This window comes from Rufibacter sp. JT20002 (assembly GCF_056491185.1).
On sequence record NZ_JBSZJY010000001.1, the window covers coordinates 865,072 to 980,414 of the forward strand.

82 protein-coding genes and 1 other RNA gene (2 of these 83 only partly in view) are annotated in these 115,343 nt (G+C 49.2%); 57 read left to right on the forward strand and 26 right to left on the reverse strand.

What is annotated here, in order from left to right; all coding sequences use genetic code 11:
- From ACW9SV_RS03455 to ACW9SV_RS03465, 3 genes are all read left to right on the forward strand, one after another.
- Window positions 1-4,198: the 3' portion of a carboxypeptidase-like regulatory domain-containing protein gene (locus ACW9SV_RS03455; protein ID WP_479555337.1), read on the forward strand. 1,679 nt of this gene lie to the left of the window's left edge; 4,198 of the gene's 5,877 nt are visible here — the last part of the coding sequence; its start codon lies beyond the left edge, outside the window; it ends in the stop codon at window positions 4,196-4,198.
- 211 nt (window positions 4,199-4,409) lie between these two features.
- Window positions 4,410-5,300, forward strand: coding sequence for a UV DNA damage repair endonuclease UvsE (gene uvsE, locus ACW9SV_RS03460; protein ID WP_479555338.1), 891 nt, complete (start codon window positions 4,410-4,412; stop codon window positions 5,298-5,300).
- A 161-nt stretch (window positions 5,301-5,461) separates the two neighbouring features.
- The gene (locus ACW9SV_RS03465; protein ID WP_479555339.1) at window positions 5,462-6,430 is read left to right on the forward strand and encodes a DUF6929 family protein; all 969 of its coding nucleotides are present in this window, start codon (window positions 5,462-5,464) and stop codon (window positions 6,428-6,430) included.
- A 75-nt stretch (window positions 6,431-6,505) separates the two neighbouring features.
- On the opposite strand, the gene ACW9SV_RS03470 is transcribed toward ACW9SV_RS03465, so the two are convergent.
- The 5 genes from ACW9SV_RS03470 to ACW9SV_RS03490 all read right to left on the reverse strand — a co-directional run bounded on the left by ACW9SV_RS03470 (window position 6,506) and on the right by ACW9SV_RS03490 (window position 10,701).
- Window positions 6,506-6,928, reverse strand: coding sequence for a T9SS type A sorting domain-containing protein (locus ACW9SV_RS03470; protein ID WP_479555340.1), 423 nt, complete (start codon window positions 6,926-6,928; stop codon window positions 6,506-6,508).
- Between the two features lie 92 nt (window positions 6,929-7,020).
- Entirely contained in the window at window positions 7,021-7,749 is a 729-nt protein-coding gene (locus tag ACW9SV_RS03475; RefSeq protein ID WP_479555341.1) for an SGNH/GDSL hydrolase family protein, read from the reverse strand.
- 108 nt (window positions 7,750-7,857) lie between these two features.
- Entirely contained in the window at window positions 7,858-8,301 is a 444-nt protein-coding gene (locus tag ACW9SV_RS03480) for a hypothetical protein (RefSeq protein ID WP_479555342.1), read from the reverse strand.
- Between the two features lie 95 nt (window positions 8,302-8,396).
- On the reverse strand, window positions 8,397-9,782 hold the full coding sequence (locus ACW9SV_RS03485; protein ID WP_479555343.1) for a 1-acyl-sn-glycerol-3-phosphate acyltransferase: 1,386 nt from the start codon (window positions 9,780-9,782) through the stop codon (window positions 8,397-8,399).
- Window positions 9,783-9,939: 157 nt separating this feature from the next.
- Window positions 9,940-10,701: a Dph6-related ATP pyrophosphatase gene (locus ACW9SV_RS03490; protein WP_479555344.1), complete on the reverse strand. Its 762-nt coding sequence runs from the start codon at window positions 10,699-10,701 to the stop codon at window positions 9,940-9,942.
- A 242-nt stretch (window positions 10,702-10,943) separates the two neighbouring features.
- Here ACW9SV_RS03490 and ACW9SV_RS03495 point away from each other — a divergent pair, with 242 nt between their 5' ends.
- Entirely contained in the window at window positions 10,944-12,176 is a 1,233-nt protein-coding gene (locus ACW9SV_RS03495; RefSeq protein WP_479555345.1) for an ROK family transcriptional regulator, read from the forward strand.
- Between the two features lie 165 nt (window positions 12,177-12,341).
- Here the strand turns inward: ACW9SV_RS03495 and ACW9SV_RS03500 are convergent, their stop codons facing one another.
- The 3 genes from ACW9SV_RS03500 to pruA all read right to left on the reverse strand — a co-directional run bounded on the left by ACW9SV_RS03500 (window position 12,342) and on the right by pruA (window position 15,330).
- The gene (locus ACW9SV_RS03500; protein ID WP_479555346.1) at window positions 12,342-12,833 is read right to left on the reverse strand and encodes a DUF4112 domain-containing protein; all 492 of its coding nucleotides are present in this window, start codon (window positions 12,831-12,833) and stop codon (window positions 12,342-12,344) included.
- A 45-nt stretch (window positions 12,834-12,878) separates the two neighbouring features.
- A complete protein-coding gene (locus ACW9SV_RS03505) occupies window positions 12,879-13,478 on the reverse strand; it encodes a GNAT family N-acetyltransferase (protein WP_479555347.1) in 600 nt (199 codons plus the stop codon).
- Window positions 13,479-13,677: 199 nt separating this feature from the next.
- On the reverse strand, window positions 13,678-15,330 hold the full coding sequence (gene pruA, locus ACW9SV_RS03510) for an L-glutamate gamma-semialdehyde dehydrogenase (RefSeq protein WP_479555348.1): 1,653 nt from the start codon (window positions 15,328-15,330) through the stop codon (window positions 13,678-13,680).
- 143 nt (window positions 15,331-15,473) lie between these two features.
- Between pruA and ACW9SV_RS03515 the strand changes: the two genes are divergently transcribed.
- The 5 genes from ACW9SV_RS03515 (at window position 15,474) to ACW9SV_RS03535 (ending at window position 18,806) form a co-directional block, all read left to right on the forward strand.
- Window positions 15,474-16,220 (forward strand): class I SAM-dependent methyltransferase, encoded by a 747-nt coding sequence (locus ACW9SV_RS03515; protein WP_479555349.1) that lies wholly within the window; start codon window positions 15,474-15,476, stop codon window positions 16,218-16,220.
- Window positions 16,221-16,400: 180 nt separating this feature from the next.
- On the forward strand, window positions 16,401-16,862 hold the full coding sequence (locus ACW9SV_RS03520) for a hypothetical protein (RefSeq protein ID WP_479555350.1): 462 nt from the start codon (window positions 16,401-16,403) through the stop codon (window positions 16,860-16,862).
- A gap of 82 nt (window positions 16,863-16,944) precedes the next feature.
- Window positions 16,945-17,808 (forward strand): hypothetical protein, encoded by an 864-nt coding sequence (locus ACW9SV_RS03525; RefSeq protein ID WP_479555351.1) that lies wholly within the window; start codon window positions 16,945-16,947, stop codon window positions 17,806-17,808.
- A 98-nt stretch (window positions 17,809-17,906) separates the two neighbouring features.
- Window positions 17,907-18,458, forward strand: coding sequence for a hypothetical protein (locus ACW9SV_RS03530; RefSeq protein ID WP_479555352.1), 552 nt, complete (start codon window positions 17,907-17,909; stop codon window positions 18,456-18,458).
- A 96-nt stretch (window positions 18,459-18,554) separates the two neighbouring features.
- Window positions 18,555-18,806: a DUF7660 family protein gene (locus tag ACW9SV_RS03535; RefSeq protein ID WP_479555353.1), complete on the forward strand. Its 252-nt coding sequence runs from the start codon at window positions 18,555-18,557 to the stop codon at window positions 18,804-18,806.
- A gap of 207 nt (window positions 18,807-19,013) precedes the next feature.
- Here the strand turns inward: ACW9SV_RS03535 and ACW9SV_RS03540 are convergent, their stop codons facing one another.
- The gene (locus tag ACW9SV_RS03540; protein WP_479555354.1) at window positions 19,014-19,844 is read right to left on the reverse strand and encodes a metallophosphoesterase family protein; all 831 of its coding nucleotides are present in this window, start codon (window positions 19,842-19,844) and stop codon (window positions 19,014-19,016) included.
- Window positions 19,845-19,998: 154 nt separating this feature from the next.
- Entirely contained in the window at window positions 19,999-20,739 is a 741-nt protein-coding gene (locus ACW9SV_RS03545; protein WP_479555355.1) for a nucleotidyltransferase, read from the reverse strand.
- Between the two features lie 136 nt (window positions 20,740-20,875).
- Here ACW9SV_RS03545 and ACW9SV_RS03550 point away from each other — a divergent pair, with 136 nt between their 5' ends.
- The 22 genes from ACW9SV_RS03550 (at window position 20,876) to ACW9SV_RS03655 (ending at window position 46,704) form a co-directional block, all read left to right on the forward strand.
- Window positions 20,876-21,412 (forward strand): hypothetical protein, encoded by a 537-nt coding sequence (locus ACW9SV_RS03550; RefSeq protein ID WP_479555356.1) that lies wholly within the window; start codon window positions 20,876-20,878, stop codon window positions 21,410-21,412.
- Window positions 21,413-21,518: 106 nt separating this feature from the next.
- A complete protein-coding gene (locus ACW9SV_RS03555; RefSeq protein WP_479555357.1) occupies window positions 21,519-22,178 on the forward strand; it encodes a porin family protein in 660 nt (219 codons plus the stop codon).
- Between the two features lie 138 nt (window positions 22,179-22,316).
- Entirely contained in the window at window positions 22,317-24,266 is a 1,950-nt protein-coding gene (locus ACW9SV_RS03560) for a DNA polymerase III subunit gamma/tau (RefSeq protein WP_479555358.1), read from the forward strand.
- Window positions 24,267-24,330: 64 nt separating this feature from the next.
- The gene (locus tag ACW9SV_RS03565) at window positions 24,331-24,873 is read left to right on the forward strand and encodes a hypothetical protein (protein WP_479555359.1); all 543 of its coding nucleotides are present in this window, start codon (window positions 24,331-24,333) and stop codon (window positions 24,871-24,873) included.
- A 527-nt stretch (window positions 24,874-25,400) separates the two neighbouring features.
- A complete protein-coding gene (locus ACW9SV_RS03570) occupies window positions 25,401-28,361 on the forward strand; it encodes a M16 family metallopeptidase (RefSeq protein WP_479555360.1) in 2,961 nt (986 codons plus the stop codon).
- Between the two features lie 315 nt (window positions 28,362-28,676).
- Window positions 28,677-29,252, forward strand: a complete 576-nt coding sequence (locus ACW9SV_RS03575; protein WP_479555361.1) for a hypothetical protein — start codon at window positions 28,677-28,679, stop codon at window positions 29,250-29,252.
- A 174-nt stretch (window positions 29,253-29,426) separates the two neighbouring features.
- Window positions 29,427-29,921, forward strand: coding sequence for an RNA polymerase sigma factor (locus tag ACW9SV_RS03580; protein ID WP_479555362.1), 495 nt, complete (start codon window positions 29,427-29,429; stop codon window positions 29,919-29,921).
- Entirely contained in the window at window positions 29,921-30,514 is a 594-nt protein-coding gene (locus tag ACW9SV_RS03585; protein WP_479555363.1) for a hypothetical protein, read from the forward strand. Before ACW9SV_RS03580 ends, ACW9SV_RS03585 begins: the two co-directional genes overlap by 1 nt.
- Window positions 30,515-30,809: 295 nt before the next feature.
- On the forward strand, window positions 30,810-31,676 hold the full coding sequence (locus ACW9SV_RS03590; protein ID WP_479555364.1) for an alpha/beta hydrolase: 867 nt from the start codon (window positions 30,810-30,812) through the stop codon (window positions 31,674-31,676).
- A gap of 59 nt (window positions 31,677-31,735) precedes the next feature.
- A complete protein-coding gene (locus ACW9SV_RS03595; protein ID WP_479555365.1) occupies window positions 31,736-32,017 on the forward strand; it encodes a tetratricopeptide repeat protein in 282 nt (93 codons plus the stop codon).
- 389 nt (window positions 32,018-32,406) lie between these two features.
- Window positions 32,407-33,603, forward strand: a complete 1,197-nt coding sequence (locus ACW9SV_RS03600; RefSeq protein WP_479555366.1) for an MFS transporter — start codon at window positions 32,407-32,409, stop codon at window positions 33,601-33,603.
- A gap of 87 nt (window positions 33,604-33,690) precedes the next feature.
- On the forward strand, window positions 33,691-34,758 hold the full coding sequence (locus ACW9SV_RS03605) for an SDR family oxidoreductase (RefSeq protein ID WP_479555367.1): 1,068 nt from the start codon (window positions 33,691-33,693) through the stop codon (window positions 34,756-34,758).
- A gap of 315 nt (window positions 34,759-35,073) precedes the next feature.
- A complete protein-coding gene (locus ACW9SV_RS03610; protein ID WP_479555368.1) occupies window positions 35,074-35,583 on the forward strand; it encodes a hypothetical protein in 510 nt (169 codons plus the stop codon).
- Window positions 35,584-36,042: a type II toxin-antitoxin system RatA family toxin gene (locus ACW9SV_RS03615; RefSeq protein ID WP_479555369.1), complete on the forward strand. Its 459-nt coding sequence runs from the start codon at window positions 35,584-35,586 to the stop codon at window positions 36,040-36,042.
- 76 nt (window positions 36,043-36,118) lie between these two features.
- Window positions 36,119-36,934 carry an ankyrin repeat domain-containing protein gene (locus tag ACW9SV_RS03620; RefSeq protein ID WP_479555370.1) on the forward strand — a complete coding sequence of 272 codons (816 nt, stop codon included), beginning with the start codon at window positions 36,119-36,121 and terminating at the stop codon, window positions 36,932-36,934.
- Window positions 36,935-37,022: 88 nt separating this feature from the next.
- The gene (locus tag ACW9SV_RS03625; RefSeq protein WP_479555371.1) at window positions 37,023-37,625 is read left to right on the forward strand and encodes a hypothetical protein; all 603 of its coding nucleotides are present in this window, start codon (window positions 37,023-37,025) and stop codon (window positions 37,623-37,625) included.
- Between the two features lie 88 nt (window positions 37,626-37,713).
- A complete protein-coding gene (locus ACW9SV_RS03630; RefSeq protein WP_479555372.1) occupies window positions 37,714-38,004 on the forward strand; it encodes a hypothetical protein in 291 nt (96 codons plus the stop codon).
- A 673-nt stretch (window positions 38,005-38,677) separates the two neighbouring features.
- On the forward strand, window positions 38,678-39,124 hold the full coding sequence (locus tag ACW9SV_RS03635; RefSeq protein WP_479555373.1) for a GNAT family N-acetyltransferase: 447 nt from the start codon (window positions 38,678-38,680) through the stop codon (window positions 39,122-39,124).
- A 776-nt stretch (window positions 39,125-39,900) separates the two neighbouring features.
- Window positions 39,901-40,752, forward strand: coding sequence for a sialate O-acetylesterase (locus ACW9SV_RS03640; protein WP_479555374.1), 852 nt, complete (start codon window positions 39,901-39,903; stop codon window positions 40,750-40,752).
- A gap of 300 nt (window positions 40,753-41,052) precedes the next feature.
- The gene (locus ACW9SV_RS03645) at window positions 41,053-42,015 is read left to right on the forward strand and encodes an alpha/beta hydrolase (RefSeq protein ID WP_479555375.1); all 963 of its coding nucleotides are present in this window, start codon (window positions 41,053-41,055) and stop codon (window positions 42,013-42,015) included.
- A gap of 250 nt (window positions 42,016-42,265) precedes the next feature.
- Window positions 42,266-44,026: a glycoside hydrolase family 43 protein gene (locus ACW9SV_RS03650; RefSeq protein WP_479555376.1), complete on the forward strand. Its 1,761-nt coding sequence runs from the start codon at window positions 42,266-42,268 to the stop codon at window positions 44,024-44,026.
- Between the two features lie 149 nt (window positions 44,027-44,175).
- Window positions 44,176-46,704, forward strand: coding sequence for a cellulase N-terminal Ig-like domain-containing protein (locus tag ACW9SV_RS03655; RefSeq protein ID WP_479555377.1), 2,529 nt, complete (start codon window positions 44,176-44,178; stop codon window positions 46,702-46,704).
- A gap of 153 nt (window positions 46,705-46,857) precedes the next feature.
- Here the strand turns inward: ACW9SV_RS03655 and ACW9SV_RS03660 are convergent, their stop codons facing one another.
- On the reverse strand, window positions 46,858-49,083 hold the full coding sequence (locus tag ACW9SV_RS03660) for an NADP-dependent isocitrate dehydrogenase (RefSeq protein WP_479555378.1): 2,226 nt from the start codon (window positions 49,081-49,083) through the stop codon (window positions 46,858-46,860).
- Window positions 49,084-49,747: 664 nt separating this feature from the next.
- Between ACW9SV_RS03660 and ACW9SV_RS03665 the strand changes: the two genes are divergently transcribed.
- The 10 genes from ACW9SV_RS03665 to ACW9SV_RS03710 all read left to right on the forward strand — a co-directional run bounded on the left by ACW9SV_RS03665 (window position 49,748) and on the right by ACW9SV_RS03710 (window position 61,989).
- The gene (locus tag ACW9SV_RS03665) at window positions 49,748-51,532 is read left to right on the forward strand and encodes a T9SS type A sorting domain-containing protein (protein WP_479555379.1); all 1,785 of its coding nucleotides are present in this window, start codon (window positions 49,748-49,750) and stop codon (window positions 51,530-51,532) included.
- A 208-nt stretch (window positions 51,533-51,740) separates the two neighbouring features.
- On the forward strand, window positions 51,741-52,451 hold the full coding sequence (locus tag ACW9SV_RS03670; RefSeq protein WP_479555380.1) for a hypothetical protein: 711 nt from the start codon (window positions 51,741-51,743) through the stop codon (window positions 52,449-52,451).
- A 74-nt stretch (window positions 52,452-52,525) separates the two neighbouring features.
- Complete coding sequence (gene nfi / locus ACW9SV_RS03675; protein WP_479555381.1) at window positions 52,526-53,257, forward strand: deoxyribonuclease V; 732 nt, start codon at window positions 52,526-52,528, stop codon at window positions 53,255-53,257.
- A gap of 165 nt (window positions 53,258-53,422) precedes the next feature.
- Window positions 53,423-53,614, forward strand: coding sequence for a hypothetical protein (locus tag ACW9SV_RS03680; RefSeq protein ID WP_479555382.1), 192 nt, complete (start codon window positions 53,423-53,425; stop codon window positions 53,612-53,614).
- Complete coding sequence (locus ACW9SV_RS03685; RefSeq protein ID WP_479555383.1) at window positions 53,611-54,405, forward strand: prohibitin family protein; 795 nt, start codon at window positions 53,611-53,613, stop codon at window positions 54,403-54,405. The genes ACW9SV_RS03680 and ACW9SV_RS03685 overlap by 4 nt, the downstream gene beginning before the upstream one ends.
- 85 nt (window positions 54,406-54,490) lie before the next feature.
- The gene (locus tag ACW9SV_RS03690; RefSeq protein ID WP_479555384.1) at window positions 54,491-55,039 is read left to right on the forward strand and encodes a hypothetical protein; all 549 of its coding nucleotides are present in this window, start codon (window positions 54,491-54,493) and stop codon (window positions 55,037-55,039) included.
- Between the two features lie 230 nt (window positions 55,040-55,269).
- Window positions 55,270-57,888: an ATP-dependent chaperone ClpB gene (gene clpB / locus ACW9SV_RS03695; protein ID WP_479555385.1), complete on the forward strand. Its 2,619-nt coding sequence runs from the start codon at window positions 55,270-55,272 to the stop codon at window positions 57,886-57,888.
- A gap of 408 nt (window positions 57,889-58,296) precedes the next feature.
- Window positions 58,297-58,899, forward strand: a complete 603-nt coding sequence (locus tag ACW9SV_RS03700) for a HupE/UreJ family protein (protein WP_479555386.1) — start codon at window positions 58,297-58,299, stop codon at window positions 58,897-58,899.
- A 50-nt stretch (window positions 58,900-58,949) separates the two neighbouring features.
- Window positions 58,950-59,573: a J domain-containing protein gene (locus tag ACW9SV_RS03705; protein WP_479555387.1), complete on the forward strand. Its 624-nt coding sequence runs from the start codon at window positions 58,950-58,952 to the stop codon at window positions 59,571-59,573.
- Window positions 59,574-59,655: 82 nt separating this feature from the next.
- A complete protein-coding gene (locus ACW9SV_RS03710; RefSeq protein WP_479555388.1) occupies window positions 59,656-61,989 on the forward strand; it encodes a M1 family metallopeptidase in 2,334 nt (777 codons plus the stop codon).
- A gap of 94 nt (window positions 61,990-62,083) precedes the next feature.
- Here the strand turns inward: ACW9SV_RS03710 and ACW9SV_RS03715 are convergent, their stop codons facing one another.
- Window positions 62,084-62,584 carry a hypothetical protein gene (locus ACW9SV_RS03715; protein WP_479555389.1) on the reverse strand — a complete coding sequence of 167 codons (501 nt, stop codon included), beginning with the start codon at window positions 62,582-62,584 and terminating at the stop codon, window positions 62,084-62,086.
- A 131-nt stretch (window positions 62,585-62,715) separates the two neighbouring features.
- Window positions 62,716-63,408 (reverse strand): carboxypeptidase-like regulatory domain-containing protein, encoded by a 693-nt coding sequence (locus tag ACW9SV_RS03720; RefSeq protein WP_479555390.1) that lies wholly within the window; start codon window positions 63,406-63,408, stop codon window positions 62,716-62,718.
- A gap of 82 nt (window positions 63,409-63,490) precedes the next feature.
- Between ACW9SV_RS03720 and ACW9SV_RS03725 the strand changes: the two genes are divergently transcribed.
- From ACW9SV_RS03725 to ssrA, 3 genes are all read left to right on the forward strand, one after another.
- Window positions 63,491-63,877 carry an ArsR/SmtB family transcription factor gene (locus ACW9SV_RS03725; protein ID WP_479555391.1) on the forward strand — a complete coding sequence of 129 codons (387 nt, stop codon included), beginning with the start codon at window positions 63,491-63,493 and terminating at the stop codon, window positions 63,875-63,877.
- A gap of 78 nt (window positions 63,878-63,955) precedes the next feature.
- Window positions 63,956-64,660: a YjjG family noncanonical pyrimidine nucleotidase gene (locus tag ACW9SV_RS03730; RefSeq protein WP_479555392.1), complete on the forward strand. Its 705-nt coding sequence runs from the start codon at window positions 63,956-63,958 to the stop codon at window positions 64,658-64,660.
- 128 nt (window positions 64,661-64,788) lie between these two features.
- Window positions 64,789-65,161, forward strand: a transfer-messenger RNA (tmRNA) gene (gene ssrA, locus ACW9SV_RS03735).
- Window positions 65,162-65,444: 283 nt separating this feature from the next.
- Here ssrA and ACW9SV_RS03740 read toward each other — a convergent pair.
- From ACW9SV_RS03740 to ACW9SV_RS03800, 13 genes are all read right to left on the reverse strand, one after another.
- A complete protein-coding gene (locus ACW9SV_RS03740) occupies window positions 65,445-66,641 on the reverse strand; it encodes a DUF4998 domain-containing protein (protein ID WP_479555393.1) in 1,197 nt (398 codons plus the stop codon).
- 74 nt (window positions 66,642-66,715) lie between these two features.
- Window positions 66,716-67,930, reverse strand: coding sequence for a DUF4959 domain-containing protein (locus ACW9SV_RS03745; protein WP_479555394.1), 1,215 nt, complete (start codon window positions 67,928-67,930; stop codon window positions 66,716-66,718).
- Window positions 67,931-67,955: 25 nt separating this feature from the next.
- On the reverse strand, window positions 67,956-69,794 hold the full coding sequence (locus ACW9SV_RS03750; RefSeq protein WP_479555395.1) for a RagB/SusD family nutrient uptake outer membrane protein: 1,839 nt from the start codon (window positions 69,792-69,794) through the stop codon (window positions 67,956-67,958).
- 196 nt (window positions 69,795-69,990) lie between these two features.
- Window positions 69,991-73,335 (reverse strand): SusC/RagA family TonB-linked outer membrane protein, encoded by a 3,345-nt coding sequence (locus ACW9SV_RS03755; RefSeq protein ID WP_479555396.1) that lies wholly within the window; start codon window positions 73,333-73,335, stop codon window positions 69,991-69,993.
- Between the two features lie 1,593 nt (window positions 73,336-74,928).
- A complete protein-coding gene (locus ACW9SV_RS03760) occupies window positions 74,929-76,524 on the reverse strand; it encodes a glycoside hydrolase family 32 protein (protein ID WP_479555397.1) in 1,596 nt (531 codons plus the stop codon).
- A 159-nt stretch (window positions 76,525-76,683) separates the two neighbouring features.
- Entirely contained in the window at window positions 76,684-78,243 is a 1,560-nt protein-coding gene (locus ACW9SV_RS03765; RefSeq protein ID WP_479555398.1) for a glycoside hydrolase domain-containing protein, read from the reverse strand.
- 278 nt (window positions 78,244-78,521) lie between these two features.
- Window positions 78,522-79,937 (reverse strand): DUF4960 domain-containing protein, encoded by a 1,416-nt coding sequence (locus ACW9SV_RS03770; RefSeq protein WP_479555399.1) that lies wholly within the window; start codon window positions 79,935-79,937, stop codon window positions 78,522-78,524.
- Window positions 79,938-79,965: 28 nt separating this feature from the next.
- Window positions 79,966-81,933, reverse strand: coding sequence for a glycoside hydrolase family 32 protein (locus tag ACW9SV_RS03775; protein ID WP_479555400.1), 1,968 nt, complete (start codon window positions 81,931-81,933; stop codon window positions 79,966-79,968).
- A 133-nt stretch (window positions 81,934-82,066) separates the two neighbouring features.
- The gene (locus ACW9SV_RS03780) at window positions 82,067-83,764 is read right to left on the reverse strand and encodes a RagB/SusD family nutrient uptake outer membrane protein (RefSeq protein ID WP_479555401.1); all 1,698 of its coding nucleotides are present in this window, start codon (window positions 83,762-83,764) and stop codon (window positions 82,067-82,069) included.
- Between the two features lie 21 nt (window positions 83,765-83,785).
- Window positions 83,786-86,860, reverse strand: coding sequence for a SusC/RagA family TonB-linked outer membrane protein (locus ACW9SV_RS03785; RefSeq protein ID WP_479555402.1), 3,075 nt, complete (start codon window positions 86,858-86,860; stop codon window positions 83,786-83,788).
- A gap of 18 nt (window positions 86,861-86,878) precedes the next feature.
- On the reverse strand, window positions 86,879-87,790 hold the full coding sequence (locus ACW9SV_RS03790) for a carbohydrate kinase family protein (protein WP_479555403.1): 912 nt from the start codon (window positions 87,788-87,790) through the stop codon (window positions 86,879-86,881).
- A gap of 11 nt (window positions 87,791-87,801) precedes the next feature.
- Window positions 87,802-89,139, reverse strand: a complete 1,338-nt coding sequence (locus ACW9SV_RS03795) for a sugar porter family MFS transporter (RefSeq protein WP_479555404.1) — start codon at window positions 89,137-89,139, stop codon at window positions 87,802-87,804.
- A gap of 590 nt (window positions 89,140-89,729) precedes the next feature.
- Window positions 89,730-92,522 (reverse strand): hybrid sensor histidine kinase/response regulator transcription factor, encoded by a 2,793-nt coding sequence (locus ACW9SV_RS03800; RefSeq protein ID WP_479555405.1) that lies wholly within the window; start codon window positions 92,520-92,522, stop codon window positions 89,730-89,732.
- A gap of 548 nt (window positions 92,523-93,070) precedes the next feature.
- On the opposite strand from ACW9SV_RS03800, the gene ACW9SV_RS03805 reads away from it, so the two are divergent.
- The 13 genes from ACW9SV_RS03805 to ACW9SV_RS03865 form a co-directional block, all read left to right on the forward strand.
- Entirely contained in the window at window positions 93,071-94,159 is a 1,089-nt protein-coding gene (locus ACW9SV_RS03805) for an acyltransferase family protein (protein WP_479555406.1), read from the forward strand.
- A gap of 163 nt (window positions 94,160-94,322) precedes the next feature.
- Window positions 94,323-94,655 carry an ArsR/SmtB family transcription factor gene (locus tag ACW9SV_RS03810; protein ID WP_479555407.1) on the forward strand — a complete coding sequence of 111 codons (333 nt, stop codon included), beginning with the start codon at window positions 94,323-94,325 and terminating at the stop codon, window positions 94,653-94,655.
- A gap of 36 nt (window positions 94,656-94,691) precedes the next feature.
- Entirely contained in the window at window positions 94,692-95,258 is a 567-nt protein-coding gene (locus ACW9SV_RS03815; RefSeq protein ID WP_479555408.1) for a DUF6428 family protein, read from the forward strand.
- A gap of 31 nt (window positions 95,259-95,289) precedes the next feature.
- A complete protein-coding gene (locus tag ACW9SV_RS03820; RefSeq protein ID WP_479555409.1) occupies window positions 95,290-95,727 on the forward strand; it encodes an arsenate reductase ArsC in 438 nt (145 codons plus the stop codon).
- Between the two features lie 115 nt (window positions 95,728-95,842).
- Window positions 95,843-96,949: an ACR3 family arsenite efflux transporter gene (gene arsB, locus ACW9SV_RS03825; RefSeq protein ID WP_479555410.1), complete on the forward strand. Its 1,107-nt coding sequence runs from the start codon at window positions 95,843-95,845 to the stop codon at window positions 96,947-96,949.
- 436 nt (window positions 96,950-97,385) lie between these two features.
- Window positions 97,386-100,220, forward strand: coding sequence for a ligand-binding sensor domain-containing protein (locus ACW9SV_RS03830; RefSeq protein ID WP_479555411.1), 2,835 nt, complete (start codon window positions 97,386-97,388; stop codon window positions 100,218-100,220).
- A gap of 808 nt (window positions 100,221-101,028) precedes the next feature.
- Entirely contained in the window at window positions 101,029-104,070 is a 3,042-nt protein-coding gene (locus ACW9SV_RS03835) for a SusC/RagA family TonB-linked outer membrane protein (protein WP_479555412.1), read from the forward strand.
- Window positions 104,071-104,083: 13 nt separating this feature from the next.
- A complete protein-coding gene (locus tag ACW9SV_RS03840) occupies window positions 104,084-105,550 on the forward strand; it encodes a RagB/SusD family nutrient uptake outer membrane protein (protein ID WP_479555413.1) in 1,467 nt (488 codons plus the stop codon).
- Window positions 105,551-105,711: 161 nt separating this feature from the next.
- Complete coding sequence (locus tag ACW9SV_RS03845) at window positions 105,712-107,334, forward strand: glucoamylase family protein (protein ID WP_479555414.1); 1,623 nt, start codon at window positions 105,712-105,714, stop codon at window positions 107,332-107,334.
- Window positions 107,335-107,382: 48 nt separating this feature from the next.
- Window positions 107,383-108,723, forward strand: coding sequence for a glucoamylase family protein (locus tag ACW9SV_RS03850; protein WP_479555415.1), 1,341 nt, complete (start codon window positions 107,383-107,385; stop codon window positions 108,721-108,723).
- Window positions 108,720-110,480: a family 43 glycosylhydrolase gene (locus ACW9SV_RS03855; protein WP_479555416.1), complete on the forward strand. Its 1,761-nt coding sequence runs from the start codon at window positions 108,720-108,722 to the stop codon at window positions 110,478-110,480. Before ACW9SV_RS03850 ends, ACW9SV_RS03855 begins: the two co-directional genes overlap by 4 nt.
- Before the next feature lie 218 nt (window positions 110,481-110,698).
- Window positions 110,699-113,089, forward strand: a complete 2,391-nt coding sequence (gene bglX / locus ACW9SV_RS03860) for a beta-glucosidase BglX (RefSeq protein ID WP_479555417.1) — start codon at window positions 110,699-110,701, stop codon at window positions 113,087-113,089.
- A 324-nt stretch (window positions 113,090-113,413) separates the two neighbouring features.
- Window positions 113,414-115,343 carry the 5' portion of a glycoside hydrolase family 97 protein gene (locus tag ACW9SV_RS03865; RefSeq protein WP_479555418.1) on the forward strand. Its footprint extends 251 nt past the window's final position, so only the first 1,930 of its 2,181 coding nucleotides appear in the window; the start codon lies at window positions 113,414-113,416; its stop codon lies off the right edge, out of view.

Sequence of the window (115,343 nt, forward strand, 5' to 3'; positions counted from 1 at the left end):
CCTCCAGAACCCCAGACGTCTGCCCTTCTGGTATTTCATTTATAAGAACAACCAGCTTATTGACCGCGGGCAGGATACTGCCGCGGTGTGGCAATACAACCGCAAGGCCAAAAATGAAGAGCCGTATTATGCTTCGGTGCAGTACGTATGGGGCGGGCAGGTGAAAAGCGAGGAATACAATGCCCCCTTCCGGAAGCGGGAACTGGATATTACAGTGCAGGCCCCGGCCACCGTGTACCCCGGCCAGCAGACTAATCTTACCCTTGAGGTCAAAGACGCCAAAGGCAAACCCGCGCCTAACGTAGACCTCACCGCTTATGCGCTCACCTCCAAGTTCAAAGGTGCCGCACCGCCTAACGTGCCTTCCTTTGGTTTTTACCGCGGCCGGAAAAGCAGAAACTCCTTCAAACTAACCAACGGACCGGACAAAGGCAGACACTTACTGCAGTGGAACAGTTGGCGGCAAACCATGGGGCTGGACAGCTTGGCCTATTACCAGTTGCTGTACCCTCAAAAAGGCCTGTTCACCAATTACGCGCCTGCCCCTGATAGCCTCACCCAGTTTGCACCTTTTGTGGTAGACTCCGGCCGGGTGGTGCCGGTGCACCTCATTTACCTGGATGAAATACCTGTTTACTTTTCAGGTACCGATGTGGCTCCGCCCTACTCTTTTCCCGCCGACAGCGGTTACCATTACCTGAAACTTCGCACGGCCAAGCACCTCATCATCTTAGACAGCGTGTACCTGAAACACGGGCAGAAGTTGGTTTTGAGTATTGACCAGAACAAGATGCCGCAACTGCTCAAAGAGGCGGCAGAAGGACGGTTCTCTGAGGCGGAACAAGGCAATCTGGCGCAGTACCTGGTACCCGTGGAACATTCCTTCACCCAGGGCCTTTCTTACCTCAAACAAGGCAAGGTGGTGCAATACTTGCCCAATGTCCGGCAAGCAAGGCCTCTGTTTGACAAAACCAGTTACGATGTTCTGTTGGCAGGTCCCTTCAAGCCCAATCCAATGGAGTTTGTCTCCATGGGCAGTTTCACCACCTTTACCCCAGAGGCCAATTACACGCACCGTTTTGAGCCTGGTTTGCTGAAACTACGCGAAAAACAGACGTTCAAGGACAAATACTTTCTCACTGGAAAAGCAGACCCATACACGCTTTCCAGCGGTACGTTGGCCGCCAGCTCCCTCACAGAAACAAGCCTGATCAACCAATGGAAGGACACCCAATACCAATACTGGCTCACCCGAGTACTGAACCTGCCGGAGCACCGCACCGACCCTGGCCTGGGCCGCCTGCAGTGGCAACTGGACACTACCATTCAAAAGACTCCGCAGTTTGTTTTTCTGTATCCGCCCAAAGGAGCCACGCAGCAAGTTTTGATGTACCGCGGAAGCCAGTCACTTATCCATCAGGTTGCCCCCGGCCAATATAAACTGGTGGTGATGTTTGCAGACCACAGTCACCTCAGCACGCTTATCACCGTCAAACCCAACGGCGTGCTGCGCCTCAACTTCACCAAAGCACAGTTGCAACGCGCCACCCCTGAGACAAAGGCCTTGGAAAAGTATCTGCAGAACAGCGTGGAGCGCCTCCTCCGGAACGACCCTAACGCAGTGTCTCTCCTAAATCCAGCACCTTCCAGCGCTACAAATCATCCATCAGTTTCTTACGGAAGTTCAGCTTACTTCAATAACCATGTGCGGGGCAGAGTGCTTGATGCTGAAACCGGTGAAGCTATGCCCGGAGTAACCGTGCATATAAAAGGCACCAACGTAGCCGCTGTCACCGATGTGGACGGCTACTTCGCCATTGATGCCCCAGCCAACGGCGTTTTAGTTCTTTCATTCATAGGCTATGTAACCCAGGAGGTTCCTGTAAAAGGCAGTAGCCGCATTGAGGTAAAGTTGCCTTCAGATGCCAAGCAATTGAATGAAGTGGTAGTGGTAGGATATGGTACCCAAAAAAGAAGTGAGATGACAGGTGCAGTAATCACCATAAACGGTGCCTTACAAGGAAGAGTAGGCGGAATTATGATCCGAGGTGCATCCTCCATCCAGGGCAACACGCAACCACTCATCATTGTAGACGGCCTGCCGTTCAGCGGAAATATGGGAGATTTAGAGGCGAACGCCATTGCTTCCACTACCACCCTGAAAGGGGCAGAGGCAGCCGCCATTTATGGAGCCGCGGCAGCGAACGGCGTCATCATCATTACCACTAAGAAAGGCAAAGCCGAGGCCGAGCCACCGCTTCTGGCTGGCGCCGAGGCAGACGCCACAGCCTCCATCCGCAGCTACTTCTCTGACTACGCGTTCTGGCAGCCGCGCCTGGCCACCGACAAACAAGGCAAAGTCACATTTCCGGTTACCTTCCCCGGAGATGTCACCAGTTGGAGAACCCATGTGCTGGCGATGGACGGGAAAAAACGCAGCGGCACCGTCAGCACCGAGATCAGATCGTTCAAAGCCATGATGGCGACCTTGAGCGGACCTAGGTTCCTGATTGAAGGCGATAAATCACAGATCATCAGCAAAGCGGTCAATTACCTGCCAGATACTGCCAGTGTACAGACCCGGTTTGAATTCAACGGACAGGCGCTTCGGCAACAAAACCTGAAACTGGGTCGCGTGTTCACCGATTCTGTCATGATTCAGGCTCCGGCCGTAGCGCCAGACTCGGTGGAGTTGATGTATTCTTTGCGGCAGGGCAGCGGCTTCTCAGACGGCGAACGTCGGCACATTGGGGTTTATAAAAAAGGCGTGCTGGAGCGTAAAGGCGTTTTCCTATCGCTGCCTATTGACACCACCCTTACCCTCACGTTTGACCCCGTCAAAGGTCCGGTGCATTTCTACGCCCAAAGTGACTTGCTGCAAGTCATGCTGGATGAGATCAAGGCCCTCCACCGCTATGAATACTGGTGCAATGAGCAGGCCGCCTCTAAGCTCAAAGGCTTACTGTGGGAGAAACGCATACAAGCGGCCCTGGGCAAACCCTTTGAGCATGACAAACTGGTGAACCGCGCCATCCGACACTTGGAGAAAACCCAGAAACAGGACGGCACCTGGAGCTGGTGGGAAAACGGCCCTGCTTACCTCTGGATCAGTCATCACGTCACCGAAGCCTTGGTCATGGCCCAGCAGGAAGGCTACACCACCAAATTCAAAAAACAGCCGCTTATAGACTACCTCACCTTCCACGTGGAGAAGAAAGACGCCCAGGACAAGATCAGGGCGTTGGAAATTCTGCAGAAACTAGAGTCCAAAGTTGACTTCCCTGCCTACGTAACCAAGCTGGAGAAACAGCCGCACCTCACCCTGGAAGACCAGTTCCGGCTGACTCGCCTGCGGCAGAAACTTCAGATGAAAGCCCCGCTGGATACGCTTACTAAATACCGCCATACTACTACCTTAGACGGCCTATACTGGGGCGAAAACAAAAGCAGTTTGTTTGACAGCCACATTTCCAACACCCTGCTGGCTTACGAAATCTTGAAAGCCGCCGGCGGCCATGAGCGGGATTTACTCAGAATCCAAGCATTTCTATTGAATGAGCGCCGGACCGGCTACTGGCGCAACACCTTTGAATCGGCGAGGATTCTGGAAACGCTGCTGCCTGATTTGGTGCGGGAAAAAGGCCAGATACCCGAGAACCATTTGGTGTTATCAGGGGCGCTGAATACCACGTTGCGTAAGTTCCCGGCAGATACTACCTTCACCCCTACTCAACCGCTCACGTTGAGTAAAAGAGGATCACTGCCACTGTACCTTACCGCCTACCAGAACGAATGGATTGTGAACCCTGAACGGGTGGAGAAAGACTTCACCGTACGTACCCGGTTTGTAGGCACCAATTCCACCCAGGCAGCCCTGGAAGCCGGCAAACTGGTGGAGATGGAAGTAGATGTGTACGTAAAGAATAATGCCTCTTACGTGATGATTGAGGTACCCATTCCGGCGGGCTGCTCCTATGACACCAAATCCAGTTGGGGACCAAACGAAGCGCACCGTGAGTACTTCCGGCATAAAGTGAGCATTTTCTCCAATCACTTGAGCAAAGGCCACTATACCTTCATCGTAAACTTGCTGCCGCGCTATACAGGCACTTACACCCTAAATCCGGCGAAGGCCGAGCTCATGTATTTCCCCACGTTCTTCGGGCGGGAAGGTGTGAAAGAGGTGAAGGTTAAATAAGGGACAGCCTTCTTCCAAAGCAATCTACTCTTGTCTGCTTAGGGCCTGTTTTAAGTAAATCAGGCTCTAAACAGACTTTTTTATTAACCAATAAAGCGCCTTCCTTCAACGCATTAGAACAATTCACCAGAACACATCCGTCCTGCCTTCGTTAACTATTCCATAAACATGTGCTTCAGACACCGGTTTATAACACCAAACCCTGCGAAACATGAAGATCGGATATCCTTGCGTGAATGAATCTCTGGACTGCACCTCGGCCACTACGTTCCGGTTGGCGTCTTACAATGAGGAGCGGTTGGTGCAGACCGTGGAGAAGAACCTGGCCTGCCTGCGTCGGATTCTGGAGTACAACCTGGAGCACGGGTTCCTATTCTTTAGGATGAGCTCTGAGTTGGTGCCGTTTGCTTCGCACGAGATCAACACCTACAATTGGCAGCAACACTTTCAGATGACCTTTCGGCGCCTGGGCGATTTCATCAAGAAGCACAACATGCGCATCTCCATGCACCCAGACCAGTTTGTGGTGCTCAACTCCCCAGATGAACGCATTGTGCGCAACAGCATTGCGGAGTTGGTGTACCAGGGCACGGTCATGGATTTGATGGGCCTGGACTCCACGGCCAAACTCCAAATACATGCCGGCGGGGTGTACGGCGACAAACCCGCAGCGCTTAAACGCTTTATCCAGACCTATCATACCCTGCCTGAGAACGTGAAAGCACGCCTGGTGGTGGAGAACGACGACCGACTGTACAGCCTGCGCGATTGCCTGGAACTGAACTCCGAGACCGGTATTCCCATCCTCTTCGATAATTTTCATCATGAGTGCCTGAACAACGGCGAACCCATGGAAGAAGCGCTGCAACTGGCCTCCGGCACCTGGCACCCCGAAAAAGACGGCGTGCTCATGATGGATTACAGTTCCCAATCGCCGGGCGATAGAAAGGGAAAGCACGTGACTAGCATAGAAACTGATTTGTTTCGGGAGTTTCTCAGCCATTTGAACGGTTTAGACGTAGATATCATGCTGGAAATCAAGGACAAGGAAGCCAGTTGCCTGCGTGCACGTCAGGTGCTGGAAGAGTTAGCCTTGGTCTGAGGCTGTTTTTTCCCCAGTTTCCTGAAATCAGTAGTAAAACGAATTCCATTTTTATAGAGAATACATCCGCCAGCCAACCTTTCATTTAGAACGCTGACTTAGATTATACATCCCCCATGAAAATTCTAGTACGGCTCTTACCTTATTGCACCTGCCTTGTTATGTCTATAATCTCCGCCAGTTGCCAGTCAGACGCAGAGTCCACCACTACCCCCACGGCAGTCATCAGAAAGAAACTGGTGCTGGAAGGCATCCCCTCGGCCTCTGGCATTGAGCGCGTGGGCGACCTATACTACGTCATTGGGGATGATTCGCCTTACCTGTTTACCCTGGATCAGAATTTCAAGGTGGTGAAAAAAACATCGCTGTTCGAGGCCAGTTCCGTGGTGGGGGGCCGTATTCCTAAGCCCGTGAAACCAGACCTGGAGGCGATCACACAACTCACCCTAGAAGGTGGTCAGCCTTACCTGTTCATCATTGGCTCGGGGGCCACTGAACCCCGCAACACCGGGTTCCTGGTTCCCCTAACCCGAAGCGGCTTGGGCAAACCTGTCACCATCAATCTCAACCCGTTGTACAACCAGTTGCGCGCTAACAAAGCCGTTACCGGCCAGGCGGCGCTCAATATTGAAGGTTTAGCGGCCGACGAGGAGTACGTGTATTTCTTGCAGCGGTACGCGCCGGGCGGGCAAAACGTGCTTATTACGTACACCATGGAATCTTTTGCGCCTTTTCTACAAGGCAAAAGCGCAGCCCCCAAACCCTCTGGCATCCAGAACTGGACCCTGCCTGATATAGCGCAAATCAAAACCGGCTTTTCAGGCATGACTACTGCCCTGGGTGGCCGGATGCTCTTCACGGCCTCAGCCGAGGAAACGCCCAATGCCGTGCTGGATGGGGAGATCTACGGCAGTATGGTGGGCTTGCTGCAGGCGCATCCGCATGACACTCAAGGCCCCGCCAAACCCCAGGTGGCCGTGCCCATCACCGAGCAGGACGGCACTCCCTACAAAAGCAAGATTGAGTCTATCTGTATCTCAGGCCAGGACCGCAGCGACCTCACTGCCGTCTGCGTCGCCGATAATGACAATGGCTTTTCTGAACTAATCGTTGTGAAATTCTCCTGGTAAGGGAAAATGCTTCTTAAACGGAAAGACCTGCGATGATGTGTCACCGCAGGCCTTTCCGTTTAAATCAACTTATGGTTATCTCCGCCGAACGCGCATTTTTTTCCAATACACGGTATTAGACGTTTTCACTTCTACCAGATACGTACCGGTCCCTAGCTTACCAATGTTGAAAGGTGCCGCCAAGGTGTGATCCCCGGCCGGAATGGTTTGGGTGTACAGCACTTTCCCGGCGTAGTTGGTGAGCTCCAGCACGCCAGCTTCGGGCAGGTCTTGCTGGAAGGAAAGCAGGAACACGTCGCCTTTTTTGTCTTGCGGGAAAAGGTCAATGCCAGACAAGGTTTCGCGGCGAACGGGGGTATCCTTTCGGGGAGCGGCCATGGCCAGAGCGGTGCCTTTAGGCAAAGTAGTAGGTTTATTCTGTGCTTGCGCAGGGGCACCAGCAAATGCTAACATCCCCGCCAGTAACAAGGCACCAACTGCGTTCAATTTCATTTCCATACGGGATATTTAATGAGTTAAGAGAAGTCCGCGGCTGCGGTGAAAGTTCCATTACATATACCGTTCCAATTTTTGAGGCAGCTCAGAAAAATCTAGTCCAACAGCTTCTTTTTGGCCTCGGGCAGCGCCATTTGGGCCCATCGCTGGTGCATTAAGCCGCTATAGTGCAACCCATCAGGGGCCAGATACGCGGGGGTTTCCTTCACCAGCAACGAAACCTCATACACGTCAATTACCGTGATGCCTGCCGCCGTTGCCTCAGTCTTGATAACCTCATTGAACTTCTTGATCTGAGCACTTGTAGATGCCTGGTCCCTGCTTGCACCAAACGGCGTAGCGCCCCAATCTGGTATAGTTAGCACTAACACATTCTTCGGGTCTTTCAGCGCGAGGGTTGTGCTAAGGGTTAGCAGTTCCCTGAACTGCGTTCTGAAATACTCCAGGCTACCTCCTTGGTACTGGTTGTTCACCCCAATCATGAGCGACACCAACCCAAACCCTCCGTCAAACTTTTCGGTTTTCACACGCTGTAGAAGATTAGCGGTGGTCCAGCCGGTTTGGGCAATGATGCGGGGCTCTCCCACTTTCACTCCTTCTCCGGATAGATAATTGGCCAAATACACCGGCCATCGCTCAGTGGCCGCAACCCCTTGCCCAATGGTGTAGGAATCGCCTAAGGCCAGGTAAGAACCCGAGGCACTTGGTGTGGTAGGTGTCTTGGGTGAAGGGGTAACTTCTGGCTCTTCCGTGTCAGAGGAAGAACACGCCGCTAGGAACAGAATACCCGCAAAAAACAAAGCCAATCTAGTGAGAAGACGCATAACAGCAGTAATAATAAACGAAACAGTACCTTCTGCTTCCATTTCTATCTACGCAACAGCTGGCTTCTCTGGATTGTTAAATGTGATCAGGCAAAAGCAGGGGGATTCTTATTTATCTGCTAAAACAGTAATGTATAGCATAATAGTAAATCCACCACAAAGAAGCACTGCTAGCACATTCTGGATTCTCTGTTTTCTAATACTTTTTGCTTTTTGGAAATCTACAGCGCTAAAGGCATAAATCAACAAGCAACTTGAAGAGAGAGTAAAGGCTATCAAGGTAAGAAGGGTTATCCAAGCCTTCCCTTCTTGGTCATGTGTCCCTCCCGCATAGATTCTAATTAGGACATCATTTAATATAATCAGTCCATAACCATGTAAAACTGCTATGAAGAAGTTATTTTTATAGAGGGGCCTATTAACTATACTGACCAGAATAAAAGGCAAAACCGTCGTTGCCATCATGGAAAAAGGCGGGAAGTAATGACCTGCAATATTACTTAAAACAATCAGCGAAAATCCAATAAGGATGGCTATAATGAGTTTGTCCATTTTTTGAAGGAACTCCTTTTACAATTCTAGGTACTAGTCTTCTCAAGAAGCACATAGGATAGACATAGAAGTCTTAAGCAGATTTGTGGGGGGTATTAAGCTTGCTTTGTTTCTGCTCTGTTTTCAGGGAAAGAGGTTAAAAACTCTTCGCGGGCCTGCTCCAGAGCGGCCATCAAGCGGTTCCGTTGCTCCAGGAGGCTGTGCAGCACGGTAGAGCGTTTGGAGAAAAGGGAAAAGAAAATCCAGTTGCGGCGGGCTTCCTGGATGCGGTGCCAGTAATGCAGCACAATGAACCCGGTGATGGGCAGGGCCACCAGATATCCCACTAAGGCCCAACCCGAAATCCCCAGCCAGGTATGCACCGCCCACCCGATGAGGGCATAAAAGATGGGGAATGTGAACATGCCAATGGTCATCATGATGGGCGCGTAAAACTCAATGTCTTTGGTAAGGCTGCGCGCAATTTTGGCCGGTAACAAGTAAGGCAGGTAATTGTGGATCACGCCAAAGAGGTAGAAAGGAAAGCCTAGCACCAGGTAAAAAATGGTTTTCAGCGTGCCCCAGGCTACTTCGCGGCGGTTAGGGATTCGCTTGAACGCATCGGGCACCAGGCCTACGCTTTCCAGGTGTTGTAGATAGTCCTGTAGCTCAGTACGCAGGGAATGCATGCGCTCGGGTTGGCGGGCCTCAAAGTACTTGATGCTTTGCAGAATCCCTTTGGTGATCAGAAACCGCTCCTCTGATTCAGATTCTGACAAATCCAGTTCTTTCACCAGCTTGCTTTGATACACCGCTTCCACTTGCCGGGCCAGGGCATCTTCCTCGTCAGTTTCGGTGTGGATGACCAGGTCTTCCAGTCGCTCCTTCAGATGATCAGTGAGAGCGTGGGCGGCTTTGAAGGGGTCTTCGGCGTAAGCCGCTGCAAACTCTTTCACATAGATGGGTTCGCCCACGTTCACAAAGACATCGCTCCGGAACCGGGACGGGTCTGAGTAGTTCACGCCTACCGGCACAATGCGTAGCCCCAGGTTGAAATCATGCTGCGCCTCGGCACCCAGGCTGATGCGGGCAGTGCCGGTTTTAAGCGGACGGAGCCGGCGCTGCATGAAACTGTTCCCTTCGGGGAAGACCATGAGCGTACCGCCTTTGCCCAAAAACTCGTAGCATTTGGCAAAGGTGGCATCGTTCTGGGCGGTGCCGCCCTCTCCCACGTCCTCGCGACGGTACACCGGAATCATGAACAGGCGGTGGAAAAGCCAGCCTTGAATACCGGGTTTGAAGAAGCTGCTCTTTGCCAGAAAGTAGACGTTCTGCTTCATGAGCGAGGCCGTCACCACGGGGTCCATGAGCGTGTTGGGGTGGTTGGATACGACTATGAGCGGACCTTCGGAGAACAGCAGGTGCTTGTTGTTCACCGTGAAGCGCCGGAAAAACACGCGCAACGCAATCTGGAAGAGAGTCTTAAGCAGAAAATACAACATAGAGGAGTAGCATTAGGCTAGGAAGCTACGCATTTTCAAGGTGATTTCAGAAAAACGGCTGTAAAAGGAATTTCGGGAAACCAGCCCCAGGAAAGTGGAAAGCATTTACAGGCTCATTTATAGAAACTGGCTCAAAACTATGATACGAAAAGTGTGCTTAGCCGGGTAACAGGTCACAGAACCAGAAGCCGGTGTCATAAGAAACGGGAGTTGCCGCAAAGCATTCATCTTCTGAATTCTGGGTGGCAGGCGCATAACTTCTGAACACCACCCCCCCTGTTTGCACCGGCACCGGATTTGAGAAGTTGGGCCCGTCATAGACAAAGGAATGGTACTCGCCGTTTTCGCCGCAGGGGTCTACGTGGTCGGGCAAGTCGTTGATGAAAGCCTCATCCAACTCACGGCCAGCAAAAGATGCATCCAGGTGCTTGCCGTTGACGCAGACTACTTTGGCCTTGAACCCTGCTTTCCAGAACTCCTCCAGCAACGCGGTAGGGTCTTCGCCCCACAGCGGGAAATGGGTTTGTACTTGTACCTGGGCAAGCTGCTCCTCGCGGTACTGCCTCAGATCCTCCAGGTAGATATCCCCGAAGATGCCGTGCGTTACTCCGGCGGCTTTGAACTCAGTCCAGGTGTGGGTCATCAAATCATTGTAGACCGGCAGGCTGGCTCCTTCAGGCAAGTAGATCGGTTTCCAGGGCAATCCCAACGCTTGCGCCTGGGCCTGCATGAGTTCTTCGCGCACGCCGTGCATGGTCACCCGCTGGTGGGCCTGGCTTAGGGTGGTAAAGAGAGCATGAAGCTGGAACTGTTGCTGCACTCGGTGAAGCGCCAGGGCAGAGTCTTTGCCGCCGCTCCAGTTGAAAATGGCCAAAGGTTTCATGCCCGAAAGGTACGGTATCCCATGGGCATAAGTCATCGTTTTATCCTTATTTTAAGAGAAATTGAGTCAAAACAAGAAAGAAAAACAGGGCTTAACCTAGTTTTCTGACCTGTTTCATTAAACCTTTTTTTGGTATCTCATTTATAGAAAAGAGGTTATAAACGTATATAGAAGAAATACGCAAAGAGAGAGACACCTTCTCTGGAAATAATTAGATTTGTACAGAGAGCATAGACCATTGAGGACACTACTATTGCAACATTTATACACTACACAAAATGACAAAAACTTTCTTTGAGGAAATAAACAGTGATTTCCCCACTGGGGTGGCATTCAAGAATGTCAACCTCAAGAAGAAAGTCATTTCTTATTTTGCCCATACCGGGAACGCCACCATTGCCGAACTGGGCAAGGAACTGAACCTGAGCGTGCCTAAAATCACCAGCCTGCTGAACGACCTCATCCAGGACGGCCTGGTACAAGATCACGGGAAAGTAGACTCTACCGGCGGCCGGAAACCCAACGTCTACGGACTGGCGCCAGAATCTGCCTTCTTTCTGGGAATTGATGTAAAAACCCACCATATCTACATCGGGCTCACCGATTTCCAGAAAAACCTGATCAGCGATTTCGAGAGCTACCCTTATAAACTCTCCAATGACAAAGAGTCTTTGGACGAGCTGTGCCACATCATCAACAACTTCATCTCAGAACTGCCTATTCCTAAAGAAAAAATCCTGGGCATTGGCATTAACCTTTCTGGCCGCATCAACTACGCCAAGGGTTACAACTACAACCTGTTTGATTTCCATGATGCGCCACTGAGCAAGGTCATTGAGGAGGAGATTGGCATCAAAGTGTTTCTGGAGAACGACTCCCGGGCCATGGCCTACGGCGAGTTCCGCTCAGGCATAGTGGAAAACGAAAAGGACGTGCTTTTCCTGAACCTAGACTATGGCATTGGCATGGGTATGATCCTCAACAACCAGCTGTTCTACGGCCGGTCTGGGTACTCGGGGGAGTTTGGTCACATTCCTATTTTCCAGAACGAGAAGATGTGCAAGTGCGGCAAGAAAGGCTGCCTGGAAACCGAGGCCTCGGGCTGGGCGTTGATAGAGATGTTTCAGGAAAGCATGAAAGCCGGTGCTTCTACCATTGTCTCGCAGAATAACATTGCCCCGGAGGACCTGCGCCTGGACGATATCATCAACGCCGCCCATAACGATGACGTCTTGGCCATTGAGTTGATAGCCAAAATTGGTGACAAAATTGGCCGGGGCATTGCGCTACTCATTAACATCTTCAACCCCGAGCTCATTGTCTTAGGCGGCAGCCTGGCCTCTACCGAGGATTACATTCTTCTGCCCATCAAAAGCGCCATCAAGCGGTACTCCTTGAGCTTGGTGAACAATGACACGCAACTGAAGGTCTCCAAACTGGGTGAACAAGCCGGCGTGATTGGCGCCTGCCTTCTGGTGCGCCACCGGTACCTGGCCCTGGAGCATAATTAAGGTCTCTCGCTTATCAAACCAATTCTATTGGCGCGAGCTTGCAACTTGTGTCAGCAACTCTGAATACCATTCATATCCAAAACTGAAAAGCCCTGTTTCAGGTCTGATCTTATGAAATCAGGCCTGAAACGGGGCTCCTATCTTTATCATCTTATTTCTAAAGGGTTACCACGCCGAGGAAGCCCACAGCCACAGGTACTCGGCCACTTTCCAGAGGCCCCAAAGCAGTAACCCAAACAATATCAGAAACGCCACCAGCACCGCAATCATAAACCCAGTGCCCTTGCCCTGGTATTTGCCTTCCTGATAATGCTTGCGCAGCAGGTTGGCGTTACGCTGGTTTGCCTTGTAGCCGAAGTCAAACAGCCATCCCACAATAGGAATACTGCCAATCACGGCGTCCAGGAAAATATTGAAGAGCATCCGGACGACCAGGGCCCGGCTGGCACCGTGTTTGGCCATGGTCATGACCAACACGCCTGACATGGCAAAAGATGAGATATCTCCCACCACCGGCAGCAATCCCATGATCGGGTCCAGGCCGAACCTGAAGTTGGTGCCCGGCATCTTGAACTGGTTGTCTAATAACCTGGAGATAGACTCTACCCACTTCAGGCGTTCATCAACTGGGGAAACGGGCGGTGTGTACTGGTTCATGGCTATAAGTATTTCTACTTCATACGCAGAACCCGGCAGACAGGATTATTTTTGCGCGTATCCCTGCAGCATTGCCTCTAATCTGTGCTTTACATGGGGCCACTCGCGGTCCAGAATGCTCAGGATCACCGAGTCTCGCACCCGTCCTTCCGAGGTAATTAAGTGATTCCGCAGAATGCCTTCCTCTTTGGCCCCAATCCGGAGCATGGCCTGGCGGGAGCGCTCGTTCAGCACATCGGTCTTCAGCATCACCCTAATGCAACCCAGCCCCTCAAACGCGTGCCGCAGCAACAGGTACTTCGCCTCAGTGTTCACGCCCGTGCGTTGCCACAGGGGCACAATCCAGGTCCAGCCAATCTCCAAGCCTTTGTTGGGCACGTCAATGTTACCGAAACGGGTACTGCCCATGAGTTGGCCTGTCTCCGGGTGCTCGTACACAAAAGGCACTGCCGTTCCAGCTTGCTGGGCTTTAAGGGCGGCGTGCACGTAAGCGGCCATGTCCTCGGGGGTGCGTAGTACGTTCAGGCTCAGCCGCCACAGGTCTTCTACCAAGCCAATGCGGCTCAGTTCAGGGATATCGCTTTCCTGCATGGGTCGCAGAATCACGTGTTTGCCTTTGAGCGTAACCGGGGCGGGAGTCTTCATGGCGTTAAGGGTTGGGGTGATTTCTGGGTTTCAAGTTAGCAGAGTTTAGATAAACCTCTGCGTTTTGCTGCCTGGCAGGAGAAGACTGCCTTTCAGGTTGAAAGAAACCATAGTCACTTTTGAGCATCTTTTAAACAAAACAGCCCCGAAGCGGAAATCTGCTTCGGGGCTGTTTTCAAGAAATTTGGTTATAAAACGCTTACAAGGCACCTCCAGGGGCGCTTCCGCCTTGCAGGAAGGGGTAGCGGTAGTCTACCGGCGGCACAAACGTTTCTTTGATAGTGCGGGCGCTGGTCCAACGCAACAGGTTCAGCATAGAACCGGCTTTGTCATTGGTACCGGAAGCGCGGGAACCGCCAAACGGCTGCTGCCCCACCACGGCCCCTGTGGGCTTGTCGTTGATGTAGAAGTTACCTGCGGCGTGGCTCAGTTTCTTCGTGGCCAACTCCACCGCGTAACGGTCATTAGAGAAAATAGCACCGGTCAATCCGTACGGAGAGGTGGTATCTACTATCTCCAGAATTTCCTCAAACTTATCTGCATCGTAGACGTGCAGCGTGAGAACCGGCCCGAAGAGTTCTTCGCACATGGTTACGTACTGCGGGTCCTGGGCCACAATCAAGGTTGGCTCAATAAAGTAGCCTTTGCTCTTGTCATGGTTACCGCCGGCAATGATTTCCACCTGGTCATCGTTTTTGGCGGCATCAATGTACTTAGCCAGTTTATCGAATGACTTCTCATCAATCACGGCGTTGATGAAGTTACCGAAATCCTGTGGATCACCCATTTTCAGAGATTTCAGGTCTTCTACCACGTGGCCCTTCACTTCTTCCCAGATATTGCTTGGGATGTAGGCACGGGAAGCAGCCGAGCATTTCTGACCCTGGTACTCAAACGCACCGCGGGTAATGGCTACGGCAACCTCTTTGGCGTTCGCCGATTTGTGCGCCACTATAAAGTCTTTGCCACCGGTTTCCCCTACAATGCGCGGATAGCCGCGGTACGAGTTGATGTTTTCGCCAATGGTTTTCCAGATGTTGTTAAATACGCCGGTGCTACCGGTAAAGTGAATACCCGCAAACTGACGGTGCTTGAAGATGACATCGCCAGCCTCTGGTCCATCCACGTACACCAGGTTAATCACGCCGTCTGGCAAACCAGCGGCTTTGAACAGATCCATAATCACTTTAGCGGAGTACACCTGCGTGTTGGCAGGCTTCCAAACCACCACGTTCCCCATCATGGCCGGAGCGGCACACAGGTTGGCGGCAATGGAGGTGAAGTTGAACGGCGTCAAAGCGAACACGAAACCTTCCAGGGGACGGTGCTCCAGACGGTTCCACATGCCCGGCAATGACTCCGGCTGCATTTTGTAGATATCCGTCATGTACTTCACGTTGAACCGGAAAAAGTCAATCATCTCGCAGGCAGCGTCAATCTCGGCTTGGAAAGCGTTTTTGGATTGACCCAACATGGTAGCGGCGTTCATGCGCGCCCGGAAAGGTCCGGCCAACAGATCAGCGGCTTTCAGGAAGATAGCAGCGCGGCTTTCCCACGGCATGTGCGCCCATTGCTCACGGGCCTTCAACGCAGCGTCAATGGCTTGCTGCACGTGGCTGGCATTCCCGTAATGGTAGTTCCCGATGACGCGTTGGTGATCATGCGGAGGGGATACGGGCATCAGGTTGCCGGTGCGTACTTCCTCTCCTCCAATGTACATGGGTATGTCTAATTGCTGCTCGCGCAGCTCACGATAGGCTTGAAGCAGTTCTTCTCTTTCTTTGCTGCCCGGAGCATACCCTTTTACGGGTTCGTTAACCGGAATGGGGACATTGAAAAATCCGTTGGACATATTGGGTATTGGTTTTAAATTCAAGTATTGAGATAAACAAAGGTAGGGCTTTCGGGTAAAAAAGGCTAACGCATGGAAGCCAGTGGATTCACGGGCTTTTTACCCCAACGGCTGCCCTCCTGAAAGGTTAAATCTATACTGCCATGACCCCAAAAGATCATTTCTCCACCCAAGCCAGTCTGTACAAAAAGTTCAGGCCCACCTACCCCGATGCTCTGTACCAGCATCTGCGTTCCCTGGTTCCCTCCCCTGAATTGGCGTGGGACTGCGGCACCGGAAACGGACAGGTAGCCGTAGAACTCGCAAAATTCTGCCCGCACGTGCATGCCACCGACATCAGCGAGAAGCAGCTTTCACAGGCTCCAGCCTCAGACCGTATCACCTACCACCTGCTTCCGGCGGAGCACACCACTTTCCCGGACAACTCTTTTGACCTGATCACCGTGGGCCAGGCCGTGCATTGGTTTGATTTCGGAAAGTTCTACCAGGAGGTGAACCGGGTAGCTAAACCTAATGCGATTCTAGCCCTTTGGGGATATGGCGTACTCTCTATTTCCCCGGAGGTAGATCCACTTTTCTATCATTTCTACTCGCAAACGGTAGGGCCTTACTGGGATTTTGAACGAAGCTACGTGGACGAAGGCTACGCCACCATCCCTTTCCCGTTCCAGGAGGAGCCTGCTTTCACCGGCGCCATTACCACCCACTGGTCACTGCCTGAATTTGAGGGTTACCTGAACTCCTGGTCCAGCGTGCAGTCGTACATCCGGCAGAACGGAGAGAACCCGGTGAACGGGTTGATGGAGAAGGTAAAGGAAATCTGGCCACAAAACGAGACCAAAGAAGTACGATTTCCAGTTTTCAGCCGGATAGGAAGGATACAGAAATGAGGCTCCTTTTGGGCTTGTTTTGAGAAAACGGGCCCAGAAGGACTTTGATCTTAACAGAGAGTAACTGCCTTGTTACGGTTTTCTGTTGATGTCGGCAATTACCCGTATGTTTAGGAACAAAATATTAAACGGATAAGCTTATTTGTGTCTTTTATCCGGTAGTTATGGCCAATTATAAAAATGAAGAAAGATTATAAAGTTGAATCTGAGACACTAGCTAAAGCCATAGACATTGCAGTAGAAAGCGTAAAAAATGTTCCCCCAGAAGGCTTCAATAGTAGTCACAAAGAGCACTTTATAACCGTCTATCTCGATTGGAAGAATAAAATCTTAAATCCTGAACCGCAATTCAAAAATCTAAATAGCCTTAAATTTAGTGAGCGGGATGTGTTTACCTACTTCCAAGAGGCAAAAGGTGCCACTGTGGAATTGTTCTGGAAAAAGTTGACTGAAGCAGGACTCCCATACAAAAGGAAAAATCCACTTTCCCCGATTCTGAAAAGAAAAAGGATTAAGGATGACTTAGAATTTGAGTATGTTACTGACGTAGTAGTAGCGCTTGAGCAAGACGGTACTATCACTCAAGAACAGGCAAAGGAATTGAAAAATATGATTGGCGAATATGAAAGCCGTAAAAAATAACAGGCCATAACAACGTGTAAACGCCAGCATCGGCCGACGGCCTCGCCGCCGTTTACACGAGGCCGTTGTGACAATGTTTAAAATGAAAAAAGCTATTATCTCATTGATTCTATTCCTTGCTTTTCGATTTGCTAACGGACAGAGTTGGGATTATAATGATGTAAAATTTGAGGGCAAACATATTGTTGAAGTAATCAAAGTTAAAACAGTTAATAAGGGCAAGCAAAATGAAGGCCGATTAATAAATGTTCTGAGCTTTGACGAGAGAAATAATCAAATAGAGGAGGTAGATGAAAAGGGTTTGTTCCTGCGCTACGTCTACAACGCTGAGGGCAATGTGGTAGAACAGCAGTTCTTCGAAGGATTCAATAAAGATGGCAGGAGGATTCCTTCAGACAAATGGTTGTACTATTACGAAAGAGGCTTGCGCACAAAAACAGTAATGCTCCGATTCATCGGCAACAGATGGGTAAAGGAAGACTCAACGCACCAAGAATATCTCTTTAATTCTAAGGGGCAAATAACTGAGGAGAGATTCTACACAGAAAAATTACTGTGGACTAGTTTCTCTTTCTATGATGGAGTCACAAGCCCAAAGCGGCTTCATTACTACGACCATTTAGGCAACCTGTATCAAGCCGGTGTAACGAAGCAAGTTACTGTCGGGGCAAGTGGAGATACAATGAGCACTAAAACCTACACGTATGACGCTTTAGGCAACACAATAAAAGTTATCCTGACAAAGGCGGGCAATAAAGTTGAGCAAATAAAGACTTTCAAGTACAATGAAAAGCAACAGCTAATCGAAGAGACACAGCTCTTGGGGAACGGCACTTTATTCCTTACCAACACCTACGAGTACAATAGTAAAGGATTGATAAAGAAGAAAAAGTCTTTTGGAATCGACCCAAGTCAAACTATAGAAATTTTGCACAAACATTTGTAAGAAAATCTGTCACAACGATTTGTAAACACTATGCGTCGGTCAACGGCCTCGCCAGTCATTTAGCTAAATAGGTTATGGGCATTTATTATAATTAACCTTTGAAGAAATTCCTAGTAGCAGTGTTGATTTTGTTTACGGGCTGCAAAGCAACGTTCAGGCAAAGTAAGCCTGAAACTGCTTGTGAGTTGGTGAGCATTGAAAGAGAAATTCCTGCAGACAACGGTAGTTTCTTCCAAGCTCACTATAAAGATTTCTCAAAATCAAACAGGCCCGGGATTTTGTGGTACTCAAGAGGAACGGGCGAACCAAGAATAGTGGTAATAGAAGTAACTGGTGCTGGTATTAACGGAAGAATAGTAGGGGAAAGTGGATTTCACCAAAGTATTAGCTTCCCAGCTGAGGAAAAGCAGGCATTCAGAATGCTTCTTTCCGACATTCAGAAGCAAAACGTTGTACAGGATTGCAAAGAACCCCTACCAACGCATGCCACTGTTACTTCCGTCTACATTAAAAATAATGACTCAAGCAATTTTACCTTTTACTCTTTGCATTCACCTTTCAAATTAAGTGAGTTCTCCAAAGCAAAATTGGGAAGCGCTTACAGGCTAATGGAAATGACATACTATAAAATGTACAAGCCTACATTGTGAAGAAATAACTACCCATACCAAAACCTAAACGCCAGCTTTGCCCGATGTCTTTCGCCGTCGTTTATACTAGACCGTTTACTAACTTTTGAACATTTCATGGATTATTCAACTATAGAGGTAACAGATCGGGAAAGCTTTTCAGAGTTTATCAAATTGTTTTTAGTAGACTTTGAAAGGAACCATGATAAGTGGACAAATAATGATCTTCCCTCATTTTTAGAGGCAATACAGAGATACTCAGAAGATTTAGACGGTTATTATAAAAACGTACATCCTGAAACAGATGCTAATGTCCCATCTTGGAAGGTATTTGCTGATATTATCAGAGGAGGTGTCATGTATGAATAACAGCTTTGTATTGCAGGTTAAAATTAAACTATAGAAGCACTAAAGCCTTCGAAGCTTAAACACAAAGATTCAACATACTGCTAAATCTAAAAGGAGCAGGTTTGAAGCAGTAGAGACTCTCATTACCTCTACTGCTTCAAACCTGCTCCTTGATGTACTACTGGGTATCTAATTTGAGGCCCGTTTTGTCAAAACAGACTCAAAGCTTTACACGTCAAACAAGAAAAACGGCATCGCAAAGCCGGCTTTCTGTAGAATGGGTTTGGCTACGTTAAATACCTTTATTCCTTTGGAGGTCTCCCCTTCCAGAGTTCCTACGTGGGCGTGCCCATGGAAACAAGCTAGCACGTTCTGCCGGTCTAGTGGCTCGGCCAGGCGGGAGCAGCCCAGGAACGGGTGGATGGCCTCGGGTTCCCCTTCTACCGTGGCTTTGATGGGCGAGTAATGCAGCACCGCTATTTTCTTTACCCCAGGGTACTCTGTGTCTAAGCGGGAAAGGCCGGCTTCCAATTTGAGGGCCTCGTCTACGGCTTCCTGCACAAAGGCTTTGTTGCTAGTCTCGCCAAACATGGACAGCATGTATTTGTCAAAACCGCCGCCAAAACCCTTTACGCCCGCAAAGCCCACGTTCTTAATAACCACGGCATCGCCGTCCAAGAAATGTACGTTGTCGCGCACCAGACAAGATCTAATCTCATCATGCTCGTGCTTGTCATGGTCATGGTTGCCCAGTACGCAGACCACCGGAATGGTGCAGGCCCGCATCTCCTCGGCCAAAACCTCAGCTTCTTTGGCGTAGCCATGGTCAGTGAGGTCGCCACAGAGCAACAGGATATCTGCTTGTTCAGAGGCCGCTTTGAAGAAATCAACCCACTTGCCTTTGTCCGTCTCCCGTACGTGAATGTCGCCCACGGCCGCAATTCTCACTGGTTTCTGCACCTCAGAAGAAGGCACAGGCAGTTCTGACGATTGCGGGGCAGTAGGCTGTAAGGGTTGAACGGGCTGCGGCGAAATGATGGATTGTGGTTGTTGTTCCATTCTGGTTTAGAGTTTAGACGCTAGGCAATAGAGGACAGACTTCTTGTTTAAGTCATAGAATACGGGAGAAGAACGGGGCTAGGTTTACCCCTGACGCGCGCACGCTTCTTTCCCCTTGAAAATCAAACCTCTAAAATCTACTATCCGGTATCTGTTAAATGGTCATAATGGTCATGGCCTTGAAGCCCCACTCGGTAACCGCCGGAGCGTACTGGGTCTGGTCAATAAGCAAACCACGACACACTTTCTCGGTAGGTGGTGGCATGTCAAACTGCTCTTTAGCGCGCAGCAGCAGTTCATCAAACATCCAGCGCGGTATGATATCTCGCTCAGATGGATACACAAATTGAAATGACAGGAATTGCATTAAGACTAATTGCCAGTGTTGCTCCAAGGTCTGCAGAATGCGTTCCCAGTCCATGTGCTCGCCGTGGCGAAGGATGAGGTGGTTCAGGTCTGAGCCATCATAACGCTCGCGGTTCTGCACATAGATCTTGCAGCGGAAAAGGTCTTCGGCGGAGATGTATTTCACCGGCACACCAAACTCAGTCCCCTCAGGGGCTCTCCTAAACCACCCGTCATTCACCGGCATGTTGTTGCCCGGATTGTTGAAGATGAAGTCTACGTATTTCCCATCTTTGAAGGCCTTGGCCAACCAGCGGGCATCCACCAGTTCGGTCTTGAAGCCTTCATCGTTGAAAATCTTGAGCAAACGAGGGCAGTCGCCTGCCTTGCAGAACACGTCCATGTCTTTCATGGGGCGTTGCATGCCGGTATACTGCCTAAGGGCAAAACCGCCGCCCATCAAAAAAGGCAATCCGCTTTCGTGCAGCATTTTGAGAGCTTGCGGGTAAAATTCCTGGGCCACCTCAGGGGCCATATCGTCTAGTTCCATAATATATATCCAGTGCTGATAGGTAGAAAGATGTTTGCCGATGAAGGTCTTGTTTCCCTGCCCTGCTTTAATTGAGAAACAGGTGGTATAGCATTTACTGAATCCTTGGAAAAATGTTATCCAGAAATCCCTTAAGATGCCCTTACCATGCGGATTGGCCTCCTTTCAGACCATTTTCAGCAAAATAGGCGCCATTCAGAAAAGGGGCATTTGCTTGGGTTCTGGGCAGGTCTGCGTAAGTTTGGGTTTTTACAAAGAGAAAGCGATGTCTGGAAAGAAAGTAAAATATATCCTGATGGCGGTGTTTGCGGCCCTCATCATCTGGTTTGTGCAGGATGCCTTCACCCAACCCGGCGTGCAGGACCTAGAAGGAGGCTTTGAGGAAGTAGCCATGTACCGGAACGAGAACAACACCGGCCCTATCCAGCGCATTTACGCCGTCACGGTTTCAGACAGCCTTTGGGACCAGATGCAAGCGTACGGCGACTACATGCCCCACACCAAATACGGCACTACCAAAGTGTATTTCTTTTTGAAAGGCCAACCCGCACCCTCCCAGGTAAGCCCCGGCGAGCAGAATTTTGATGCGGAGTTTCAGCAGCACTGCTTGGCCAAGTACGAGAAGGATGCCATGGGGCAGGTGAGTTTAGAAAAGCGGCCGTTTGCCAGGTAAGATTCAGGCTTACCTCTGATGAGGCGAATAGGGGTATTTCAAGGTTGAGGCATCTCTTACTTCTGGAGGCAACACTTCCAGATGCCTGAACTCTTCCTACACCTCTATGAAAAAACTTCTTCTCCTCAACCTCTTCCTCTTCGCAGTCCACTTCTCTTGCTTGGGGCAACAAAAGCCAACCACCCAGCTTGGCGTAATAGCCGGACCAACCCATACTTTTATAAAGAGAACCAACCTCTCCTCCCCACAATTTACAAACATAGAAAGCGACTTCAGGGTAGCGGCAGGGTTATCTTTGAAGCATTCCTTTGGTTGGCTATTCCTTAGGGGCGATTTACTTTACGAAAACAAAGGGTTCAGAACCGATTACCGGCATTTCAGTGAGAATGGGCAATTCACCGATGGCTATTACATCAAGTCCCATTTCCAGTACCTGACACTTCCCCTTTTAGCAGGGATAACTATAAAGAACACCGGCTTCTTTGTGAATGCAGGACCTTATCTAGGAGTCCTCTTAAAGCATAACCACACCTCTGACGCCCCAATAGAATTCTCAGATAATGATTGGGAGTACAATTACAAAAAGATGGATGTGGGTGCTTCCGGAGGCATTGGCTATTCCCGTGCCATCAGTTCTACCCTTAGCGTAAGCGCAGAAGCACGATATAATAAAGGCTTCTATGATATCAGAAAGAGTTCCGAAGTGTATAACAGCAACTCTACTAACGTGCTGTTTGGCCTTCATTACAGTTTGGGTAACAAATAGTATTCTCATTCTGTTTTTGGCCTACTTCACTCAAAACAGCCTCTAAACAAAACCTTCATTGCATAAATCTAAGAACCTGCTTTAGGCACGTTCTTTCCGTTGCGGATTCGAATCAGAATCGATTAACTTTGTAGAGCGATGGAGAATTTTGTTGTATCGGCCCGTAAATATCGTCCAACTACGTTTGATAGCGTGGTGGGGCAGCACCATATTACCACTACTTTAAAGAACGCAATCAGCAGCAACCACCTGGCGCAGGCATTCCTGTTCTGCGGCCCGCGGGGCGTGGGTAAAACCACCTGCGCGCGTATTCTGGCCAAGACCATCAACTGCCAGAACATCACGCCAGAGGTAGAGGCCTGCAACGTTTGTGACTCTTGTAAGAGCTTCAACAACAACAGTTCGTTCAACGTGCACGAGCTGGATGCTGCGTCCAACAACTCCGTAGAAGATATCCGGAATTTGGTGGAGCAGGTGCGTTATGCGCCACAGACGGGCAAGTACAAAATCTACATCATAGATGAGGTGCACATGCTTTCCAACTCGGCCTTCAACGCGTTTCTGAAGACCCTGGAGGAGCCGCCGGCCTACGCCATTTTCATTCTGGCCACTACGGAGCGCCACAAAATCATCCCAACTATTCTTTCGCGCTGCCAGATCTTTGACTTCAACCGCATCCGGATTGAGGACATGGTGCAGCACCTGGGCCGCATTGCCAAGAAAGAGGAAATCAAAGCCGATGACGATGCCCTGCACCTGATCTCGCAGAAAGCTGACGGTGCTCTGCGAGATGCTTTGTCCATCTTTGACCAGATGGTGACCTTCTCGGGTAACCACCTCACCTACAAGGCCACCGTGCAGAACCTGCACATCCTGGATTATGATTATTACTTCCGCCTGACGGAATACTTACTTTCGCAGAACCTGAGCGGCGCCTTGCTGCTTTATGACGAGATTCTGAAAAACGGCTTTGATTCGCACAACTTCGTGCTGGGCATTGGCGAGCATTTCAGAAGCTTATTGGTGTGCAAAGACCAGGTAACGGTGCAGTTACTGCAGGTTTCTGACAATATCAAAGTACGGTACGCGCAGCAGGCACAGGAGGCTTCTCTGAGTTTCTTGTTGTCAGGACTGAACCTGGTGGGAAGCTGCGACCAGAACTTCAAAGCCGCTAAGAATCAGCGGTTGCACGTGGAACTATTGCTCATGAAACTGGCGCACTTGCCGCATGCGCTGCAGTTAGCCTCAGATGTCTCTCTAGCCGGGGACGTCAAAAAAAAAACTAATGGAAGTTCCGGCGTAGCCCCGGCAAATGGCTTAAGTTCGACTCCTGCTGTAGCACCACAAGCTCCGCCTGCTCCGGTCGCACCGCCAGTTGCAACTACCCCGGCTCAACCCGTTTCAGTGCCTTCTGCCCAAAACAGCTCAGAAACACACCACAACACGGCTCCGGCTGATATGGACGCTGGTCAGGACCCGGTGTTTGATACTTATCCCTCCCAAGCCCCCTCGCTGGTTCCCTCGGCCGCCCCGCCCTTGCCTACTCCTGCCGTTGCAGCGCCCGCGGCTCCTTTGCGGACCGTAGCCTCTCCCCTGGCTAGCCGGAAACTCTCCAAGCTGCCCAGCCTGAAGAACATTGAGGAAAGAGTAGCCGCCTCGGCAACCCCAATGGTGGAAGTGCTGGAAGAGGAAAACGAGGCCTACGTACCCGGTTCTTTGCCTACAATTAACGAGCACAAGCTGCAGCAACTCTGGAAACAGTACGTTGACAAGGTAAAGCACACCGACCGCACCCTGGAGTACACCATCCTGAACCGCGAGTGGTACTTTGACGCCGAGAAAGCCGAGGTACATTTGCAGGTGGAAAATGAGGTACAGGTAGCCGAGTTCAACAGTTTCAAGCCCGAGTTCCTTTTGTACCTGCGCCAAGCCTTGGGCCACAACCGCCTGCAGGTGCACATAGATGTGGTGCAACAGGCCAGCGGCCGCAAGCTCTACACCTCCCAAGACAAGTACAATTACCTGGCCGATATCTACCCGGTTCTGAAAGACCTGAAAAACCGCCTAGGTCTGGATACCGATTTCTAAAAACCTTTTCGTAAACCTGTGGGGCATTTTGCACGTCTCACAGGTTTATTTGTTTCCCCCGTCCATGAACCAGCACCTCTTCAACCGTAAAACCGATTCTTTTTTTGGCAGTCTCCGTTACCTAGGCTATCTGCTGCTGCCAGCGGGCATCATACTGGGCGGTTCCCCCTTGTGGTCTGGTGCTGATAAGGTACAGATGCTGTCTGTAGGAACTTTATTGTTTTTGCTAGGACTTCTCTTTCAAAGTACTTACCACGGGTTTCAACTGGATTTCCAGAACCGCCGCGTGCGGGAATACTTGAGTATGTTTGGTCTCAAAACCGGCAAATGGGCGCCTTTACCGTCGTTCAAACAAGTTATCCTGACTTCCAACCTGGGCCACGCCGATGCCTATGATCATGACCACGAGCACGGACATCCCCATCATGACGAGCCTGCCCCGCTGGTGACCTGGTACACCATCGGTTTGTACTCCACCTCCGCAGAACCCGACTATGAACTCCGCACCGACAACCAACAGGACGCCCTTCAAACATTGAACCTCCTAGCCGACCGGCTCAACATCCCCGCCGAAAACCGAACCGTTTCTCCTACTTCCCCTTTGTAGATTGAAAACCGTGTACTTTCATTGTTTGGGTTATTCTCACTCGCTAGAAGCAATTTAGGGTTCGATCAGACCTTCCATTCTACTGCAGTTGCAAACTGCAGTAGAATGGAAGGTCCAAGTCACAGACTTGAACCATGAAAAGAAAAGGTTGGGAACTTGAACCACGGAAAATGGTGGCTATGCAACTTCAAGTTTGAAGATCCCTTTTCCAGTCTTTCGGCAGAGCGCCTTTGTTTTAGACCTGGTGCCGCGCATGCGGCAGGCCTGCTGGCCAAGGCTAAAACAGAAGCGCTCTGCCGAAAGACGAGGCCCCGCGGCCTTGAGCGCACCAAAGCCAAGTTGCAACATTAAAGCTAAGAGAAACAGACTAACAAAAGCTACGCCCACAACCCATCTCCCCTGTTTCCCCAAAACCAAGCCATAAGCCCCCCACACTTTCCACCCCATCAAAACCGTTAGGATAAACAGGAAATAATCTATTGCATTTCCTATATTTGATCATCATCTGATTCCTAATCCCAAACCTTGTGAAGAGAAGATTTTTATCCTTGTATATGGTAGGCGCATTGCTGTTTGCCCAGTGCAAGACCAGCACCCCTACCCAAACGGCGAGCTCCCCAGCTCCGGCCCCTGCGGCAGAGGCAAAAGAGGAATTCAAGTACGCTACCGTTCCTAACGATCCGCTGAAAGCCCGCATCTACACCCTGGACAACGGCCTCAGGGTATATTTGACCAAATATGAGAATGCACCCAGAATCCAGACCTACATTGCTGTGCGCGCCGGTAGCAAGAACGACCCGGCCGATGCCACGGGTCTGGCGCACTACCTGGAGCACATGGCCTTCAAAGGTTCTACGCGCTTAGGTACCATTAACTGGGAAAAGGAAAAAGAAGAGTTGGGCAAAATTGAGGCTTTGTACGAGCTGTACCGCACCCAGAAAGACCCGGCCCTGCGCAAGAAAACCTACCACCAGATTGATTCCATCTCGGGGGTGGCTGCCAAATACGCAGTGCCCAATGAGTATGACAAACTGGTGGCGGCCATGGGCATGAACAACTCCAACGCCAGCACCTGGGTGGAGCAGACCATCTATTACGGCGATATCCCCAGCAACCAGTTAGACAAATGGGCCATGCTAGAGGCAGAGCGTCTGGGTGTGATGATCCCGAGGCTGTTCCATACCGAGCTGGAGGCTGTGTACGAAGAAAAAAACCGCTCGCTGGACTCTGACCAGAACAAAGCCTTTGAAGCGGCTTTCGCGGCCTTGTTCCCCACGCACCAGTACGGCGCCCAGACCACCATTGGGACGGTGGAGCACCTGAAGAACCCATCCATTACCGAGATCAAGAAGTATTTTGACAAATACTACGTGCCCAACAACATGGCAATTGCCATGAGCGGCGACCTGGACTTTGACCAGACCATCAGGACCCTGAACGAGCATTTCGGGCGTTGGCAGAAGAAAGCCGATCCGGCGTATACCGCTCCGCAGGAGAAGCCCATCACGGCTCCTATTGTGAAAGAGATTCTAGGCCCTGAGTCTGAAATGCTCTTGATGGCGTACCGTTTTCCGGGCATTAAATCAAAAGATGCCCTGGTGTTGCGCATGATAAACCAGATATTGAGCAACGGGCAAGCGGGTCTGATTGATTTGAACATCAACCAGAAGCAAGCGGCCCTGGGTGCCGGCTCCTTCGCTGAGATCTACAACGACTACTCCGCCCACTTCCTGACCGGGAACCCGCGCCAAGGCCAGACCTTGGACCAGGTGAAAAATCTGTTGCTGCAACAGATTGAGTTGGTGAAGAAAGGCCAGTTCGAGGATTGGTTAATTCCGGCTATCGTGAACAAAAACAAGATCAGCAAAATGCAGGCCTACGAGAGCAACGCCGCCCGCGCCACCGCGTTTGTGGATGCCTTCATTGCCCGCCAGGACTGGGCCGAGTACCTCAAACAGGAAGAGAACTTTGAGAAAATCACCAAACAGGATGTGATGGACGTAGCCAACCGTTACTACGGGAACAACTACGCCGTTATCTACAAGCGCACGGGCCAGGACCCAACGGCACAGAAAGTAGAGAAACCCACCATTACGCCGGTGCCGGCCAACCGTGAGGCCCAGTCTGAGTTTTACAAGCAAGTGGCCAGCCGCACCGTGTCTGAGCTGCAGCCGCAGTTTGTGGATTACAAAAAAGACATCCAGCAGGGCAGCCTGAAGAGCAACATTCCGGTGTACTACACCAAAAACCAGGAAAACGGCCTGTTCAACCTGTTCTACATCCTGGACATGGGCACCAACAATGACCTCAAACTGGGTCTGGCCGTGGATTACCTCCAGTACCTGGGCACTGACAAATACTCTGCCGAGGAACTGCAGAAAGAGTTCTTCAAGATTGGTTGCTCGTTTGGCGTTTCCTCTGGTCAGGACCAGGTCTATGTTTCCCTCACCGGCTTAGACGCGAACCTAGAACAGGGCTTACAGCTGTTTGAAAGCCTCCTGCAGAATCCCAAAGCCGATCAGAAAGCCCTGGATGACATGGTGGCCGGTATCCTGAAAGACCGCAAAGACGCCAAGCTGAACAAAAACATCATCCACAGCGTGGCCATGGTGAACTATGCCAAGTACGGCCCTAAGAACCCGTTCACCCATATCCTGAGCGAGCAGGAACTGAAGAAAGTAAAGCCCGCTGAGTTGGTGTCCCGCATCAAGAGCATTCCTACGTACCAGCACCGGGTGCTTTACTACGGTCCCAGAGAGTTGCAGGCGATTACCGCCACGCTCAACACCGGCCATATTGTACCGGCTGCTCTGAAACCGGTCCCGGCGGAGAATGCCTTCAAGGAGCTGGACATCAAAGACCGCAAAGTGTATTGGACGAACTATGACATGGTACAAGCCGAGTTGCTGTTTTTGACCAAGTCTCTCAATTATGACCCTAAACTGGTCCCTACCATCAGGCTGTACAACGAGTACTTTGACGGCGGCATGGGCGCCATTGTGTTCCAGGAACTCCGTGAGTCCCGTGCCTTGGCGTACTCGGCTAGCTCACGTTTTGCCAATGCCAGCCGGAAAGACCGCGCCAACTACATCATGTCGTACATCGGCACCCAGTCAGACAAACTACCCGAAGCCATGGCCGGTATGCAGGAACTGTTAAACGATCTGCCTTTGGCCGAGACCAACTTCACCAACGCTAAGGCCTCGGTGCGCAACAGCATCGCCACCGAGCGGATTAACAAGGTGGGTATTCTGATGAACTATGAACAAGCTCGCAAAATGGGCATTGACCATGATATCCGCCGTGATATTTACGAGAGCCTGGATGCCCTTACCTTAGATCAGATCAAGGCTTTCCAGCAACAGTTTGTGAAAGGACAGAACCAGACCATTCTGGTCATCGGTTCCAAAGATAGGCTCAACTTCAAGGAACTGGCCAAATACGGCACTGTGAAGCAGCTGACCTTGAAAGAGCTGTTCGGGTACTAGCCAATAGTGATTTCCTAGTTATTAGAATTTAGAAGAAGGAGCAGTTATTGGTTGCTCCTTCTTTGTTTTAGGGCTGTTTTTATGAACATAGGTTAGAAACGATGTGGCTAAAAACGCTTATATAGTATTCCTTAAATATACATCTACATTTAGCTGAACCACCTCATTAGAAAGCCCGAACACAAGGAGTAGACTGCTTTACAAACTCAATAGCTTGACCAGTAGACATATTTACACAGAAGTTAAGTAATAAGTATGCAAAGCATACGACTCATAAGCAAAAGGCTAAACTCTACTCCTTGAAAGAATTGAATTATGAACAAGGCATCATTTTTTAAGGTAAGGATTTGGTTTACGGCGCTGGTAGCTATTGCTATTTGGTCGCTGTTAAGTTATCAGCAGTATAATGGAGGCGTGCCCAGCCACCATCTTCTAGCAGATGAAAGTTTGCCTTCTTTATCCAATTGGTGGGGAGCGCTTCTGTTGCCGGTATTGACCTGGATTCTGTTGTACCGCATAGAGAAAAGGATTTTCAATAATCAGGAAGCAACGCATCTTGTTGCCTTGCAATCACTGAAACCTGTGCTCTATGGGTTTGTGGGAGCCTTGCTGTTTGGCGCTGTGCTCTCCTTCTTTTTCACCCTGCGCTACATGGAGGTGCCCAACTACATGCTATTGGGATTATTTGCCCTAGCTTTATTTCTGCCTGTTTACCGCGCGCAGTGCCTGTTGGGTTTTGTGCTGGGAATGACCTATACCTTCGGGGTGGTTCTGCCTACTGCCTTCGGACTCATTTTTTCAGCCATCACCATCGTGATCTATCTCATCTTAAGACCATCTATTTTGTTTGTTTTCTCAAAACTGATGCGGAAGCAACCCACCCAAGCTTAATCTTTTAGCTGCCAAGGCCATCCGCTCTTTTGCTGGTGAAGCCTATCTCCATTTTCAGGTTGTTTTCACCAAAACAAGCTAATAACGCTTATTCCTCCCGCCTTTAAAATAATTCTTCCTACACCTGTGATTTTCTGTTGGCTTGCTACACTAATGGGGTGAAGATTGATTTAGATGGACCTACACCACCAGTTTACCAGCGTCATCCAAGAGAATAAAGGCTTGATTTGTAAGGTGTCGGCTATGTACACCAACACCGCAGATGACCGAAACGACCTGAAACAGGAGATTGTGTACCAGCTTTGGAAGTCGTTTGGGACGTTTAAGCAGGATTCTAAACTGAGCACCTGGATGTACCGGGTGGCCCTGAACACGGCCATCTCGCACCTCAAGCAAACCAAGCGAAGAGTCAGCACCATTCCCCTGGAACTGGAGGCGGATCGGTTTGCTGAGGACTATGACAAGACCGAGGAAGAGCAGATTCAGCAACTACACACCCAGATTCAGAGCCTCAACCTTCTGGACCGAGGTATCATTCTGCTGTTTCTGGAAGGAAAGAAGTATGAAGAGATTGCCTCTATCATTGGGATTAGCCTCAGCAACGTGGGCACCAGAATCTCTCGCATCAAAGAGAAATTAAGATCGCAACTAGTTAAACAAACTGCATAATGGAACTGGAAGAAATGCAACAGGCTTGGGGGAAACTAAGCAAACGAGTAGAACAACAAGAAACCTTAAACACCCAATTATTAGAGAAATCAACCCGCCAGAACTACCACTCCCGGTTGAACAGAATCAAGTATTCTGAATTTATAGGCACCTTGGTTTGCTATGCGGCCGCCGGGTACGTGAGTGTGCACCTTACCAAGATAGAAGGACTTTGGATGCAGATCTTGGCAGTTTTGACCATTGTAGTGCTGTTAGTGTTGCCCATTCTGTCGCTGGCCTCGGTGCGGGCGGTCAGGGGTGTAAACATCTCAGTGGCTACCTATGTAGAAACCATTCAAGCCTTCGCCTGGCAGAGAATCAGGTTTCAGAGATTGCAGAAAATCAATGTGTTTTTAGGACTAGTGCTACTGCTTACTTCTTTGCCGGTTTTTGCGGCCATCAAAGGCAAAGACCTTACTCAGATTCCTTACCTCTGGACGTTAATGGTGCCCGTAGGTGCGGCAGTGTTTCTGGGATTCGCCTATTGGGTGCTGAGGTCCTACAACAAGATTTTAACTGAGATGGAAAGCCTACTCACCGATATTGAAAGGTAAGATGGAACGCCAGCACTTATACAAACTGCTTATACTGCTATAGTAGCAGGGAGTTTCATAAATAATGAATAATGGAAAAGGGACGACTGCTGGTTGTCTCTTTTTCGTTTTTGGGCTGTTTTCACTAAAAGCAGGGTAAAAACAACAACTTCCCTTATGATGCAAACCAGCTGCAAAACATACAAGTAATTATATATAGGATTTTCTTATGAGTGATCGGTAAAATCAGCTTACTTTTAAATATCAATCCTTAAACAACTTTTAACCATCCTTCCCTTTCTCCCCTTCACCTCTCATGCGAGCAATTCTCTTCATTTTATTACTTCTTCCGGCGCTTTGCTTTGGCCAGGCGGCCAGGCAGAACGAAAACCTAATCACCATCGGCACCAAAGAAACCATCCATTCGGCTATTCTAAAAGAGGCCCGACACTTGTGGGTGTATGTGCCTAAATCTGGTGATGGCGCGAAAACGCGATACCCGGTGATGTACCTGTTAGACGGAGACGCTTTTTTTACGTCCATGGCCGGCACAGTAGAATATCTGAGTGGACAAGGCAAAATGCCTGAAATGATCATAATAGGCATTGAAAGCCCAGACCGGGTGAGGGACCTGACGCCAACCCATTATCCGTTCTACGCAGACGGAAGGGCAACCAACGATTTAAAGACTTCAGGCGGAGGAGCCAACTTTATGGCCTTTCTGGAGAAGGAACTCATGCCGTACATTGAAAAGCGGTACCAAACCCAGCCATACCGCATGCTAGTGGGGCACTCCCTGGGTGGTTTGACCGTCTTGCAGGCCCTGGTGCACCAACCAGCCCTGTTTACTTCTTACGTGGCCATTGACCCTAGCGTTTGGTGGGACAAGCAACTCATCATGAAACAGGCCGAGAGAGTACTCACTCAAAAAGATTATGCCGGCGAAAGCCTCTTCTATGCTGTTGCCAACACCATGGAGAAGGGAATGGATACCGTGCGGGTGGTGCAGGACAAAACCCAAGGCAATCATAATGTGAGAAATCACCTGCTTTTCAGGGAGACGCTCAGAAAGAGCAAGAACTTGGCCTGGGCCTGGAAATATTACCCAGAAGACAACCATGGCTCGGTGCCGTTCCCGGCGCAGTATGACGCCCTGCGGTATTTCTTTAAAAATATGAGCTAGATAAGGACTTAAAAGATTCTACCGTCACCGTAGACTACCTCAAAAACCACTTCCGTACCGTGTCTGCCCTACTACAGTACCAGGTGCTGCCCTCAGCGGGGACGGTGAACGCGCTTGGCTACATTGCCCTGGGTAACAAGCAGTATGCAAGGGCCTACCAGTTCTTCAAGCTGAACATAGACAACTATCCCACCAGCTCTAACCCACATGATTCTATGGGAGATTACTATCTGGCCATAGGCGATAAGAAGAAAGCAATAGAAGCATTTAAGAAAGCTCTGTCTCTGGAGGAAGTAGCAGAAACCAGACGCAAGTTGAAGCAGCTAGAAGCCGGTCAGTAAGGTTCCAGCACATAGCTTGATTTGTAAAACGAAGAGGGAGCGGCCATGGGTTGCTCCTTCTTCGTTTTTGGGCTGTTTTAGAGAAAACAGGACTAAAACGCTGCCTCAGTTTCCTCAAAGGAAGAATGGGGTTTATACCTAATTGCTTTTTTCAGGGGAACATCCACACTTCAAGACCGTTAGACCTAATTCGTATTTACTTTTTAGCGCGGCAGGTGCTTCTTTGAAGGTAGTGGTGTATTGTACCATACCAACCTGTTGCGCCTGGCTGATCATATGTTTACCTACCTTTAAACGGCAAACCGGCTAGGGTGCTTTCTCCGGCTCATCCAGAGCAGGAAAGCACAGCCTTCCTTTTACCATCTTCGGATGACCAACAATACGCTTACATGAAAAGTACCAACAACCCTCCCCTCTTCAAACTGAGTCTGATTTCCCTTTTATTGGGCGGTTTCAGCATAGGAATGACCGAGTTCCTGATGATGGGTATTCTGCCCGATATGTCTAAAGCCCTTAACATTTCCATCCCGGAAGCGGGCCACCTCATTTCCATTTACGCCTTGGGCGTGGTGATTGGCGCGCCTTTGATGGTGGGCCTCACCTCCAACATGCCGCCCAAAAAAGTGCTGATTGGCCTGATGCTGATGGTGGGCATCTTCAATGGCTTGTTTGCCTTGATGAGCAGTTATCCCTTATTAATGGCGACCAGGCTTCTGGCCGGTTTGCCGCACGGGGCATTCTTTGGCATAGGCGCCGTGGTGGCTAGCAAATTAGCGGAACCCGGCCGCGAGGCAAGGGCGGTATCGGTGATGTTTGCGGGGCTTACGGTCGCCAACATTATTGGGGTGCCTTTGGGGACTTTCATCGGCCACAACTATAGCTGGCGGTTTTCCTTTGCGTTGATTGCGGCCGTTGCCTTGGTAGCGGCGTTCGCGGTGAAAGTCTGGATGCCTTCGGTGAAATCAGAGTCGGAGACCAGCTTTCTCAAAAGCCTCAACATCTTCAAGCACAAGGAGCTTTGGTATATCATTGGCATCTCCACCATTGGCACCGGCGGCTTTTTTGCCTGGATCAGTTACATCGCTCCGCTCATGACCGAGGTAGCCGGCTTCAGCAATAACGTCATGACCATTATCATGGTGGTGGCAGGCCTGGGCATGGTCGTGGGCAATTTTGTGGGTGGTCGGTTGGCCGATCGGTTCTCTCCCTTGGCCACCACTACCTGCCTGCTGCTGTGCATGGTGGCCGCCCTGTTGCTCACCGTGGTGATGGTGCAATTCAAACCGACAGCCGTTCTCATGACCTTCCTCATCGGGGCTATTGGTTTTGGCGTGATCGCGCCCATGCAGATGCTCATTGTGCAGCAGGCCAAAGGTGCCGAGATGCTGGCTTCCTCCCTGTTGCAGGCTACTTCCAACATGGGCAACGCGTTAGGCGCTTTCCTGGGCGGGTTACCCATTGCCGCCGGGTTCGGGTATACGTCTCCGGAGTATGTGGGCGCCGCATTGGCCTTTACCGGGGTTTTGTTCTGCCTGTTGCTGGTAGCGGCACATAGACAGAAAGCCAGAAAACTGGCCATCGCGTAAACTCTTTCGTGGAAAGGGGTATTTTCCACGAAAACAGGTGCGAAACGAAAGCACCCTTTCATTCACTTCTCAACCTAAGACACCACCATGAATCAGATAGCACTAGTAGTGGGTTCCAGCGGAATTGTGGGCAGCAACCTGGCCCAGGAACTCCTCTCCCAGGGATGGACCACCTTCGGGCTGGCCCGCAACCCCAAAACCGATGTACCCGGCCTGCAACCCGTAGCCGCTGATCTGCAAAGCCCCGAGAATCTACAGGCCGCCTTAGCCGACATCACGCCCACGCACGTGTTTTTCACCAGCTGGATGCGCCAGGAAACCGAGGCCGAGAACATCAGGGTGAACAGCGCCATGGTCCGGAACCTACTGGATGTGTTGTCGCCGAAGAAATCGGTGCAGCACGTGGCGCTGGTGACCGGGCTGAAGCATTACCTGGGACCGTTTGAGGCTTACGCCAAAGACGGGTTCCTGCCCGAGACGCCGCTGCGCGAGGAGCATCCGCGCCTGGATATGGAGAACTTCTATTATGCCCAGGAAGACGAAGTGTACGCCGCCGCCGAGCGCGATGGCTTTACCTGGAGCATCCACCGGCCACACACCATCATCGGGAAAGCCGTGGGCAACCTCATGAACATGGGCACCACCCTGGCCGTCTACGCTACCATTTGCAAGGAGACCGGCCGGCCGTTCCACTGGCCAGGTTCCTCCGCACAATGGAACGGCCTCTCTGACGTGACCGATGCCCGTGTGCTGGCCAAGCACCTGGTATGGGCCGCCACCACTGAAGCCGCTCGCAATGAAGCCTTCAACGTAGTCAACGGCGAGTACTTCCGCTGGAACAAACTGTGGTACCAGTTGGCCCAATGGTTCGGCGTGAAAGCCGTGGGCTATGACGGTACCATGCATCCGCTGGAAGCGGAGTTAGCCAATGACGGTCCGCTCTGGCAGCAGATCGCCGAGAAATACAACCTTGCAGAACCCAACCTGGACCGCCTGGCCTCGGCCTGGCACACCGACCTGGACCTGGGGCGCCCCATCGAGGTCATGACCGATATGTCCAAAAGCCGCCAACTGGGTTTCCACGTCTACCAAAGAACCGATGAGTCCTTCTTTGACCTGTTTGAGCAGTTGCGGAAAGACCGGTTGATTCCGTAGAAGTAGCTGGCCTTAGACTTGCTAAAAGAAAAAAGTATTTAAGACGATTTACCTCTTGATGAAAACAAAGGAGGAGCAACTGCAGAGTTGCTCCTCCTTTGTTTTTAGTACGTTTTAGGAAAAAGAAGCCGAAAGCAGAAAGGGCTCATATAATATTTGAAGTATATAGTATATTCGGCAGCGCGGTTCCGTTTATCCAACCAACGGTGAGCGTGTAAACGGAAGTTTGGCTACAAACAAAGCAGCAATAACTGGAGCAGGTCCTTATACACAGTAGTTATGCCTCATGCTAAGATAAAAAGTAACAAATTATAAGTGAGCAAGACCAGTACCCATATTACTAAAAGCATAGACTCTTCCATTGAAATAAATGGAAAGCCTGAAATAATTTGGGATAACATTACTAATGTTAAAATTGAAAAATTCTCCGACCCATTTATTTTTAAGTTACTGGACATTCCAAAACCTTTAAGAGCTGAAGTTCTTTCAGAAGGAAAGGGAGGAAAGCGAATTGCTTATTTTGACACTGATAAAAGGTTTATACAAGAAATCATTGCTTGGAAGCCTTTACAAGAATACTCTTTTTCATTTAATCCAGAAAAAGGCTTTCGTGTTGGTTATTTCTTTGAACTTTCAGAAGGTGTTTTTAGAATTCCTTCAGGCGCTTACTTTTTAACTATTGATGGTGATAGAACTACTTTGCAGCTTAAGACAGAATATAGCATTGATAGAAGATTTTACCTTTTATTTAATTTCCCTGTAAAAATTATTCTTAGGGCATTTCAACGGTATTTATTAGTTTCAATTAAAAAGAATTCTGAATAAATGGATTCTATAAAATTCTCAGAATCAATTATTATAAAAGAAGAGTCAGAAAAAGTGTTTGATTATACCCAAGACTATAATAAACGACTTTCATGGGATACTTTTTTACAAAGAGCAGAACTAATTGAAGGAGCCGTTAAAGCAGATAAGGGGATAAAAGCATTTTGCGTTGCTAAGAACGGCCTTGGAATGGAGACAGAATATGTTTCCTATAACAGACCTAAAGTAACAGCAGTAAAAATGACAAAAGGGCCGTACATGTTTAGTTCCTTTTTAGGCTCTTGGACTTTTAAAGAAATTAGTAAGGAGGAAACAGAGGTAATATTTTTATATTCATTTTCTCTGAGGTTTCCGTTTTCCATTATTGGAAAGCTTATTAAAATCAATTTGCAAAATAATGTTAGGCAGCGACTAATTGATTTAAAGAACTGCCTTGAAAAAGAAAGCACCAAGGCATAACAACAGCTAAAAAGCATTAAAACGCTTTTTAGCCCAACCGTTAACGAGAATATCAAATAACAAATTCAAAGAGTAAGTGAAAAGTTTGCTATTAACCGTTTGTGTCTTCTTCTCTTTTCATTCACTATATGGCCAGATAGACGGGCTTTATGGCCACGACATCCGCTTGTTTGAAGGTGAGCCATGGAAGTTAGCACAGGCTGTTAAGCGGCAGGACACAAAGAAGATAAAGCTAATCGTTTCTTCTGGGCGAGTGGATGTAAACTACCAGGAGCCGCGTTTCGGGAAGACACTTCTCATTTGGGCGGTGATGATGAACCGCTATGAATCCGCAGAGGCGTTACTGGAATGCGGTGCTGACCCAAGCCTAAAGGACTCCTATAGCGGCACGTCTGCCCTGATGGTAGCGGCTGACAAGGAAGAGACCTCAGAATATGTAAAGTTATTGCTCCAGCATGGTGCGGACCCAAACATTGATGCAGACCACAAGGAGCCGAATAGGATTGCTACCCCACTGATTGCTGCGGCAAAGAAAAGGCACGAAAGCGTGAAGCTGTTAGTGGAGGCTGGCGCTGAAATCGCCTATGTTACCCGCCACGGAGGCTCGGCTTTAGATGCATCCCTTAGAGCAAGTCAGGTGGAGACTTCCCTTTATTTGATAATGGAAAAAGGAGCCGACTACAAAAGGGTCTTCGGGGTACGCACGGACGGGAGCGAGATTCGGATTACTGACTTACTAAGACACTGGGTTTTCCCTTTAGATTCGGAAGAGTATAAAAAGAAGATGCAGCTTGTGGCTTTCCTAAAAGAGCGAGGGGTAGACTACTGGAGCGCCCAAGTGCCGAATTACTTTTTTAGTAATTACACCAAAGAGTTCTTAGACAAATATTAGAAAATACTACTCGCTAACAACGTGTAAACGCCACCATCGGCCGACGCCCTCGCGTACTATTTACGCGAGGGCGTTAGCACAATTAGAAATGAATAAAAGATATATCCACTTGTTGGCCTTTATGGTTCTTCTTCTATCAAGCTGCTCTGAGGGCTCGTCCAAAGCTGAAGCACCTGTCGTTGACTCCAAAGTAACTGCTGCTATCAACTCAGAAAAGGACTCCAAAGAATCAACACCCGAGGGCGGCCTGAAACACCTGATGAAGATAAAACAGCAGATTGTTAAAGGCGACTATAAGCAGATAGAAGAACTTATTTCCCAAGTCAATGCCCGAATTTTGGAAAACTCAGTTCAGATGACGGCAGAGCAGAGATTAAGCTTCCCACAGCCAAGCAAGAAAATCCTGGTAGACTTTCTCAGGTTGATAAACTTGGATTCCTTGAAAGCTAACAAGAAGTTTGAGAAGAGATATTCCTTTAATTCAGCACCCAAAGGATACAAACCAGACAGCAACGAGTGTCCAGACGGACTTACCTTCAGCCTTGGAGAAAACGCCAACGAATTCACTCTCTCCATAGATAACAGATTCTTGGTAGACGCTGACATTAGATGCGCAGAGTCAACGACTATTTATTATTTAACTGTAGAAAGAGAGAAATTACTTTTGAAGAGGTTAGACTACGTTGGATAAAATTACATTTGTTAACAAAGTATAAACGGCACCTTGGCCGACGGTCTCGTCGTCATTTACACAAGCCCGTTGCTTTAAATAAAACCGAATGCCAATAAACATTTACATAGAAGACACAGGCGAAAAATTAGATTGGCTCTGTGATGGTATATGGGATTTACCTACTCAAATTGATGCTCTTGAAAATTGGTTAGATAAAAAAGCAAAGGATTTAATACCGAATAATTATGTGGCGGATATTGGGTTTGACATTCGGGAAGATGCTACTGGCAGCGGCGGAGTGCTAAAGTCAAAATCAATGAAAATTATGGATACTATAGGAATGGATGTGTATTTTTCAGAATATCCTTCAGCTGATGGAATGGAAGAACTGAAATAGATGACCAAGAAAAAAATAATGCATCACAACACTAGCTATAAGCAATAGTACCCTGCGGGATGCTCCTACTCATACCCGCAGCCCGTTGGCGATATAGAATTATGATTGAATGTATAATAGGAATATAATATTTGTAAACTCACTCCTGACGGGTATGATTTATTACCTGTTCAGCTTGTCAATGGATTTTAGTGATTTGCTAGCTGCTTCCTTTATGATATCTATGCTATTTCTGCCAGGTTTGAGTTTCCCTCTAACAACCACCTTTCCCGTTGAGGAAGGTGCCTACACACCGAACCGACGGATTTTACATACTATCTTATCTGTCGCTATGTACTTCGGAAGCGTTTGGCTTTTCAGTGGCCATATGCATTTTAAGTACTTCTCAATTCTTGCTGGATTTGCGGGTTCTGCAGGATATCTAACGATGTCAAAGCTACTATTGAAGTACCCTTTCTCTAACTTTAACATTCTAACGACTAGCCTTCTAAGCGGATTGGCTTTTCTTCCCTTTTTACTCTTCGGAGGTTTTCCTGCAATAGGCCTATCAGTCTTATTTTGGACAGTTATCAATGGTTACCTCTTTAACCTGAAATACACAACTACTACCGTCCACACTGTATAAACATTATCCAAGTTACACCAGACCATTGGCTTTAATTAGAAAAAGAAAGTGGAAATAAGAACTTACACCCAGAACGACAAAGCCTCTGTTATCGCCCTTTTAAAATTGAACACTCCTGACTTTTTCGACCCAATGGAACAAAAAGATTTAGAAGAGTATCTGGACAATGAAATTGAAGATTACTTTGTTGTTGAAGAAAACTTTGAAATTATTGGGGCGGGTGGCATTAACTATTTTCTCAAAGAAAAAACCGCCCGTATCTCTTGGGACATTATCAAGCCTGATTCACAAGGAAAAGGGATTGGCAGAAAACTGACAGAGTACAGGATCAACCACTTAAATAAAAACAAAGAAGTTGAGTTGATAGTGGTAAGAACCACCCAATTAGTGTACAAGTTTTACGAGAAGATGGGGTTTAAGCTAACTAAAGTTGAAAAAGATTTCTGGGCTTTAAATTTTGACTTATACCAGATGGAACTTAAGAATAGAAACTAACGCCGCCATTGTATAAACCACATGCTTCCGCTGACGGCCTCGCACATTGTTTATACAACCCGCTAGCAATATAATTATAAGAAAAGCCAATTGAAGGATTCTATATCGGCCTTTCCTATCTGAGATTGGTTCCACATAGTACTACGCAATCAAAGCATTCAAGATAGCACCGAAGCGCATAGCACCGACTATTTTCTGCGTGTCTGAATGAAGTACCCACTTAGTTCTGCCGGCTTACCTTGGCTGCAATCTGCTCCATTTCCATTTTGGCTTCGTTCCCGGTGAGGGTTTGGGAAGAGAATCTAGTTTTCAGTTCCTCGTCATTGGTTTGTTCGACTATTTCAAAGAAATAGGCTAAAAAGAGAATCCCGAGAAAGCCCCGCCGATGGAAAATATGAGTTCGCGCTTCGACCTGACTACCCTCTGAACTGGTCTCCGGGCACTCAAGAGGAGCAACATCCTGAAACCAACTTGCTCCTGGCCCAAATTAGCAAAGAAAAGTTCTAGCTAGCAGGCTTCGTAACAGAGTTTCACGGTCAGACACCTGAATCACCTTGTTCACAAAGCCAGCATTCTGAAGGTGATTTGCGAGCAAGAAAATATTATTTCTGTTACTTATTATTTTTTAATACCTTAATGCCAACGTTGGCATTTCTTCAAAATTTACAGTTTAGAAGAAAACAGCCCTAAAATGCTTTCGTTGCTTTGCTGAAAACCTAATAGAGGAGTCTAAACTCTAGCCAAACTTATTTGGACGGAATCAAACGTGAGCTAGTATGAAATATAAACTGAGTTTTGCCTGGTTGGCCTTGATGTTTGTTATGCACACGGCTGCATTCGCCCAAGACCCTAATTTTTACATCTTCCTGTGCTTCGGGCAATCCAACATGGAGGGGCACACTAAATTTGAGCCGCAGGACACCACCGCTAATAAACGGTTTATGGTCATGGAAGCGGTAGATTGCCCTAACTTGGGAAGGAAGAAAGGCGAATGGTACCCCGCTACGCCACCTTTAACTAGATGCAACACTGGCCTTACCCCAGCTGATTATTTCGGCCGAACCCTGGTAGCCACCCTTCCAGACAACATCAAAGTAGGAGTTATCAATGTAGCGGTGGGCGGCTGCAAAATTGAGCTGTTTGAAAAAGGCAGTTACCAATCTTACGTAGCCAATGCCCCCTCCTGGATGACGGCTGCGCTTGAGCCGTATGATAAAAACCCCTATGGTCGCTTGGTGGAGATGGCAAAACTGGCACAGAAAGACGGGGTCATCAAAGGCATTTTGATGCACCAAGGAGAGTCCAACACCGGTGATACCACCTGGCCCACCAAAGTGAAAGGAGTCTACAAGAACCTGTTAAAAGACTTGAACCTGCGCCAAAAAAAAGTGCCCTTGCTGGCCGGGGAAATGGTAAGCGAAGAGCAGGGAGGTAAATGCGCCAGCATGAACGCCATCATCGCCAAACTGCCCAAAGTGATACCTAACGCGCATGTCATTTCCTCTGAAGGTTGTACGGCTCTGGATGACCAACTGCATTTCACCGCCGAAGGATATAGAAAGCTAGGGAGACGTTACGGTGCCAAAATGCTGTCTCTATTGGGGTATAAAAATGCACGGCCTGAATAACAGAATATTCAGAGGAAGAAATACGCTGGCAATTAAGGACGGTAGATCCTTAAACCATACCAAGGTAGTATCTTAACTCATCAGCGGAGGACACCTTTTTACTGCCTACTCTGCGCCCATGGTGATGATACCAATCACAAATTTGGTGGGAAACGGCATCTTCATTGGTCACCAGTTTTCTGGAAGATTCTCGAATAAAGCTTTTTATGCAACTACTAGTTTCCAAGAAGTAAAGAGGAGGGAAACCCTAAGCTCTTGTAATCAAAACAAATCTTTTAACGATCATTAAATCATCTCTCCATGACTTATAACCTGATAAAACTGGCTAAAAGATCCATACTGGCCATCTTATTAGTGGCTTCTGCCCCGGCCATGGCGCAGGATGGTACTATCTATCCGCTCAAGGCCCCAGCTGAGCCGAAAGCCATTCCGTTAGGTACCGGTGGGGTGGAGGGACAGAAAGCCCCTGAGACCTGGTTCAAGCAATGGGGAGACCCAATGGCTAGGAACATATCCACCGCTACCCTCACTCCCTTTCTGCCTGCCCCAGGTAAGGCGAATGGCACGGCCGTGATCGTGGCGCCCGGCGGCGGTTACCGGTGGCTCTCCATGGGCAACGAGGGCTGGGAAGTAGCCCAGGCCCTGGCGGACAAAGGAATTACCGCCTTCGTGCTGAAATACCGCCTGCACCCTACGCCGGAGTCACTTGAGGACTTCAAGGCTTGGATGGACCGGCCCCGCAACGCCCCTGCCCCAGCCCCCTCCGCCAACGCATCGGCCAGTACAAGTGCAACTCCGCCCAGCATGCCGCAGTTAGACCTGTCTAACCAGTTGGAGGACGCCGAGGCCGCCTATGCCTTGATCCTCAAAAGAGCCAAAGAGTGGGGTGTGGACACTAACAGAATAGGCATGATCGGCTTCTCGGCGGGTGCCGGCCTCACCCTGCACTCCACCCTTAACTCCAAAACCATGAAACTGGCCTTTATCGGCCCGATTTACGGCGGCATGGGGCCGGTGGAGGTGCCCAAAAACGCACCGCCCATGTTCAATGTGATTGCCACCGATGATTTCCTTTTCCGCGGTAAGTTTGGGGTGGTGGATTCCTGGTTTAAGGCGGGCATCCCTGTGGAGTTCCACCTTTACCAGAACGGCGGCCACGGTTTCGGCTTGGGCAACCCAGACAAAACCAGTAACCGCTGGTTTGATGCCTTTATCTACTGGCTGGAGGTTAACAAATTCCTCAAGCCCCAAGCCAAGAAGTAACCGGAAATTTTGTGAAGGGAATGTTTTGACCTAAGGGGCGGACTGCTTAGTAGGCAATTGCCGCTTTGTAGGTAAATGCGAAAAGACAAATGCCCGTGGGTTAAAACAAAGCAACCTGGAGCCTCCTAAAAGAAAGACCGTTTCAGGGACGAAAACAGAAAAGTACCGCAAACACCATTCTCCTGGCACTTCTAAACCATAAGAAGTGCCAGGAGTCTAGACTAAATAATCAGCAAAAAATTCTAATAAGATGAAGAGAATCAAATTTGGGGCTGCTCCTCAGGGAAAAAGACGGGTAGCTTTGCTCGGTGTTTTGGTGGCCTTATTTTCATGTATGGGCCAACCTGGGAATAGCCAAAATTTAAAAAAGAAGGCTAAAAACGCCCCGGTGTTTTCCAGCTCTGTCTACGTAGGCAGCGACAAAATATACAATGATAATCCCCTGAAACCGGGTGAGTTCTACAACCCTATTCTACAAGGCGCCTATCCAGACCCAGCTATCACGCGCAAGGGCAACGATTACTACTTGGTAGCTTCCACTTTCGCTATTTTCCCCGGGGTACCGGTGTTCCATTCAAAGGACCTGGTGAATTGGACGCAGATCGGGCACGCGTTGGACCGAGTATCGCAGTTGGATGTGCATGATACGGGAATCAGCGCCGGTGTGTATGCCCCGGACATTGAGTACAACCCCAACAATGACACCTTTTACATGATTGTCACGGCATTTGCCGGGGGCGCCGGAAACATTGTGGTGAAATCAAAAGACCCGGCTAAGGGTTGGGGAGAGCCGTTCAAGCTGAATTTCCAGGGAATAGACCCCTCTCTTTTCTTCGATGACAACGGGAAGGCCTATGTGGTCCACAATGATGCCCCGGATAAAGGGACAGAACTTTATGAAGGGCACCGTGTGATTAAGGTATGGGACTATGACCTTGACAAAGACCAAGTCATTGCCGGAACCGACAAGATTATCGTAAACGGCGGCGTTGACCTCTCCAAAAAACCGATCTGGATTGAAGCTCCCCACATTTACAAAAGAAACGGAAAGTATTACCTGATGTGTGCCGAAGGTGGTACCGGCGGAAACCACAGCGAGGTGGTGTTTGTGAGCGATAGCCCCAAAGGCCCCTTTACACCTGCCCCTAACAATCCCATCCTGTCGCAAAGGTACCTTAGCCCTAGCAGGCCAAATAAAGTAGATTGGGCCGGCCACGCCGATTTAGTAGAAGGCCCCGATGGCAGGCACTATGGCGTGTTCCTGGGTATTCGCCCGAATGAGAAAAACAGGGTGAACATCGGGCGCGAGACATTTATTCTGCCAGTTGATTGGTCAGGCCAATTTCCGGTTTTCGTCAATGGACTTGTGCCCATGGAGCCAAAGCTGAAAACGCCTGCCGGCGTGGAAAACAAAACTGGGAAAGAAGGCTTCTTCCCCAATGGCAACTTTACCTTCTCTGACAACTTTACTTCTAAGAACCTGGATTACCGGTGGGTGAGTTTAAGAGGCCCCCGCGAAGCGTTTATTTCCCAGACAAAGAAAGGCTTGCAGATTAACCCGTTCCCGGCCAACATCAAGGAGGTGAAACCTACCTCCACGCTCTTCCTCCGCCAGCAACATAACAGTTTCACCTATACCACCACCTTAGACTACAAGCCTGCCTCAGAAAAGGATCTGGCGGGTATTACGTTGCTGCAAAGCGAGGCATTCAACTACGTGTTCGGCCTGACAAGGAAAGGCAAAGACGCTTACCTGGTGCTGGAAAGAACTGAGAAGGGAGCCTCCAAAGTGATTGCCAACCAAAAAATTGATAATAAAAAGCCAATACAGCTGCGGGTAAAGGCAGAAGGAGATGCTTACCAGTTCAGCTATTCAACGGATGGGAAGAACTTCGTGGATCTGGGCAGCCCTGTCTCGGGAGATATTCTTTCCACCAATGTGGCGGGAGGTTTCACGGGCACTTTGATAGGCTTGTACGCTACGTCAGCAAATGATGCACAGCCGCAGTAAGAAGTCCAGATAGCAGTAATTCACACCAGTAGCTGACCTGTGGTTTAGCCTACATTTTTGATTTTCGGCCCTAAAACGCAAAAACGATTAGTTTGCCTTTCCACCTTTGAAACAGGCCACCAGAAGAGACTTATTTACTTTAAATCATCATGAAAAAACGGATACTTTTACCAGCAGCCATGCTACTACTTGGGGCATACCAGTATGCCTTGGGACAGGATCTGAAGCTCAATGACCGTGAGTATTTTGAGCAGCAAGGCGTCAATGTGCTGGTGTACAACAACCTTTTTACCGGGGGCTTCAACGATGAGAAGAACGCCGGGATAGAATTGATCCACCATGGCGTGAGAACCGCGCAAGGCGGAGCGGTGCGACTCTCCAACACCCCGGAGCAGTGGGACCTGGTTCCTGACATCCTGAACCGAAAGGTAGACCGTGCTGCCAAAACGGTAGAGGCTACGTTACGGTACAAAGAATACAACTTTGATTCCAGGGTAGTGGTGACGGCCAAGGGCAAAGGCGTGGAGATAGCCGTTTACCTGGACAAACCCGTTCCCAAGGAACTGGAAGGAAGTGCCGGCTTCAACCTGGAGTTTCTACCCTCGCAATACTGGGCTAAAAACTATTTAGTGGATGGGCGCCCTAATCTCTTCCCCCGCTATGTGGTAGGCAATACCGTTACCAAACCTAACCGCCAGAAACCGAAGCAATACAAAGGGTATGTCACTTCCGATGACCGAGGTACCGGCAAATTCATTGATCCGCTTCCGCTGGAAACCGGCCGTACCTTTCTGTTTGCCCCTGATGCCCAGGAACGGATGGTGAAGATCACCTCTCAAGATGCCGACCTGATGCTGTTCGATGGTCGTATGCTGGCCCAGAACGGCTGGTTTGTGGTGCGCAGCTTGCTTCCGGCCGGGAAAACAGGCAAGGTATTAACCTGGACCGTGGAGCCAAATGCCATTAAAGGGTGGGTAAGAGATCCTAATATCGGCTTCTCCCAGGTGGGCTACCTTCCTGCGCAACCAAAAGTCTCTATCATTGAACTAGACAAGAAAGACAAACCCGCTAAAAGCGCCTCCATCTTTAAAGTAGGTGATGACGGCAACCCCACCAAAGTATTCACCGGCAAAATCGCTCCCTGGGGAGACTACTTCAAGTACCACTACGTGAAGTTCGATTTCTCTCCTGTGAAGACGCCCGGCATCTACTACATTCAGTACGGAGACACCAAGACCAACAATTTCCTGATCGGCGAGCAGGTGTACAGCAAGATTACCGATGCTACCAGCGACATCTGGATTCCCATCCACATGAACCACATGTTTGTGAACGAGGCGTACCGGGTTTGGCACGGCGAGCCGTTCAAAGAAGGTTACCGCCAGGCCCCACCCAACACTGATCACTTCGACCTTCACGCCCAGGGCCCCACCACTGATACCAAGTACAAAGCGTTGGATTTGATCCCCGGCCTGAACGTAGGCGGTTTCTTTGATGCCGGGGATTTTGACATAGAGACCGGATCAAACATCAGCGTGGTGCAGAACTTTGTCAAAACCTGGGAGAGCTTCAAACCACAGCGCGACCAGACGTTTATTGACCAGAAGCAGCGTTACGTAGACCTTCACCGCCCCGATGGGATACCGGACGTGTTGCAGTTCATTGAACATGGCACCTTGAACCTGGTAGCCCAGGCAGAGATCATCGGCCACATGGCCCAGACGCTCTCTAACTCCGTGCTGGATAATTACCACCACTTGGGTGACGCCGCCTCCTTAACAGACGGCCTTCCTTATAACCCTAAGCTTGGTCCGTACGAAGTAGCCAAAGATGGCCGCTCCAGCGGCGTAAAAGATGATTTATGGGCCTTCACCAACCGCGAGCCTGAACTGGATCTCAGGGCAGCCACCATGTTTGCTGCCGCAAGCCGGGCCTTGAAGGGATACAATGACGACCTTTCAGCGAGAGCGTTGACCCAGTCCAAAAGGCTATTGAAAGAAGCCACTGCTTTACTGGCCAATCAGAAGCAGGATACTACGGGCCGAGGCAACGCCGCCAACATGGCCACCAATCTTCAACTGTACATTGCCACCGGCGAAAAACAATACCTGGATAGATTCCAAGAGCTTCTGTGGCCTTCCCTTGAGCGTAACGTGAGTGGCAACTTATTGACGGCCCTGGATGCTATCCCGCACTTGGACGCCTCTTATAAAGAAAAGCTCCGTCCGTACGTGGTGAAGTACAAAGAATACATCGGCGGCCTTGAAAAGGACAACCCATACGGTGTGCCAATTGGCCTTACCAACTGGGCAGGCAGCGGAGACGTGATGAGCTTTGGAACCACCGTTTGCTTTGCCAGCAAATACTTCCCTGAGATCATTGAAGGGCAGCATGCTTTCAAAGCCACCAACTACCTGTTTGGTGCCCATCCGTACCATAACTATTCCTTAGTGGCTACCGTGGGCGCAACCCGACCTAAAGCAGTCTTCTACGGCAATAACCGAGCAGATTTCTCCTTTATCCCAGGCAACGTTGCTCCTGGTATCTTGTTCAGAAAACCCGACCACTTCGAGAACTACGACGATTGGCCTTTCCTTTGGGGCCAGAACGAGGGCACCATCGGAGGCAATACCGCTTATCTGATCTTTGGATCGGCGTTTAAGAATTTAATCCAGTAAGCAGATTGTTTCGGGCAGGATGATTTGAGCCAGTGAGCGATTTAAATCATCCTGCTTTTAAGGGACTAATTTCTAATCCCTCTTAAGTTGAAATACAACAAAAAGGCCTGCCGAGATATCTCAGCAGGCCTTTTCTAGTTTAAACCAGTTTACTTAAAACTGATCGATAAACGCGTTCAAAGTAGCACTTGGGCGCATGGCTTTAGACACTTTCTCCAGGTCTGGGTGGAAGTAACCGCCCATGTCCACAGGTTTGCCTTGCTCTGCGATTTGCTCCTGAACAATCTTCTCTTCGTTCTCAGTTAAGTTTCTCGCCAGGTCAGAGAATCTGGCTTTCAGCTCCTCGTTTTTGGTTTGCTCGGCCAAGGCTTGCGCCCAGTACAGCGCCAGGTAGAAGTGGCTACCGCGGTTGTCAATGCCACCTACTTTACGAGCCGGGGACTTGTCTTTCTCTAAGAACTCAGCGTTAGCGGCATTCAGAGCCTCTGCCAGTACCGCTGCTTTGTCGTTTTTGGTCTTGTATGCCAAATCCTCCAGAGAAACGGCCAAGGCCAGGAACTCACCTAATGAATCCCAACGCAGGTAGTTCTCTTCGGCAAACTGTTGTACGTGCTTAGGCGCAGATCCACCGGCACCGGTTTCAAACAGCCCGCCGCCATCCAGAAGCGGAACAATAGAAAGCATTTTCGCGCTGGTGCCTAGTTCCAGAATTGGGAACAAGTCAGTCAGGTAGTCACGCAGTACGTTACCGGTTACCGAGATGGTGTCCTGGCCGGCTTTGGCACGCTCGCAGGAGAAACGCATGGCTTCTACCGGAGACATAATTCTGATGTCCAATCCGTTGGTGTCGTGGTCTTGCAGGTAACGCTCTACTTTCTTGATCAGGTTGGCATCGTGCGCTCTTTGCGGATCTAACCAGAAGATTGCTGGGGAACCGGTGATGCGGGCTCTGGTCACCGCCAGTTTCACCCAGTCCTGGATAGGCAGGTCTTTCGTCTGGCTCATTCTCCAGATATCGCCTTCCTCTACCTGATGCTCCATCAGAGCATTTCCGGCCGCATCTACTACGCGAACGGTTCCGCTGGCAGCAATCTGGAAAGTTTTGTCGTGCGAACCGTACTCTTCGGCTTTCTGCGCCATTAACCCGATGTTCGGCACCGTACCCATGGTTTTAGGGTCAAAGGCTCCGTTTTGCTTACAGAAGTCGATAACTTCCTGGTAAATACCCGCATAGTTGCGGTCTGGGATCATGTATTTGGTGTCATGCAGCTTGCCATCTGGTCCCCACATCTTGCCCGAAGAACGGATAGCTGCTGGCATAGAGGCGTCAATGATCACGTCATTCGGGAAGTGCAGGTTGGTGATGCCTTTGTCTGAGTCTACCATGGCCAAAGCAGGACCATTTTGGTAAGCGGCCTGAAGGTCTGCTTCTACGGCAGCTCTCTGCTCCTCTGGCAAAGACTGGATTTTGCTGTACACATCGCCCAAACCGTTATCAGGATTCACCCCGATTTGTTTGAACAAATCAGCGTGTTTCGTGAAAACATCTTTGAAGAACACGGTCACCGCATGCCCGAACATAATAGGGTCAGACACCTTCATCATGGTGGCTTTCAGGTGCAATGAAAGGAGCGTACCGGTTGCTTTGGCATCAGCGATCTCTTTCTCGTAAAAAGCGCGAAGGGCCTTTTTACTCATGCGGGAAGCATCAATCACTTCACCGGCTTTCAAAGCCAGTTTATCTTTCAGAACGGTGGAGGTTCCGTCAGCTCCTACGAACTCAATTCTCACCTCACCGGCCTGGTCCAATACTACAGACTGCTCGCTGCCATAGAAGTCTCCTTCGTTCATGTGGGCCACGTGCGATGTAGAGTCTGCGCTCCAGGCTCCCATGGAGTGCGGGTTCTTTTTAGCGTATTGTTTAACCGCATCGGCCACGCGGCGGTCAGAGTTCCCCTCTCTCAGCACCGGGTTTACCGCGCTACCCAATACTTTGCCGTAACGGGCTTTGATTTCCTTTTCGGCGTCGGTTTTCGCATCGGCGGGGTAATCTGGGATGTTATAGCCTTGGGCCTGCAATTCTTTGATTGCCGAGGTCAACTGCGGAATAGAGGCACTGATGTTCGGCAATTTGATGATGTTGGCCTCTGGGGTTTTGGCTAACTCGCCCAGGTACGCCAAGTCATCGCTTTGGGCTTGGTTTTCTCTCAAGTGATCTGGGAACGTAGCCAGAATACGGGCGGCCAGGGAAATGTCTCTGGTTTCTACTTCAATGTCTGCTGCTTTGGTGAAAGCTTGCACGATGGGCAGGAAAGACTGCGTGGCCAAAGCCGGTGCCTCATCGGTGATGGTATAAATGATTTTGGTTGTGTTTGACATTTCGTTCTTTTAAAGTTAAGGTAATAGCGCCGGAAGTATTTCCTATACGAAACAATCCCTGACTTTGCCCTAGCTTTTACAGCCAGATACATTAGCAAATATAAGCGACTTTTTAATATAGGCTAACCACAGGGGCCGCAATCGCCTTTTCTCCCCTTCCTTCAACCTGTTTGCGGCATGCTTCCTTATAAGAACTAAATATTAACGTATTGGTATCCAACAATATAAGTCTCACCTATACAGCATTTTAGCACTTATCTCATCTACTCCAAACTCTGTTGGTGCACTCTCTTCTCTTGGCAGGGTATTGAAGATCAAGAGGATTCCTGAATAGAACTACTTCAACCGACTAAGCACTCTCTAAAACAACTAAGAATTTTATAGAAAAAAATTAATTTATTTATACACATCACTATTCAAATCAATTTCTTGAGAATTGAATAGCAGAAGCAAACTTTAATTAAACTATTCTAATTTTCATTTAAACAGTAAACCCTCATACTATAGCCTTTGAAGCTATACCTACTTGCAGAATAGTATAAATAATTATAAGTTTCAGTCAATAATCAATATATAAAAAAGTATATTTTATAACGGAACCAATATTTAACATAACATTATTTTAGATTTCCTATCTCCCACCTTACCCATTCAAAAGTTAATTATGAAGTCAATCTTACCAATGTTCATTGTATGTGCAGCTGTATTTCTACAAGTAGAGGTGTTTGGACAAAGAACTACCCTTTACCATGAGAACTTCACCGGCACTTTGACCACCGTCACAAAAAACGGATGGGAAGAGGGCACAACACCTCTTTCCACGCCAGCCTACAGCAAAGCCTCCAGGGGAGCGCACCTGAAAACACCTGCAGTAGCCGGCACTTACACCTTAGAGTTGGGCGACTTCTCTACCGGAGGCTATGAAGACATAAACGTAAATTGGGGCGGCAAGAAAACCGGCAACGGTTTGATTAAACTAGAGTACGCCTTTAATGGTGGCACCTACCTCCCGGCGGAAGGATGGACCGATGTAGGAACAGCTTGGGGAAAGGTGAATTCTGAGATGGGAGTCTCTTTACCTACCTGCTTCAACAAGGGTCGGGTGAAACTCAGATGGACCTTTACTTCTACTAGCGCGTCCAGTACCTATGCCTTAGACGACATTACCGTAACCGGAATTCCTCACGGCGGCCCTGGCGTCACCTCCTCCACCTCTACCTTCAAATGGACCTCCAGAGTACCAGAAGACCCTACCACTCCCCCTGAAAACCCGTTCGTAGCGGCAAAGCATGGCACTGAGAACTATTACGAGCTGGATGGAGTGAGAATGCAATGGGGCAAGGTTGAATCAGGAACCACCATGTATCTGCAACAAGTCTACCCAGAATACCAGGAGTCAGATGCCTTTGCCATCTCCCAACAGCAGACCGGAACTTCATCACTCAACAACTACTCCAAAAGCACCCTCTACCTGAGCCATTTTGTCAAAGGACTTTCCTTTTCCATTTATGACGTGGATGAGACCTTGAAGAAGTGCCGGGACATTGTCAAAGTTGTAGCGTACAACAAAAATGGAGAACCAGTTTACTCCAGAAAGCAGAACTCTGAAATTACCTCTTACAATGAGTTTGTTTCTGTAAATGGAGAGCCCACTTTCAGAAGCAAGACCGATGAAACTCCAGGAAACAGAACGTACGAAATCCCTAACTCCTCCCCAGAAGGGAACATTGCAGTTACCTTTCTTGAGGAAGTAAACAAAGTGGAAATTTATTTCTACAACGGGGTTGTAAACGGGAACAGCAAAGGCCAGCAAAACATCGCCATTTCTGATATCTCCTGGCGAGACATCAACCTGCCCACGGTGAAGGTAGACGATATTTCCCAAAGCGGCATTAGCCTTACCAACCCATTGCCCGTCACATTAACCGCTTTCAACGTGAAGAAAGTAGCCGAAGGGGCGCAACTTGTCTGGGCTACCGCTGCCGAGAAAGACAATGAACGCTTTGTGGTAGAACGCAGTTTGGACGGGAAAATCTTTGAGGCCATTGGAGAAGTAAAAGGTGCTGGCACCAGCCTTTCCCTGCACAAATACACCTTCGTGGACCGATCTCCCAGACCAGGCATCAATTATTACCGCTTAACGCAATATGATTACAACGGGCAGTCTGAGACCTCCAGAACAATCTACCTGTCGGTGAAGGCTTCTCCGGCGTCTTCGTTTACCTTAACCACGTACCCAAATCCGGCCACGAACCACTTAACCTTGAAACCGGGCTTCCCGTCAACAGAGGATCAGACGTTCTATGTGATAAATGCGGCAGGCCAATTGGTAAAAGCGGTGACCCTGCCCAAGCACGAAGCAACCGTACAAATATCCGTGGCAGAGTTGGCTTCTGGCCTGTACCTGGTGAAATCAGGGAAAGCTGAGAGCAAGTTCTACAAACATTAAGATGCGCTGACAAACTTGAAGCCATGGTTTACAGGAAAGGATGTCCGCTCCAGTTGAGCAGACATCCTTTCCTGCTTTACAGGTCCTTGCTTCGCTCAGGAACCGACAGCTACAGGAATCGTATTTGGCCTAACCTCTGCCCAATCCCTCATAAAACTGGGCCCAGAAGACAACTTTCAACGAAGCTCAGGCTACACGTATACAGCGTATGAGAGCAATAAGACATTTGGGGGCGCTGGCCTGTTTGTTTCTGGCGAGTTGCCAATCTGCACCTTCTGAGCAAAACGCCACCTTGCCGGAGACAACCCGAAAACAAACGCCTTCCTCCAAAGAGCAACGCCAGCAGACAGCAGTTCTGGACAAAGACACTCTGAATGCCTTACAGGAAGAAGTGGTCAGGAAAAATTCTTCTTCTACTGATTTCGAGACGTTTTTCAGAAACTTTACCCAAACTATCCAGGAGCAGGATACTGAAACTTTCAACCAATTAACAGACCCTGAGCGGGGGCTTTACATCATACAGGCACCCGGGGCCGTGCCGCATTTTACCCACGTGACCGACGTAGGCACCTTCAAGCGGGCCGATGCGCGGCAAGGCTCCTTCTTCACCATTGGCGAAGTCTTCAAAGACTGCACCTTAGAGGAAGCAAAGACGCTCCCTACCCTCACCTGCGCGGGCGAAAACAACAACTTCAGTCGGCAGGGATGTTTTGTGGCAGACGCCTCTGCCTTCCAGAAAAGCGATGCTTATAAATACGCCGGGTTGCCGCCGAAAAAACAAAAGGAAATAGCCCAGAATCAGCTATTGGTCAGTAAAACGGTACTGCATACAAAGAGCGGCTTCAAGTTCCACTTCGGGCAGATCAAGGGACAATGGCGCGTGCTGTTTATAGACCTGATGGTTCCCTGCAGCGCCTGAGCAATCCAGCCCTAAGCATCTCAACCGGCCGGAAACCGTAAGAGCAAAGACGTTCCGCTTTCAGCCTGTTTCCCATGAAACAACCTAAAAGCGGAAGAACTCAGACGCAAGACTCAGAACTAACCAAAATGGCCTGGCCCCCGCACCTTCCTCCCCCCGATCCGCAGATCGTTAAGTCACTAACTGAGCAGCAGGAAGTCCTGCGGCAGCAAGTGGTGCTGCAGAAACCAGACTTTGACTTAAAGCTGTTGGCGGGCTGTGACTCCTCGTTCATCGGGGAGAATATCCTGTCGGTGTTTGTAGTATTAAAGTACCCCGAGTTGGAACTGGTGGAAAGCGTGTGGAACTACAGCGCCGTGGAGTTGCCGTACATCCCGGGGTTTCTGGCCTTCCGCGAAGCGCCCAATTTGGTGAAAGCGTACGAGAAACTGCAACACGAACCAGACCTGATCATGGTAGACGGGCACGGCATCGCGCACCCGCGCCGCCTGGGAATTGCAAGCCAGTTGGGCGTCTTGCTGAATAAGCCTACCATGGGCGTGGCCAAGAAAGTACTCACGGGCAAGCACGAGGAACCTGCCCTAGCCAAAGGCAGCATCACGCCGCTCACCCACCGCGGCGAGCACATCGGCAACGTCATCCGCACCAAAGACAAAGTAAAACCGGTGTTTGTCTCGCCGGGCCATTTGATGGACATGGAAACCGCCACCGCCCTGGCCCTGCAAACCGCCCTCAAGCACAAACTACCAGAGCCCACCCGTTTAGCCGACCATTATGCAGAGGTTTTCAAGGCCGAAGTCAAGTAAATCCCCTCCCGCTCTCTATTGAAAGCTCAGTTAACTTCCTTAGCTGAGCTTTTTTATGTTCGGCTACTTTGAAAACAGATAGTATTGTGGATATTGCATATACCTTCGGGCCCACAGGTTGGCAGCGCCTTCCATCCGCTCCCGATCGCTAAAACAGGGTGCACCATGAATTTGCTATTTGTCTTTCTTCTGCTGGCTTTGGGCGTTCTGGACATCTTACTTTTCACAGAAATAGCCCAGCTGCTCAGAGCCCCTTCAGACACCTCGGTGACGTTGGGAGTGGTCTCCTTCGCCTTCCTGATCCTTCTTAACTTTTTTCTTGTCCGTTTACTCTTTTCTAAAATCAAAAACAGATGAACCGCAAAGTCATTACGGGTATCGTGAGCGCCCTATTGTTCCTTGTCCTAACGGTGACCCTCACCCAATCCTGCACCCGGGTAGATGCCGGGCACGAAGGCGTACTGGTTAAGTTATACGGCACCGACAAAGGGGTACAGGATGTCTCTCTGGTGACCGGCCGGGTTTGGTACAACCCGCTCACCGAAGAAGTGCATGAGTTTCCCACCTTCATCCAAACCCGCGACTATGAAGCCTTCACAGTCAATGCCAAAGACGGCTCAGTGTTCACGGTAGACCCTACCATCTCCTTTTATGTGAAGGCGGGCGCTTCGCCGTTAATTTTCAAAAAGTACCGCAAAAACATAGACGAGATCACCCAGACCACCTTGCTCAACTATGTGAAAGACGCCTTCCGGATTCAGCTGAACCAGTACAGCACAGAGGAGATCATCTCCAAGCGGCAGCAGTTTGAGACCGAGGTTCAGAATACCTTAGACGCCGCCTTGCAGAAAGACGGTTTCAAGCTAGAACAGATGACCAGCGGCCTTTCTTACCCCGAGGAAATTGTGCGGGCCGTGAACCTCAAGAACCGCGCGGTGCAACAGGCCATGCAGGTAGAAAACGAACTGAAGGTAGCCGAGGCCCAAGCCCGCAAGAAGATTGTGGAGGCACAAGCCGAGGCCGAGGCCAACAAACTGCGCCAGCAGACCCTCACCCCGCTCCTCATCCAACAACAGTTCATTGAGAAATGGAACGGCTCCACCCCCCTGTACGGCAACTCGCCGGTGTTTTTTAAGAACATGGAATAAACACCTCTACCAACCCAAAGCGCCGGTCTTACGTCATTAGCCTAAACCGGGGCCTTCCCAGAAAGCTCCCACCAAACCGAACTTTATGGAAACCATCAAATCCTTTTCAGCCGATACCGAAGAAGAACTCTGGCAGCAGGTGGCCTATGACATGGCCAGCCAGAAAGAGCTGCTCTCCTACTCAGCCTTGCTGCAACAGCAAGACACCCAAATCTATTTTGACACTGACATTGACCTGGGCGGCGGCTTTGAGAGCGGCATCTCGTCCACTACTTTCATGGCGCCGGTTCCCAATCACGTCACGCTCAGGTTTGCCTTACATGAACAAGGCTGGATGGACGAGGTAGGCAAGTTTTTTGGGATGGAAGACATTGAACTAGGCTACCCCGATATTGACGACGCCTTCATCATCAAAACCAACCAGCCGGAGGTGCTCAAAAGCCTGCTCGCCGATCCGTTTATCCATGAGACACTGCTGAAGCACAAAAGCTGCGAGCTGCGCCTGAACGACGACGAAGATGAAACTGGCCCAGAAACCGTGCTCACCTTCAGTAAAGACGAGGCCATCCTGGACATGGGCGAACTGCGCGAGATTTACCGGCTTTTATACGAAATGCTGCATAAACTACGGTAGCTGGCATAGACTCTCGCCGGAACTGCATACATGACTTTCCTAAACCTCACAGGCCTACAAGGCTTGTGAGGTTTTTTGTCTTATCGCAGGACTTTTTGTCTGATTATCCGAAAGACCACTTTGATTATTTCTGCCACATTTTCCGGAAATCAGACCAAAAACGCTTCGGCACCTCATTTGCTACTATCGTCGTAACAAACTTAGAAACTACGGGAAGACGATATAAAGCTATGAACTTTAACAATTATACCATCAAATCGCAGGAAGCCGTGCAGAAGGCAACCGAGATTGCCGGCGGCAACCAGCAGCAGGCCATCGAGACGGGGCACTTGCTGAAAGGTATTCTGCAGACGGACGAGAACGTGACCGGCTTCTACTTGAAGAAGCTAGGGGTGAACGTGAATCAATTCAACTCGCGCCTGGACGAGATTGTGAACGCCTACCCAAGAGTAAGCGGGGGCAGTCCGTACTTGGCGAACGAAGCCGCTGCGGCTTTGCAGAAAGCCAACTCTTACCTAAAAGAGTTCGGCGATGAGTACGTAGCCATTGAACACCTGCTGTTGGGTATGCTGGCCGGCCGTGACAAGGTGGCAACGCTGATGAAAGACGCGGGCATCACCGAAAAAGGCCTGAAAGCCGCCATCAAAGAATTACGTGGTGACTCCAAAGTAACCGACCAGAACGCCGAGGCGAAATACAACTCCCTTAAGCGTTACGCCATCGACCTGAACGAGCAGGCTCGCTTAGGTAAGATTGACCCAGTGATTGGCCGTGACGAGGAAATTAGACGCGTACTGCAGATTCTGAGCCGCCGTACCAAAAACAACCCAATTCTGTTGGGTGAGCCAGGTGTAGGTAAAACCGCCATCGTGGAAGGTCTGGCCCAACGCATCGTGTCTGGTGACGTGCCGGAGAACCTGAAATCCAAGACCATTATGAGTCTGGATATGGGTCTGCTGGTGGCAGGTGCCAAATACAAAGGAGAGTTTGAGGAACGCCTGAAAGCCGTGATCAAAGAAGTGGTGGACTCTGAAGGCGAAATCGTGCTCTTCATTGATGAAATCCACACCTTGATTGGGGCCGGTGCCGGTGGCGACAGCGCTATGGATGCTGCTAACTTGCTTAAACCAGCTTTGGCCCGTGGTGAATTGCATGCCATTGGCGCTACTACTTTAAAAGAGTACCAAAAGTACTTCGAGAAAGACAAGGCCATGGAGCGTCGTTTCCAGGCAGTAACGGTAGATGAACCAAGCATTCCGGATGCGATTTCCATCCTGCGCGGTATTAAAGAGAAATATGAGCTGCACCATGGGGTACGCATCAAAGACGATGCGATCATTGCTTCTGTGGAGTTGTCCAGCCGTTACATCTCTGACCGTTTCCTGCCAGACAAAGCCATTGATTTAATTGACGAAGCCGCCTCTAAACTGCGCATCGAGATTGACTCCTTGCCAGTGGAACTGGATGAGGTACAGCGCAAGATCATGCAGTTAGAGATTGAGCGCGAAGCCATCCGCCGCGAGAACGACAAAGAAAAAGAAAACCTGCTTTCCAGAGAGATTGCTGACCTAAGCGAAACCCGTGACGCCTTGCGCGCCAAGTGGCAGAGCGAGAAACAGGTGATTGAAGGCATCCAGAAACAGAAAGAAGCCATTGAGCAATATCGTCTGGAAGCCGAGCAAGCAGAGCGGGCCGGTGATTACGGTAGAGTAGCGGAGCTGCGCTACGGTAAAATCCAGGAAGCCGAAGCCAAGCTGCGCGAACTACAGCAGCAAGTGCAGGAGCAGCAAGACGGCGACCACATGTTGCAGGAGGAAGTTACCTCTGAAGACATCGCCGAGGTAGTGGCCAAGTGGACCGGTGTACCGGTAAACAAAATGCTACAAAGCGACCGCGAGAAACTGTTGCACCTGGAGGAAGAACTGGGCCGTCGGGTAGCTGGTCAGGAAGAAGCCATCGCCGCTATCTCTGATGCCGTACGCCGCAGCCGGGCCGGGTTGCAAGACCCTAAACGTCCCATCGGGTCGTTTATCTTCCTGGGTACAACCGGGGTGGGTAAAACCGAGCTCGCCAAAGCACTGGCCGACTTCCTGTTCAATGACGAGAACGCCATGGTCCGCATTGACATGAGTGAGTACCAGGAACGTCATGCCGTGAGCCGTCTGGTAGGAGCGCCTCCAGGATACGTGGGGTATGATGAAGGTGGTCAGTTGACCGAAGCCGTTCGCCGGAAGCCATACTCTGTGATCTTGCTGGATGAGATTGAGAAAGCACACCCAGATGTGTTCAACATCTTGTTGCAAGTGCTGGATGATGGCCGGTTAACCGATAACAAAGGCCGGGTAGCCAACTTCAAGAACACCATCATCATCATGACGTCTAACATTGGTGCTCATATTATCCAGGAAAACTTCCAGGATCTGGATGAGCTGAACCCAGAGCCAACCATTGACCGGACCCGTGACGAGGTATTTGAAGTGCTGAAGAAAACCCTCAGACCTGAGTTCCTGAACCGGATTGATGAGCTGATCATGTTCCGTCCGTTGAGCTCAAGAGAGATCCGGAAGATTGTGGACATCCAGTTCCGTCACATCCAGGATCGTCTGGAAGACACCGGCATCCGCTTGGAAGCCACCGACGAAGTGCTGGACTTCCTAGGCCACGAAGGCTACGATCCGCAGTTCGGTGCCCGTCCGTTGAAGCGAGTGCTGCAACGCCGTATCCTGAACGAGCTGTCCAAAGCCATCTTGTCTGGTGACATCCGGAAAGACGCGGTAGTGGAAGCAGTACTGGAAGACGGCGAGATCAAGTTCATCAACGTGGACATTGACCTGCCCATTGATAGATAACCCGTTGTTTTAAGTTGAAGTGAAGGCGTCGGAGAGCAATTCTCCGGCGCCTTTTTTATTGCCCTTCCCTCCTGGTTGCCTTTCTGTCTTAAGCCAAGTTTTCAGAAAACAAGCCCAAAATAACAAGCACCCGCTGGCGCGAGCTTGCAACTCGCCCCAGCGAAAAAGGGATAGATCGCAGCATTCCTCTATCAGAGGCTTGGCATACACAAATCAATTACAATTTAATCCTGTAAACCTTTACCTTTCTCAACTGCTGCTTTGAGGCCAGTTTCTACAAATTGGTCAATAAATCGTACTCTTCTAACAAGAGGAATGAACTCCCTGCCTGTAACGCCTTATACTTGCGAAACTCACTCCTTTTTCTAATTTTGCCTGACTAACACCATCTTAAAACAGCAAACAAACGTGTCATCGGTCTTCTTCACTTACCTTCAATTAGGGTTTCATCATATTTTCAACCTGCAGGCGTATGACCATATGGTGTTTGTGTTGGCCATGTGCGCGGTGTACTCTGGACGGGAATGGCGCCGCATTTTGGCCTTGGTGACCAGTTTCACCATCGGGCACTCCATTACCTTGGCGCTTTCCACGTTGAACTTGATAAAGTTCAATACCGCACTTATTGAGTTGCTTATCCCTATTACCATTCTGTTCACGTGTTTATACAATTTCACCCAGCTGGAAAACGGAAAACGGAAAGGTGGCGCCCTCTGGTCCTGGAACAATCTTTTCGCGGCCTTCTTCGGGCTGATCCATGGCATGGGTTTCTCTAATTATTTAAAATCATTGCTGGGGCAGGGCCAGAACATCCTTTTGGAACTCCTGGCGTTTAACCTAGGAATTGAACTAGGTCAATTGCTGATTGTCTTGCTGGTACTTCTCCTGAACTTTCTTTTAACCCGGGCTTTGCCGGTCAAGAAACGGGATTGGGTTCTGGGCATCAGTAGCGCCGCCGGGGCCATTGCGCTCATGTTGATTCTGAACCAGGATTTCTCCGCTATTTTCTAAAACCAAGCTTAAAAGGCAGTCTGCTGTCTTTCTTTCCCCAGGCCGTACCCATGCTGACTGAGTCTTACCGCGTGTTAGGAGTTCCTTTTGGCGCTGGCATGCCGCAGATCAGGCATGCGTACCGGCAATTGGTCTTGCAATACCACCCAGACCGCAACAAAGACCCTGAGGCGCCGGCCATGTTTCTGCGCATCCAGTCGGCGTACGAGTACCTGCAGCGTTTCCAGGGAGTACCGGCGGCACCTTCGCTTGTTTCGCCCACCTCCCCTCCTAAGACAAAGGAAGAATCTGACTGGGAGAAATACCAATACGTGTATGACCCACCCGCCGACCCAAAGGAATACCTGGCCTGGGCAGCGGTGGCCAGAGAGCGGGCCCGTCGGCAGAAAGAGAAGGACCATGAGGCCTACGTACAGCGCACCCTGGAGATGAAGAAGAAATGGTGGTACCCCATTGCATTTTACAGCAGTTTTCTGGTCCTTCTGTTGGGGGGCCTGGCAGGCATTACTTTTGTATTGGTGCCCTTGCTTTTCTTCTACTCGGGTTTGTTTAAACACCTGCTTTTGGGGGTGATTACCGTACCTACTGGGCTCGCCATCTTCCGGCTCATGAAGGTGCTTAGGCAGGACATCAGAAAGCATTTTGGGGAGGATCTTCCTGCACCATCCAAATAAGCCCTCGGCCGTTTTTTTCTTTGCGCAGAATTAACCAATTTGCTTTTTCTCACAACCCAACAAACACAACCTTACGCACTAAATGAAACAGTTCTTACTCGCCTCCGGGCTGCTCCTGAGTTTGGCAGCACCGGCCTTGGCGCAGGAAAACATTGATAAGTCCAAGTTTAGGCAACTGGCACAAGAACTTCCCACCCCCAACACGTATCGTACGGCTTCCGGCGCTCCCGGCCACGAGTACTGGCAACAACGCGCCGATTACAACATCAAGGCCGAGCTGAACGATGATAACCAGTCGCTCACCGGTTCCGAGACCATCACTTATACCAACCTTTCTCCAGATGTTTTAACTTACCTGTGGGTACAGTTAGACCAGAACATCTTTGAGAAAAACTCCATGACTAATCTTACCCGCACCAACAGAATCCCGGACAAACCCACGTTTGGCGTGGCCGAGGCCCTGGCGGAGCAGACGTTTGACGGCGGGTACAAGATCAAGTCAGTGAAAGATGCGAACGGCAAAGCCTTGCCTTACACCATCAACTTTACCATGATGCGCATTGACCTTCCGCAGCCCTTGAAGCCGAAGCAGTCTGTGAAATTCAGCATTGACTGGACCAACCTCATCAACGACCAGAAAAAGCAAGGTGGCCGCGGTGGATACGAATATTTCCCTGAGGACGGAAACTACGAGTACCAGATGGCGCAGTGGTTCCCGCGCATGGCCGTGTACGATGACGTGAACGGTTGGCAGCACAAGCAGTTCCTGGGCACCGGCGAGTTCGCCCTGCCGTTTGGCGACTACAAAGTGAGCCTCACCGTTCCCGCTGACCACGTGGTGGCCTCTACCGGCGAGTTGCAGAACATGGACGTGCTCACCAGCACCCAGCGCAGCCGCCTGGCCCAAGCCCAGAAAGCCAACAAGCCGGTGTTGATCGTGACACCGGAAGAAGCCCTACGCGCAGAGAAGAACAAAGCCAAAGGCAAAAAGACCTGGACCTTTGTGGCCAAAGACGTGCGCGATTTCGCGTGGGCCTCTTCCCGTAAGTTCATCTGGGATGCCATGAACGTAAACTACGCCGGCAAAAACACGTTGGCCATGAGCTTTTACCCTAAGGAAGGAAACCCACTGTGGGGCCAGTACTCCACTGAGGTAGTGGCGCATACCATCAGAACGTATTCCAAGTTCACCATTGACTATCCGTATCCGGTAGCGATCTCCGTGCACGGTGCCGTGGGCGGGATGGAGTACCCGATGATCTCCTTCAACGGCGGTCGCCCAGAGAAAGACGGATCGTACACAGAGCGCACTAAATACGGCATGATCTCCGTGATTATCCACGAAGTGGGCCACAACTTCTTCCCGATGATCATCAACTCAGATGAGCGTCAGTGGACTTGGATGGACGAAGGCTTGAACACCTTTGTGCAGTATCTGGCCGAACAGGAATGGCAGCGTGATTACCCGTCTAGCCGCGGTGAACCAAGAAACATGGTGACCTACATGAAGATGGACAAGCGCCTGCAGCAGCCTATCATGACCAACTCTGAGTCGATCACGCAACTAGGCAACAACGCCTACGGCAAACCGGCTACGGCCCTGAACATCCTGCGCGAGACTGTAATGGGTCGCAAGTTGTTTGACTACGCTTTCAAAGAATACTGCCGCCGCTGGGCCTTCAAACACCCTATGCCAGCTGACTTCTTCCGCTCCATGGAAGACGCCTCGGGTACCGACTTGGATTGGTTCTGGAGAGGCTGGTTCTACACCACCGACCACGTAGAGCAGGAACTAACCGGCGTGAAATGGTACTCTGTAGATACCCGCAACCCAGAGGTGGAAAACGTGAAACGCCGCCAGGAAATTAATGCCGAGCCAAAGAGCTTGTCGCAGCAACGCAACCTGCAGGACATCCCGAAGACACTGTTGGACACCAAACCGGAGTTGAAGGATTTCTACAACACCTATGATCCACTGGCGGTTACCGAAGAAAGCAAAGCGCAGTACCAGAAATACTTGCAGTCTTTGGCTCCGGAAGAGCGCGCGTTACTGGAAAAAGGCTTGAACTTCTATGAAGTAGGCATCAAAAACAACGGCGGTCTTGTGATGCCAGTGGTAATGCAGATGACCTTCCAGGATGGTACTTCTGAGATTGTGCGCATCCCTGCGGAGATCTGGCGCTACGACGAAAATGAGATCACGAAGGTGTTTGTGACCGAGAAACCAGTAGCCAGCTTCATGCTGGATCCTTTCCAGGAAACCGCTGATATTGACATGAACAACAACTCGTATCCGCAGCGTCCGCAGCCAAGCCGTTTTGAGTTGTTCAAAGAGCAACCACGCGGCATCACGCCAAACCCGATGCAACAGCAAACCCAACGCCCGGGTGCCACCCGTCCGCAAGGCGGAAAATAAACTCTGGTTTTCAAGGCCCTTTCAGGAAACAAGCCCTAAACATCAATTCATAGCAAAGCCCCACCTGTTCTTTCAGGTGGGGCTTTTTCGTTTTCTATTCAGGGTTAATACATTGCCAATGCCGGCCGTTCCAGTAAATCCACCGCACCTCGCCGGGTCGCTGCAGCCCCAGCACAATCCCCCCGCCTTTGATGCCTGGCAAGAGGGTCCCCGCCCCCGCCGGGAAATGAGAAGTGGGTTTCCAGTAGGCAATCTCCCTCAGTGTTTTCAAGGCATGCCATTCACCTTCTTCCACCAAGAAAGGATTGGCAGGGTCTGCACCCAGAACAAAGACAACGGCGGGTTTCCGGCTACGGTTGTTTTGCAGGAACACCGCGTAGTCTGGCGTTGAATCCCCGTCAAAGTTCCCCATTAGGTAGAAAGGATTAAGGCCAGAGTTTAGGGTGTACCCGGCTTTAAGGCTGTTTTGCTCAAAAGCGGGCAAAAGCGCGTTGGGCAGTTGATCTAGCGTTAGGGTTGCAAATGGCGAAGGTTTTAAGCTACAACCCTCCAGCGCCACCGCAATGCCCAGAAGCAGAAGGTAAATCGGTTTCATTCTAGTCTTAAGGCGAACAGTCTCTGAAAAGACAGGCCTAAACTCTTTTTCCCTCTTCCTGGCTTATCATAGGGCACAAAAAAAGACTGCCCAGTTTCTGAACAGTCCTTTGCCTGGCAGTTGTGCTGCGTTTATTCTTTGTTCTTGAAATCTCCGTTCTTGATTGCCTTGATCACCTGGTACCACTTGATAGGGTCCAGAAGCGGATTGGTGGCTCCGGGGTTATACCCTCCGCGGCGCATCTGCTGCTGGTTTTGCAGGTTCATGTACGTGCGGTGGTTGGAGTTGGCATCCATGGGGGTGTTCCGGAACATTTGGTCCAGAATCTGCTGACTCATGGCACTCTCTCGGTCAATGTCCTCCACCGGAGATTTCATGGCCAGTACGGCTTGGGTAAAATCACGGAAGGTGGCGTACGGGAACACCCGTATCTCGGGCAAGATGGTAGGGTCTTCCAGCATTTCTATGATAATGGAATAACTGTCCCGCTCAAAACTCTCCGGTATCACCAGTGACTGTTTCGCATACCCAATGGAACTGAATACCACGCTGTCGCCGGCTAGTACGGGCAAGGAAAAGAATCCGTATTCATTTGTATTAGTCCCGCGCCCGGCACTTGGAATGTACACGCTGGCACCCGGTATTCCCAGAAGGCTGTCACCGGCGGTTACCACCCCTGTTAACTGAATCACCTTTTTGGCTCCCTGGCCGTGGGCAGAAGTAAGACTGAATGCGGTAAGGAGTAAGGCTGCCACCAGAAAGCGCCCAAACAGGGCTCCATAGCGGGTATGTAAAAAGGGGAAATTGAAATATTGCGTATTCATGGATCAGTTCGTTTACAAGTATAGGCTTTTTATAGTACTTTGTGCCGAAGAGCTTTAAATTAATTTTACGAAGCAATACTCCATGAGGCTCAAACATTTTAACGTCGGTTTTGGGGAACAAGTATTCAAAGCCATGAGCGACGTTTCCAGAATCAGAGTCCTTAACCTACTGATGCGCAACAAAGAGCTTTGCATCGCGGACTTGGAACTGGTGCTGGACTTCACCCAAACCAAAACTTCGCGGCACCTGATTTACTTAAAAAACACAGGCTTAGTCTCTTACCGTAAACAAGACCAATGGGCATTTTATTACATTAAAGACGAAATGCTGGACTTTTTACAACAGATGTTTGGCTACCTGGAGAAAGACCAGATGCTGCTTAAAGACCAGGAAGTGTACCAAACCCTCTTCTCTAACCGCGAATTAGCCATCAATCGGCTGCAGCAGCGGCATTTCACGGGGTTATAGCGAAACTAAAACTGCTCCGAATGGTTTTAAAGTAGCACCTTTGCTGATCTGCTACCTTCCCAGAGAGCAACCTTTTATATGAGAAAACCCAAAACGTACCGTCACCTGTTCTTTGACCTGGACCACACTCTCTGGGATTTTGAGAAGAACTCAGAAGAGACGCTACACCATTTATATGACCATTTCAACTTAGCGCAGCTAGGTAATTTCTCCCCAGACTCTTTCTATAAGAAGTACAGTTTCGTGAACAAGCGCTTATGGAACCAGTTCCATAAAGGGAAGATCACCCAGCAGCAGCTTCGTGAGAACAGGTTTGTCAAGTGCCTGACGGGATTGGGCGTAGACGCCGCTGACGTACCTGAAGGGCTGAGCAAAGCCTTCACCGATCTCTGCCCCACCAAAACGGGCGTGTTTCCTTTTACGCACGAGGTCCTTGGCTACCTGAAAGAGAAATACGTTCTTCATATCATTACAAACGGCTTTAAAGACGTGCAGTACATCAAGCTGAAATCGGCGAAGCTAGACTCTTATTTCTCAGAAATTGTCACATCTGATTGTGTTAACTGCACCAAGCCAGACAGGCGCATCTTTTTGCATGCCATGGAAAGGGCCGGCGTAAACGCTCAGGAGAGCTTGATGATTGGCGACAGCCTGGATGCCGATATCTTAGGTGCCATGAACGCCGGAATAGACCAGGTTCTTTTTAACCCCGAGAAGAAGCGTCCCCGGCTAAAACCCACCTACGAGATCCACTGCCTTAGCGAACTCAAAACGTTTTTATAGCCTATTTAACGCCTCGTTTAAAGGAAACGCCCTGAAAACGGGAACTCCACAAGCGTAGTATTTGTCTATTATTTGGTTACTTTTGCAGGTACAGGCCGTAAAAGGGCCAACGAAGTTCTTTCACAATTGGGGATGACCGGAATTGACAGCTTGAGCAAGCTGGGTGTAAGCATGTCGGGAGTTGGCAGTTTTCCCGTAAATCAGAATTGACCGACGATTATCTGGCGAGTCTAACTACGCCATGGCTGCCTAGTCTAGGTACTAAGCAATTTGCCATTGTCCTGCAGCTCCTCGGTTCGGTGGGGGTTGGTCACAGGGCATCGTAATGCCGATCTAGTGTAGGCCAAGGTGTGGGGTCTGCATGAAACTAAAGCATCTAAGGTGAGATCATAGGCCAGGCTTGGGCCTGATGTCACACGAAAACCTAACCAAGACTAAACATGTAGAAAGCGCTCAAGTTTCCTTGTCTGGACCAGGGTTCGAATCCCTGCATCTCCACTCCCATTGCCCTGTTACTCAAAAGTGACAGGGCATTTTTGTTTAAACCCGTCCATAGATCATAGTTGGATCAACGTTTCTTTGGTTCTTTTCTAAAATGAGCCGGAAAAGGTTTTCTTAGTTAAAAGAAGCAATGGTTCTTTTTGGAGTAAAGCCACATGCACTTTGTGGTTTCCCAAGCCATGCTAGTATCTCCCTGCTAGACAAAAAAAGTAAAAGCAAAAAGCCAGCAGGATATTTCCCTACTGGCCTTTTGCTTTTACTTGTGACTGCTGATTAAAACTGCTTAGTTTTTATAGAAATCAAATGCGATAATGTTGCAGAATTTACCAGGCCACCCATCTGGTTGGGTGGTAAGATATCCCATGCTGACCTCTGATTTCTCCTGAACCGTAAATGTTACCCGCAGTTCACCCAATGGCCTTCCATTATAGATTTTCACATGCCCCAAAGCAGAATTGACTTGCTCCACATCTGGCAATGTATTGCCCAAGGCCACTACCAAATAGGTTTTATCGTCAGGAGTTAAGTTAGTATCCCTGAGGTTTGATATCTCAAAAGTATAGGTACCAGGGTCAAGGGTTAGGGTCTGGTAGATCTTTCCGTTGGTGATGGCAGGTGAGCCCCAGCCAGATTCAACATTGAAAATATTGCCATTCCATTCGTCCCATCCGCCAAAGCCTTCGTGGTTTTTAGCCGCGTCGTTTGTGATCCAGTTTGCCAGATTGCCCCATCGTCCTGAAATTGCAGAAGCGATAAACGGTACTTTCTTGTTTTTTAGCTGAGGAACGATGTTGATGGTGTAATCCTTAAAAGCTACCGCAAAGGTGTCAATACTGGTCGGCTCTGGCTTGAAGATGGTCCTGTATTTGATGACCGTGGATTCTGTAAGCCCTTCCAGTACCGTTTTGGAGGTAGACACGGGGGTGGTGACAACCTTGGTTTCCCCGTTCACCACATACTCTACTTCCGTATATTGTGCACCCGTAGACATATCCATGGCATCCCAATTGATGGTAGTAGCATTTGGCTCGAAATCCAGCATAGAGATCAACCGGTTATTCAATCTCCTGCGGTAAGTATCGCCATAGGAAGTACCCACCGCATTCACCGGAATAGAAGAATTTCCAGCGGCATCATAGGTAACAGTTACAAAGTTTTTTACTCCTTCATCCACCTTGAACGTTTTCTCAAAGTATTCTTTCCCGTCTCCTTTTTCAATTTGATATTCAACAGAGTCTTTCCGGTCATTCCAAAATATCCTAACCAATTTTACTTTGGGGTCGGCACTTAACCGCGCTTTATAAAGCACGCGTCCCTTGCCAGAGAAAATTTTCACAGAGTCCATTTTGCCTGCGTACTGAATCTCTCCCTCCTTGGTATACTCCTTGAAGTTATCCCAGTCAGAACAGGAGTACAAAGCCATCAGGGAAAGTAAGGAGGCAAAGGCCACCCTTATTTTATTCATTAATATCCTTTTCATTGTATATTATCTTTAAAGATCCTGCCTCCTTCATAAAACCACAGAATGACCACAGAATCTGGAATTAATGTATTTTACAAACGGGTATCTCCGTAAACCTTTAACTCATTGATGCTTTGGGCTGTGCCTCCCGCAAAGTTCTCAAGGCATCTTATTCTTATGTATCTTACCTTGGGTGCATTCAAGTCTAAATCCCAGTTAAAGCCAGCTGCAGCTGTTTCTCTGTCTTTGGGAGTGTCTTGCCCGTAACCAGTACCAGAAGGCTTGACAACTTCATAAGAACCCAGTAAAACCCAGCTGGCATCTAACGCTCCGCTCAAAGAAGGATTTTCAGATCCGTAAATCTCAAACCGCTTCATGGTGGTGAGGTAGTAAAATTGGGGAGGGTCTAATTCTGGAAAAGGACGTATCCAAATTCGACTTAACTTGGCAAGCTTGCCGGTGTCAAACGTGATCATGTGGGGGTCGGGCCCTCCGTTCACCTGATGGGTAAAGCTCACGAACGGCCATCCTAGAAGACCATCCCAAGCATATTCCAGCCTGGCTCCATTGGTTACCTGGGGTGCATCACCAGGCAAAACAAATGCCCTGAACCCCGAACTTGGAAGCTCTGCCTCAAATAATGGTTTTACTGTTTTAGTGGTGGTGTCTGTGGTATTACCCCATCTATCTTTGACAAAGATTTGGAATTCATGCCTGGTGGTATCTAACCCTCTGACTTTAGAGGTGATATCCTTTACGGCTGTGAAAACACTTTTTTGGTTATCTACTTCAAACTCATTTAAAGCGTTCTTCTTCATTATAATGATAGAAACATTTGCAGTATCTGAGTTTGTGGCAGACAAATTATAACCACCAAAAGCAGTAGCAACCTGAATGCTTTTATAGACTTTCCAGATGGGAGCCTCCAAGGGCTTCACCTTCACCGTAACTGGCTCTGATTTGATATTGCTACGGCTAACGGTGTATAACTTGACTTCATGTTCGTTTGTGTCTGCGAATCCTTCCACTATCAAAGAATTATTGTAGTAAGAAGTTTGCGTCTCCAAGGTTTTACCATTTGCAATGACATATTCTGCCTTAACGTACAGCAGATTCTGGTCATTGGGGATTGTATAGGTTAGCTTAGCCTTGCCCGCCAGGTTTTCCACCTTCACGTTGGACACCATACTTGGGATGCTATCATCCCCCCCTATTGGTTCCCGGAACTGTAAATCCTCTTCGCAGGAAAACACAATCATTATTCCTAAAAAGAGGAAGAACGATGTTTTTAGTTTATGTAAGTTCATAAGTTTTTTCGCTAAAAATGTTGATTTACCATCCTGGGTTTTCTACCAAATTCTGATTCCTTCTGATATCATAATTGCCCACTGGCCAGAAGTAGTCTCGAGGGGTGATAAACTTCTGACTGAACACCACTCTCTCATTGTTGTAGGTTTCAGGGGTTTTCCCCATGATGTTAAAGCCAGTGATATCCTTGTTCAACTCCTCGGCAGCTAGTTTCCATCTTCTTAAATCCCAGAAACGGTGCCCTTCAAAAGCAAGCTCAATGAGACGCTCACGTCTGATGATGTCACGAAGACCTGTCTGAGAAGTATATTTAGAGGGATTGTTAGAGAAATTAGACCAAGACTCAACAATTCCTTTCAAACCGGCCCTGTCTCTTATCTTGTCTAAGTATTCAATGGCTAACGAAGAGCCTGGTTGAACTTCATTCAGGGCTTCCGCATACATCAGGTATAAATCAGCTAACCTGATTTCTGGCCAAGGATATGATTTCCAGGTTGGAGCATTTGTACCATTGGAAGTAGATTCCCAATGTACCAGCTTTTTGATGTAGTACCCAGTCTCGTTCCAGTTAACAAAGTCCCCAAAACCTGCTTTATCGCCGTTCTTAGATTTCACATAGAAGTTGTTGACGTCACTTCCAGTAGGGTTTCCGTCTTTCATGTACCAGATTGCCCCATCAAAGCCTAAATCGGCATAAAAACGAGGCTCACGGTCAAAATTAAGGCGAGCAGTTTTATAGTTTGGCTCTATGTTAAATGCTTCCTCTGCGCCAGCAGTCCGGACAGCTGAATAGTTACTAAAGTCCAAGGTTTTGTCCTCCTCAATTGGAACCCCGTTTTTAGTGTAGAACATTTTGGCAATTTTGATGGGGGCAGCCCATGCGCCTTGCAACTCAAATCTACTGTTCTGGGTCCCTCTCTCCAGAGGAGGCATGCAAAGTCTTTCATTGACGAAATAGCTGTTGGACAAGGCCCAGACATGCTCCGTGCCCCACCGGTTGGTAACCGCGTTTCTAATATTTAACTGGGTTTTGGTGACCTGGCTTAGATTGAGGACATCCGTTGTGTACTTGTATAGCGAATGCCCGTTTTGTTCAGCCGATTCAATGGCCGCTTTAGTGGCTGCTACTGCCTTAACCCACTTGTTCTGGTCATAAGTAGGGTTAAACAAAGCAACGCCTTGTTTGTCAGTAAAACCTGCATAATCACTGTTACCATTAAACAGAGGACTGGCGGCATACAGCCAAAGCTTTGCTTTAACAGCCAACGCAATGGGTTGTGAGATTCTGCCCAATTGGCTGTTCTCATTGATTATCCGGCTGGGTAACTTTTCAACGGATTGGTCAAGGAGATTGGAGATGTAGTTCACAACCTCGTCCACAGGCATGCGTTTCGCACTGGGTTCGTCACTTGCCGGGATTTCGTCTATAATTGGAATAGGCCCATACATCCGGAATAAGTAGAAGTGGTAGTAAGCTTTTAAGAACTCTACCTCTCCAATCCACCTGGTGCGTTCTTCCTGGGTGAGATCAGGAACCTTGTTTGGGTCCTTGACATTCGCCAAAAAGATGTTGCAGTGGCGAATCCCTCTGTAAATCATTAAATGGTCATTCCAATTACCGTTGCCTTTGCGGGTGCCAGCCCATTCATCAAACAAGGGGGCGTCTTTGTTCTGCTGCCCAAGGGCAATCCTGTAGGCGGGGTGCCAATGGGTTTGGCTTGCCTGTGGCAGCCAAATCTCATCCCCAGACATTAATCCTGCATTGTACCACCCGTCCCCATTTTTAGGAAGAAAGGAATAACAGGTAAAAAGATACTTTTCGGCTTCATTCCGCAGTTTAAAGGCATGCTCAATAGTTGCCACGTTATCCGGAACAACATCCAGATAGTCTTTACAAGAAGAGGCGGCAAAAGCAATGAAGATTAAGAAGTAGTTGAAAAGCTTATTTCTCCTTACTGAAGATTTCCTCTGGGTTACAGCCTTAAGGAGTCCTTCACTGGGAAGGAATATTTTTGACAGGAAATTTCTCTTTTCCATAATATGACAGAATAATCTTAGCTTATAAATTTAAAGACAGCCCAAGGTTGTAAACAGACTGGATTGGGTAGTTCAATCCATTGCCGCCCATTTCCACATCCCACAACTTGAACTTGCTAAACATCAGCAAATTGGTGGCAGAGAAGTACACCCGGGCGCTCTGAATATGAAATTTCTTCAACTGATCTATATTGTACCCTAAGTCCACATTCTTCAATCTAATGAAGCTTCCGTTTCTCATCCACCAGGTAGAAGTTTGATTGTTTGAAGGTACTTGCCAAGTACTCAAGCGAGGCCAGAAGGCGTATAAGTCTCCGTTCTCCTCAGACCAATGGTCATCTGCGATGGCCTTTAATAATCCGGTCTGGTAGCCGCCAGCCTGATTAGGAAGCTGATATTGATAGAAAGGTTGAATAGCCGCTGGATCAATGAAGAAAGAGGTGCGGGCTGCTCCCTGGAAGTATAGGTTCAAATCAAACTTCTTATACCGAACAGTTGTACCAAAGCCGTAGATAATCTCAGGTTGCTGCGGATACCCCAAAGGAACCATGTCATCAGAGTTGATCACCCCGTCTCTGTTGACGTCCCGGTATTTGATATCTCCAGCCCGGAGCCCCATATCTCCAAATTGCACGGGTGAGTTGGCAACTTCTTCGTCATCTACAAACAAACGCTCCGCTATGTAGCCCCATCTCTGGCTCAGGGAATGTCCCGATCTGGATAGGTGAGCCAAGTTACTGTCGTATGCCAACTCGTCAATTTTCACCGCCTTGCTGGTAGCGTAAGTGAAGGTTCCCCTTAACTCTATGTTCAGATTCTTGGAAAGGGTCTTACTATAGTTGGCTGACAGGTCAACTCCTTGCGTTTCTGCCTTGCCGTAGTTGGAAAGTGGGGTAGCCATTAAACCAGAGGCATTGTCTATATAGGTAATGGGCTGCAAAATCTGGGATCTGTATTGCTTGAAGGCGTCCACGATTATCTCAACAGAGTTGATGGCTGAGCCTATGCTTAGGTCCATGCCCAGGTTGATCTGTTTTGATTTCTCCCAGGTGATGTTCTCGTTTGAGTATCTTGAAATAGAAACCCCAGGTCTGTAGTAGGTTGCAGTCCCATCATTCCTCCCGAACGAAGAGCCAAAACCATTGTCATTAAGGTTAACATTGGACATGTACAGGAACCTCTCATCCCGGTTTCCTATTTGGTCGTTTCCGACAATACCGTAAGTTGCCCTGAATTTCAGATTAGAAATAATACCTTTTAAAGGCTCAAAGAACTTCTCATTGGAGATGCGGTACCCGATACCAGCAGACGGGAAGAAGCCGTAGCGGTTCTTTTTGGCGAACCGCTCAGAGCCGTTATAGCCGAAATTCAATTCAACCAGATAACGTTGGTCATAGCCATAGGTGAACCTGCCGGAGATCCCGTGGTTTCTATTTGGGAGGGACCGGATCAGAGTACCTGGGTTACCTGCTTCATAACTTGATATATAGGATACCAATAAACCTCCTACATCATGTTTGTTAGCAAAATTTCTGGCGTAATCCATCGCTCCCTGCAGCCAGAAAGTTGACTCCACTACCTTGTTGCCTTCTGAATAGTTTAGATACTCTGTCCCAGGAAGTCCGATGGAAGTAGAGGAACCATCATTCATGACATTTATCTTATAAGTCCCGTCTTCTGGATTTATGGTGGAGCTATATAGAAATGGATTATAGAATCTATTGAGCGAGACAAAGGACACCCTTTTCAGATACGTCATGGCCCTAACACTAAGCCCTTCAGTAAGGAAACCTAAATCTTGCCTTACCTCAAGCTGTGGGTTCAAGTTTGCCGTTTTATAGGTCTCGTACCCTTTCACCATCTCGGCATAAGGATTCACAAATAAAGTGGTTGTCTCTACGGCGTCACTGTTAATGGTGCGGGCAGACCCAAACAAGGGATGATCCACGAAAGGCAGTTTATCTTTAGGGTAGACCGCCGGGAACATCACGGGGTTTGTGTTCAGAGCATTTCTAAAGGTAGTTCCTCCACCACCTATTGGGCCGTTGTAATCATCAAATTGACCATATACACGGGCCGTCAACACAGTTGTAGGTGTGAGGTCAAAATCGATATTGGACCTGATGGAATAGTTATTCAGGCTTATGTTGCTGTTGAAGTTATTGATTGGGTCAACCTTCAACATGCCATTATCCCGGTTGTATGTCATCGCCAGGTAATAGCGGCCTTTGTTAGTCCCTCCGCTAAGGTTAATGTTGTAGCCTTGGTTGAAAGTATAGTCTTTGATTAACTGATCAATCCAGTTGTTATTAGGGAAAAGATAAGGGTCCTCCCCCATCCTGGTACTGTTGATTTTGTTTTGGGAGTATGGCTCCTTTGCAAGTGGGGAACGAGTCAAGGTGGCATCGTTCGCCAAGTTCATGTACGTGATATTGTCAGCCAGCTGGAAATTTTTAGTATTGCTGGAGATACGGTTTTCCACTCTGAAGCTAACTTTGATTGGGCCTTCTTTACCTGATTTGGTATTGATCAGAACTACCCCATTGGCACCTCTAGCACCGTAGATGGAACTGGCAGCGGCATCTTTCAAAACAGAGAAATCGGAAATGTCATCTGGCTGTAGGCGGGCCATGTCAGTTGGGGAGGACTCAATTCCATCAATCAGGATGAGTGGATCACGTTTCCCAGTTCCAAAAGTGGACAGACCCCGAATGTAGAAGGTGGAGTTATCAGTCCCTAAACCAGGCTCCCCGCTTTGCTGGAAAGAAATTACCCCCGCAACCTTTCCGGCAATAGCATTGGTTAAGTTGGAGGTAGGGGTTTTAAGATCAGCGACATTTACCGAAGTAATAGAACTTACCAAGCTTGCCTTTTTCTGTTCCCCAAACCCCACCACTACCACTTCATCAATTGCTTTGGCGTCTGGAACAAGCTTTACTGCTATTTCTCTTCTGTTTTCCAGAGGAACCTCTTGGGTTATAAAGCCTATGTAAGTGAAAACAAGGGTGCCTTTGCCATCTGTGGCATTTAAGGTGAAGTCCCCGTTGATATCTGTATTTGTGCCGATGGTTGTTCCCTTCAAAACAACACTAACTCCGGTAAGGGCAGACCCATCCTCCTGGGATAACACCTTCCCTGTGACTCTAAACTGGGCCTGTCGATCAACTGCACCACTTGGGCTCACCTGCTTGCTACTAGCAAGAATTGTAGTAGGAGTAGCGCTCCTTTTGGAAGAGAAAGCCCCTCCCTCCCTAGGTTTAACATTCCCTTTGGGAAGCGTCTGAGCCAAGCCCGCGACGTGAATGGAGAAGTAGAGAATTAGCACCAAGACGTACTTATTCTCTTTACATGAGTAGTTGTGCTTCATAGTAAACAGTTGTTAATTAATTATGTAAGAAGTTCATTGCTTGTTATTCCATAAGGGAACTGGCCACCTTCCTGGGTAGCTTTCTCTTTATTGGAACTATTAGCTTAGACCTGACCAAAATCATCAAACCCGGGGGAGGGGGAGGAAACGGGATGATTCATCAATAAAAAAAGCAAGGTCACTCGGCTGGCAGCTTGCTACCTTATAAAAAAGTAAACCTTACAAGAAGCATATTCCTAGTGTAGAATATTGTCTATTAAATAAACGTCTTTCTTACACTTATCAATCTTTGATAAACATACTTGATTAATCATGATTTGCCAAATATGTAATCACATTTTGAAAAAATATTTTTTTATCAAATATTAAGCCTTCAAAAAGGATCTTGTAATAATATTTACAACATCCCAGCCTTTTAAGGGCTTTTGCGGTATTAAATGTTATTTAAATACGTATAGGCGCATTCTAAGTGTGTTTCTCCGCTGAGTCAGTCATTTTCCGTCCTTACATTTCTAGTTAGTAGAACATGTGGCCACTTAATTGATCGGCTTTGAAGTAGATCATTCATCTTGTTAAGACCTTTGCTAAATTTCCAAAGTCTTGGTAACTGCGCAACAACGTTTCCAAGGGTGAGCTATTTCTGTAAGTTTGAAATTGCGCCTGCCACCCTAGGGGCTTTCAACACGCAATAGCAGATTCCTATAGCCTATTGAAAAACCAAGAAAAATTTGGAAATCAATACTGCCCCACTTTTCGGTATTGGTTTATTGGCTTTCACAAACGCAAATGCTCAGCCTTCCCAAAACACCTACTCTTGAGATCCTCTCCCGCCTGAAATTGATGATAGGGGTGTGGATTCAAGCAAACCTGTTGAACTTACACCGGACAGCTTGAATATTGAAGCAAGCCCTGGGTCTGTGGTGTTTGGGAGGGCACAGGGGCTTAATTCTTTTGCTTGTATTGGATGTGTGGGGATGCTTACCGACTATGGAAGCGGTTGGGACCAGATTAAGTAGGTTGGACTTCGGCAGGTCTGTTCATTTCTATGCGAAGGAAAGGCGATCCTTTGGTGACATGCGGTTGAAAGCAAACCATTCCTTTACTAGCTCACCTTTAAGGGGTAAGTCGTTTAGATTGCCGATAAACAACTTAGAGACGTGCACCTTTTGCTTTTCTACACCCCTAGTGGAAACTCTGCAACAAGCTATTAGGTGGCTTTTTAGCTCCATCTAGGATTTCTGTAATCAGTGAACCCCTAGTATGGACCTGAGAATGGATGACAGTGGAGGGACCCGCATGTTCTCAGCATCTCCCCAAAAATTAACAACAACACCCCCTGTAAATCAGCTTTATACAGGGGTTGTTGTTTTAATCAGGACATATATTGGACAAATTTAAACACTTGCCTGTTCCTGCTCCAATTTTATCAATCCGTTTGCCTTGGGTTTCATAAACTGGCATAAAACCCTATGTTAATTGACTCTTTTTTGAAAACCCACTCTCCTCTTTTATCATAATAAGTAATAAACAAGTATCCCCTGTTACTACCTAGGTCGCAACAGGGGATACTTGTTTATTAACAGAAAATTTTATCTAACTAGGATTATTCCAGATTGGTCTCAAAGTATATGCTTTACTATCCTGCAGCTTTGTAGTGCCGGTTGAAACCAATTCTACTTTCGTGAAGTCTTCCGTAGGGAAGAAGATATCCGTCATGACGGTTCTACCGTCATTGGCGAAAACCTCCACAGACGCAACATCTAACAAAAGATGCAACCTTAATTTTCCGTTCTCCAAGGTTAAGGGAGCAGTATGTCTGCCGGAGAAAGTATCTTTAAAGTCCATCTTACCGGACTTGGTGCGGTCAATGTAAAGCTCTTTGGCAGCCACGGAGTAACCCACATCTACATGTTCCCCTTTTGTGTTGGAGAACCGTAGCATTACCTCTTGCGCTTGGGAGACATCCAGATTCAAATCTAGTTCTTGCAGCGGAGAGGTCAGTTTATAACGAGTACTCAGATCCAAGGAGCCAGTTACCTCCTGCGCTTTGATAGAAGTAGAACCAGACCGAAGTTTCTGCAGCTCTTTCACCGGAACATTCGTCATTCGGATACCCTCGCTGGTTTGCTGCAGTTTGAGTTCGCGGGGAACGGTCATGGCACTGCGCCAGGTAGCGGTGGGTACCTCGTTTGCATACAGCCAATTGCTCATCCAGCCCAAGAACAGGCGGCGCCCATCCGATTTAGGAACGTTGGCCCAGGTGACACCGGCGTAATTATCGGTACCGTAGTCTAACCAGAGGGTCGTTTCCATCGGGTTGTCGCTTTTGAAATTTTTTCCGTCAAAATCCCCGATGAAATACTGGGTAGCCGAGCCTTTATTGGGCCCTCCAGGATTTAAGCTCACCAACAGCACCCATTTCTGTTGACCGTTTATGGAAAGTGGGAAAAGGTCAGGGCATTCCCACACCCCACCGTGGGCCGCCGCCGTCTTCCCGAACTCGCTCAGCTTCGTCCATTCTTTCAGGTTTTTAGAGCCGTAAAATTCAATATGGTCCAAAACTGCTAAGGTCATGACCCATTGATTAGCCTTCTCGTTCCAGGCAACCTTGGGGTCCCGGAAATCCCGGATGCCAGGGTTCTTCAGGACAGGATTCTGTTCGTACTTCTTCCAGGTGCGCCCGTTGTCCAGGCTGTAGGCTATGCCTTGGGTCTGGAAATCATTTCGGCCAGCCTTCTCCAGTTTCTCGTTGTGATAAGTAAAGATGGCCACCATAGGCGGATTCTCCTTCGTTCCCAAGCCTGAGGTGTTGTTCTCGTCCACTACGGCACTGCCCGAGAAGATAGTGCCGTTTTCGTCTGGGTAAAGGGCAATGGGCAGGTGCTCCCAAGTCACCATGTCTCTGCTCACCGCGTGCCCCCAGTGCATTGGTCCCCAGGTGGTACTGCCGGGGTGGTGTTGGTAGAACAGATGGTACTCGCCTTTGTAATACACCATCCCGTTGGGGTCATTCATCCACTTGGCCGGAGGCGAGAAGTGGAATTGGGGACGGTGTGGTTCACTTTGGCTTTTTGTTTCTGCCGTTGTTACAGACGTTTTCGCATCATTGGGACCTTTACCAGTGGTACAACCAATTGCAACCGCTCCTACAAAAACAGTCAAGCTGCGTACTACTTGTTTTATATTCATTTGATTCAACTTTGGTGTTATTGATAATCTAAAAAGTTAAGCTTTCCTCAACTTTGTTCTTCAGCCAACACCTTGATTAAAGCTATCTGTAGTTGGCATGAATGTTACTAGAATTCAAAATATTTTGGCTATTAGTATTAGTTGAGGAATGATTACACCCTACTCCAAGCCGAAAAGCTTTACTTCTGAGAAAGTGGCTTGTGTACCACTTGAAGTGATTCCCCATGATTTGCCAGGTAGGCTGTAGATCCGGTTGCTAAGGGCTGCCTTGCCATCTATATAAAGGACACAAATGGAACCATCTATTACCACATCAACCGCATAGGTAGTACCTGCTTGCAGGGTCATAGGCACTCTGGTAATTAATTGCTCGTTAATGCCGGAGACCTGATAGGCCACAATCCTGTTATTGGCAGGCTCCACTACTATTTTGTAGGATTGCTGTAAGGGATTATCTGCGTTGAAGATAAAGCCAGCAGACCCGCTACTTGTATCTATTTTTAACTTCGCACTGATCTTCTTCGTGCCTGTGATTGCCCCAAAGGTTTGGTATGCCGCCGAAGGTGATCCATTTACCACGAAAGAATTACCAGAACCTGACACGGTACCGGATGATTTGCTTGGCTGGAAGGATATTTCTTTCTTAAAAATATCGGCCACCATGTCCGGGACTTTTACTGCTAAGGTACCATCCGACGCTTGAGTTAGTTCATGGGAGACGATGTTACCTGCCCATTCTTTGTTGCCGCTGTCATTCTCCGGGCTTCTTCGTGCAGTCCATCCGAATAGGTATCGTTTGTTCCCGTCAGAGGCGGTCTTTGCAGCATAAAAATACTGTCCGTCCAGCATGTCATTTACCGGCTTGGTCCAAGGACCTTCAGACGAGGTAGCAATACGGTAATGGGTACCTTTCATACCACTCCAATCTTCTGAGAAAAACAGGTACCAAAAGTTTCCCATCTTGAAAACGTCAGCACACTCCATCATGAGGTAGTTGTCTTCTGCCGTGGTGGTGTAAAGCGGGCCTCTAGGGGTCCAGCTGTTCGCAGCCGGATCTGTTGTCGTGAACAGAAGAACAACCGCTTTTCTGGCACTAGTCTGCGTACTCATCAGCATCCAGTACTCGTTCTTTTCTGAATTGAAGAATACCTGCGGGTCCCGAAAATCAAAACTGTAGTATCCAGCAGGAGCCGTAAGGATGTAAGAGGACTTTGTCCAAGTCTTCAGGTCTTTGCTGGTGGCGTACATCACACTTTCACGCGGGTGGCTCTGCACGTAACCCGCATTGCCATTGTGGCCAGTATAGTACATGTAATAGGTATCCCCTACTTTCACGGTTGAGCCGGTACCAATGGCAAAGTCAGGCTCGTTAATGGTGCCATAGGGGATCATGCGGCCTGCGTAGGAGAAGTCCGTTAAATTGGATGTCTCAAACTTATGAATGTCATGGAAACCCTGCCCAGCTGGTTTGGTTTGGGCATCATGCAAAAAGAAAAGATGGAACTTGCCGTTGTCATAGAAGGGCATCAGATCCCCTACCCACCCTGTTGTGTTGTACGGTGACGTGGTTCCCATCCAACCCGAAGGAGGCTGTGGGTAAATACTTTTAGAGTTTTTACCTTCACCTGTTCCTGGGTTTACCGGAGTTGGATCATCATTATTGCCGCAGGCTGATAAGCCTGCCATTACCAAAGCCACTACCCACTTATTCAACTTCATAATTACGTATGTTGTACAGGGACCTGATCCCTGCAGTTAGTTTATTGACATTGGGTTTCGTTAGGTCTTATTTGGAATAGACGAAACCCTGTTTCTTAATTTGGTGAGGTTTGCAAAGAGAAGGGATAGTACCCAGCTTCTGGCCCAACCTTCTGTCTGTAACCATTACCACTTTATTAATGCCGGTCTCAGAAGAAATCTCTCCCAGCGTTTATAGCCTGTTTTTGTAAAAGTGGTTATAAGCGCCAGGAGGGAAATACATAAAGTTGGATACAGGATTATTGTTCAGCCAGGTATATAATGGCATTTTCTGTAAGGCGCTCAATGTTGGAGCGGAATCCATTTGGCTGGCTAGGCGTGCCACTTGCATCTGCCTCATTGTACCAATCATATGCCCCGAAGGTAATTACCACCACGTTGCCGTCAGAAGTTCTATTGCCGGGAAACTCTGCAATGCCTACTCGGCCGTTAAGGTCATTGTCCCATGCCTCACTTGCTAAGTTGATACCTCCGGTTTGTTGGCGCCAGCCAGCACCGTTTCCGTAGCCTCCCCACTCAGGTAAAAACCACCAAGCTGTATGGTTCAACCGGAAAGTACCTTTCTCCAGCAAGTTTGCCTTCCCGGGTTCAAAGGTTTGAAGCGCGGCAAAAATAGGATGATCTTCATGTCCCTTGAATGAGATGCCCCAGGAACTGTTCTGGTCTACGAATCCTGCTGGGGGGAAATCTCCGAACACATTATTAGGACCTTTTCCTTGCGGCACCACTCCTAGCGCGTCTAAATACCGAGCGGCAAAGGTAGTCAGCATAAGGTTGCCACCGGCAGCGCGGTAATTCTTAAGGGCATTCACCGCTTTGGCCTCTAATGCGACGGCGGGAATGTCCATAGAAGCATCAAAATGCCACCAGATCACATCAAATTCACTCAGATTCTTGCCTCCTATAATATCGTCAAATGAAATATAAGTAACCCCTGAGAACTTAGTAAAGAGCCAATCGGCAGCGGCTTTCTCATCTAAGTTCGAGATCCCGCCTCGGGCAGAAGAAACACCTAAGAAGGCTACTTTCAGCCCCATTGTTTGCTGGCTCACGGCAACTGTATAGTTCTCTGTGCGCCCACCGGCGGAAATGGCATACACTTTAGGAGAGGAGAAATCAACGGCCACCCCGGATGCCGGGCTGATGGATACTCCGGTAGATAACTCAATAGAAGGGGTCAGCGCTGACACATCAGTACCTGATGGAAGGACTATAGAAACGGTCTTTGATGCATTATCAATGACTCCGTCAATTCCATTAATTGAGAATTTGAGAATGGGTTGAAGCACTTGTACCCGCACTTTGTATTTCTTGTACAGGTTGCCATTTGTGACAACGTATTCCACCTCCTGGCTATAATTAGCGGGTGTGTTGATAGAAGGGCTGATAGAGGAGCCTTCCGGTAAACTTACCTCGGGAGAAACCGAGGTGATATTGCTGTTGTAAGGTAATGTTACAGATATAATTCCGGTCTTCTGGTCAATGGCTCCTTCAGTACCGTTAATTTTAAAAGAACCAATCTGGACAGGTACATTCAGGACAAAGTCTTCGTTTTCATTATTGTCCTCACAGGAGAACAACAGAAACAACATGGAGAAAAATAGGCTGGCCAAGAGTTTGCCAGCATTATACATAGAAGTTTTAAACATAGTCATGTCTCCTTAAAAATGGTTTAGGTTCATTTTATTGCTTAGGTATATCTTTCCAAATGGAGGATAACTCCCATGCTTTGAAATCCAGCACTTTCACGGTGCCGTTGGTAGCATATAACTCTATTCCTGTCTGGCTTTCTGCTGGAAATGTCAAAGTGCTTAGAACTATCTCGCCTTGGTTCGTGAATATTTCTACTGATGACTGGTCAACCAGTATGTGAAGTCTGACCTTTCCTTTTTCTGGTCTTACTGAAGCGTCAAACTTGGTGGGGAATTTCTGGTTGAAGTCTTGATTGGTGGTAAAGTCTGTACATTGGGTTCTGTCCACGCTCAGGTTTGAGGTAAGAGGATTATATTGAATGCTTAGCTTCCTTCCCTCTCCTACCAATAAGTTCAAGCCGAATGTACCGGAGGTATTGGTGTCAAATGTCACCTCCAGTTCATAAGTATTCTTAGTTGGTTTGAATTCCTTTATCTCACTAGAATTGCTGATCAATCGATTTGAGAACTGATGCATATTCTTGCGAAGCTTCTGCAACTCTGGGATTGGCCTTTGCACAAGACGGTTACCATAAGGTTGTTTTAGAAGGGTGATTTCTCTTGGAACAGATTCAAACCCTTTGCCCCAGGAAGTAGGCACATCCCTTGAATAATCCCAGTTGCCTAGCCAACCCAGCATAGCAGTTCGCTTGCTTACCTTATCTAAATCTCGCCAGGTTCTTGCCGCGTAGAAATCAGGTCCGTAGTCCAGCCACAGGGCATGCTCCAGTTTCTGGTTCATCATAACATCAGAAAAAAGGATGTGGTCAATGGCTAAATAGCCCCACTTGTCATTCGAGACATTATCTACCAGTTGGATGGTCGCTTTCTTTCCCTTGAGGTCGTGGACATCCCATCCATTCCATTTGAAAACATGACTATTATCTCCTGTAGAGGTCCTTACCACTTTGCCATCTACCACTAAATTGATGGATGCTTTTTCTGGGAAATTCCCTCCAGCAACTAAAAAACTGATGGCATTTTGCTGAATGGTGAAGGAGGAAGAAGTAAGGGTTCCGGTCCTATTTTCTGCCCTACTGTAAGATGAGGCAAAGCTTTTTCCTAAATGAACAACAGAATCAATGTTTGCCGGAGCGGTACTGAAGGCAGCACCGGAGGCTTTCCATTTCCCATTCCTCGGCTCATCAAACCCAGAAAAGAGCTGTCCGGGCAACCCTTTACCTTGGAGCAGGTAAGCCGATGTCTCTTCATCTGCCCGGAAGGTTTTTCCATCAAAGGAACCTAAGAAATATTGCACCCGGTTTGGTCCCCGGCCAATGAGCATCACCCATTTCTTTTCTGTGGTTCCTTCAATAGGAAGTTCGAACAAATCTGGACATTCCCAGAAGGCACTTTGGGCACCCAATCCCCCAAACTCACTCAGAAAATTCCAATCCTTTAAGTTCTTTGAGTCATATAGGTGGATCTTCTGAACGTCTGGCAAGACCACAGCCATTACCCACTTCTTTTCTGGCTCGTACCAAAACACCTGTGGGTCCCTGAAGAACACCTTCTTGATGTCCAAGACCGGATTGTGCTGGTAGTAATGGAAGTAGATTCCATCATTGCTTACCGAAAGTGCCTGAGTCTCTGGCAAGGAATCACCAGGTAAATGCTTAGTGTAGACGGCAATCATGCTCTTGGCTCCAAAGCCTGAAGTGTTGTTTTTATCCACTACCACAGAGCCTGAGAAGTAGGAAAAGGAACCGTCTCCACCTTTCATAGGGTGTGGCAACTCTTTCCAGTAAACCAAATCTTCGGAGACGGCATGTCCCCACCAAAACAAGTGGTATTTACCCTCAGTAAAGACCAAGCCGTCTGGATCTCCAATCCAACCCTTCTCAGGGCTGAAATGAAATTGAGGGCGATACTTTTCATTGTATTGGGCCTGTGACTCCAAACCAGGAAGCAGCAATGACAGCATTATGCCTATCCCCAATAGGTATTTCTGGTATTTCATGGTAGTTGGGTTTTCTTATCCTTTAGATCCGGAAGATTTAGTGCAAGCTTACATGAGAGAGGATATTCTGTTTCTGGCCTACTTTTTTGATAATAAGCCAGAAACAGGATAATGTGTGTCTATAGCCTAGGCATTAATAACCTGGATTCTGCACGTAGCGGTTCTCACTCCAGAAAATCTGGTTCTGTGGGATGGGCAGATACTCATGTTTGCCCTTTGTGAAGACCCCATCCTTGTAGAACTCCTTGCGGGTCTTTTCAACGGTCAGGTAGCTGTTCATCACCTGGTCAGCAATACCCCAACGGACTAAGTCAAAGAATCTGCTCCCTTCCATCGCCATTTCCAATCTTCTCTCAAACCGAAGTGCCTGCCGTGCATTTTCCTGAGTCCAATCAATATTTACACCTGGCTCATAGGGTCTCACCAAGTAATTGGCAGTGAAAGCACCCTGCTCATTTTTCAAACGGGCGGTACTAGCGGCTGCCCGTGAACGGATCTGGTTGATGAGCGGCAATGCCTCATTTTGGCGACCTAATTCGATCAAAGCCTCAGCTTTGAAGAGAAGTACGTCTGCATAGCGTAAAACAATTCTTGGCTTGGTGTTGCCGTAAAAAGGATCCACATTGGTAAAGCCGGGATCATCTGGAGACACATTCTCTTTCATGGAATTGTAATAGCCGTAGATCTGAGGAGACCGGCTCCAACTCTCAGTAAACACCCTGCTTGGCTCATATTTCCAAGGGTTGCCTGGGCGGGCAACTGTATGATCCAGCCTTGGGTCTACCGTGTTCTTTGAGAAATCTACATTGGTTGCATTGTAGGAATCCAAAAGCGGTACCCCGGTAGCATTGGTGCGGTAGGCGTTTACCAGATTCTGGGAAGGTTTTTGGAAATCACAGCACCCAAGCCCTTGAGGAACTGTAAGCATATCTCCCCAATTCAAACGGCCATTGGCTGTTCCGTCTCCTTTTGAAAACTGAACCGCAAAGATGGACTCAACCCCGTTCTCATAGGTTCCGGTCAGGAAGTTGTTGGCGAAATCGGGTTGCAGGCTGTACTTGGACGAGATCACCTTATCAGCCGCTTCAATCACTTGCTGCAGACGTTGCTGATTGATGCTGGTTACTGCATGTTGTTCATTTTGCTGATAGGCTTGATACAATCTTGTTTTGGCAAGATAGGCATAGGCAGCGGTCTGATTAGCCCTCCCGATCTGGGGTTGGGTAATAGGAAGAGTAGCAGCAGCAAACTCAAAATCCTGGGCGATCTTCTCCCAAAGTTCGTCACTGGTAAACTCAACGTTGGTTACAAACTTGTATTGGTCTGCAGGAACGTTTTCATCTATGTAAGGAATGCGGTTGAACAGAATCTTCAGCTGAAAATAGTAGTGCGCCCGCAGGAAACGTAACTCAGCTTTCCTCACATTCAGCAATGGAAACTCTTCTACAGTGAGATTATTCAAGATGCGCAGCCCCTCATTAGCCCTACGAATCCCCACATACTGCTGGAACCACATTCCGTCTATTTCCCACATATCTGGACGTGTGTTAACGAAGGTCTCCATGAAATGGAACCCTTGACCATCTCCCGGATCACGCCCGCCTTTGTAGGCATCATCAGCCCGCACGTTCCCATATTGCCAGAGGCTGTTCCCTCTATTGATTTCATCATTTCCCAGATGGGAATAAGCGGCAATCACAAATCCTTCTGCCTGTTCAGCATTACTGACTTGGCCTTCATTTAGAACCCCACGCGGATTTACATCCAGCTTATCTTCACAGGAGGTATTCAGCATGGCTACTCCTGCCAACATTATTAAAAACTTTTTCATGAACTTCTATTTTAGAAATTATTAGAATCTAACATTAAGGCCGGTGGTCAACACCATTGGGTTAGGATAACCAAAGCCAGGGTTTTCAGGATCTACCCCGGTAAATGATTTGCTTTTCAACAGAATACCCAAGTTGTCCCCACCCACATATATCCGAAGTGATTGCACCCTGGCTTTTTTGAGTAACGCCCCACTGAACGTGTATCCAGCCTGTGCATTTCTTAATTTCAGATAAGAACCATTTTCAATAAAATAGGTAGAAAACCGAGACTCAAAGTTGGCATCTGTTAAGGCAACCGCCGGAATGTCAGAATTTGGGTTAGAGGGCGACCAGGCATCCAAAAGCCTTGCTCCTTTATTGGATCCTGTTTCTGACACACTCCAGAAATCAGTAGAGTACTTAAAGTTATTTACCACATCAATCCCGGCTACCCCTTGCAACAGGAAAGAAAGATCAAAGCCTTTATATCCAAAATTGGCATTGATACCGTAGGTATAATCTGGATGAGGAGTGCCGATCCAGGTACGGTCAAAGTCATTGATGACTCCGTCTTCGTTCACGTCTCTGTAGCGGATTCTTCCAAGACCTTTGCCATTCTGATCTACGTGGGCATCAAGCTCCTGCTGTGTGCGGAAAAGACCATCTGCCACATAGCCAAAGAAGGAATTAATAGGACGACCCAAAATGTTCTGCCCTCTACCGTCTCCACCGTAAGCATTCACTACCTCAGCAGGCAGTTCTGTCACCTTATTGCGGTAAGTGCTGATGTTTCCATTTAGGTTGATGGACAAATCGCCAATAGTTGTTCGGTTGCCCAAACTTAATTCAAAGCCTTTGTTTTCCATTGAAGCCCCGTTTACCCATTGGTTACCGCCTTCACCTAAAGTACCTATATAAGGAGGCAGCAGAAGGATGTCAGAGGTTTTTCTGATATAGTACTCAGCACTGCCATAAAATCTCTGATCAAGGAATTCAAAGTCAATCCCGTAGTTAGTCATAGTACTGGCTTCCCATCTCAGATTTGGATTGGCATTCTGCGTAAGTTTGAAACCAGAGGGCAGTACCCCGCTTTTGCTGCCCGTAATATCATAGGCAGTATTAGCATAATCTGTATAGTAGAGATTGTAGATGGCATTGTTGGCGATCTCTTGATTTCCCGTCATCCCCCAGCCAAAACGTAATTTCAGGTCATCAAAGAAGGTAGTATTGTTCTTGATGAATCCTTCCTCGCTCAAGCGCCAGCCCAAGGAAAAAGCCGGGAAGGTTCCAAAACGGTTATTTTGACCAAACCGAGACGAACCATCTCTTCTAATGGTGGCGGAGGCCAGGTATTTGTCCTTAAAGGAGTAGTTTGCTCTTCCAAAGTAGGAAAACAACACATACTTGGCTCCGCTGCCTCCGTTGTCTTTGTCACCTACCCCAGCATCCAAATACATGAAGTCATCATCTTCCACTACAAACCCTTCCCTGGAAGCCCAGAACGAGTTGAAGTTGTCAACATAGTACTCCGTACCCACCAATGCGTCTACCCTATGGTCACCTTTTGCATAGTTGTAGTTCAGGGTATTGCTCCATGTGGTTTTCACACTGTGGCTCTGGTTGGTTTCCAGCCTGTTTTCCGGATTATTCAGGTACCCTGAAACATATCTCTTGCGATATCTCCGGTGCGAATAGTTGCCGTAGTCAATCCCCACATTCGTGCGGAAGACTAAGCCTTCCAGCAGCTTCACGTCAGCGAAGAAATTCCCGAAGAGGCGCATAAAGTCATACCCGTTCTGCTTGTTGTCTTCAATCAGACGTACCGGATTCTGGCGGTCGTTCATTCCGCCCACGGGGCCGCCCCAACCTAATCCATTTACTGTTCTGACCGGCACCAGAGGCAACGCTTGCATCGCTTCGTTCATAGGGCTGGCACCAACCTCATTCGTTTTAGTCAAGCTAAGGTTCTGACCTACCGTGATCCTCCCTTTGAAGAATTTGTAATCAGAATTCAGGCGGGCAGACAGGCGGTTGAATTCTGAAGTTTTAATAACCCCTTGGTTGTCAAAGTATCCTAAAGACAAAAGGTAGCTTCCGTTCTCTGTTCCATTGGAGAGGGAAACATCATAGTTCTGGATTACCCCGGTACGGGAAATTTCATCGAACCAATCAGTGTTAGAGGCCCGCATGGTCTGGGCGGCATCTAGATACTCTGGCACTAGAACCTTGTTCAAAACAGGAGTCCCTGTTGCAGGATCAACGCTCCAGTCAAATCTATACTGGACGCTATTCGCGTTAGGATCGCTTCCGTTATTAATATGGGCTTGCCAAAGGGCTCTACCATATCCTTCAGTGTCTAGCATTTCAGTTCTGTCTGTATAACGAGAGATAGAAGTATAAGCATTGGCACTGATTTGGGCTACTCCGGCCTTTCCACGTTTTGTAGTGATAATAATTACTCCGTTTGCCGCCCGTGACCCATAAATACTGGCTGCCGAGGCATCTTTCAATACCTGTAGTGATTCAATATCGGCAGGGTTCAATTCATGCATACCCGCCTTGGTAGGCACGCCATCCACTATATACAAGGGATCATTATTGTTGAGGGTACCTATTCCCCGGATACGCACGGTAGCCGGAGAACTTGGTGAACCATTACCAGTCACAAACATGCCAGCTACCTGACCTTGTAAGGCTTTGATGGGATTTGCTACAGACTGCTTCTTCATTTCATCCGTATCTACCACAGACACAGCCCCAGTCAGATCTTTCTTGCGTTCTGTTTGATACCCAGTTACTACTACTTCGTCCAATGTTTTGGCATCGGTTTGAAGACGCACCTCTACATTGCTTCTGCCATTCATCGCTACTTCCTGTGATACGAAACCAATGTAGGTGATCACCAGTGTGGCATTTTCAGCGGCTCTGAGGGAGAATCTGCCATCCAGATCGGTGGTAGCGCCCGTGGTGGTGCCTTTCACCACCACCGATACCCCTATCAATGGCTCGTTTTTATCTGCGGAAACCACCCTTCCGGTAATTTCCCCAGTGTTTTGCCCTTGCACGGCTTGAGCCACACAAAGCAAAATGAGGATTAGGTGTAAGACTCTTTTCATATATTTTGGTTTGTATGGTTAAGAATGAAGAATAGAATTCTCATTAGAAGCAGAAAGCGAGGCAACCGTAATCTCCTGAGGTTGGTAGACCGGCGTAGCTCCTCTCTGGGTAGCCAGGAAAGCCCCTATCAGACAGGCTCTCTCCAAGGTTTGATCCAGAGGCTTTTTCTGTAGAAAGTTGGTCAGGAACGTAGCCAAGAAAGCGTCCCCACTGCCAATGGTGTCTTCTACTTCCACCTGAAACCCTTCATGTTCAAAGTAGCCTGTCTCATCTAAGGCGGCAGCGCCTTGGTCTCCGCGGGTCACAATCACCAGGTTCAGGTTAAAGCGATCTTTGATGAACTGCATCTGCTGTTTTGGGTCTCCCCCTGCTCCAAGCCACTCGCAGATTTCGGCCAATTCTTGGTGGTTCATCTTTACTATGTCGGCTAACTCTAGCAGCGTCAAGACCCGTTCTGGGGTGTAGTGCGGTGGCCGAAGGTTCACATCAAAGATTTTGAGGTTTGCCAACGGTAGGTACTGGAACAAAGTCTCTTGCGAGGTTGTGTTGCGCGCTACCAAGCTGCCGTAAATGAAGACATCGCTCTGCGAGATCAGCTCGGCGGTTCTCTCTTCAAACTGGATATAGTCCCAGGCAACCGGCTCCACAATCTTGTAGGTGACCTCGTTGCGATCCGAGATGTTGGCCTTTACCACTCCGGTAAGGTGGGTCTGGCCGGTTTGTATCCAATCGGTATTGACTTGCTGCTCTCTCAGGAAAGAAACTAATTCTTTGCCCAAGTCATCATTGCCCACCCGGCTCACCACCGTGGGGTCAAACCCGTTACGGCGCAGGTGAATGGCCACGTTCATGGGTGCCCCGCCGGGCAGTTTACCACTGGGCAGAATGTCCCATAGGGTTTCTCCGAAACAAACAATCTTTTGCTGCATAAGGGTTTGGCTTAATGGAAGACGACAGATTTTTCAATTTTCTCAAGGGAGGTTCCTTTGGTCTCGGGCATCATGCGCCATACAAATAGAAGCTGCAATACCATCATGCCGGTGAAAATCATAAAGGTGTTCCCGCCCCCTAGTGTCTCTGCTATGTAAGGGAAACTGAAGGCAATAACAGCGGCCATGATCCAGTGGGTGAAGCTGCCCAAGGCCTGCCCCGAAGCCCGTACCTGGTTAGGAAAGATTTCAGAAATAAACACCCAAATCACGGCCCCTTGCGAGAAGGCGAAGAAGGCGATGTACACGAACAGATATATAGGAACCGACATGCTATTAAATTCTTCCAGATAGAAGGCTTTCGCCACTAGTCCCAGCGTAGCAATCAATCCTAGTGACCCGATGAACATAAGAGTGCGGCGTCCGAAACGGTCAATTACGTTCATGGCCAGCAACGTGAACAGGAAGTTCACAAACCCAATTCCGGCAGAGGAAAGTAAGGCTGATTCCTGGCCTAATCCTACCATTTCAAAGATGCGGGGTGCATAGTAGATAATGGCGTTGATGCCCGATACTTGGTTGAAGAAGGCAAACAGGACGGCCAGCGTGATGGGAAGTGAGTACTTTTTAGAGAACAGCACCGGCTTGTTTCCGTGGTCGTCCCGCTCCTGGGCAGACATCAGGATATCCGTTACCATCTGGTTGATGTTCGCGTCTGGGTTGGCGATCTGCAGGGTTTTTTTGGCGTCTTCCACCTTATTGGCTCGGTTGAGCAACAGCCATCTTGGGCTTTCCGGCACCATCAGAACGGTAACCAAAAAGATAATGGAAGGAACAGCCTGTATCCCCAGCATCCAGCGCCAGTCATGTTCCCCGATGCCGGCAAAAGCGTAATTGGAGACATAGGCCATCAGAATCCCGAACACAATGTTGAACTGGAACAAGGCTACCAGTTTGCCTCTTGATTTGGCCGGGGCAATCTCTGATATATACATGGGAGCCGTAACAGAGGAAACCCCTACCCCAATGCCTCCTAAGAAACGGAAGATAAGAAAGGTGTACCAGTCCGGGGCCAGGGCTGTGCCTACCGAGGCTAACAGATAGAGCACCGCAATCCCGAACAAGGTGTTCTTTCGGCCAAACTTGTCTGAAGGAAACCCGCCGGTGAGCGATCCCAACACTGTTCCTACTAAAGCGATGGCCACCGTGAGGCCATGCTCAAATACGCTCAGGTTCCACAGTTTCTGGATGGCCTTTTCAGCCCCTGAAATGACTGCGGTATCAAACCCGAACAAGAATCCGCCCAACGCTACCACAATGGACCAGAAGAATACTTTTTTGCTTACCATGGATGTGAATGTTTTTCTCAAAGGTATCTACCTTCGCATCCATGGCATTTCACTGGTTTTTCAAAAAGCATTCATTTTGATACTCATTCGAATTAATTGACAATAAAGTGATTATCAATATTTTAACGCCAACAACTATCAATATCCACTTTCACATTTGTAACACATGTTACAGTATTGATACATTTCTTAAGGGTTGGCAAAACACTTAAAATCATATTGTTTCCTTTTGGGCTTCTTTTTTGAAAAATGTGCAGAAAACAAAAGCCAACCAGATAACCTTTTAGTAGTTTTTAAAATGCGGTGATTATCCTGACTTCCGAGTTAGACAAAGGAATGTTTATCAAGTGGACTTCGGTTTATGATGCGTTTTCTAGAATTCCCTCCTAAAGAACACAGATCAATAGGGGCAATCCCTTGTGGTTGCCCTGAACGGCGCCAACGTAAAAGGGCGACCATAAGCAATTGCTCCTACTTTGTTCGAAATATCTGCTTTAATTAAAATAAGAAAGCCCCTCCGGATTCAGGGCTGTTTTCGTGAAAACAGCCCTGAAACTGGAGGGGCTTTTAAAGGAAAGATAAACTAGACCCTACACTAGGCTCTTCTCTTTCCCCGGCCGGGAGGATTTGAAATCTGAGGGGCTCATATTGAAATGGTTTTTAAAAGCAGTGGAGAAATAAGCCGGAGATGAAAAACCCACTTCGTAAGCAATCTCGGAGATGTTCATCTGACTGTTCAAGAGCAGGTGCCGGGCTTTTTTCAGGCGGGTATTCACAATATAATCGTTGAGCGAATACCCCAACAGGGCCTTCATTTTCCGATACACATGCACCCTGGACATTCCTAAGCCCTCGGCGATGTCATTGGCACTCAGGTCTGGGTTCTGCAGGTTTTTCTCTACCAGGGCGGCCACGTCATTGATAAACTTCTTATCTAGTTGTTTGGGCGGGGCCGTCTGCACTTTGGTTTCTACGGCAATGGCGCTGTTGTAATAGACTTTAAGCAGATCACGGTTTCTAAGGAGTCCTTTCACCCGCTCAAGTAGGTACAGGTAACTGAACGGCTTGGTCACATACAGATCAGCCCCGGCCTGGATGCCGTCTATCTTCTGCTCCAGGCTGTCTTTGGCAGTCAGCAGGATCACCGGAATATGGGAGGTCCGCATGTCCTTTTTAAGCAGGGAAGTAATCTCTAGGCCGTCTTTCTGGGGCAAAGTAACATCACAGATGATAAGGTCTGGAATAATGTCAAAGGCTTGTTGCAACCCGAAGGCGCCTTGCGGAGCGTCTACTACATTGAAATCTGTGGACAGGCGGGAAACAAGAAACTCGCGCAGTTCCTTGTTGTCTTCTATCACCAGAATGGTGTGCTCCTTGACCGTTTCTGACGTTTCCTGAGATTGGGTGTCGGTGTACAGTTCCAGATCAGCGTCTAGAACGCCCGCAATCAGCGGGGCGTTTTGCTCCGCCTTGCTTGTTTCCAAGACAATCTCTTCTTCTTTCAGATGTTCTTTCCCTAAAGGGAGGGTAAAGATAAAGCGGGTACCTTCCCTTTCTTTGCTCACCACGGAGATCTCGCCGTGGTGCAGTTTAATGAACTCTTTGGACAGGGCTAACCCTAAACCCGTACCTAAACTGGCGTTGTCTTCGGCAGTGTAAAACCGGTCAAAAGCATTGGCCACTTGACTTGGAGACATCCCCTTGCCATTGTCTTCCACGGTAACCAACACGTGGTTTCTATCCTCCGACAGCTCAATAAGAAGAGTGATGCGTCCGTTTTCCTTGGTGAACTTGAACGAGTTCGAAAGCAAGTTGAACAGAATTTTATCCACCTTATCCTTGTCAAAGTAGACATTGATTTCTTTTACCCGGGAGATGACCTTAAGCTGGATGTGGCGTTTGCGGGCCAACCGTTCAAAAGACTGCACCACCTCTTCCACAAACTTCACCAGATCGCTTTCGGAGGCCTGTAGACGCATTTTTTTGCGTTCCACTTTCCGGAAATCCATTAGTTGGTTCACCAACTTTAATAGCCGCAGGGCATTCTGGCGCACTAACAGCATGTCCTTTTTCAGCCCCATGGAGATGTTGCTTTGCAGGGCGTCCTCTACTGGCCCTAAGATTAACGTGAGAGGCGTCCGAAATTCATGGGAAACATTGGTGAAGAACTTGAGCTTGGCCTCATTTGCCTTTTCGGCTTTCTTAGCCATCTCAGCAATTTCGTTGCGCTGCTGCAGGATCTCACGGTTTTTGGCCATCAAGGCCCGGTTGGTTTCATGCCTTAACCAAAGGGAATACACCGCATAAGCCCCCAGTAGAATAATGATGACCAGGCTTATGATTAGGATATACAGCAGGGTGCGTTGGTTGTTGTAAATCTTGATCTGTTCGGTGATCTTATGCTGCTGCCGGTTGATGTTCTCTTCCTGACTCAGGATTTTATCTGACTGCTGCTTCATGATGTGCACATTGCGCCCATCAATGACAGTAGAGTTCAGGATGTTCTCTTTTTTGTAAGGTTGATTGTGCAAGATGTTGTAGGCCAGCTGAATGATTTCCTCTCCACCTGTAGGGTAAAGGAAGGTGGCGTCCAGGATTCCGTCTTGTACTAGTTGCAGTCCTCCATTGGGTCCGGCTAGCCCATCAAACCCAATAAATTTCAGGCTGTTCTGCTGCTTAAGGCCGTTCAGGCTCTCATAAGAACCCAACGCCATCACATCATTATGGGCAAAAACTAAATCGGCGTCTGGGTGTTGCCGGAAAACAGCCGGAAAACGTTTCTTGGCTACTTCCTTTTCCCATTCGCCCTTTACTTCTGCCACCACCTGTACCTCCTGGTACTGACTGATGGCTTCCAGAAACCCTCTGTGGCGCTCAATAGCCGGTGAGGAACCCTGCAGGCCCCACACTTCAATGACTTTGCCATTCCCTTTCAGCAGGTTAGCGACATACTCCCCAGCTAGTTTCCCGATTTGGAAGTTATCGGCTCCTACGTAGGCACTATAGGAAGAAGAACTGATTTTGCGGTCTACCAGAATCACCGGAATGCCTTTCTCAAAGGCTTCTTCCACTACTGGGGTTATAGGCTCAGACTCATTGGGCGATACAATGAGCAAATCTACTTTCTGATCTATGAATTCCCGGATTTGCTTTACCTGAGCGGCACTGCTGTTTTTGGCGTCTTTGATCTGCAGGTTAAGTTCAGGATGGAAAGATGCCTCCCGCAGCATCTCTTTGTGCATAGCCTTGCGCCAGGCATCTCCTTCGGTACACTGGGAGAAACCAATGGTAAACTCTTTCGTCTCCTCCGTTTTACTGCAGGACACAAAAAGGGTACTCACCAAGAGACAGAGCCCAACTATCCACTTCTCAAAAGCCATCATGCTCATTTACCATATAGTTGCAGATTTTCAAGCGGAAAAGTTTTCTTTTTGTCAAAAATGAGTGCTTCGCCAACTAAATCTCCATTATTCCACTTCTAAAGTACTGCCTTTTTAAAGATTTTCAAATTACACCTTTTAAAGTAGTATTGCTGGAGAGTCATTGGGCTAGATAGAAGTTGATATGCTTCCTTATGCCCTTTCCCCAACTATAGACCAACTTTGTACTTCGCTGAAAATCGTTTGTAGATGGTTCAGTCGCATCCATTTAAAGCCTCGATAATGGTAACTATCTTAATCAGGATCTAAAGGAAGATTCATTAAGACTGCTTTCACTTGACAATCAACAATATTTAGTTAAATTAATCCTAATTTACTGAAAGCTTGAGTAAATGACAGCAGCAAAAACATAATATTGCTATTCAATTTATTTACCTAACGAACAAAGTCATTTGTATTATTATAATAATAATTACTATAATTATTACAAGACCTTATAAATCTATAACAGAATTCAATCTTTAACCCCTATCCTCTAGAAATCAATCAAAATGGGTTATATAAAGCAACTTGACTCATTAAGAGCGATCGCTATATTCTTTGTCCTTTGCAACCATTGGTTTCCTACAGACACCCTGTTTTATAAGTCTTCCAAGATTATCTCTGCCCCTGACATTTTCTTTACCATCAGTGGTTTCCTCATCACCATGATTCTCCTAAAGGACAGAAACAAGTCAGAGGCAAACCATGAAGGCAAAACCAAGGTCTTTATTGATTTCTTTGTAAAAAGAGGGTTACGCATTTACCCGGCTTACTATCTTACCATTCTGATCACCTATTTACTAAAGCCTGACTCCGTTTCTAATTACGGCAACTACTTAACCTTCACCGCTAATTTTGACATGTACCAACACAAATACTGGGGTTACCTGGCCCATTTGTGGTCCATGTCAGTGGAACAACAATTTTATCTATTCTGGCCGTTACTGATTCTTTTCATCCCGAAGCGGTTTTTACTATCTACCATCGCCTCCTTTATCATGATCGGGGTTGTTTGCCAGAACATTCTCCCAGACAAGGAGTTTTTATGGATTCTGCCCCAGACCTGTTTTGACGCCTTGGGCTTGGGTGCCCTTTTGGCTTGGATAAGAGTAGAAAAGCAACAATGGTTTCCGGTTTTCTACAAGACATCTCGCTTTTTGGGGATTTTAAGCATTGCCTTGGTGGCTGGCCAGTACATTTGGGGAGAAATCCCGTTTATCCATCACCGTTCTTTGGTATCGGTGATTGTGGTTTGGCTGATCGGCTTTTTCATCATGGAAGGCAACGGGGGCAAGGGCAGGCTTTCTTTCATCTTCCATAATAGGGCTTTGCTTTTAATAGGCAAAATGAGCTATGGCATTTACCTCTACCATATCACTTCTCTTGCGCATAGCTCCCCAGCCCTCCACTACTTGAACTATCACCTTCCCATTCCCCAAGCCCTCAAAGAGAACCACTATTTCTTTTTGTTTGAGCACCTGCTTGTTCTGTTAACGGTAGCCTGGCTGTCTTGGAAGTATTTTGAGCTTCCGCTGTCTAATCTGAAAAAGCACCTCAAAAGGGAAAAACCCCTTCCTGTCTTGCAGAAAACCATATAGCCGGATCTTTTAGAAGTCCTTTTTAAAGGCAAGGGCCTTACCCGAAAACAAATCTTGCTCAACAGGTATTTACCTGCGTGCCTCATTTCTTGATGATACTGACCTTGCCTGCATATAGTATCAACTATCCATCGTATCTTTACGATAAATCTACATTTCTCTCATGGGAGTAACCAAAACACAGCACTTCACCGGTGAACAGAACCAGATGGCGGCTTATGCCAAGGCATTGGCGCACCCGGCCCGCATTGCCATTTTGCAGTGCCTTTTGAAAAAACAGGCCTGTATCTGCGGCGATTTGGTGAGTGAACTGCCCTTAGCCCAAGCCACCGTGTCACAGCACCTGAAAGAATTGAAAGCAGTGGGCCTGATCAAAGGCACTGTGGAAGGCACCAGCATCTGCTACTGCATTGACCAGAAGAAATGGGAAGAGGTACGTGACATCTTCTTCCACCTGTTCTCCACCCCAGTGGCTTGCCAGGACCAATGCTGCTAAAAAATTTACTTCAATCCATCGTAACATTGCAATCAAATGAACCATACCAATTTACTTACCTGGCAGGAATTCAAAGCCGAGTTGCAGCAAAACCCAGCACTTCCCCTGCAATTTCAATATGCCCAGGACCAGTGGGTAGATGCGTCTTTCCATATCACCGAAATCAAACAAGCACCCATCGTATCGGTGGACTGCGGTGGCCAGATGAACAGCTGGACCGAGATCATTGTACAAGTTTGGGAGCCTTTCCAAGGCAGTGACCAACAGGCTATGCCGGTCAGCAAGGCCCTTTCCATCATAGAGGTGGTGGAGAAAGTTCTGCCCCTGAACCCGCTGGGCATTGTGAAAATTGAGTTCGGGAATGCACAGTTTGACACTCGCCAGATGTACCCAGCGGCGTTTACCGCTACTAATGGCAACCTGGTAGTTTCACTCACCCCCGATGCCACCAAATGCAAAGCCGTTGAACGCGGCGGAAGCTGCGGCACTACGGCGTCTGGTGAGGAATGCTGCGCTCCCGTGGCCGAAAAACCCAAGCTGCAATTCATAGACTTGACTTCCATCCAAGGGAGTAGCTGTACGCCCGGCTCGGGTTGCTGCTAAACCTAGATTACATCTACTTTCCAGAAATCACATGAAAAACGTACTCGTTCTCTGCACCGGCAACTCTTGCCGCAGCCAGTTAGCCGAAGGCTATCTCCGTCACTTTGCCCAAGGGCAAGCCAACATCTACAGTGCCGGCATTGAAACTCACGGGGTGAACCCCAGGGCTGTGGCGGCTATGGCGGCCGACGGGATTGATATTTCAAGCCACACCTCTAACCACATAGACGAATACCGTGAGGTGCCTTTTGACTACGTGATCACCGTCTGCGACCATGCCCAGGAGAACTGCCCCTTCTTCCCTACCAATGCAGTGCGTATCCACCACAACTTCCCCGATCCGGCGAAAGCTCAGGGCACTGAGGAGGAGATTACCGCGGCTTTCCACCAGGTAAGGGATCAAATCAAGCAGTTCAGCCAGCAGTTTGCAGAAGAACACCTGGTAAAATACCTGCAGGGAACAACTTGAGGAACGCTACTCGCCACAACAATTCACGAAGCGACTACTTCTGTTTCAGGCTTGTTTTAAAGAAAAGAGGCTAGAAAACAACAGAAGTTAACCAATTATAAAATGAATTAAGCATATGAGCCAATGCAATGTTGATAAAAGGAAGAGGCTTTCTACCCTTGACCGTTTCCTTACCGTCTGGATTTTCGTGGCCATGGGGGCAGGCGTTCTTCTCGGGTACCTTTACCCGGGCACCGAAGCGTTCATCAACTCCTTCCAGACTGGCACCGTGAATGTGCCCATTGCCATTGGGTTGATCCTGATGATGTATCCGCCGCTGGCCAAGGTGAAATATGAGCAGTTGGGCCGAGTCTTTGAGAACGTGAAAGTGATTACGCTGTCGTTGGTACTCAACTGGGTTATCGGGCCCGTTCTCATGTTCTTGCTGGCGATCCTCTTTCTGCGGGACTACCCGGAGTACATGGTGGGCATTATCCTGATTGGGCTGGCCCGTTGCATTGCCATGGTGTTGGTGTGGAACGAACTGGCCGAGGGAGACCGGGAATACGCCGCCGGCTTGGTGGCTTTCAACAGCATCTTTCAGGTATTGTTCTACAGTGTCTTTGCCTTTGTGTTCATCACGGTACTGCCTACCTGGTTTGGCCTAGAGGGCAAGGTAGTGAACATCAGCATGGGCGCCATTGCCGAGAGCGTCTTCATTTACCTGGGCATTCCGTTTCTGCTAGGGTTCCTCTCCCGGCTTATCCTGCGCAAGCTTAAAGGTGATGATTGGTACACCCAGAAGTTTATTCCGGCCATTAGCCCCATTACGCTCATTGCCTTGTTGTTTACCATAGTGGTCATGTTCAGCCTCAAAGGGAATTTAATTATCCGGATTCCGCTGGATGTGCTGCGTATTGCGGTTCCATTGGTGATCTATTTTGGGGTCATGTTTCTGGCCAGCATTTTTATGGGCAAAGCCCTAGGCGCCAATTACGCCCAGAATGCATCGGTGGCGTTTACCGCAACCGGTAACAACTTTGAATTAGCCATTGCCGTGGCTATTGGGGTCTTTGGACTTAACTCAGGCCAAGCCTTTGCCGGAGTGGTGGGTCCGCTCATTGAGGTACCCGCCTTGATTGGCTTGGTAAACGTGGCGTACCGGTTCAGAAGAAAGTACTACGGCACTGAGCCTTTGCTTACCTCTGCGCCCGCGGCCGAAAAAGCAAAGCCTACCGCCTAACACCCTAGGTTTAATAAGCTAATTATGCTTTTATCTTGGAGAAGCGTCTGTTACCCGTGAACAGGCGCTTCTTTTTTCTTTTGGCCTCTTTTCCGCAAAGTAGCCCGAAAGCAACAGCCAGCCTTTATCTAAAAGCTGACCAGAGAGTGTCTTACAATGCTTATTTTCTTTTCAATCTTTTAAAATTTGGGAAATAAATAAGAAATTAAGGAGTAAGTTCAGCCTGCTTTCCTGTTTTGGCTGCCACTTTCCTGCATTGCTTCCTCTTTTTCAAAAATGAATTAGAATCATGAGTTTTACAGGCAAGTTCCGTCAGCCTTCGCAGGGCACCTCGTTCAAAAAGGTGGGCCAGGGCACTTTATCATTTCAAATGTTTCCATGCATGAGAGGGATAAGTAAAATCTGTTGGGTGCTGGTTTGGACGATGTGGTGTTGCATGGGGATTGCGTCGGCCCAGATGGGGCAGAACGCCAGTTTCCCGCTTGTCCAGAACTACACCAAAGCACTTTACCAGGCGGGCAACCAAAACTGGTCTATCACCCAGGGCAAAGACCGGGTCATGTACTTCGGCAACTCGGAGGGGCTGCTGGCTTTTGATGGGCAATTCTGGCAGACCTACCCCATGCCCAACAAGGTCATTGTGCGGGCAGTTGCCGCTGACCAGCAGGGCCGGGTGTACGCCGGTGGGTTCGGGGAAATGGGCTACTGGCACCACAACAAGCAGGGAAAATTGGTTTACCACTCGCTCACGCACCTCATCCCCAAGAAGAACACCCTCAAAGATGAAATCTGGAAAATCTACGTAGAAAAAGACCGGGTTTTCTTTCAGTCGTTCTCTACCATCTACCTGTACCAGCAGGGAAAGATACAGGTGGTGAAAGCGCCAAATCCTTTCCTCTTCCTACTCAAAGCCAATGACCGGTATTTTGTGGAGGTGATCTCTAAAGGGCTTTATGAGCTGAAGAACGGCAGCCTTCTCCCCCTCCCCGGCACCGAAGCCCTCTCAGGCATCCATTCGGTACTTCCCCTAAGCCAGGACAAGTATGTGATTGGCACCGCTAAAGATGGGCTGTTCCTCCTGAACGGGACAGAAGTAGCTCCGTGGCCTACCCAAGCCACCGGGTTCCTGAAAGCCAATCAGCTGAACAATGGAGCAGTTTTGCAGAACAATTACCTGGCTTTTGGCACCATCCTTAACGGCGTGGTCATCCTGGATAAGCAGGGCAATATTGTGCACCAGGTAAACAAACCTATTGGCTTGCAGAACAACACGGTTTTGAGCCTGTTTTCAGACCAGGACCAGAACCTATGGACGGGGCTAGACAATGGCGTTGACCGCATAGAGGTGAACTCCCCACTCTATTTCTACTTTGACAAGACCGGGAAATTCGGGACGGTGTATTCCAGCATTATCCACAAGGGCAAGATTTACCTGGGCACCAACCAAGGGCTTTTCTTCAGTGAGTGGTCGTCTGGGAGTACGCGGCCCTACCAATCGTTTGACTTCAAGATAATAGAAGGCTCCCAGGGGCAGGTCTGGGAACTGGCTCTGCTAGACGGACAGTTGCTTTGCGGACACAATGAGGGCACCTTTAGGGTAGAGGGAGACCAGATCAAAAAGATATCCGATTTCAAAGGAGGTTGGACCCTTAAACGCCTGGCTTCTCACCCCGACATGCTGGTACAGGGCACCTACACGGGCTTGGTGCTTTACAAGAAAGACGCGGCCGGAAACTGGGTTCTCTCGCACCAGGTGAAAGGTTTTGGTGAGCCCTCCAGGTACGTGGAGCAAGACAACTCGGGGCACATTTGGGTGAGCCACGCGTACAAAGGGCTTTACCGCCTGGCGTTAAGCAGTGACCTGAGCCAGGTTAAAAGCACCCGGCACTACGGAAAAGCCCACGGCCTGCCCAAAGATTACCAAATCAATGTTTTCAAGCTGGATAGCCGTATCGTGTTCTCCTCAGACGTCGGGTTTTATATCTACGACGAGATAAGCGACCGCTTCTCTAGGTACACCCAGCTGAACAGGAAACTAGGTTCCTTCGCATCCTCTAACCGCATCATCAAAGCCGCCGGTGAAAAGTACTGGTTTATCAACCACGGCAAAGTGGCCTTGGCAAACCTGGCCCGCCCAGGCACTCTGGAGATCAGTTCCAGTCCGTTCAGTATGCTCAACGGGCGCATGGTGCAGTATTATGAGAACATCAGCCGCATCAGCAACTCTATTTACCTTATCAGCATTGATGACGGCTTTGTGGTCTACAACACCGAGGTACAGCCTCACCGGAAAAAAGCCCTGCCTCCCGTCCTCATCCGAAGAGTGCAGAACAGCCTGGATGACTCTGTCCTTCTCACCGAGCGGGGAGACCGGGCCATAGAGATTCCTTACAGTAAAAACAGCATCAGTATTGCCTATTCGCTGCCGTATTACAGCCAGGCCAAACCGCAGTTCAGGTACCTACTGGAAGGATATTCGCAGAAGTGGTCTGAGTGGAGTAACATCCCGCAGAAGGAGTTCATCAACCTGTCGCAGGGTTCTTACACACTGCGGGTACAAGCCAGAATTGACAACGAGGCCGTGTCCCCTGTTACCTCTTTCTCGTTTTCAGTGGCTCCGCCGTGGTACGCTACTTTTTGGGCATTCTTCGGTTACGCGGTGGTGGGGGTTTTGCTTCTGCTCCTCTTCCGGCACCTTTACCTGCTTAAGTTGCAGAAAGACAAAGAACGCATCAGGCTCCGGCTGGAAAAGGAAAAAGAGGAGTATCTCCGGCAAGAGGCCATTATCAATGAACAAAAGCTGATCAAGTTGAGGAACGAGCAGTTGCAGTCTGAACTGGCCGCCAAAAGCCGCGAACTGGCCAACTCTGCTCTGAACATTGTCTCTAAAAATGAGCTTCTGCATAACATCAGGGAGGAGATCTTGCAGTTGAAGGATCAAGGGGGCAAAAAACTGGGCGATGACCAACTTAAGCGCATCCAGAAAGTAATCAAGGAAGGCATGACCGAAGATTATGACTGGAATCTCTTTGAGTCTAGTTTCAACGAAGCACACGAAAACTACTTCAAGAAACTGAAATGCCGCCATACCGAACTTACGCCCAATGATCTGAAACTATGCGCGTACCTCCGGATGAACATGAACAGCAAAGAGATTGCCTCTCTGCTGAGCATCACCTTGCGGGGCGTGGAAATCAGGCGATACCGGCTGCGCAAAAAACTGAACCTGGACCATGAGCGCAACCTGGTAGAGTTTCTCATGGAAGTGTAATCCTCCAAACTTCGTGAGAACTTAGACTGAGCATCATTCCTTTTGCAATAAGCCCCAAGCGTTTCAGGCCTGTAATTTCAAATACAGACCTGAAACGCTTGGGGCTATCTTTTCATGGTACGCTCAAGTCTAAAGAATTAGTCTTTCGGCTCGTTGTTTTAAGCATAGCGGACAAAGGTCATGAACCTTCAATCCTAATACCTCCGGCCTTAAATCTCCAAGCTGATTCTACTCTCTTTTAGCAAAAGTAGACTCAAAGTAGCCTTATCGCTTGAATTTACTTTATGTAATAGCCCTACCTATAAGCAAATTTCTCAGGCCAATCTACCTCTTCTCCACTGCTCAACTTCTTTCACCAGCCGTTCTTTTTCCTCTTCAGCACAGGTCTTCTTTACAGATTATCCGTCTAGGTAGGAGGTTATTTAGTCTTGAGCCTTCCTTTTCTCCTGTTCCTACATAAGTGTTTACCCCACACGTTGCTCCCTCTATATCACTTAGCCTAGGTGATCTGGAAAAAATAACCAAAAACACTACATCATTACCTCTCATAAGGCCCACTCAGGCCTACACTCTTTACAAAAATCGTATATACCACTACACATAAATAGTGATTTATTAGCCATAAGGCCGTTTTTCTCCCACCTATTGCCATTTCTATAAATGATGTAGTGTTGTTGAGGTGACTTTTTAGACTTTGATGATTTATGTCTTGACTTTTAGCCCAGCTAACTAGAACCATATCCTAGATGCATACATCTATGAAACACTTTCTAATCCCAGCTTTTCTCTAACCTCTAATCCTTCTCCTATGACAAACTTTTTACCTAAAAAACAGTTGGCCTCTCAAAGCTGGCTTCACCAATGGCAACTAAGGAAGGCCTCTTCCTGGTTGGTGCTGGTGGTAGCCTTCCTTTCTTTGAGCATAGGGCAGGCAGCCGCCCAGCAAAGAACCATCACTGGTACAGTTACCGGTGACGGCACCGCTCCGCTTATTGGCGTATCGGTGGTATTGAGAGGCACCACCACCGCCACTGCTACTGATGCCAGTGGAACCTACTCTATTCCGGTAACTGGCAACACCGGCACCCTTGTGTTCTCTTACATTGGCTATGTAACGAAAGAGGTAGCGGTGGGAGACCAAACCACTATCAATGTGAATCTGGCGTCAGATGCCGAGGCACTGGAAGAAGTAGTGGTGGTAGGGTATGGTACACAACAGAAACGCGACGTGACCGGCTCTATTTCTTCTGTTAAAAGCCAGGAGTTTGAACGCCAATCATCACAGAACCCGGTCAGCTCCATTCAGGGGAAAGTGGCCGGAGTTCAGGTAACCAACTCTGGAGCACCGGGCGCTTCTCCGCAGATCAGGGTGCGGGGTGTGGGCTCCGCTCAGGGTGGGGTAGAACCGCTGTATGTGGTAGACGGAACCTTCGTGTCTGATCTGAGCTTCCTGAACCCTGCCGATATAGAGTCCATGGAGATCCTGAAAGATGCCTCCAGTGCCTCCATCTACGGTATCAGGGCGGCCAACGGGGTAGTGATTGTGACTACCAAGCGGGGAAAGGCTGGTCAGTCCAGAATCAATTACAACGGGTTTGTGGGCGTGCAACGGGTAACCAATAAGTTGGAAATGACCGATGCCCGTGAGTATACCGAGTTGTACAATGAGAAAAATGCCCCTAATACGCTTACTCCCAACCTGCCAAACACCGATTGGTATGACCAGATCCTGCGCACGGCCATGATCAACAACCACCAGGTATCTGCGTCTGGCGGTACTGAGAAAATGACCTACAGCGTAAGCGCTGGCTACCTGAACCAGGAAGGCATTGTGGAAGGTCACAAATATGAGCGGATCACCGCCCGCGCTCAACAAGACTTGAATCTTTCCAGCAGAATAAAAGTAGGGTATAGTGGTATATTTTATGGATTCAAGTCCAGAGACATACCTGGTAGTATCTTCTACGAAGCCTTTGTTTTACCTCCCATTGTACCAGTAAGAAAACCAAATGGATTCTATGGAGACCCCGCAAACTTTCCTATTGGTAACTTTGCCAACCCGCAGGCTTCATTAGATTGGTATAATCAACGTTCAAATGGCCAACGGCTAACTGGTAATGCCTTTGGCGAATGGAATTTCCTTGATGCATTCACTTTCCGGACCAGCCTTGGCCTAGATTACGGGATCAACGAGTTCAGGAACTTCAGATCTGAAGACTCTTTGACCACAATTCAAAAGTCAGAAACGAGCTTTTTAAGGAGAAGCAGAAGTAAAGCCAATAGTTGGCTATGGGAAAACACTCTTACTTTCCAGAAGACGTTTGGAGATCATGAACTTACCGTGCTAGCTGGTACATCTTCGCAGGAGGCATTCAATGAGACTTTAGGAGGTACTGTGGAAGGTGTCACCTATGAGACTGAGGCCAATCTATATCTAGAAAACGGTAATCAGACAACCCTAAGAGCTTTTAATTCAGCAGGAAGAGAGAAGTTCTTGTCTTATTTCGGACGGATTAATTACTCTTTCATGGGAAAATACTTGTTGACGGCAACCCTCCGATATGATGGCTCCTCTAAGTACCCCAAAAGCGACCAGTATGACTACTTCCCTTCTATTGGTTTAGGTTGGGTACTATCAGAAGAATCCTTCATGCAAAACCAAGAAGTCATCAACTTCCTGAAACTGCGGGCCAGTTGGGGCAAATTGGGCAACAACAACGTACAGCCTAACATCACGTCAACTCCAGTCTCTAATTTACCCAGGTACATTGCTTTCTTTAACGGGATACCAAACTCTGGTAGCAACGTTACTTACGTCCCACCACCCACCCTACTTTGGGAGGTAGTAAAAGAAACAGACATTGGGGTAGAGTTTGCCTTCCTAAACAACCGGTTAACCTTTGAGGCAGACTGGTACAATAAGGAAACAGAAAATGGTGTTTTCACCATCCCGTTAATTGGTACTGCCGGCGCTGAGAACAGTACCATCACAGGTAATTACGCTACGTTCAGAAACCGAGGCATTGAACTTGCGGCTCGTTGGAACACCAACATAGGCAACGACTTCTCTTATAGCATTGGAGTGAATTTTGCCAAAAACAAGAACGAAGTAATTGGCTTGGCTACAGGCAACACCTCCTTGGCTGCTGGTGACTTAGGCCTTGGCGGATACTTTTCCACTATTTCACGGGTAGGCCTTCCTATTGGATCTTTCTACGGTTACATAGTTGACGGAATTTTCCAAAGCGATGTGGAAGCAGACGAGTCCGCCCAACCCGACGCCTCTGCCGGTGATTTCCGGTACCGGGACCTGAACGGAGACAACACCATTGATGAACGAGACAAAGCGGTGTTGGGCAATCCTAATCCGGGCATTCTGTACGGCATCAACACCAGCTTCACGTATAAAAACATAGACCTGCAGCTGGATATCCAAGGCGTGGCAGATGTTGACATCTATAACGGGAACCGGAACATCCGTTTCGGAAACGAGAATTACGACCAGGACTTCTATGACAATCGTTGGAGAGGGCCCGGCACGTCTAACACCTACCCCTCTGCCGACTTGACCGGCTCCAACCTGGACCCTAACAGTTTTTACGTGGAAAGCGGAGACTACATCCGGATTCGGAACCTGCAACTAGGCTATACTTTCCCCGCTACAACCATCAGTCGGTTGAAAATGCAAGGACTCAGAATCTTCCTGAACGCGCAGAACCCGCTTACCATCTTTGATTACAACGGCTTTTCGCCAGAAGTGGGAGGTCCTTCACCAGTTAGTTACGGCATTGACCGCAACGTTTACCCACTCTCAGCCACTTACAACCTAGGCGTAAATGTCACCTTCTAAACAGACAAAGACCATGAAAAATAAATTATATCAGAAGAAGCATAAGTTTTGGCTGCTGGCAGGAGCCTTGACGTTTGGTGTTTTTTACTCTTGCAGCGACGATTTTCTGGATGTTCCGCCAGAGGGACAGGCAGTAGAATCCCAATTTTTCCAAACCCAAGCTCATGCTTTACAGGCGGTAAACTCCATCTACGGCAACCTGCGGGAATGGAATAACATTGCCTTTGCCCATCTGGCTTTGACCACTGTCACTTCAGATGACGCTGACAAGGGCAGCGTACCCGGTGATGCGGGCTTTATGAATTTGTATGACAATTTCACCGTCACCCCTACCGAAGGGCAATTAAATGGCTACTGGGTAGGGCAATACCAAGGCATCAACCTGACCAACCGGGTACTGGACAACGTGCCAGACATTGAAATGGACGAAGCTCTAAAAACCCGCCTTCTGGCCGAAGCCAAGTTCTTACGGGCCTATCATTATTTCAACCTAGTGAGGGCGTTTGGTGGCGTACCCATTGTTAGCAAAGTGCCCGAAACACCTGAAGAACTGAACCCCGCCAGGGCCACCCGTGAAGAAACCTACGCTTTTATTGAACAGGACCTGACCGATGCCGCCGCAGTTTTGCCCGTCGCTTACGGGGCCGCAGACATTGGCCGGGCTACCAAAGGAGCCGCTCTGGGCATGTTAGCCAAGGCAAAACTCTACCAGGCCGAGTGGGCAGATGTTCTCTCCTTGACCGAGCAGGTCATGGCGATGGGGTATAGCCTGGTTCCCGATTATTATCAAATTTTCAGAATTGCGGGCGAAAACAACAGCGAATCCATTTTCGAGATTCAGGCCCAAACCATACCCGGCAACTGTGATGCCTCTAACAGCCAGTGGGCAGAGGTACAAGGCGTGCGGGAGCAATTTGGTTGGGGCTTCTTCATCCCTACCGAGGACTTGGAAGCAGCCTTTGAACCCGGTGATGAACGCAAAGAGGCCACTATCCTGTACCGCGGGGAAACCACGCCGGAGGGAGATGTAATCAAGTCCACTGTCCCTAACCCGCGCTACAACCAAAAGGCGTACGTGCCTTCCACCGTGACCCAGGTCTGCGGGTATGGCAAGGACCAGAACATTCGGATTCTGCGCTTAGCTGAGGTGCTGCTCATGCACGCTGAAGCGGCGAATGAATTAGGCCAAACCGGCAAAGCCGAAAGCTCTTTGAACATGGTCAGAGAGAGAGCCGGCCTGGACCCGGTCACTTTCACCTCTAAAGAGGACATGCGCATGCGCATCTGGCACGAGCGCCGCGTGGAACTGGCCCTGGAGAATGGCGAGCGTTTTTATGACCTGGTACGCCAAGGTCGCGCAGCGCAGGTGTTGCGGGCACACGGAAAGAATTTTACAGCCGGTAAAAACGAGGTGTTCCCGATTCCGCAGAACCAGATCACGCTCAGCGGCGGAAAACTGGAGCAAAACCCAGGCTATTGATTTGAATTAGGATCAGGTAAAGGGCCGGGGCAGAAAGTCCCGGTCTTTCCTTCCTGTTTCTTGGTGTTTTGGGCTGTGTTTTATAAAAACGGCTTAAAAGCAAAGCTGCCTCAACTTACTGTCCGGCAGAAACCTCCACCAGCAACTATGCCACGCCCCCAATGACAAAACTAACGGTTTACTTCTTTTGTGCTTTGCTAAGCTGGCTTGCCTTCGGCTGCGATTTAGGCAAAACCGAACCTGATGGCTCCACCGGGCTCCCGCCGGAGAATCCAACAAATGTGGCCCCTGATAGGGAGTTACTGGACCGCGTGCAGCGGGAAACGTTCAACTACTTCTGGAAGTACGCGCACCCAACTTCAGGCATGGCGCGGGAAAGAACCAATTCCAATGAAACGGTCACCAGCGGCGGCACAGGTTTCGGCGTACAAGCTATTATTGTGGGCGTGCACCGCAAGTTCATCACGCGACAGGAAGCTACCGAACGCCTGTTGAAACTTTGCAACTTCCTTGCCTCAGCAGACCGGTTCCATGGGGTTTGGCCGCACTGGCTTAATGGTACCACCGGCAAAGTGATTCCTTTCAGCGCCAAAGACAACGGCGGCGATGTGATAGAAACCGCCTTTTTGGTGAACGGACTGCTTACTGCCCGGGCTTACTTCAACGGCACCGATGCCCAGGAAACCGAGCTGCGCAACAAGATCACCCAACTATGGGAAACCGTGGAATGGGACTGGTACGCCTCCCGCGGCGACAACAAACTGTACTGGCACTGGAGCCCCGATTTCGGTTGGGAGATGAACATGCCCATCCAGGGCTGGAACGAGGGATTGATTGCGTACCTGCTGGCGCTCGCCTCCCCTACCCATGCCATCTCTCCGGCGGTTTACCAGACCTCCTGGATTGGCAGCAGTTTCCGGAACAGCCAGACCTTGGAAGGTTATAAACTGGAGATTGGACCGGGTTACGGCGGACCGCTGTTTTTCGCCCATTATTCGTTTCTGAGCTTAGATCCGCGGCAGATGCAGGATCAGTACGTGAGCTATTGGCAGCATAACGTAAAGCACACGCTCATCAACCGCTCTTACAGCATCCATCTGGCGCCAAAGGACTACGGCTATTCTGAAAGCTTGTGGGGTTTGACGGCTTCTGATGATCCATTCGGCTACTCGGCCCACAGCCCAACCAATGACAACGGCACCGTTACACCTACCGCCGCACTCAGTTCTTTCCCTTACACGCCCTATTACTCCATGCAGGTGCTGCGTTATCTGTATGGCGGCTTAAGTCAGCAGATGATCGGGACGTACGGGCCTTATGATGCCTATAATAAATCTCGGACCTGGGTAGGCAGAGACTACCTAGCCATTGACCAGGGACCCATCGTGGCCATGATTGAGAACTATCGCACCGGGCTTTTATGGGGTCTTTTCACCAATCTGCCCGAAATCCAGGCCGGCTTGACCAAGGCTGGCATCACAAAACCTGTCTATGAAACCGGTTTCTACCTGGCCATCCCGGAAGTAAGAAGCAGTCAGTACGATTTACAAAAGCACCCCGATGCTGATGCTTACCAGATAGATGTGGCGGTGAAAGAGGCAGGCCCAATGTTGTTGACCCTGGAGGATCCGGACGGAACTACCCTTGACACTTTTTGGAACAATGAAACCAAAGCCGCTGGGCAGTACAAAGTCAATTTCGGGACCATGCTGCCTCCTGGCCCTTATAAACTCAGACTCAAAAGCGGCACCCTTAACAAAGAGCTGAAGATTTATGCGCGTTAATGGGAAAGGAGACCAAAAACAGAACGGCACACCACCAAATAACGAACTATGAAGCAATTCTACACCATAGCACTTATTTTGATTCTCTTCTGCGGCTGCGTAAACGCCCAGAAGAAAGGCACCGTGAAACGCCCCAAAAACCTCTCCGATGAACAGCTCATGGAACTGGTGCAGCGGCAGACTTTCCGGTATTTCTGGGACTTTGGGCACCCGGTGAGCGGTATGGCCCGCGAGCGCAGCAACGTGGCCTTTGACTATGGCGGCGAAGTAGTGACCACCGGGGGCACCGGCTTCGGGGTGATGGGCATCATTGTGGCTGCGGAACGCAAATGGATCACCCGCCAACAAGCCGCCGAGCGGATGCTCAAAATCGTGAATTTTCTCTGGAAAGCCGATCAGTTCCACGGTGTGTTCCCGCACTGGCTCAACGGCGAGACCGGCAAAGTGATCCGGTTCAGCCCCAAAGACGACGGTGGCGACCTGGTGGAAACTTCTTTCCTGTTTCAGGGCCTACTCTGCGCCCGCCAATACTTCACCGGAGACAATCCTACCGAGAGCCAAGTGCGCAACAAGATTCTCTGGATGTGGGAAGGCATTGAATGGAACTGGCACACCCAAGGCGGCCAGAACGTGCTGTACTGGCACTGGAGCCCCAACAACGGCTGGAGCATGAACCATCAACTCCGTGGCTGGAATGAGGGGCTGATTACCTACGTACTGGCGGCTTCCTCGCCGCGCTTCAGCATCAGTCCGCAGGTATATCACCAGGGCTGGGCTACCAACAGCTACTTCCGCAATGACCGTGAGTTCTACGGCATCAAACTGCCCTTGGGCTTTGATTATGGTGGACCACTGTTTTTCGCCCATTATTCCTTTTTAGGGCTAGATCCAAGAGGCCTAAAAGACCAATACGCCGATTACTGGGAGCAGAACAAACGCCACACGCTCATCAACCGGGCCTATTGCATTGAAAATCCCAAGAAGTACAAAGGCTACTCAGAGAACTCCTGGGGCCTCACCGCTAGCGACAGCTACCGGGGCTACGCCGCCCACTCGCCCACCGAGGACCTGGGCGTGATCACTCCCACTGCGGCCCTGTCTTCGTTCCCCTACACGCCGGAGTATTCCATGAAAGCGATGAGGTATTTCTATGACAATTTGGGCGATAAAACCTGGACTGAGTACGGCTTCGTGGATGCCTTCAGCGAGCACCACAACTGGTACGCCAACTCGCACCTGGCCATCGACCAGGGGCCTATCATCGTCATGATTGAGAACCACCGAACCGGCCTGCTCTGGAAACTGTTCATGAGCATCCCCGATATGCAGAACGGCCTCCGGAAACTGGGTTTTGAGAGTCCACAGGTACCCGTAAACGCGAGCAAATGAAAATAGTAACCAACCTTCTGCTCCTCCTTCTCTTCGTCTGGGCCATGCACCTACCTGCAACCGGCCAGCCCAAACCGCAGCGCACCTACTGCAATCCCATGAACCTGGATTACGGCTACACGCCCATCCCGCACTTCACGGAGGCGGGCAAGCACCGCGCCACCGCAGATCCGGTCATTGTCATGTACAAAGGCGATTATTACCTGTTTTCCACAAACCAGTGGGGATACTGGTGGAGCAACAACCTCTACAACTGGAACTTCGTCTCCAAGTCTTTCCTGAAGCCGCACCACAAAGTCTATGATGACCTGTGCGCCCCGGCGGTGTTCGTGCTGGGCGATACCTTGCTGGTGTTCGGGTCTACGCACGAGAAAAACTTCCCGCTCTGGATGAGCACCAACCCCAAGGCCAACCAGTGGAAAGAGGCCGTGGAGCCGTTCCAGGTGGGTGCCTGGGACCCCGCCTTTTTCCTGGACGATGACAACCGCCTGTACCTCTACTGGGGCAGCAGCAACGTGTACCCCATGTACGGCATCGAGATCAACCGGAAGACCTTTGAACCCATCGGCGAGAAAAAGGAGATGATCGGGCTGAACCACGAGCGGTTTGGCTGGCAGCGTTTCGGAGAGTACCTGGACAACACCTTCCTGGACCCGTTCATGGAAGGCGCCTGGATGGACAAGCATAACGGCAAGTATTACCTGCAGTACGGCGCGCCGGGCACTGAATTCAGCGGCTACGCCGATGGCGTGCAGGTGGGCGACAGTCCGCTGGGGCCGTTCAAACCGCAGGCACACAATCCGTTCGCGTACAAGCCCGGTGGTTTCGCGCGTGGGGCCGGGCATGGCAACTCCTTTAAAGACAAATGGGGCAACTGGTGGCACGTCTCCACGGTGGTGCTCTCGGTGAAAAACAACTTTGAGCGACGCTTGGGCGTGTGGCCCGCGGGTTTTGACAAAGACGGAGTCATGTATTGCAACACCACCTTCGGGGATTATCCGCATTACCTGCCCAATGGCCCTTCTGATCACCTTAAGAGCCGCTTCACTGGTTGGATGCTCCTCAACTACAACAAACCCGTGACGGTTTCCTCTACGCTGGCGGCCTACGCGCCCAACTACGCCGTAGACGAGAGCATCAAAACGTATTGGAGCGCCGCCACCGGAAACAAAGGCGAATGGATCCAGACCGATCTGGGCCAAACCAGCACCGTGAACGCCATCCAACTCAACTACGCCGACCAAGACGTGACTTTCCTGGGCAAGCAAACGAACATCTACCACCAGTACAAGCTGTACAGTTCCTTGGACGGCAAAACCTGGAAAGTGCTGGTAGACAAAAGCCAGAATAAAACCGATGTGCCGCATGACTACATTGAGCTGGACAAACCGGTGCAGGCGCGTTACCTCAAGCTGGAGAACCTGCACATGCCCACCGGCAAATTCGCCATCAGCGGGTTCAGGGTATTTGGCAACGGCAACGGCAAAAAGCCCCAGGCGGTGAAAGACCTCACCATTCTGCGCACCGAAAAAGACAAACGCAGCGCCTGGATCAAATGGTCGCAGGTGAGCGATGCTTACGCCTACAACCTCTACACGGGCGTGGCGCCGGACAAGCTGTACAACTGCATCATGGTGCATGGCGGTGGCGAGTACTACTTCAAGGGCATGGACAAGGAACTGCCCTACTACTTCCAGATTGAGGCCATCAATGAAAACGGCGTCTCCACCAGAAGCAAAGTGATAGAATCTAAGTAGTGGTGTTTCAGAGCCGATTTCAGCAAAACTGCTTTAAAACATCACTCCCAGAATCAGGTTAACCAGCAGGTAAAAAGGGCTTGGAGTACAGCTCCGTTTCGAGGCTGATTTACCAAAACAAACCCAGAACGGCAGGCTAGATTTCTCCGGTGAGAAGTCATCGGCTGGCCGCCAAAGAATATGAGAAAATACCATTAGAAGCCACTAAACACGCGCGAATGATGAGAAATTTTACCCTTGCTTTGATCCTGCTCATAAGTGGAAGCTGCACGCAGATGCCCCCGCAGAAAACACCGGAAACCGCCTCCACCGGCACTGGACAAAACCAACCTGCGGCCGCAGCCACTAACCCTATTCCTAACCGACCGCAGGACCCCAAAATGAAGAAGTTCATTGATGACCTCATGGCCAAGATGACGCTGGAGGAGAAGATCGGGCAGCTCAATCTGGTGTCAGTGGGCTTTACCGTGACAGGGCCGGTGGTGAGCGAGAACGTGGACGAGAACATCACCAAAGGTCTGGTGGGCGGCGTGTTCAACACCTTTACGCCCATTGCCGTGCGCAAACTGCAGGAGAAAGCCATCACCCAATCACGGCTTAAGATCCCGCTCCTGTTCGGGTACGACGTGATCCACGGGCACCGCACCATTTTCCCGATGCCCATTGCCCTAGCCGCCTCCTGGGACTTAGCCGCCATTGAGCGCAGCGCCCGCATCGCCGCCGACGAGGCCTCGGCCGACGGTTTGAACTGGGTCTTCTCACCCATGGTAGACATCGCCCGTGATCCGCGTTGGGGCCGCATAGCCGAGGGGGCCGGCGAAGACACCTGGTTGGGCTCTCAGGTGGGCAAAGCCATGGTGCGCGGCTATCAGGGAGATGACCTGGCTGCTAACAACACGGTGATGGCCTGCGTGAAGCACTTTGCCTTGTACGGTGCAGCTGAGGCGGGGCGCGACTACAACACCACCGACATGAGCGAGCGCCGCATGATGGAGGAATACCTACCGCCCTACAAAGCCGCACTGGATGCAGGCGCAGGCAGCGTCATGTCCTCCTTCAACGACATCAACGGCGTTGCTGCCACTGGTAACCGCTGGCTCATGACCGAACTGCTCCGGAACCAATGGGGCTTCGACGGAATGGTGGTCACCGACTACACGGCCATCAATGAATTGATCCCACACGGCCTGGGCAAAAACGAGTACGAAGTAGCCAAAGTGGCCCTGGATGCCGGTATTGACATGGACATGGTGGGCGAGGTCTTCCTGAAACACCTGGGCCAGCTGGTGCGGGACAAAAAAGTGACCGAGGACCAGATCAACGTCGCCTGCCGCCGCATCCTGGAGGCCAAGTACAAACTGGGCTTGTTTGAAGACCCGTACCGCTACGCGAACGAGCAGCGCGCCAAAGAAACCTTATTGAAAAAAGAGTACCGCGATGCCGCCCGTGACATTGCCCGCCGCACCATGGTGCTGCTGAAAAACCAGAACCAGACCTTGCCGCTTAAGAAAACCGCTTCTATTGCACTGATAGGCCCTTTGGTAAAAAGCCAGGTAGACCAACTGGGCAACTGGAACGGCGCCGGCGACTGGAAACAAGCCATCTCAGTAGAGCAAGGCATCCGGAACGTGGCCGGGCCGGGCTTGAAAATCACCTACGCCAAAGGTGCCAATATCGCGGATGACACGCTCATGCTGCGCCGCCTGAACGCCCACGGAGGCAACATCGAAATAGACAAACGATCCGCGGAAGCTATGATCCGGGAAGCCGTGCAGGCCGCTCGCAAAGCAGACGTGGTGGTTGCCGTAGTAGGTGAATCGCAGGGTATGACCGGTGAGGCCTCCAGCCGTTCCGATATCACGTTGCCGGGTCGCCAATTAGATTTGCTGAAAGCCTTGAAAGCCACGGGTAAGCCGCTGGTGATAGTCCTTATGAATGGCCGGCCCTTAGTCCTGAAATGGGAAAATGACAATGCCGATGCCATTTTAGAAACTTGGTTCGCCGGCACTGAGGGCGGCAACGCCATTGCCGATGTACTGTTCGGCAACTACAATCCATCCGGGAAGATAACGGCCACGTTCCCTCAGAGCGTGGGGCAGGTGCCTATCTACTATAACCAGAAAATGACTGGGCGTCCGTACGGTGGGCAACAACTGGACAAGTACAAATCGCGCTACCTGGATGTGTCCAATGATCCGCTATATCCCTTCGGGTTTGGGTTGAGCTACACCACCTTCTCTATCTCGGCCCCTACCTTGAGCACCGCCAATCTGCAACCGGGCGGCAACCTGACGGTGAGCGTACAGGTGCAGAATACTGGCAACTATGACGGCGAGGAAGTGGTGCAGTTGTACGTGCAGGATCTGGTGGGCACCGTCTCCCGGCCAGTAAAAGAATTGAAGAACTTCAAGAAGGTGTTTCTCAAGAAAGGCGAAACCCAAACCGTAACCTTCACCCTCACTGAGAACGACCTCAAGTTCTACGACATCAACATGAAGTACGTGGCGGAGCCCGGCGATTTCATCGTGTACGTGGGCCCCAACTCACGTGACGTGAAGTCCGCGCCTTTCACGCTAACGTCTTCGGGAGCAGCAGCGGGGAATCCGTAACCGGGAACGGAACTTGGTAGAAAGACCCAATTGGGTTTAGGGGCTGTTTTCCGGGAAGCAGCCCCTAAATACGTTTTAGTCTTCAAGTAACACAGCCCTTTCACCGGAAATTGTCCCTTTCTCCGCCAGATCCTTTGCACCTCCCGGGGAATACACGCAGGACATATTAGGCAGGCTTTTTTTAAAAGAGTCCCTAAACCCTCGCTCTACACAAGAGTGAAGCAGATGCAAACGTTGGCAACTTAGCTAAGCCGTCTTGAATTGCTTTCGTCTCGTCAAAATCAAGTAGCTTTATTGATTCCATTCAACAATCGCATATAAAACATGAGTAAACTTTCTTTATTGATCCTCCTGATGGTGTTTTTCGTGGGAATCGCTCAAGGGCAGGAATTAAAATCACCGGACGGGAAATTCAGCATGCGCTTCTCGCTGCAGGGCAACGGGGTGCCTACTTATACCCTTACCTACAAAGGCAAGCAGGTCATCAAACCCAGCAAATTGGGCTTTGAGCTGAAGACCAAAGATGCAGCAGCGGCCTCGGGCGGGTCAGATGCCAACATGGACCAGAAAGCCGTAAACCAACAGGCTTCGCTGCATGACAACTTCACGGTAGCGGAAACCAAGACTTCTTCCGTGAAGGAGAGCTGGAACCCGGTGTGGGGCGAGGTGAAAACCATCCAGAACCACTACAATGAACTGGCCGTGACCCTCAACCAGAAAGGCACCGACCGGAGAATGGTGGTGCGGTTCCGCTTGTTTGATGATGGCCTGGGCTTCCGTTACGAGTTCCCTACCCAGAAGAACCTGACCTATTTCGTGATCAAGGAAGAGAGAACCCAGTTTGGCATGGCTGGTGACCACACCGCTTTCTGGATTCCGGGCGACTACGACACGCAGGAATATGACTACACCACGTCCAAACTGTCGGAGATCAGGGGCATCATGTCCAAAGCTGTGACGAACAACCTGTCACAGACTACTTTCTCGCCTACCGGCGTGCAGACGTCTTTGATGATGAAATCCAACGACGGGCTGTACATTAACCTGCACGAAGCTGCCTTGATCGATTACCCGGCCATGCACCTGAACCTGGACGACAAAAACATGGTGTTTGAGTCTTGGCTCACGCCTGATGCCGTTGGTGACAAAGGCTACATGCAGGCACCGCGCAGCACCCCTTGGCGCACGGTAATCGTGAGCGATGACGCCCGCGACATCCTAGCTTCCAAGATGACCTACAACCTGAACGAGCCCAGCAAGATCAAGGACACTTCCTGGATCAAACCAGTGAAATACGTGGGCGTTTGGTGGGAGATGATCACCGGCAAAAGCACCTGGTCCTACACCAACGATTACCCTACCGTGCAAATAGGCATTACTGATTTCTCCAAGGCCAAACCCAACGGCACTCACGGCGCCAACACGGCCAACGTGAAGCGCTACATTGACTTCGCGGCCAAGCACGGCTTTGACGGCGTGTTGGTAGAAGGCTGGAACGTAGGCTGGGAAGACTGGTTCGGGAACTCCAAAGATTTCGTGTTCGATTTCGTGACCCCGTACCCGGACTTTGATGTGAAGGGAATAGCCGAGTACGCAAAATCCAAAGGCGTGAAGATGATCATGCACCACGAGACTTCGTCCTCGGTACGCAACTACGAGCGCCACATGGACAAAGCTTACCAGTTCATGAAAGACAACGGCTACGATGCGGTGAAAAGCGGGTACGTGGGTGATATCCTGCCGCGAGGCGAGAACCACTACAGCCAATGGATTGTGAACCACTACCAGCACGCCCTGGAGAAAGCCGCCGAGTACAAGATCATGGTGAATGCCCACGAGGCGGTGCGCCCTACCGGTATTGCCCGCACCTACCCTAACCTCATCGGGAACGAGTCGGCCCGCGGCACCGAGTACCAATCCTTCGGAGGGTCCAAGCCGAACCACGTGACCTTGATTCCTTTTACCCGGTTGCTGGGCGGCCCGATGGATTACACGCCAGGCATTTTCGAGATGGACCTGAGCAAGCTGAACCCCGATAACAAGTCGCACGTAAACAGCACGCTGGCGAACCAGCTGGCCCTGTACCTGACCATGTACAGCCCACTGCAGATGGCCGCTGATTTGCCCGAGAACTATGACCGCTTCCCAGATGCGTTCCAGTTCATCAAAGACGTAGCCGTGGATTGGGACGACAGCAAGTACCTGGAGGCCGAGCCGGGCGAGTACATCACCGTGGCCCGCAAGGCGAAAGGCA

Bases quoted from the DNA above. Each gene is read 5' to 3' on its own strand.
- uvsE (WP_479555338.1), top strand. From the start codon at position 4,410: ATGAAGATCGGATATCCTTGCGTGAATGAATCTCTGGACTGCACCTCG.
- ACW9SV_RS03465 (WP_479555339.1), top strand. From the start codon at position 5,462: ATGTCTATAATCTCCGCCAGTTGCCAGTCAGACGCAGAGTCCACCACT.
- ACW9SV_RS03470 (WP_479555340.1), bottom strand. From the start codon at position 6,928: ATGGAAATGAAATTGAACGCAGTTGGTGCCTTGTTACTGGCGGGGATG.
- ACW9SV_RS03475 (WP_479555341.1), bottom strand. From the start codon at position 7,749: ATGCGTCTTCTCACTAGATTGGCTTTGTTTTTTGCGGGTATTCTGTTC.
- ACW9SV_RS03480 (WP_479555342.1), bottom strand. From the start codon at position 8,301: ATGGACAAACTCATTATAGCCATCCTTATTGGATTTTCGCTGATTGTT.
- ACW9SV_RS03485 (WP_479555343.1), bottom strand. From the start codon at position 9,782: ATGTTGTATTTTCTGCTTAAGACTCTCTTCCAGATTGCGTTGCGCGTG.
- ACW9SV_RS03490 (WP_479555344.1), bottom strand. From the start codon at position 10,701: ATGACTTATGCCCATGGGATACCGTACCTTTCGGGCATGAAACCTTTG.
- ACW9SV_RS03495 (WP_479555345.1), top strand. From the start codon at position 10,944: ATGACAAAAACTTTCTTTGAGGAAATAAACAGTGATTTCCCCACTGGG.
- ACW9SV_RS03500 (WP_479555346.1), bottom strand. From the start codon at position 12,833: ATGAACCAGTACACACCGCCCGTTTCCCCAGTTGATGAACGCCTGAAG.
- ACW9SV_RS03505 (WP_479555347.1), bottom strand. From the start codon at position 13,478: ATGAAGACTCCCGCCCCGGTTACGCTCAAAGGCAAACACGTGATTCTG.
- pruA (WP_479555348.1), bottom strand. From the start codon at position 15,330: ATGTCCAACGGATTTTTCAATGTCCCCATTCCGGTTAACGAACCCGTA.
- ACW9SV_RS03515 (WP_479555349.1), top strand. From the start codon at position 15,474: ATGACCCCAAAAGATCATTTCTCCACCCAAGCCAGTCTGTACAAAAAG.
- ACW9SV_RS03520 (WP_479555350.1), top strand. From the start codon at position 16,401: ATGAAGAAAGATTATAAAGTTGAATCTGAGACACTAGCTAAAGCCATA.
- ACW9SV_RS03525 (WP_479555351.1), top strand. From the start codon at position 16,945: ATGAAAAAAGCTATTATCTCATTGATTCTATTCCTTGCTTTTCGATTT.
- ACW9SV_RS03535 (WP_479555353.1), top strand. From the start codon at position 18,555: ATGGATTATTCAACTATAGAGGTAACAGATCGGGAAAGCTTTTCAGAG.
- ACW9SV_RS03540 (WP_479555354.1), bottom strand. From the start codon at position 19,844: ATGGAACAACAACCACAATCCATCATTTCGCCGCAGCCCGTTCAACCC.
- ACW9SV_RS03545 (WP_479555355.1), bottom strand. From the start codon at position 20,739: ATGGAACTAGACGATATGGCCCCTGAGGTGGCCCAGGAATTTTACCCG.
- ACW9SV_RS03550 (WP_479555356.1), top strand. From the start codon at position 20,876: ATGCCCTTACCATGCGGATTGGCCTCCTTTCAGACCATTTTCAGCAAA.
- ACW9SV_RS03555 (WP_479555357.1), top strand. From the start codon at position 21,519: ATGAAAAAACTTCTTCTCCTCAACCTCTTCCTCTTCGCAGTCCACTTC.
- ACW9SV_RS03560 (WP_479555358.1), top strand. From the start codon at position 22,317: ATGGAGAATTTTGTTGTATCGGCCCGTAAATATCGTCCAACTACGTTT.
- ACW9SV_RS03565 (WP_479555359.1), top strand. From the start codon at position 24,331: ATGAACCAGCACCTCTTCAACCGTAAAACCGATTCTTTTTTTGGCAGT.
- ACW9SV_RS03575 (WP_479555361.1), top strand. From the start codon at position 28,677: ATGAACAAGGCATCATTTTTTAAGGTAAGGATTTGGTTTACGGCGCTG.
- ACW9SV_RS03580 (WP_479555362.1), top strand. From the start codon at position 29,427: ATGGACCTACACCACCAGTTTACCAGCGTCATCCAAGAGAATAAAGGC.
- ACW9SV_RS03585 (WP_479555363.1), top strand. From the start codon at position 29,921: ATGGAACTGGAAGAAATGCAACAGGCTTGGGGGAAACTAAGCAAACGA.
- ACW9SV_RS03590 (WP_479555364.1), top strand. From the start codon at position 30,810: ATGCGAGCAATTCTCTTCATTTTATTACTTCTTCCGGCGCTTTGCTTT.
- ACW9SV_RS03600 (WP_479555366.1), top strand. From the start codon at position 32,407: ATGAAAAGTACCAACAACCCTCCCCTCTTCAAACTGAGTCTGATTTCC.
- ACW9SV_RS03605 (WP_479555367.1), top strand. From the start codon at position 33,691: ATGAATCAGATAGCACTAGTAGTGGGTTCCAGCGGAATTGTGGGCAGC.
- ACW9SV_RS03615 (WP_479555369.1), top strand. From the start codon at position 35,584: ATGGATTCTATAAAATTCTCAGAATCAATTATTATAAAAGAAGAGTCA.
- ACW9SV_RS03625 (WP_479555371.1), top strand. From the start codon at position 37,023: ATGAATAAAAGATATATCCACTTGTTGGCCTTTATGGTTCTTCTTCTA.
- ACW9SV_RS03630 (WP_479555372.1), top strand. From the start codon at position 37,714: ATGCCAATAAACATTTACATAGAAGACACAGGCGAAAAATTAGATTGG.
- ACW9SV_RS03640 (WP_479555374.1), top strand. From the start codon at position 39,901: ATGAAATATAAACTGAGTTTTGCCTGGTTGGCCTTGATGTTTGTTATG.
- ACW9SV_RS03645 (WP_479555375.1), top strand. From the start codon at position 41,053: ATGACTTATAACCTGATAAAACTGGCTAAAAGATCCATACTGGCCATC.
- ACW9SV_RS03650 (WP_479555376.1), top strand. From the start codon at position 42,266: ATGAAGAGAATCAAATTTGGGGCTGCTCCTCAGGGAAAAAGACGGGTA.
- ACW9SV_RS03655 (WP_479555377.1), top strand. From the start codon at position 44,176: ATGAAAAAACGGATACTTTTACCAGCAGCCATGCTACTACTTGGGGCA.
- ACW9SV_RS03660 (WP_479555378.1), bottom strand. From the start codon at position 49,083: ATGTCAAACACAACCAAAATCATTTATACCATCACCGATGAGGCACCG.
- ACW9SV_RS03665 (WP_479555379.1), top strand. From the start codon at position 49,748: ATGAAGTCAATCTTACCAATGTTCATTGTATGTGCAGCTGTATTTCTA.
- ACW9SV_RS03670 (WP_479555380.1), top strand. From the start codon at position 51,741: ATGAGAGCAATAAGACATTTGGGGGCGCTGGCCTGTTTGTTTCTGGCG.
- nfi (WP_479555381.1), top strand. From the start codon at position 52,526: ATGAAACAACCTAAAAGCGGAAGAACTCAGACGCAAGACTCAGAACTA.
- ACW9SV_RS03680 (WP_479555382.1), top strand. From the start codon at position 53,423: ATGAATTTGCTATTTGTCTTTCTTCTGCTGGCTTTGGGCGTTCTGGAC.
- ACW9SV_RS03685 (WP_479555383.1), top strand. From the start codon at position 53,611: ATGAACCGCAAAGTCATTACGGGTATCGTGAGCGCCCTATTGTTCCTT.
- ACW9SV_RS03690 (WP_479555384.1), top strand. From the start codon at position 54,491: ATGGAAACCATCAAATCCTTTTCAGCCGATACCGAAGAAGAACTCTGG.
- clpB (WP_479555385.1), top strand. From the start codon at position 55,270: ATGAACTTTAACAATTATACCATCAAATCGCAGGAAGCCGTGCAGAAG.
- ACW9SV_RS03705 (WP_479555387.1), top strand. From the start codon at position 58,950: ATGCTGACTGAGTCTTACCGCGTGTTAGGAGTTCCTTTTGGCGCTGGC.
- ACW9SV_RS03710 (WP_479555388.1), top strand. From the start codon at position 59,656: ATGAAACAGTTCTTACTCGCCTCCGGGCTGCTCCTGAGTTTGGCAGCA.
- ACW9SV_RS03715 (WP_479555389.1), bottom strand. From the start codon at position 62,584: ATGAAACCGATTTACCTTCTGCTTCTGGGCATTGCGGTGGCGCTGGAG.
- ACW9SV_RS03720 (WP_479555390.1), bottom strand. From the start codon at position 63,408: ATGAATACGCAATATTTCAATTTCCCCTTTTTACATACCCGCTATGGA.
- ACW9SV_RS03725 (WP_479555391.1), top strand. From the start codon at position 63,491: ATGAGGCTCAAACATTTTAACGTCGGTTTTGGGGAACAAGTATTCAAA.
- ACW9SV_RS03730 (WP_479555392.1), top strand. From the start codon at position 63,956: ATGAGAAAACCCAAAACGTACCGTCACCTGTTCTTTGACCTGGACCAC.
- ACW9SV_RS03740 (WP_479555393.1), bottom strand. From the start codon at position 66,641: ATGAAAAGGATATTAATGAATAAAATAAGGGTGGCCTTTGCCTCCTTA.
- ACW9SV_RS03745 (WP_479555394.1), bottom strand. From the start codon at position 67,930: ATGAACTTACATAAACTAAAAACATCGTTCTTCCTCTTTTTAGGAATA.
- ACW9SV_RS03755 (WP_479555396.1), bottom strand. From the start codon at position 73,335: ATGAAGCACAACTACTCATGTAAAGAGAATAAGTACGTCTTGGTGCTA.
- ACW9SV_RS03760 (WP_479555397.1), bottom strand. From the start codon at position 76,524: ATGAATATAAAACAAGTAGTACGCAGCTTGACTGTTTTTGTAGGAGCG.
- ACW9SV_RS03765 (WP_479555398.1), bottom strand. From the start codon at position 78,243: ATGAAGTTGAATAAGTGGGTAGTGGCTTTGGTAATGGCAGGCTTATCA.
- ACW9SV_RS03770 (WP_479555399.1), bottom strand. From the start codon at position 79,937: ATGACTATGTTTAAAACTTCTATGTATAATGCTGGCAAACTCTTGGCC.
- ACW9SV_RS03775 (WP_479555400.1), bottom strand. From the start codon at position 81,933: ATGAAATACCAGAAATACCTATTGGGGATAGGCATAATGCTGTCATTG.
- ACW9SV_RS03780 (WP_479555401.1), bottom strand. From the start codon at position 83,764: ATGAAAAAGTTTTTAATAATGTTGGCAGGAGTAGCCATGCTGAATACC.
- ACW9SV_RS03785 (WP_479555402.1), bottom strand. From the start codon at position 86,860: ATGAAAAGAGTCTTACACCTAATCCTCATTTTGCTTTGTGTGGCTCAA.
- ACW9SV_RS03790 (WP_479555403.1), bottom strand. From the start codon at position 87,790: ATGCAGCAAAAGATTGTTTGTTTCGGAGAAACCCTATGGGACATTCTG.
- ACW9SV_RS03795 (WP_479555404.1), bottom strand. From the start codon at position 89,139: ATGGTAAGCAAAAAAGTATTCTTCTGGTCCATTGTGGTAGCGTTGGGC.
- ACW9SV_RS03800 (WP_479555405.1), bottom strand. From the start codon at position 92,522: ATGATGGCTTTTGAGAAGTGGATAGTTGGGCTCTGTCTCTTGGTGAGT.
- ACW9SV_RS03805 (WP_479555406.1), top strand. From the start codon at position 93,071: ATGGGTTATATAAAGCAACTTGACTCATTAAGAGCGATCGCTATATTC.
- ACW9SV_RS03810 (WP_479555407.1), top strand. From the start codon at position 94,323: ATGGGAGTAACCAAAACACAGCACTTCACCGGTGAACAGAACCAGATG.
- ACW9SV_RS03815 (WP_479555408.1), top strand. From the start codon at position 94,692: ATGAACCATACCAATTTACTTACCTGGCAGGAATTCAAAGCCGAGTTG.
- ACW9SV_RS03820 (WP_479555409.1), top strand. From the start codon at position 95,290: ATGAAAAACGTACTCGTTCTCTGCACCGGCAACTCTTGCCGCAGCCAG.
- arsB (WP_479555410.1), top strand. From the start codon at position 95,843: ATGAGCCAATGCAATGTTGATAAAAGGAAGAGGCTTTCTACCCTTGAC.
- ACW9SV_RS03830 (WP_479555411.1), top strand. From the start codon at position 97,386: ATGGGGATTGCGTCGGCCCAGATGGGGCAGAACGCCAGTTTCCCGCTT.
- ACW9SV_RS03835 (WP_479555412.1), top strand. From the start codon at position 101,029: ATGACAAACTTTTTACCTAAAAAACAGTTGGCCTCTCAAAGCTGGCTT.
- ACW9SV_RS03840 (WP_479555413.1), top strand. From the start codon at position 104,084: ATGAAAAATAAATTATATCAGAAGAAGCATAAGTTTTGGCTGCTGGCA.
- ACW9SV_RS03845 (WP_479555414.1), top strand. From the start codon at position 105,712: ATGACAAAACTAACGGTTTACTTCTTTTGTGCTTTGCTAAGCTGGCTT.
- ACW9SV_RS03850 (WP_479555415.1), top strand. From the start codon at position 107,383: ATGAAGCAATTCTACACCATAGCACTTATTTTGATTCTCTTCTGCGGC.
- ACW9SV_RS03855 (WP_479555416.1), top strand. From the start codon at position 108,720: ATGAAAATAGTAACCAACCTTCTGCTCCTCCTTCTCTTCGTCTGGGCC.
- bglX (WP_479555417.1), top strand. From the start codon at position 110,699: ATGATGAGAAATTTTACCCTTGCTTTGATCCTGCTCATAAGTGGAAGC.